Origin of the sequence: Streptomyces sp. NBC_01216 (assembly GCF_035994945.1) — a bacterium.
Taxonomy (GTDB): Bacteria; Actinomycetota; Actinomycetes; order Streptomycetales; family Streptomycetaceae; genus Streptomyces.
On record NZ_CP108677.1, the window covers coordinates 6102209 to 6217551 of the forward strand.

Annotated in this window: 105 protein-coding genes and 7 tRNA genes (2 of these 112 running past the window's edge); 82 read left to right on the top strand and 30 right to left on the bottom strand. The window is 72.1% G+C overall.

Translation table 11 applies throughout. From position 1 onward, the window contains the following. The 8 genes from OG393_RS27440 to OG393_RS27475 all read left to right on the top strand — a co-directional run. Window positions 1-110, top strand: partial view of a methionine ABC transporter ATP-binding protein gene (locus OG393_RS27440; RefSeq protein WP_327377366.1) — the 3' end only. The gene continues 949 nt to the left of window position 1, outside the view; 110 of the gene's 1059 nt are visible here — the last part of the coding sequence; its start codon lies off the left edge, out of view; the stop codon is at window positions 108-110. Then, window positions 107-775 carry a methionine ABC transporter permease gene (locus tag OG393_RS27445; RefSeq protein WP_327377367.1) on the top strand — a complete coding sequence of 223 codons (669 nt, stop codon included), beginning with the start codon at window positions 107-109 and terminating at the stop codon, window positions 773-775. Before OG393_RS27440 ends, OG393_RS27445 begins: the two co-directional genes overlap by 4 nt. A gap of 101 nt (window positions 776-876) precedes the next feature. Further along, on the top strand, window positions 877-1743 hold the full coding sequence (locus tag OG393_RS27450) for a MetQ/NlpA family ABC transporter substrate-binding protein (protein WP_327377368.1): 867 nt from the start codon (window positions 877-879) through the stop codon (window positions 1741-1743). 153 nt (window positions 1744-1896) lie between these two features. Beyond that, window positions 1897-2544 (top strand): GNAT family N-acetyltransferase, encoded by a 648-nt coding sequence (locus OG393_RS27455; RefSeq protein ID WP_327377369.1) that lies wholly within the window; start codon window positions 1897-1899, stop codon window positions 2542-2544. Window positions 2545-2705: 161 nt separating this feature from the next. After that, window positions 2706-3908, top strand: coding sequence for a precorrin-6y C5,15-methyltransferase (decarboxylating) subunit CbiE (gene cbiE, locus OG393_RS27460; protein ID WP_327377370.1), 1203 nt, complete (start codon window positions 2706-2708; stop codon window positions 3906-3908). Window positions 3909-4214: 306 nt separating this feature from the next. Further along, a complete protein-coding gene (cobT, locus tag OG393_RS27465; protein ID WP_327377371.1) occupies window positions 4215-7658 on the top strand; it encodes a nicotinate-nucleotide--dimethylbenzimidazole phosphoribosyltransferase in 3444 nt (1147 codons plus the stop codon). A 403-nt stretch (window positions 7659-8061) separates the two neighbouring features. Further along, window positions 8062-9294: a uroporphyrinogen-III C-methyltransferase gene (gene cobA / locus OG393_RS27470; protein WP_327377372.1), complete on the top strand. Its 1233-nt coding sequence runs from the start codon at window positions 8062-8064 to the stop codon at window positions 9292-9294. Between the two features lie 67 nt (window positions 9295-9361). Continuing rightward, a complete protein-coding gene (locus OG393_RS27475) occupies window positions 9362-10258 on the top strand; it encodes a TrmH family RNA methyltransferase (RefSeq protein WP_327377373.1) in 897 nt (298 codons plus the stop codon). A gap of 184 nt (window positions 10259-10442) precedes the next feature. Here OG393_RS27475 and OG393_RS27480 read toward each other — a convergent pair whose 3' ends face one another. The 3 genes from OG393_RS27480 to OG393_RS27495 all read right to left on the bottom strand — a co-directional run bounded on the left by OG393_RS27480 (window position 10443) and on the right by OG393_RS27495 (window position 13213). After that, on the bottom strand, window positions 10443-10928 hold the full coding sequence (locus OG393_RS27480; protein ID WP_327377374.1) for a hypothetical protein: 486 nt from the start codon (window positions 10926-10928) through the stop codon (window positions 10443-10445). Beyond that, complete coding sequence (locus OG393_RS27485; protein WP_327377375.1) at window positions 10925-11251, bottom strand: hypothetical protein; 327 nt, start codon at window positions 11249-11251, stop codon at window positions 10925-10927. Before OG393_RS27485 ends, OG393_RS27480 begins: the two co-directional genes overlap by 4 nt. 801 nt (window positions 11252-12052) lie before the next feature. Beyond that, window positions 12053-13213: a serine/threonine-protein kinase gene (locus tag OG393_RS27495; RefSeq protein WP_327378571.1), complete on the bottom strand. Its 1161-nt coding sequence runs from the start codon at window positions 13211-13213 to the stop codon at window positions 12053-12055. Window positions 13214-13408: 195 nt separating this feature from the next. Between OG393_RS27495 and OG393_RS27500 the strand changes: the two genes are divergently transcribed. The 4 genes from OG393_RS27500 to OG393_RS27515 all read left to right on the top strand — a co-directional run bounded on the left by OG393_RS27500 (window position 13409) and on the right by OG393_RS27515 (window position 15532). Then, the gene (locus OG393_RS27500; RefSeq protein WP_137990476.1) at window positions 13409-13642 is read left to right on the top strand and encodes a hypothetical protein; all 234 of its coding nucleotides are present in this window, start codon (window positions 13409-13411) and stop codon (window positions 13640-13642) included. 190 nt (window positions 13643-13832) lie between these two features. After that, a complete protein-coding gene (locus OG393_RS27505; protein WP_327377377.1) occupies window positions 13833-14000 on the top strand; it encodes a hypothetical protein in 168 nt (55 codons plus the stop codon). Between the two features lie 183 nt (window positions 14001-14183). Further along, complete coding sequence (locus OG393_RS27510) at window positions 14184-15203, top strand: phosphotransferase enzyme family protein (RefSeq protein ID WP_442817437.1); 1020 nt, start codon at window positions 14184-14186, stop codon at window positions 15201-15203. A gap of 41 nt (window positions 15204-15244) precedes the next feature. Beyond that, window positions 15245-15532, top strand: a complete 288-nt coding sequence (locus OG393_RS27515; protein ID WP_327377379.1) for a TFIIB-type zinc ribbon-containing protein — start codon at window positions 15245-15247, stop codon at window positions 15530-15532. A gap of 56 nt (window positions 15533-15588) precedes the next feature. Here the strand turns inward: OG393_RS27515 and OG393_RS27520 are convergent. From OG393_RS27520 to OG393_RS27540, 5 genes are all read right to left on the bottom strand, one after another. Further along, a tRNA-Val gene (locus OG393_RS27520) sits at window positions 15589-15663 on the bottom strand. Between the two features lie 39 nt (window positions 15664-15702). Continuing rightward, a tRNA-Val gene (locus tag OG393_RS27525) sits at window positions 15703-15774 on the bottom strand. A 19-nt stretch (window positions 15775-15793) separates the two neighbouring features. Next, window positions 15794-15865: transfer RNA gene (locus tag OG393_RS27530), tRNA-Val, on the bottom strand. Between the two features lies 1 nt (window position 15866). Continuing rightward, window positions 15867-15940: transfer RNA gene (locus OG393_RS27535), tRNA-Cys, on the bottom strand. A 39-nt stretch (window positions 15941-15979) separates the two neighbouring features. Continuing rightward, window positions 15980-16052, bottom strand: a tRNA-Gly gene (locus OG393_RS27540). Window positions 16053-16272: 220 nt separating this feature from the next. Here OG393_RS27540 and OG393_RS27545 point away from each other — a divergent pair. From OG393_RS27545 to OG393_RS27555, 3 genes are all read left to right on the top strand, one after another. Next, window positions 16273-17325, top strand: coding sequence for a chorismate-binding protein (locus OG393_RS27545; protein WP_327377380.1), 1053 nt, complete (start codon window positions 16273-16275; stop codon window positions 17323-17325). Continuing rightward, window positions 17322-18152: an aminotransferase class IV gene (locus OG393_RS27550; protein ID WP_327377381.1), complete on the top strand. Its 831-nt coding sequence runs from the start codon at window positions 17322-17324 to the stop codon at window positions 18150-18152. The genes OG393_RS27545 and OG393_RS27550 overlap by 4 nt, the downstream gene beginning before the upstream one ends. A gap of 165 nt (window positions 18153-18317) precedes the next feature. Then, the gene (locus tag OG393_RS27555; RefSeq protein WP_327377382.1) at window positions 18318-19157 is read left to right on the top strand and encodes a GNAT family N-acetyltransferase; all 840 of its coding nucleotides are present in this window, start codon (window positions 18318-18320) and stop codon (window positions 19155-19157) included. A gap of 240 nt (window positions 19158-19397) precedes the next feature. Here the strand turns inward: OG393_RS27555 and OG393_RS27560 are convergent, their stop codons facing one another. Then, window positions 19398-19916, bottom strand: coding sequence for a DsbA family protein (locus tag OG393_RS27560; protein ID WP_327377383.1), 519 nt, complete (start codon window positions 19914-19916; stop codon window positions 19398-19400). Between the two features lie 167 nt (window positions 19917-20083). On the opposite strand from OG393_RS27560, the gene OG393_RS27565 reads away from it, so the two are divergent. Then, window positions 20084-20506 (top strand): hypothetical protein, encoded by a 423-nt coding sequence (locus OG393_RS27565; RefSeq protein WP_327377384.1) that lies wholly within the window; start codon window positions 20084-20086, stop codon window positions 20504-20506. 135 nt (window positions 20507-20641) lie between these two features. Next, window positions 20642-20797 (top strand): hypothetical protein, encoded by a 156-nt coding sequence (locus OG393_RS27570; protein WP_327377385.1) that lies wholly within the window; start codon window positions 20642-20644, stop codon window positions 20795-20797. A 76-nt stretch (window positions 20798-20873) separates the two neighbouring features. Here OG393_RS27570 and OG393_RS27575 read toward each other — a convergent pair whose 3' ends face one another. Together OG393_RS27575 and OG393_RS27580 are read right to left on the bottom strand one after the other, a co-directional pair. Next, the gene (locus OG393_RS27575; protein WP_327377386.1) at window positions 20874-21431 is read right to left on the bottom strand and encodes a CGNR zinc finger domain-containing protein; all 558 of its coding nucleotides are present in this window, start codon (window positions 21429-21431) and stop codon (window positions 20874-20876) included. A gap of 272 nt (window positions 21432-21703) precedes the next feature. Continuing rightward, the gene (locus tag OG393_RS27580) at window positions 21704-22117 is read right to left on the bottom strand and encodes an SsgA family sporulation/cell division regulator (protein ID WP_015032345.1); all 414 of its coding nucleotides are present in this window, start codon (window positions 22115-22117) and stop codon (window positions 21704-21706) included. A 189-nt stretch (window positions 22118-22306) separates the two neighbouring features. Here OG393_RS27580 and OG393_RS27585 point away from each other — a divergent pair, with 189 nt between their 5' ends. Further along, window positions 22307-22729, top strand: a complete 423-nt coding sequence (locus OG393_RS27585) for a TIGR02611 family protein (protein ID WP_327377387.1) — start codon at window positions 22307-22309, stop codon at window positions 22727-22729. 64 nt (window positions 22730-22793) lie between these two features. Continuing rightward, window positions 22794-22868: transfer RNA gene (locus OG393_RS27590), tRNA-Val, on the top strand. 75 nt (window positions 22869-22943) lie between these two features. On the opposite strand, the gene OG393_RS27595 is transcribed toward OG393_RS27590, so the two are convergent. After that, window positions 22944-25373, bottom strand: a complete 2430-nt coding sequence (locus OG393_RS27595) for an SCO7613 C-terminal domain-containing membrane protein (RefSeq protein WP_327377388.1) — start codon at window positions 25371-25373, stop codon at window positions 22944-22946. A 237-nt stretch (window positions 25374-25610) separates the two neighbouring features. Between OG393_RS27595 and OG393_RS27600 the strand changes: the two genes are divergently transcribed. Beyond that, a tRNA-Val gene (locus OG393_RS27600) sits at window positions 25611-25682 on the top strand. Window positions 25683-25768: 86 nt separating this feature from the next. Here the strand turns inward: OG393_RS27600 and OG393_RS27605 are convergent. Continuing rightward, complete coding sequence (locus tag OG393_RS27605; protein ID WP_327377389.1) at window positions 25769-26494, bottom strand: 3'-5' exonuclease; 726 nt, start codon at window positions 26492-26494, stop codon at window positions 25769-25771. Between the two features lie 120 nt (window positions 26495-26614). Between OG393_RS27605 and OG393_RS27610 the strand changes: the two genes are divergently transcribed. The 3 genes from OG393_RS27610 (at window position 26615) to thrS (ending at window position 30589) form a co-directional block, all read left to right on the top strand. Next, entirely contained in the window at window positions 26615-27190 is a 576-nt protein-coding gene (locus tag OG393_RS27610) for a DUF4365 domain-containing protein (protein ID WP_327377390.1), read from the top strand. Continuing rightward, window positions 27190-28482 carry a hypothetical protein gene (locus tag OG393_RS27615; protein ID WP_327377391.1) on the top strand — a complete coding sequence of 431 codons (1293 nt, stop codon included), beginning with the start codon at window positions 27190-27192 and terminating at the stop codon, window positions 28480-28482. The genes OG393_RS27610 and OG393_RS27615 overlap by 1 nt, the downstream gene beginning before the upstream one ends. A 130-nt stretch (window positions 28483-28612) precedes the next feature. Next, complete coding sequence (gene thrS, locus OG393_RS27620; RefSeq protein WP_327377392.1) at window positions 28613-30589, top strand: threonine--tRNA ligase; 1977 nt, start codon at window positions 28613-28615, stop codon at window positions 30587-30589. Between the two features lie 139 nt (window positions 30590-30728). Here thrS and OG393_RS27625 read toward each other — a convergent pair whose 3' ends face one another. The 4 genes from OG393_RS27625 to OG393_RS27640 all read right to left on the bottom strand — a co-directional run bounded on the left by OG393_RS27625 (window position 30729) and on the right by OG393_RS27640 (window position 34114). Continuing rightward, a complete protein-coding gene (locus OG393_RS27625; protein ID WP_327377393.1) occupies window positions 30729-31028 on the bottom strand; it encodes a hypothetical protein in 300 nt (99 codons plus the stop codon). Window positions 31029-31342: 314 nt separating this feature from the next. Beyond that, window positions 31343-32122: a dienelactone hydrolase family protein gene (locus OG393_RS27630; protein WP_327377394.1), complete on the bottom strand. Its 780-nt coding sequence runs from the start codon at window positions 32120-32122 to the stop codon at window positions 31343-31345. 169 nt (window positions 32123-32291) lie between these two features. Further along, on the bottom strand, window positions 32292-32864 hold the full coding sequence (locus tag OG393_RS27635) for a transposase (RefSeq protein WP_327377395.1): 573 nt from the start codon (window positions 32862-32864) through the stop codon (window positions 32292-32294). 572 nt (window positions 32865-33436) lie between these two features. Further along, the gene (locus tag OG393_RS27640; RefSeq protein WP_327377396.1) at window positions 33437-34114 is read right to left on the bottom strand and encodes a potassium channel family protein; all 678 of its coding nucleotides are present in this window, start codon (window positions 34112-34114) and stop codon (window positions 33437-33439) included. 67 nt (window positions 34115-34181) lie between these two features. Between OG393_RS27640 and OG393_RS27645 the strand changes: the two genes are divergently transcribed. Further along, complete coding sequence (locus OG393_RS27645; protein ID WP_327377397.1) at window positions 34182-34754, top strand: HIT family protein; 573 nt, start codon at window positions 34182-34184, stop codon at window positions 34752-34754. 410 nt (window positions 34755-35164) lie between these two features. Here OG393_RS27645 and OG393_RS27650 read toward each other — a convergent pair whose 3' ends face one another. Together OG393_RS27650 and OG393_RS27655 are read right to left on the bottom strand one after the other, a co-directional pair. Further along, the gene (locus OG393_RS27650) at window positions 35165-36823 is read right to left on the bottom strand and encodes a hypothetical protein (RefSeq protein ID WP_327378572.1); all 1659 of its coding nucleotides are present in this window, start codon (window positions 36821-36823) and stop codon (window positions 35165-35167) included. Window positions 36824-37004: 181 nt separating this feature from the next. Then, window positions 37005-39212, bottom strand: coding sequence for an elongation factor G-like protein EF-G2 (locus tag OG393_RS27655; protein WP_327377398.1), 2208 nt, complete (start codon window positions 39210-39212; stop codon window positions 37005-37007). Between the two features lie 379 nt (window positions 39213-39591). On the opposite strand from OG393_RS27655, the gene pgsA reads away from it, so the two are divergent. From pgsA to OG393_RS27730, 15 genes are all read left to right on the top strand, one after another. Then, a complete protein-coding gene (gene pgsA, locus OG393_RS27660) occupies window positions 39592-40254 on the top strand; it encodes a phosphatidylinositol phosphate synthase (RefSeq protein ID WP_327377399.1) in 663 nt (220 codons plus the stop codon). Beyond that, on the top strand, window positions 40251-41168 hold the full coding sequence (locus tag OG393_RS27665) for a phosphatidylinositol mannoside acyltransferase (RefSeq protein WP_327377400.1): 918 nt from the start codon (window positions 40251-40253) through the stop codon (window positions 41166-41168). The genes pgsA and OG393_RS27665 overlap by 4 nt, the downstream gene beginning before the upstream one ends. Further along, complete coding sequence (locus OG393_RS27670) at window positions 41165-42340, top strand: glycosyltransferase family 4 protein (RefSeq protein ID WP_327377401.1); 1176 nt, start codon at window positions 41165-41167, stop codon at window positions 42338-42340. The genes OG393_RS27665 and OG393_RS27670 overlap by 4 nt, the downstream gene beginning before the upstream one ends. 123 nt (window positions 42341-42463) lie before the next feature. Next, window positions 42464-43006, top strand: a complete 543-nt coding sequence (locus tag OG393_RS27675; protein ID WP_327377402.1) for a hypothetical protein — start codon at window positions 42464-42466, stop codon at window positions 43004-43006. 116 nt (window positions 43007-43122) lie between these two features. Further along, a complete protein-coding gene (gene pdxS / locus OG393_RS27680) occupies window positions 43123-44046 on the top strand; it encodes a pyridoxal 5'-phosphate synthase lyase subunit PdxS (protein ID WP_327377403.1) in 924 nt (307 codons plus the stop codon). Beyond that, the gene (pdxT, locus tag OG393_RS27685; protein ID WP_327377404.1) at window positions 44046-44636 is read left to right on the top strand and encodes a pyridoxal 5'-phosphate synthase glutaminase subunit PdxT; all 591 of its coding nucleotides are present in this window, start codon (window positions 44046-44048) and stop codon (window positions 44634-44636) included. Before pdxS ends, pdxT begins: the two co-directional genes overlap by 1 nt. A 62-nt stretch (window positions 44637-44698) precedes the next feature. Further along, window positions 44699-45451 (top strand): YebC/PmpR family DNA-binding transcriptional regulator, encoded by a 753-nt coding sequence (locus tag OG393_RS27690; RefSeq protein ID WP_327377405.1) that lies wholly within the window; start codon window positions 44699-44701, stop codon window positions 45449-45451. 147 nt (window positions 45452-45598) lie between these two features. Continuing rightward, window positions 45599-46135, top strand: coding sequence for a crossover junction endodeoxyribonuclease RuvC (gene ruvC, locus OG393_RS27695; RefSeq protein WP_327377406.1), 537 nt, complete (start codon window positions 45599-45601; stop codon window positions 46133-46135). After that, a complete protein-coding gene (gene ruvA, locus OG393_RS27700) occupies window positions 46132-46764 on the top strand; it encodes a Holliday junction branch migration protein RuvA (RefSeq protein ID WP_327377407.1) in 633 nt (210 codons plus the stop codon). Before ruvC ends, ruvA begins: the two co-directional genes overlap by 4 nt. Before the next feature lie 114 nt (window positions 46765-46878). Then, complete coding sequence (gene ruvB, locus OG393_RS27705) at window positions 46879-47958, top strand: Holliday junction branch migration DNA helicase RuvB (protein WP_327377408.1); 1080 nt, start codon at window positions 46879-46881, stop codon at window positions 47956-47958. A 165-nt stretch (window positions 47959-48123) separates the two neighbouring features. Then, complete coding sequence (yajC, locus tag OG393_RS27710) at window positions 48124-48600, top strand: preprotein translocase subunit YajC (protein WP_327377409.1); 477 nt, start codon at window positions 48124-48126, stop codon at window positions 48598-48600. A 144-nt stretch (window positions 48601-48744) separates the two neighbouring features. After that, window positions 48745-50490, top strand: coding sequence for a protein translocase subunit SecD (gene secD, locus OG393_RS27715; protein WP_327377410.1), 1746 nt, complete (start codon window positions 48745-48747; stop codon window positions 50488-50490). 1 nt (window position 50491) lies between these two features. Beyond that, on the top strand, window positions 50492-51580 hold the full coding sequence (gene secF / locus OG393_RS27720) for a protein translocase subunit SecF (RefSeq protein ID WP_327377411.1): 1089 nt from the start codon (window positions 50492-50494) through the stop codon (window positions 51578-51580). Continuing rightward, on the top strand, window positions 51577-52128 hold the full coding sequence (locus OG393_RS27725; protein ID WP_327377412.1) for an adenine phosphoribosyltransferase: 552 nt from the start codon (window positions 51577-51579) through the stop codon (window positions 52126-52128). Before secF ends, OG393_RS27725 begins: the two co-directional genes overlap by 4 nt. Before the next feature lie 209 nt (window positions 52129-52337). Then, the gene (locus tag OG393_RS27730) at window positions 52338-54812 is read left to right on the top strand and encodes a RelA/SpoT family protein (protein ID WP_327377413.1); all 2475 of its coding nucleotides are present in this window, start codon (window positions 52338-52340) and stop codon (window positions 54810-54812) included. A gap of 80 nt (window positions 54813-54892) precedes the next feature. Here the strand turns inward: OG393_RS27730 and OG393_RS27735 are convergent, their stop codons facing one another. Further along, window positions 54893-56122 (bottom strand): DUF349 domain-containing protein, encoded by a 1230-nt coding sequence (locus OG393_RS27735; protein ID WP_327377414.1) that lies wholly within the window; start codon window positions 56120-56122, stop codon window positions 54893-54895. A gap of 187 nt (window positions 56123-56309) precedes the next feature. Further along, window positions 56310-57104, bottom strand: coding sequence for a peptidylprolyl isomerase (locus tag OG393_RS27740; protein WP_327377415.1), 795 nt, complete (start codon window positions 57102-57104; stop codon window positions 56310-56312). Between the two features lie 156 nt (window positions 57105-57260). Between OG393_RS27740 and OG393_RS27745 the strand changes: the two genes are divergently transcribed. Continuing rightward, window positions 57261-57968 carry an MBL fold metallo-hydrolase gene (locus OG393_RS27745; protein WP_327377416.1) on the top strand — a complete coding sequence of 236 codons (708 nt, stop codon included), beginning with the start codon at window positions 57261-57263 and terminating at the stop codon, window positions 57966-57968. A 10-nt stretch (window positions 57969-57978) separates the two neighbouring features. Continuing rightward, the gene (gene hisS, locus OG393_RS27750; protein ID WP_327377417.1) at window positions 57979-59241 is read left to right on the top strand and encodes a histidine--tRNA ligase; all 1263 of its coding nucleotides are present in this window, start codon (window positions 57979-57981) and stop codon (window positions 59239-59241) included. Between the two features lie 157 nt (window positions 59242-59398). On the opposite strand, the gene OG393_RS27755 is transcribed toward hisS, so the two are convergent. Then, entirely contained in the window at window positions 59399-60043 is a 645-nt protein-coding gene (locus OG393_RS27755; RefSeq protein ID WP_327377418.1) for a response regulator transcription factor, read from the bottom strand. Further along, window positions 60040-61242, bottom strand: a complete 1203-nt coding sequence (locus OG393_RS27760) for a sensor histidine kinase (protein WP_327377419.1) — start codon at window positions 61240-61242, stop codon at window positions 60040-60042. The genes OG393_RS27755 and OG393_RS27760 overlap by 4 nt, the downstream gene beginning before the upstream one ends. 314 nt (window positions 61243-61556) lie before the next feature. Between OG393_RS27760 and OG393_RS27765 the strand changes: the two genes are divergently transcribed. Both OG393_RS27765 and OG393_RS27770 read left to right on the top strand, forming a co-directional pair. Then, window positions 61557-62180: a vitamin K epoxide reductase family protein gene (locus tag OG393_RS27765; protein WP_327377420.1), complete on the top strand. Its 624-nt coding sequence runs from the start codon at window positions 61557-61559 to the stop codon at window positions 62178-62180. A gap of 87 nt (window positions 62181-62267) precedes the next feature. Next, on the top strand, window positions 62268-63623 hold the full coding sequence (locus OG393_RS27770; protein WP_327377421.1) for a replication-associated recombination protein A: 1356 nt from the start codon (window positions 62268-62270) through the stop codon (window positions 63621-63623). 48 nt (window positions 63624-63671) lie between these two features. Here OG393_RS27770 and OG393_RS27775 read toward each other — a convergent pair whose 3' ends face one another. Further along, on the bottom strand, window positions 63672-64367 hold the full coding sequence (locus tag OG393_RS27775) for a DUF2470 domain-containing protein (RefSeq protein WP_327377422.1): 696 nt from the start codon (window positions 64365-64367) through the stop codon (window positions 63672-63674). Window positions 64368-64561: 194 nt separating this feature from the next. On the opposite strand from OG393_RS27775, the gene rpsD reads away from it, so the two are divergent. From rpsD to nusB, 15 genes are all read left to right on the top strand, one after another. Further along, window positions 64562-65176, top strand: a complete 615-nt coding sequence (gene rpsD / locus OG393_RS27780; RefSeq protein WP_327377423.1) for a 30S ribosomal protein S4 — start codon at window positions 64562-64564, stop codon at window positions 65174-65176. Window positions 65177-65411: 235 nt separating this feature from the next. Continuing rightward, window positions 65412-65843, top strand: a complete 432-nt coding sequence (locus OG393_RS27785) for a DUF948 domain-containing protein (protein WP_327377424.1) — start codon at window positions 65412-65414, stop codon at window positions 65841-65843. Between the two features lie 6 nt (window positions 65844-65849). Beyond that, the gene (locus OG393_RS27790) at window positions 65850-66200 is read left to right on the top strand and encodes a DUF6167 family protein (protein WP_327377425.1); all 351 of its coding nucleotides are present in this window, start codon (window positions 65850-65852) and stop codon (window positions 66198-66200) included. Continuing rightward, the gene (gene alaS, locus OG393_RS27795) at window positions 66200-68869 is read left to right on the top strand and encodes an alanine--tRNA ligase (RefSeq protein ID WP_327377426.1); all 2670 of its coding nucleotides are present in this window, start codon (window positions 66200-66202) and stop codon (window positions 68867-68869) included. Before OG393_RS27790 ends, alaS begins: the two co-directional genes overlap by 1 nt. Window positions 68870-68871: 2 nt before the next feature. Continuing rightward, window positions 68872-69336 carry a Holliday junction resolvase RuvX gene (gene ruvX, locus OG393_RS27800; RefSeq protein ID WP_327378573.1) on the top strand — a complete coding sequence of 155 codons (465 nt, stop codon included), beginning with the start codon at window positions 68872-68874 and terminating at the stop codon, window positions 69334-69336. A 101-nt stretch (window positions 69337-69437) separates the two neighbouring features. Further along, a complete protein-coding gene (mltG, locus tag OG393_RS27805) occupies window positions 69438-71216 on the top strand; it encodes an endolytic transglycosylase MltG (protein WP_327377427.1) in 1779 nt (592 codons plus the stop codon). Then, window positions 71216-72046 (top strand): shikimate dehydrogenase, encoded by an 831-nt coding sequence (locus OG393_RS27810; RefSeq protein ID WP_327377428.1) that lies wholly within the window; start codon window positions 71216-71218, stop codon window positions 72044-72046. Before mltG ends, OG393_RS27810 begins: the two co-directional genes overlap by 1 nt. A gap of 249 nt (window positions 72047-72295) precedes the next feature. Further along, window positions 72296-73480 (top strand): chorismate synthase, encoded by a 1185-nt coding sequence (aroC, locus tag OG393_RS27815; protein WP_327377429.1) that lies wholly within the window; start codon window positions 72296-72298, stop codon window positions 73478-73480. An 8-nt stretch (window positions 73481-73488) separates the two neighbouring features. Further along, the gene (locus OG393_RS27820; RefSeq protein WP_327377430.1) at window positions 73489-74010 is read left to right on the top strand and encodes a shikimate kinase; all 522 of its coding nucleotides are present in this window, start codon (window positions 73489-73491) and stop codon (window positions 74008-74010) included. Continuing rightward, the gene (gene aroB / locus OG393_RS27825; RefSeq protein WP_327377431.1) at window positions 74007-75101 is read left to right on the top strand and encodes a 3-dehydroquinate synthase; all 1095 of its coding nucleotides are present in this window, start codon (window positions 74007-74009) and stop codon (window positions 75099-75101) included. Before OG393_RS27820 ends, aroB begins: the two co-directional genes overlap by 4 nt. Further along, window positions 75098-75553, top strand: coding sequence for a type II 3-dehydroquinate dehydratase (gene aroQ, locus OG393_RS27830; RefSeq protein ID WP_327377432.1), 456 nt, complete (start codon window positions 75098-75100; stop codon window positions 75551-75553). The genes aroB and aroQ overlap by 4 nt, the downstream gene beginning before the upstream one ends. A gap of 133 nt (window positions 75554-75686) precedes the next feature. Beyond that, window positions 75687-76607 (top strand): AAA family ATPase, encoded by a 921-nt coding sequence (locus OG393_RS27835; RefSeq protein ID WP_327377433.1) that lies wholly within the window; start codon window positions 75687-75689, stop codon window positions 76605-76607. A 128-nt stretch (window positions 76608-76735) separates the two neighbouring features. Beyond that, complete coding sequence (locus OG393_RS27840; RefSeq protein ID WP_327377434.1) at window positions 76736-77842, top strand: aminopeptidase P family protein; 1107 nt, start codon at window positions 76736-76738, stop codon at window positions 77840-77842. A 49-nt stretch (window positions 77843-77891) separates the two neighbouring features. After that, entirely contained in the window at window positions 77892-78458 is a 567-nt protein-coding gene (gene efp, locus OG393_RS27845) for an elongation factor P (RefSeq protein ID WP_327377435.1), read from the top strand. A 2-nt stretch (window positions 78459-78460) separates the two neighbouring features. Next, window positions 78461-78892, top strand: coding sequence for a transcription antitermination factor NusB (nusB, locus tag OG393_RS27850; RefSeq protein WP_327377436.1), 432 nt, complete (start codon window positions 78461-78463; stop codon window positions 78890-78892). A gap of 286 nt (window positions 78893-79178) precedes the next feature. Here nusB and bldD read toward each other — a convergent pair whose 3' ends face one another. Beyond that, window positions 79179-79679, bottom strand: coding sequence for a transcriptional regulator BldD (bldD, locus tag OG393_RS27855; RefSeq protein WP_017242229.1), 501 nt, complete (start codon window positions 79677-79679; stop codon window positions 79179-79181). A 245-nt stretch (window positions 79680-79924) separates the two neighbouring features. Here bldD and pyrR point away from each other — a divergent pair, with 245 nt between their 5' ends. The 14 genes from pyrR (at window position 79925) to OG393_RS27925 (ending at window position 96991) form a co-directional block, all read left to right on the top strand. Next, window positions 79925-80497 carry a bifunctional pyr operon transcriptional regulator/uracil phosphoribosyltransferase PyrR gene (pyrR, locus tag OG393_RS27860; protein ID WP_327377437.1) on the top strand — a complete coding sequence of 191 codons (573 nt, stop codon included), beginning with the start codon at window positions 79925-79927 and terminating at the stop codon, window positions 80495-80497. 112 nt (window positions 80498-80609) lie between these two features. Further along, complete coding sequence (locus tag OG393_RS27865) at window positions 80610-81590, top strand: aspartate carbamoyltransferase catalytic subunit (protein ID WP_327377438.1); 981 nt, start codon at window positions 80610-80612, stop codon at window positions 81588-81590. A gap of 2 nt (window positions 81591-81592) precedes the next feature. After that, the gene (locus OG393_RS27870; protein ID WP_327377439.1) at window positions 81593-82879 is read left to right on the top strand and encodes a dihydroorotase; all 1287 of its coding nucleotides are present in this window, start codon (window positions 81593-81595) and stop codon (window positions 82877-82879) included. Beyond that, entirely contained in the window at window positions 82876-83445 is a 570-nt protein-coding gene (locus OG393_RS27875; RefSeq protein ID WP_327377440.1) for a PH-like domain-containing protein, read from the top strand. The genes OG393_RS27870 and OG393_RS27875 overlap by 4 nt, the downstream gene beginning before the upstream one ends. Then, a complete protein-coding gene (gene carA, locus OG393_RS27880; protein WP_327377441.1) occupies window positions 83442-84614 on the top strand; it encodes a glutamine-hydrolyzing carbamoyl-phosphate synthase small subunit in 1173 nt (390 codons plus the stop codon). The genes OG393_RS27875 and carA overlap by 4 nt, the downstream gene beginning before the upstream one ends. Beyond that, entirely contained in the window at window positions 84607-87915 is a 3309-nt protein-coding gene (carB, locus tag OG393_RS27885) for a carbamoyl-phosphate synthase large subunit (protein WP_327377442.1), read from the top strand. The genes carA and carB overlap by 8 nt, the downstream gene beginning before the upstream one ends. A 325-nt stretch (window positions 87916-88240) precedes the next feature. Then, window positions 88241-89350 (top strand): quinone-dependent dihydroorotate dehydrogenase, encoded by a 1110-nt coding sequence (locus OG393_RS27890; protein ID WP_327377443.1) that lies wholly within the window; start codon window positions 88241-88243, stop codon window positions 89348-89350. A 23-nt stretch (window positions 89351-89373) separates the two neighbouring features. Further along, on the top strand, window positions 89374-90234 hold the full coding sequence (pyrF, locus tag OG393_RS27895; protein WP_327378574.1) for an orotidine-5'-phosphate decarboxylase: 861 nt from the start codon (window positions 89374-89376) through the stop codon (window positions 90232-90234). 330 nt (window positions 90235-90564) lie between these two features. Next, the gene (locus OG393_RS27900; protein ID WP_147977088.1) at window positions 90565-90888 is read left to right on the top strand and encodes an integration host factor; all 324 of its coding nucleotides are present in this window, start codon (window positions 90565-90567) and stop codon (window positions 90886-90888) included. 105 nt (window positions 90889-90993) lie between these two features. Next, window positions 90994-91557 (top strand): guanylate kinase, encoded by a 564-nt coding sequence (gene gmk, locus OG393_RS27905; RefSeq protein WP_327377444.1) that lies wholly within the window; start codon window positions 90994-90996, stop codon window positions 91555-91557. Window positions 91558-91627: 70 nt separating this feature from the next. Further along, window positions 91628-91900, top strand: a complete 273-nt coding sequence (gene rpoZ / locus OG393_RS27910) for a DNA-directed RNA polymerase subunit omega (RefSeq protein ID WP_003970369.1) — start codon at window positions 91628-91630, stop codon at window positions 91898-91900. A gap of 102 nt (window positions 91901-92002) precedes the next feature. After that, complete coding sequence (gene coaBC, locus OG393_RS27915; protein WP_327378575.1) at window positions 92003-93217, top strand: bifunctional phosphopantothenoylcysteine decarboxylase/phosphopantothenate--cysteine ligase CoaBC; 1215 nt, start codon at window positions 92003-92005, stop codon at window positions 93215-93217. A 258-nt stretch (window positions 93218-93475) separates the two neighbouring features. Further along, window positions 93476-94684: a methionine adenosyltransferase gene (metK, locus tag OG393_RS27920; RefSeq protein WP_327377445.1), complete on the top strand. Its 1209-nt coding sequence runs from the start codon at window positions 93476-93478 to the stop codon at window positions 94682-94684. 153 nt (window positions 94685-94837) lie between these two features. After that, complete coding sequence (locus OG393_RS27925) at window positions 94838-96991, top strand: primosomal protein N' (RefSeq protein ID WP_327377446.1); 2154 nt, start codon at window positions 94838-94840, stop codon at window positions 96989-96991. A 170-nt stretch (window positions 96992-97161) separates the two neighbouring features. On the opposite strand, the gene OG393_RS27930 is transcribed toward OG393_RS27925, so the two are convergent. Next, entirely contained in the window at window positions 97162-97683 is a 522-nt protein-coding gene (locus OG393_RS27930; RefSeq protein WP_327377447.1) for a hypothetical protein, read from the bottom strand. A 271-nt stretch (window positions 97684-97954) separates the two neighbouring features. Here OG393_RS27930 and fmt point away from each other — a divergent pair, with 271 nt between their 5' ends. The 5 genes from fmt (at window position 97955) to OG393_RS27955 (ending at window position 104261) form a co-directional block, all read left to right on the top strand. Then, window positions 97955-98887: a methionyl-tRNA formyltransferase gene (gene fmt, locus OG393_RS27935; protein WP_327377448.1), complete on the top strand. Its 933-nt coding sequence runs from the start codon at window positions 97955-97957 to the stop codon at window positions 98885-98887. A 106-nt stretch (window positions 98888-98993) separates the two neighbouring features. Next, on the top strand, window positions 98994-100433 hold the full coding sequence (locus OG393_RS27940; RefSeq protein WP_327377449.1) for an RsmB/NOP family class I SAM-dependent RNA methyltransferase: 1440 nt from the start codon (window positions 98994-98996) through the stop codon (window positions 100431-100433). Between the two features lie 224 nt (window positions 100434-100657). After that, complete coding sequence (rpe, locus tag OG393_RS27945) at window positions 100658-101341, top strand: ribulose-phosphate 3-epimerase (protein ID WP_327377450.1); 684 nt, start codon at window positions 100658-100660, stop codon at window positions 101339-101341. A gap of 144 nt (window positions 101342-101485) precedes the next feature. Beyond that, window positions 101486-102532: a sugar-binding transcriptional regulator gene (locus tag OG393_RS27950; RefSeq protein ID WP_327377451.1), complete on the top strand. Its 1047-nt coding sequence runs from the start codon at window positions 101486-101488 to the stop codon at window positions 102530-102532. A gap of 286 nt (window positions 102533-102818) precedes the next feature. Further along, the gene (locus OG393_RS27955) at window positions 102819-104261 is read left to right on the top strand and encodes a GuaB1 family IMP dehydrogenase-related protein (RefSeq protein ID WP_327377452.1); all 1443 of its coding nucleotides are present in this window, start codon (window positions 102819-102821) and stop codon (window positions 104259-104261) included. 312 nt (window positions 104262-104573) lie between these two features. On the opposite strand, the gene OG393_RS27960 is transcribed toward OG393_RS27955, so the two are convergent. Then, window positions 104574-105656, bottom strand: coding sequence for a GDSL-type esterase/lipase family protein (locus OG393_RS27960; protein ID WP_327377453.1), 1083 nt, complete (start codon window positions 105654-105656; stop codon window positions 104574-104576). Window positions 105657-105945: 289 nt separating this feature from the next. Between OG393_RS27960 and OG393_RS27965 the strand changes: the two genes are divergently transcribed. From OG393_RS27965 to OG393_RS27980, 4 genes are all read left to right on the top strand, one after another. After that, entirely contained in the window at window positions 105946-107409 is a 1464-nt protein-coding gene (locus tag OG393_RS27965; RefSeq protein WP_327377454.1) for an amino acid permease, read from the top strand. A gap of 10 nt (window positions 107410-107419) precedes the next feature. Beyond that, window positions 107420-107875 (top strand): Lrp/AsnC family transcriptional regulator, encoded by a 456-nt coding sequence (locus OG393_RS27970; protein WP_015032260.1) that lies wholly within the window; start codon window positions 107420-107422, stop codon window positions 107873-107875. Between the two features lie 170 nt (window positions 107876-108045). Further along, window positions 108046-108852: a carbon-nitrogen hydrolase family protein gene (locus tag OG393_RS27975; protein WP_327377455.1), complete on the top strand. Its 807-nt coding sequence runs from the start codon at window positions 108046-108048 to the stop codon at window positions 108850-108852. Between the two features lie 61 nt (window positions 108853-108913). Next, window positions 108914-110623 carry a flavin monoamine oxidase family protein gene (locus OG393_RS27980; protein ID WP_327377456.1) on the top strand — a complete coding sequence of 570 codons (1710 nt, stop codon included), beginning with the start codon at window positions 108914-108916 and terminating at the stop codon, window positions 110621-110623. A gap of 55 nt (window positions 110624-110678) precedes the next feature. Here the strand turns inward: OG393_RS27980 and OG393_RS27985 are convergent, their stop codons facing one another. From OG393_RS27985 to OG393_RS27995, 3 genes are all read right to left on the bottom strand, one after another. After that, the gene (locus OG393_RS27985; RefSeq protein ID WP_327377457.1) at window positions 110679-111392 is read right to left on the bottom strand and encodes a DUF5995 family protein; all 714 of its coding nucleotides are present in this window, start codon (window positions 111390-111392) and stop codon (window positions 110679-110681) included. 180 nt (window positions 111393-111572) lie between these two features. Continuing rightward, entirely contained in the window at window positions 111573-112976 is a 1404-nt protein-coding gene (locus OG393_RS27990; protein WP_327377458.1) for a uracil-xanthine permease family protein, read from the bottom strand. 101 nt (window positions 112977-113077) lie between these two features. Further along, entirely contained in the window at window positions 113078-114328 is a 1251-nt protein-coding gene (locus OG393_RS27995; RefSeq protein ID WP_327377459.1) for an MFS transporter, read from the bottom strand. 103 nt (window positions 114329-114431) lie between these two features. On the opposite strand from OG393_RS27995, the gene OG393_RS28000 reads away from it, so the two are divergent. Further along, window positions 114432-115343: the 5' portion of an ROK family transcriptional regulator gene (locus OG393_RS28000; protein WP_327377460.1), read on the top strand. Its footprint extends 231 nt past the window's final position; the window shows 912 of its 1143 coding nt (coding positions 1-912); its start codon is at window positions 114432-114434; the stop codon falls past the right edge of the window.

Genomic DNA, 115343 nt, shown 5'->3' on the forward strand with positions numbered 1-115343 from the left:
TTCCGGTCGGGTTCCTGCGCGAGCGGGGCCTCCAGATCGACGTCGTGGACGAGGAGGCCGTCGCCCCGTCGTCCGCCGCCCCCGTGCTGGTCAAGGAAGGTGCCAAGTGACCTGGTCCGAGATGTGGCCCCTGCTGGAACAGGGCACCGTCGACACGCTCTACATGGTCCTGTGGGCCACGGTCGTCACCATCGCCGGCGGACTGCCCCTGGGTATCCTTCTCGTCCTCACGGACAAGGGCGGGCTGGCCCGGAACGCGGTGGTGAACAAGATCGTCGGCGTGATCGTGAACATCGGCCGCTCGCTGCCCTTCATCATCCTGCTGATCGCCCTGATCCCCTTCACCACCTTCGTGGTCGGCACCTTCATCGGCCCCACCGCCATGATCGTGCCGCTCGCCATCGGCGCCATCCCCTTCTTCGCGCGGCTCGTCGAGACCTCGATCCGGGAGGTCGACCACGGACTGGTCGAGGCCGTCCAGTCCATGGGCGGCTCGGTGCCCACGATCATCCGCAAGGTGCTGCTGCCGCAGGCCCTTCCGTCCCTGGTATCGGGCGTCACCACCACCGTGATCGTCCTCATCGGCTACTCCGCGATGGCCGGCGCCGTCGGCGGCGAAGGACTCGGGTCCAAGGCGATCACCTACGGATACCAGCGCTTCGACACCCGGTTCATGCTGGTCACCGTCGTCGTCCTGATCGCGATCGTCACCGTCGTCCAGCTCGCCGGCGACCTGGCCGTCCGGCTCCTCGCCCGTCGCGGGCGCACCGCGTAATCCCGGCGCACCGCGCCACCCCACCGACTTCGTCCGACGAAGAACAGCAGCCCGGACTCGTTGTCCAGGCGTCCACCGCACCACCGAAAGAGGCACTCTTCGTGCGTAGGAACACCAAGCTCACCGCCGGTCTCGCCGCCACCGCCGCACTCGCCCTGGGCCTCACCGCCTGCGGCACCTCCTCCGACCCGGCCTCCGCCAAGGACACGGCCGGCGCCGGCGACCTCTCCAAGCCGCTCGTCGTCGCCGCGTCGCCCACGCCGCACGCCGACATCCTCGGCTTCGTCAAGGACCACCTGGCCGCGAAGGAGGGCCTGAAGCTGGAGGTGAAGGAGTTCACGGACTACGTCCTGCCGAACACCGCCACCGAGTCCGGCCAGGTGGACGCCAACTTCTTCCAGCACAAGCCGTACCTCGACGACTTCAACGCGAAGAACAAGACCCACATCGTCCCCGTGGTCGACGTCCACCTGGAGCCGCTCGGCCTGTACTCCAAGAAGGTCGAGGATCTCAAGGACCTCAAGCCCGGCCAGACCATCGCCGTCCCGAACGACACCACCAACGGCGGCCGCGCGCTCCGGCTGCTCGCCGACAACGGCCTCATCACCCTGAAGGACGGCGTCGGTTCGAACGGGAAACTCTCGGACATCACCGACAGGAAGGGCCTGGAGTTCAAGGAGCTGGAGGCCGCCACCGTGCCCCGCGCCCTCGACGACGTGGACGCCGCGGTGGTCAACGGCAACTACGCCATCGAGGCCGACCTCAACCCGGCCACCGACTCCCTGGCCCTGGAGAAGGCGGAGGGCAACCCCTACGCCAACTTCCTCGCCGTCAAGGAGGGCAACGAGAAGGACGCCCGCGTGCAGAAGCTCGCCAAGCTCCTCAACTCGCCCGAGGTGAAGCAGTACATCGAGGACACCTACAAGAACGGTGCGGTCGTCCCGGCCTTCGGCGCCGTCGCCAAGTAGCGCCCACAGTAAGGTTCCTGTAGCGAAGGCCCCCCGCATCCCGTCCGGTGCGTGGGGCCTTCGTGGCGCCCCGCGCACAGCGGACCCGGCCATGCGTGACGGCGATGCATGCTGCATGCTGTGCGTTCACGGTCGATTCGGACGGTCCTCGGCATGGAGCTGCGCATGACTACCACCTTTCCGGACATCTCCATCAGCACGGACCGGTTGGTGCTGCGCCCGTACGAAGAGGCCGACATCCCCGCGTTCGTGGAGATGATGAACGACGAACTCATCACCGCCTGGACTTCGGTGACACACCCCTACACCCGCGCCGACGCCGAGGAATGGGTACGCGGGATCGCTCCCGCGGAACGCGCCGAAGGCCGTGGCATCGTCTTCGCCGTCACCGAGTTCCTCACCCAGCGACTCGTCGGCACGGTCCGGCTGCGGGACACGCACTGGCGGACGCTCGCCACCGAGGTGGCCTATGTGACCGCGCCGTGGGCCCGCGGCGAGGGCTATGCCACGGAATCCGTGCTCGCCGTCGCCCAATGGCTCTTCCGCGACCGGAAGTTCGAGCGTATGGAGCTACGCACCGCCGCCGACAACACCGCCGCCCAGCAGGTGGCCCAGAAGATCGGCTGCATCAGCGAGGGCGTGCTGCGCAACGCCTGGATAGCGCGTACACAGACCGAGTCCGGCGAGTGGACCGACATCCGCACCGACCTGATCGTCTGGAGCCTCCTGCCGGAGGACCTCGAAGGGGTGGCCGACCAGATGGCCGAGGCCGGATACTCCTCGTACACCGACTGGAGCTGACCCCGGGGACCGGAGGACGGCCGCCGCGGCGGCACCACGCCGCCCGGATCCGTTCCGTCCCCGCCCCCGGCGAGCTCCGCCCGCCGCTCCTGGGCGGCGCCCCTCCGGGGTACGCTCACACCCCCCAACCTGCAACGACACACCTCAGGAGACACGCCACGATGGCCGACCGGGTCACGGTGATCGGCTGGGACGGTTCGCCCCTCACCGCAGCGGCCCGGTCCGCGCTGTCCGCCGCCACGCTGGTGGCGGGGGCGGGCCACCATCTGGCCCTGCCCGAGGTGCCGCCCGGCGCCGAGCGCATCCGCCTCGGCAGCGTCGACCTCGCCGCCCGCCGGATCGCCGGCCACCGCGGCAGCGCCGTCGTCCTGGCCGACGGGGATCCCGGCTTCTTCGGCGTCGTCCGCACGCTGCACGCCCCCGAGCACGGTCTCGAGGTCGAGGTCGTCCCCGCCGTCTCCTCCGTCGCCGCCGCCTTCGCGCGGGCCGGCATGCCCTGGGACGACGCCCGTATCGTCGTCGCCCACCAGCGCGACCTGCGCCGCGCCGTCAACGTCTGCCGCGCCCATCCGAAGGTCGCGGTCCTGACCTCACCCGGCGCCGGCCCGGCGGAACTCGCCCTCCTCCTCGACGGCGTGCACCGGACCTTCGTCATCTGCGAGGAACTCGGCACCGACCGTGAGCAGGTCACCGTCCTCACCTCCGACAAGGCCGCCGACCACGTCTGGCGCGACCCGAACGTCGTCATCGTCATCGGCGGCTCCTCCACCGGGGGCAAGGGTGGCGGCTGGCTGATGGGCCAGGAGACCCCGGCCGCGCGGGGCTGGGCGCGGCCCACCGCCGACGACGAGCCCGGCCGCGGCGACGGCCCCGCCCTCCGCGCAGCCCAGCTGGCCCGCCTCGGGCCCCGGATCGGCGACCTCGTCTGGGACGTCGGGTGCGGCGGCGGCGCCTTCTCGGTGGACGCCGCCCGCTTCGGCGCCGCCGTCATCGCCGTCGACGCCGACCCCGCCGCCTGCGCCCGGACCGAGGCCGCCGCCCGCCTGGCCGACGTCCGGGTCCAGGCCGTGTCCGGCCGCGCCCCGCATGTGCTGGAGCGGCTCCCCGAACCCGATGTCGTACGGATCGGGGCCGGTTCGGTCCCGGTCGTCACCGCGTGCACCGACCGCAGGCCGGAGCGGATCGTCGCGCACGCCGCCACCCGGGACGAGGCCGAGGCCGTGGGGGCGGCCCTGGCGGCCGGCGGGTACGAGGTCGAGTGCACGCTGCTGCAGACGGTCGGGCTGGACCCCGAGGTCTGGACGGAGCGCGAGCGGACCGTCGTCTTCCTGCTCGGAGGGCGCAGGATCGACCGCGCCCCGTGACCGGACGGCCCCGCAGGGGCAGGTAGGCTGGCCGATTGTTGTACCGCACCGGGTCGTTCGGTGGTTTGTTCGTCAATGTCGTGACGTAGTGGCCGCATCCGGCCGCTGAGGTGGTGCGGAGCAGCGCGGGGATGCGCGACGTGGCGCAGTCCACAGCGCACCGTGGCGGATCGGCCTGCCACGATGGCCGAAGCCCGCGACAATGCTGGGGGTGCCCGCGCGTCATTCGTGCCGCACGGCGCCCACGCTCGTTCTTGTCGACGGGCGAAGGTCTGAAGGAGCACAACCGATGGGCGAGGGGTACGCATGACGGACACCGGCCAGGTCCCGGGCGAGGGGCTGCCGGAGAACGCAGGCATGGTCGAGCAGCCGGGCATCCCCGCACCGGGCGCGTACGCCTTCCTGGACCCCTCCGAGAACGCAGCCGAGGACGACGATCTCCTTCTGATGCCGGGCGCCCAGGGCGCGTGGAGCGAGCACCAGCCGGGTGCGGCGCCCCTGGCGCCGGCCGCGGTCCCCGCGCAGGGCACGGCGCCGGGCCGGATGCCCCCGACGGTCGACCCGCTGACCGACCCGCTGGCCGGCCCCCTCGCGGACGCGCTTGCCGCCCAGGTCCCGATGGGCCGGGCCGTGCCGGGCACGCAGGCGCCGATCGGCACGCCGCCGCACGGCGTACCCGCCGCCGCGACCCAGCAGGTCCCGACCCCGACCCACGGCGTTCCGTCCGGTGAGCCGGGCGTCCCCACCCCCGCCCACGGGGTCCCGGCGGCGCCGCAGGAGCCGCTCGTCACCGACCACGGCTACGAGCCCGGCATTCTTGACACCGGTGCCCACGAGGCCGCGGGCCGTGACACCGGCTCCGTCGACCTCGGTGCCGTCCGCGGTCCCGCATCCGCCGCGTCCGCGGGCCCGTCGCCCACGCGCCGCCCGCTGCACATGGGCCCGGTCACCCCGGAGAACACCGGGGGAGTGGTGCGTTCGCTGGCCGACCGGGGTCCCGCCGCCGCGTCCGTGCCCGCCCCGGCCGCGCCTCCGGTCGCCGCCACCGCGACCGGCCCCGTGCCGGTCCGTGTACAGGGCCCGCCGACGACCGGACCCGAGTACCTCGACGTCCCGCAGGACGTCCAGGAGCAGTCCGCTCCACAGGGCGCCGTGCCGTGGGACTCCCCGCCTCCGGAGCCGTCGGCCCCGCAGCCCGCGAACCCCGTGGTAGCAGAAACGGTCGGCCGGTTCGTGCAGGTGGAGGGCACGGTGCCGACCGCCCCGCACCTCGCGCCCGCGCCGGTGGCGGAGGTCTCCCGGGAGCCTGTCGCCGAAGCCGCTCCGGTCCCGACGGCTCCGGCCGAGCCGGGCCCGGGCGCCGGGGTCCCGGCGCCGCAGGAACCCGCCGCCCAGCCGACACCCGTGGTGGCCGAGGCGCCGGTGGCCGAGGAACCCCAGGCCGCCGTGCCGGCCCCGCGCGACGGTGGTTCCACCATGGCCGACCCGGCCGGGGCCGGCGCCGAGACGGCGGCCCCGGAGGAGGCCGTGGCCGCTCCCGAGAGCGCGCCCGCGCCCGAGGCGGTGGCCGCACCCGAGGCCATGTCCGTGCCGGAGGCCGTCGCCGCCCCCGAACCCCAGCCCGCCCCCGAACCCCAGCCGGAGTCCGCGGCGCCCGTCGTCGTCCGGCCCGAGACGGCGGAGCCCCTCGCGGAGCCTGCCGCCGAGGACGCCCCGGTCGTCGCCGAGGAGCCTGCCGCCGAGGACGCCCCGCTCGTCGCCGAGGCCGCCGGCGAGGCCGTCGCGGCGCCCGCCGCAGTCGAGCGGTCCGGCCCCGCGCAGACCGCCGCCGAACCGTCCGAGGATCTCGCCGCGCCGGAGCCTCCTGCGCCGGCCGACGCGCCGGAGGTCGCCGCGGTACCCATGGAAGCGCCCGCCGAGCCCGTCGCCGCAGAGGCTGTCCCGGCCGCGCCCCATGCGTCGGACGCGACCGAGACCGCGCTCCCCGAGACCGGCACCCCGCGGCCCGAGCCGGCCGGACCTCCCGCCCCCGGGTACGACGACGCCGAGCGTGAGGCGGTTCTGCGTGTGATGCGCGAGCGCCGCGACATCCGCAACGGCTTCCGCTCCGACCCGATCCCGCACGAGGTGCTGCTCCGTGTCCTGGAGGCCGCACACACCGCCCCCAGCGTCGGCCACTCCCAGCCCTGGGACTTCGTCGTCATCCGCTCCGCCGAGACCCGCCGGAGCATGCACGAACTCGCCCAGCGTCAGCGCGAGGCGTACGCCAAGTCGCTGCCGAAGGCCCGTGCGAAGCAGTTCAAGGAACTGAAGATCGAGGCCATTCTCGACACTCCGGTCAACATCGTCGTGACCGCCGACCCCACCCGGGGAGGCCGGCACACCCTCGGCCGCTACACGCAGCCGCAGATGGCGCCGTACTCCTCCGCCCTGGCCGTCGAGAACCTCTGGCTCGCCGCCCGCGCCGAGGGCCTCGGCGTCGGCTGGGTCAGCTTCTTCGACGAGCGCGAGATGGTCCGGGCGCTGGGCCTGCCCGAACACCTGGAAGTCGTCGCCTACCTGTGCGTGGGATACGTCGACGAGTTCCCGGAGGAGCCCGAGCTGATGCAGGCGGGCTGGTCCAAGCGCCGGCCGCTGTCCTGGGTCGTCCACGAGGAGACCTACGGCCGCCGCGCCCTGCCCGGCGAGGAGCCGCACGACCTGCTCCAGGAGACCGTCTCCAACATCCGCCCGCTGGACGCCAAGGCACTCGGCGAGGCGTGGGAGCGGCAGAAGCGCATGACGAAGCCCGCGGGGGCGCTCGGCATGCTGGAGATCATCGCCGCGCAGCTCTCCGGACTCTCCCGGATGTGCCCGCCCCCGATCCCGGAGCCCGCGGCCGTCGCGATCTTCGCTGGTGACCACGGCGTGCACGCCCAGGGAGTCACCGCCTGGCCGCAGGAGGTGACCGGCCAGATGGTCGCGAACTTCCTCGGCGGGGGGGCGGTCTGCAACGCCTTCGCCAACCAGGTCGGCGCCGAGGTCTGCGTCGTCGACGTCGGCGTCGCGACCGAGCTGCCGTCCACGCCGGGGCTGCTGCCCCGCAAGGTCCGTCCGGGTACCGGCGACTTCACGACCGGCCTCGCGATGACCCGCGAGGAGGTGCTCGCCGCGATCGAGGTGGGCATCGAGACCGCGCGGGACCTTGTGGCGGCCGGCAACAAGGCGCTGCTCACGGGCGAGATGGGCATCGCGAACACGACCGCGTCGGCTGCCCTGATCGCCGTCTACACCGGGGTCGACCCGGTCGAGGTCACCGGCCGCGGCACGGGCATCAACGACGAGATGCACGCGCGGAAGGTGGACGTGGTCCGCCGTGCGCTCGATCTCCACAAGCCGGACCCGGCGGACCCGGTCGGCGTCCTGTCGGCCATCGGCGGGCTGGAGCACGCGGCCCTCGTGGGCCTGATCCTGGGCGCGGCCTCGCTGCGCACGCCGGTCGTCCTGGACGGAGTGTCCACGGGCGCGGCGGCGCTGGTGGCGCGGGCGATCGCCCCGGAGTCCCTGGCGGCCTGCGTCGCCGGTCACCGCAGCGCGGAGCCGGGGCACGTGGCGGCCCTCAACAAGCTGGGTCTGCGCCCGCTGGTCGACCTCGACCTGCGCCTGGGCGAGGGCACCGGCGCACTGCTGGCCCTGCCCATCGTGCAGAGCGCGGCCCGCGCGATGCACGAGGTGGCGACGTTCGACTCCGCGGGCGTGACCGAGAAGTAGCCCCCTCGGTGGCGTACGGCCGGCCGGGACCCCCCACGGGCGGGTCCCGGCCGGCGTTCTCCCGCACCGCCCGGGTGCCGGCCGCGCCCGGCCCCGCACTCCTGATGCCCGCCGCCCGCCGTGCGCCGCCGGGAGTCCCCTGTCCCTCGGCGCGCCGTCCGGGCCGTCGCCGCCCCGCCCCCGCGTTCTACGGCCCTCCGCCCCGCTCCGTCCCGACTCGTGCCCGGGTCCGCCCGTCGCCGACGACCCCGCCGGTTCCGCCCGGGAGGGACATGGGTCACAGCCTGCCCACCTCGGGTGACCGATATCGTGGGCAGGGGGCCACTCACCGTGCCCCACCAGCCGCTCCACCGCCGCAGCGGCCCCCCTGCCCCGCCCCGCCCTTCCGAGGAGCCGCACGCCCATGGCCGAGCACGTCGAGCACCCCGCCTACCCTGTCGGTCTGCGCCTCTCCGGCCGCCGTGTCGTCGTCTTCGGCGGTGGGCAGGTCGCCCAGCGACGACTGCCCGCGCTGATCGCCTCGGGCGCGGACATCACCCTCGTCTCCCCGTCGGCCACTCCGTCCGTCGAGGCCATGGCGGAGGCCGGCGAGATCACTTGGGTCAAGCGCCGCTATCAGGACGGCGACATGGCCGACACCTGGTACGCGCTCGTCGCGACCAGCGACCCGGTCGCCAACGCCGCCGCCTCCGCCGAGGCCGAGCGGACCAGGACCTGGTGCGTGCGCTCCGACGACGCCGAGGCCGCCACCGCCTGGACCCCGGCGACCGGCCGCAGCGAGGGAGTGACCGTCGCGGTGCTCACCGGCCACGATCCCCGCCGCTCGGCCGCCGTGCGGGACGCCATCGTGGAGGGCCTGCGCGACGGTTCCCTCGCCGCCCCGCAGCACCGCTCCCGTACGCCCTTCGTCGCCCTGGTGGGCGGTGGTCCCGGCGACCCCGACCTGATCACGGTCCGCGGACGCCGTCTGCTCGCCGAGGCGGACGTCGTCATCGCCGACCGTCTCGGACCCCGCGACCTGCTCGACGAACTCCCCCCGCACGTCGAGGTCGTCGACGCGGCGAAGATCCCCTACGGTCGTTTCATGGCCCAGGAGGCCATCAACAACGCGCTCATCGAGCACGCCAAGGCCGGGAAGTCCGTGGTCCGCCTCAAGGGCGGCGACCCCTTCGTGTTCGGCCGCGGCATGGAGGAGGCCCAGGCACTCGCCGCGGAGGGTATCGCCTGCACGGTCGTCCCCGGTATCTCCAGCTCGATCTCCGTGCCGGGCGCGGCCGGTATCCCGGTCACCCACCGGGGCGTGGCCCACGAGTTCACCGTCGTCAGCGGTCATGTCGCGCCGGACGACCCGCGGTCGCTGGTCGACTGGGCCGCGATGGCCAGGCTCACCGGCACGCTGGTGATCCTCATGGGCGTCGACAAGATCGGCAGGATCGCCGAGGCCCTCGTCGCCCACGGCAAGGACCCCGGCACCCCGCTCGCCCTGATCCAGGAGGGCACCACGGCCGCCCAGCGCCGCGTGGACGCCACGCTGGCCACGGTCGCGGAGACGGTACGGGCTCAGGACGTCCGCCCGCCCGCCGTCATCGTCATCGGTGACGTGGTGGGCGAGGGCCCCGGCAAGCTCGTGCAGTAGCTACCACGGGTAACCGACCCCCGCCCCGCACATTGGCACCGCTCCCCGGACAAGGCAGTATCACCTCGTGGCCGAACTCATCACCATCGACGATCCCGACGACCCGCGCCTGAGCGACTACACGGGCCTGACCGACGTGGAGCTCCGTCGCAGACGCGAGCCCGCGGAGGGGCTGTTCATCGCGGAGGGCGAGAAGGTCATCCGCCGGGCGCGCCAGGCAGGCTACGAGATGCGGTCCATGCTGCTCTCCGCCAAGTGGGTCGACGTCATGCGCGACGTCATCGACGAGGTACCGGCGCCCGTGTACGCCGTGCAGCCGGACCTCGCCGAGCGCGTCACCGGCTACCACGTGCACCGCGGAGCCCTCGCCTCCATGCAGCGCAAGCCGTTGCCGACCGCCGCGGAACTCCTCGGCCCGGCCCGCCGGGTCGCCGTCATGGAGTCGGCCGACGACCACACCAACATCGGCGCCATGTTGCCCTTGGGTGTGCAGGAAGGTACAGGTCAGCGCGTCGCCATCTTCGAGGACATCGTTGATCACACGAATCTGGGGGCTGCTTTCCGCAACGCGGCCGCTCTGGGCGTGGACGCCGTCTTCCTCACACCACGCTGCGCCGACCCCCTCTACCGGCGGGCCGTGAAGGTATCGATGGGCGCCGTCTTCCACGTCCCCTGGACCCGGCTGACCTCGTGGCCGGAGGACGTCGAGCTCTTCCGTCAGCACGGTTTCGTGACGGCTGCCCTGTGTCTCTCGGAGAAGTCGATCACGATTGACGAACTGGCCGCCCGCCGGCACGAGAAGCTGGCCCTGATGCTCGGCACCGAAGGCGACGGACTGTCGACCGGCGCCCTGCGCGCGGCCGATGAATGGGTCAGGATCCCGATGGCCGCGGGGGTGGACTCCCTCAACGTCGCCGCGGCCTCCGCCGTGACTTTCTATGCGACCCGCCCGCGAGGCGCCTGAACCGGCGCGGTGACGGCCTCGACGCTCGCCGTCGCGGCGCTGTTCGTGCGGGTGCTGGACCGTTTCCGGAAGCGGGACCGGTCACGCCTCCGCCATGTCCGCGATGGTCTCCGAGTGGCCGAGGCCACGTCGTGGCCGGCGTCCGATCGCCTGAAGGCGCCGAGGGAGCACTGGTGCCTTCCGGTCAGACCTGCCGGACGTGGACGTCGGTGGGATTGAGTACGGCGAGATACGCCTCGATGTCCTCCGGGTCGCTGGTGAAGATCACCGCACTGCCATGTCTGGCGGCGGACAGGGCCACCCAGGCGTCCACTGCATCCGGCCTCTTCTTCGATGGGAGCTTCGCCTCACCGAGAGCCGTGCCGATGCGGCGCCAGTCGGCGATGTCAGGGCCGGTGGCGCAGGCGATGCACTCGGGCCGGCCGGCGTTCGTCTCGCGCATGGGTGGTTCGGCCGTCCGCGCCTGCGGAACAGTGCAGTCCTTCAGGGTGCCGGTCAAGGCGTGAACGACCGCCGGGCGCGGCCGCCACACCTGTGCGAGTACCGGACCGAGGACGAGGGCTCGGTGGGGTGTGCGCTTGAGACCGTCGTGCAGCGCGAGAGCCTTGGCCTTGCGGTCTGCGAGGGCGATGAGCATTCCGGTGTCGTACACCGGAACTCGTGTGCTCATGCGACCTGTCCGGGTCGGGTGCTTGCGCGGTCTTCGCCGTAGACCAGATCGAGGGCGGCTTCTACGTCGCGCCGCTCTTGCTCGGTCAACTGCCCTGCCGTCACCTTCGGCACTTCCGGGAGCGCTCCCGCCTCCGCCTCCGCCGCCGCGATAAGCGCGTCGACTTCGGAGAACTGCTCCTCTATGGCTTCTGTCTCCGCCATCTGACGCGTCGCTGCATGCACGAGGTATGCCGAGACGTCCATGCCCGCCCGCTCGGCATGCCGCCTGATGTGCTCGGCCTGCTCCTGCTCAAGGCTGATGCTCAGTCGCGTCTTGGTCATGAAGCGAGTGTATGACGCGTATTACGGATCGCTCAACTCGCTCAAGCGGAAGTGGCGGGCTGCGTCGTGTCGACCCGGCGCAGATCTGTAGCCCGATGTGTTCGGCAGCGACAAGGAGTGGCGAGGGCCTGATCGTAAGCTTGACCGCCCCGAGATCAACTTCGGTGTCGGTCGCCTGTTGGCCGGGCCTCGGCGTCTGGAAGCAGACCTTCCAATTCCGATCGAGTACCCGGTTCCGGCCACGGCCGAGCGAGTCATGAGATGTTACGAGGAAGCCGGCAGCTCGCGCGGCGTCCTGGGCGCTCTGCGACCCCTTGCCGACAAGATCGGGAAGCTCCGCCATCTTCGCCGCTTCGGTGGTGGCTGGGGTAGTTGGCGCCGCTTCGGTGGGAGCAGGCGTGACGGGCACCGTGGTTTCAGTCGGCGGTGCGGCGCCCCTGGGGTCTTCGTCCCCGCACGGTGAGCGACAGAAGGGCAACGACGCTGAGGAGTGCTTTGGCGTGGTTTCGCATGTCGTGATGGTGCCGACCTACCCGACTACCGCATGCAGACAGGGCCGCATATTCGGCAGTTGTTGCAGAGTGCCACGGATGGTGGGCCGAAGTGAAGCTCCCAATGAGGTTCCCTGAGTTGACAACGAGACCCGTACATTGGAGGCGTCCCGATGACGATCGTCTACGACCGCACGAAGACCGAGCCGCCGCGGCCGTCGCCTTCTACGCGGTCGCCTCGGGCCGCCCCCAGGACCAGACCGGCTCCTGACGCCGTCCCGTCGTTCCCGGCGGGCGCGCGACGGGCGCTCTACCCCTGAAGCGCCTGCGCCGCCGCGATGCCCAGGGCCACGACCAGCGTCACCACGACGAAGACGAACAGCCGCTGGCGCAGCAGGCGCGGATGAGCGGGCCGCCGGCCGGTGGAGGTGGTGCGCCCGCCCGCCCGGGAGGGAACGGGCCGGCCGTTGGGCCGCGAGGGCGCGGGGCGTGATCCGCCGCCGGTGCGGGGAGCGGACGGGCGGGAGGCGGGCCCCTGCCCCTGCGCGCGGCCCTGGGTGGGGTGCTCGGTGTACCGCTCGGTCGGACGGTTCTCCGCGGCCTGTTCCGCGCGCTCCCGCTGCGCCGGAGGCCGGGACGCCGGCAGGCCCTGCGCCTCGCGCGCCGCGATCTCCTTCAGCCGCATGGACAGCTGGAGCGTGCTGGGGCGCTCCTCCGGGTCCTTCGCCAGACAGGCCCGTACGAGCGGGGCCAGCGCGTCCGGCACACCGTGCAGCAGCGGCTCCTCGTGGACCACCCGGTAGAGCATCACCTCGGAACTTCCGTGCCCGAACGGAGAGTCCGCCATCGCCGCGTAGGCAAGGGTGGCGCCGAGCGAGAAGACGTCCGTGGCAGGGGTGACAGCCGCGCCGCGCACCTGCTCGGGGGCGAGGAATCCGGGGGAGCCGACGGCGGTGCCCACGTGAGTGAGGGTGCTGGCACCGGTGGCCCAGGCGATGCCGAAGTCGATGATCCGCGGCCCTTTGGGGGAGAGCAGGATGTTCGACGGCTTGAGGTCTCGGTGGACGACCCCGGCCTCGTGGACGGCGACCAGGCCCTCCGAGAGCGCCGCGCCGATCGCGGCGACGTCGGCCGCCCGCAGGGGTCCCTCCTCGGCGACACGGTCGTGCAGGGACGGACCGGGCACGTACTGGGTCGCGAACCAGGGGCGCTCGGCCTCCAGATCGGCGGCGACCAGGCGGGCGGTGCAGCCGCCCCGGATGCGCCGGGCGGCGGACACCTCCCGGGCGAACCGGGAGCGGAACTCCTGGTCCTCGGCCAGGTCGGGGCGGATCACCTTCAGCGCCACCCGCTGCCCGCGCCGGTCGGACCCCAGGTAGACGACCCCCATACCGCCCGCGCCGAGCCGCCGGTGGAGCCGGAACGACCCGACGATCCGCGGATCCTCGCGCCGGAGCCGCATCATCGCCATGTCCGTCCCCTCGTCCGTTCGACGAGGCACAGCTTACGTATCGGCGCCCCGGCACGCTCATAGGCCGCGCCCTCGCCGCCGCATCGATTGTCAGTGCTGAGGAGGACACTTGAGGGGTGGTCAGGACGCCGCCCACGGCGGACGGCTCGGCCGCGGCATTTTCCAATGTCCGTTCACAGGAGGGGGATTGGACCGATGAAGGGTGATCGCGTGGAGATTGTCGTGGATGCGGGGGACACGACGCGGACGTACGAAGTGGTGGCAAGCCGGGCAGGCCGGAGGGTGGAGACGGCGGTCCGTCGAGGGGTGGTCGAAGTGAGCGAAGTCACGCGTACCGGGGTGGTCGTCCGCACCGCGCGGTTCATGGCCAGCCGTGTCCTCGCGCTGGTCGAGCAGCCGGTACCCCTCCGGGAAGACCCTCAGTCCTAACGGCGCGTCTCCACCCTGGGGAGTACGTCGCGCGGGCGGGGGTCATCCTCCCGGAGGCCCGGAAGTCGGTACGCGGGCATGACGTCCGGTCGGAGCCCGCTGCCTAGTGTGGACGTCAAGCGGCGGGGGCAAGCACTCGTCCCCCGAGGCCACGCGCCCGCCGCCCGTCAGACACGACAGGAGAGGACCCATGGCGCACCCGGCACCGCGGCTGAACACCCGCCCCTCGGGCCGCCGCCACCCTCTGGTGGCGACCGCCATGGTCCTCCCTCTCGCGGCCCTGCTCGTGGTCGCCTTCGGCGGCTGGGACGCGGTGGTCACTCAGGCGTCGTCCGTGGGCGTGATGCTGGGGCGCTGAACGGCGCCCTGGACCCGGGAGAGCGGCCCGGGTCGGGGACATCCGGCCGACAGCCCCGTGGGGACGGGGGTGCGACGGACGACAGCGTGTGGCCGGTCAGCGGGGAGCTGGCCGGCCATCGCGCGTTCCGCCCCGCGAAGGCCGGCCTCACCCGCGGCGCGGTCGGCGTAGGCTCCCCGGGTGCTGCCTGACGACCTCGCCCTCCTCCACGCGCTCGCCCGGGACACCGCCCACACCGGGGCCCCCGCCCGGGACGCAGGCCACGCCGGGACGTCCCCCGCCCGCCCCGGCACCGTCTGCTCCTGCGTCACCGCCGTCCTCGCCGACCGGGTGGACGGCACCGTCGTGCGGCACGGCGCGGTCGTCGTCAAGGCGCACGCGCCGGGCACGGTCCCGGCCGAGCACATCCTGCGGACGGCGGTGGCGGCCCACCCGGACACGGACGGGGTCCTGCTGCGTCCCCTTCCGTTCCCCGGACGTACCGTCGCCGGCCGCGCCCTGACCGCCTGGCCCTACGGCGGTCCCGTCGACCCAGCGGACCCCGACGCGGCGCCCTGGGAGGAGGCCGCGCGACTGCTCGCACGGCTGCACGCGACCGTGCCCCCGTACCCTCTCCCCGCGATGCGCGCCCCGGCCAAGGCGGCGCTCGCCGTCGACCGCATGCGACGGTCCGGGGCGCCCGCGCCCGCTGTCGACGCCGTGCTGCGCGCCTGGCGCACCGTGCCCGAGGCGATCACCGACACCGGTCACCTGTGCCATGGGGACTTCCACCTCGGCCAGCTCGTCCGGGACCCGGCGGTCGGCGGGCGCTGGCTGCTCATCGACGTCGACGACCTCGGCCGGGGCGACCCGGCCTGGGATCTGGCGCGCCCCGCCGCCTGGTACGCCGCCGGGCTCCTGCCTCCGGACGTCTGGAGCCGCTTCCTGGACGCCTACCGTACGGCCGGCGGTCCCGCCGTCACACCGCCGCCGTCCGTCCCGCCCGCCCGGCGTCCGGTCGCGGTGACGCCCCCGACGACCGGCGACCCGTGGGAGCGACTGGACGTCCCGGCGCGTGCCCTCACCGTGCAGACGGCCGCGCTCGCCCTGGCGAAGTCCACCGCCGAGGGCCGGCCCCTGGACGAGGTGGAGGAAGTGATCATCGACACGTGCTCCCGAATCGGCACCTTCCGAACCGAGTTGGCTCCGCCCGCGTCCACGTAAGGTGAAGCGGTCCTTTCGAACGGCAGGGAGTTGAGCCGACCATGCAGTGCCCCAAGTGCCATGCAGCGATGCACACGTACAACCGCAACGGCGTTCAGATCGAGCAGTGCAGCGGCTGCCGCGGGATCTTCCTGGACTACGGCGAGCTGGAGGCCCTGACCCGCCTGGAGTCCCAGTGGGTGCAGCAGGCCCCGCCCGCACCCGCGCCGCCCGCCTACCCGGCCCAGGGTGCTCCCGCCGCCCCCGCCTGGGGCGCCCCGCATCACGGTGGGCACCGCGGCGGCCACTACCGTAAGCACGGTTTCGGCCGGATGCTCTTCTCCTCCTGAACGGGAGTGGGGCATGCGAAAGCCCCCGGTCGCCTGAGGCGGCCGGGGGCTTCCCGTGGTGCGCGATACTGGGATTGAACCAGTGACCTCTTCCGTGTCAGGGAAGCGCTCTCCCGCTGAGCTAATCGCGCGGGACGGTCCGGAACCATACAGGACCAGGGTTTGCTGCGTGCGCGATACTGGGATTGAACCAGTGACCTCTTCCGTGTCAGGGAAGCGCTCTCCCGCTGAGCTAATCGCGCGGGGATCCTCGCGGACCAGTGGACGATACTGGGATTGAACCAGTGACCTCTTCCGTGTCAGGGAAGCGCTCTCCCGCTGAGCTAATCGTCCTTGGAGGTGGAGACGGGATTTGAACCCGTGTAGACGGCTTTGCAGGCCGTTGCCTCGCCTCTCGGCCACTCCACCAGGAGTGAATACGGGGGTTCGGGAAGATCCCCCACATCGAGCGGACGACGAGATTCGAACTCGCGACCCTCACCTTGGCAAGGTGATGCTCTACCAACTGAGCCACGTCCGCTTGTCGGTTCCGTTGCGCTTGCGCGTCCCGGCGACGTGTTGAACTCTAGCGGATTCCCGGGCCAGCACAAAAACGCGTTTCCGCAGCGTGCTGACGTGCGTGCCGATCCGAGCGCCGGCCGCCGCCAGGGAGCGTTCCCGCCGCGGTCACTCCCCGTGTTCCTCGGATGACCCACCGCCGCCCCCGGCGCCTCCTGCCCACCCGCCATAGACTCACATCCGTGCACACCCTCGCTCCCATGGCCCGCTTCGGCGGCCTCGTCGCCACCGACCTGCGGGATGTGACCCGTGACCCCGAAGCCCTGGACTCGCGGGGCTTCTGGGCCGTCTCCGCCGACTTCGAAGGCCGTCTGACCTGCGCCCGCTTCGGCGAGGTGCGCCGACGACCGGTTCCCGCGCCCGCCCCCGGAGCGTGGCGCGGGCCCGCCGTCGGTGACTGGACGTCCTCCCTCGACCGCTCCGCGTACACCGACGGAGTGCGCCGGATCCGTGCCCACATCGCGCGCGGCGAGGTCTACCAGGCCAACCTCTGCCGCGTGCTGTCCGCGCGCTTGCCCGACCCCGCGGGCGCCGACGTCGACGCCCTCACCGCACTCCTCGCCCGCGGGAACCCGGCCCCTTACGCCGGCACGATCAGGCTGCCCGCGCACGGGGTGGAGATCGCGACCGCCTCGCCGGAGCTCTACCTGCGCCGCGACGGTTGTGTCGTCGCCTCCGGTCCCATCAAGGGCACCGGCCGCACCGCCGCGGACCTGCTGGAGAAGGACCACGCGGAGAACGTGATGATCGTGGACCTGGTCCGCAACGACCTCGGCCGGGTCTGCGCCACCGGCTCGGTGACCGTCCCCGAGCTCTGCGCCGTGGAGGCCCATCCCGGCCTCGTCCACCTCGTCTCCACCGTCCGCGGCGAGCTGCCCGGAGGGACCGGCTGGCGTGAGCTCCTCGACGCCACCTTCCCGCCCGGCTCCGTCACCGGAGCGCCCAAGTCCAGTGCCCTGCGGATCATCCGGGCGCTGGAGACCGCACCCCGCGGCCCCTACTGCGGCGGCATCGGCTGGGTGGACGCCGACCGGCGCACCGGGGAGCTCGCCGTCGGCATACGCACCTTCTGGATCGACCGAGGCGAGGGGATACTCCGTTTCGGCACCGGCGCCGGTATCACCTGGGGCTCCGACCCCGAGCGGGAATGGGCGGAGACCGAACTCAAGGCCGCTCGCCTCCTCGCGGTAGCGTCGGGCACGTACGAGGCGAGCGGAAGGGCCATTTCTCGATGAAACTCTGGGTCAACGGCGGGCTGTACGACGAGGAGGAAGCCCGGGTGTCCGTCCTGGACCACGGGCTGACCGTCGGCGACGGGATCTTCGAAACGGTCAAGGCCCAGCGGGGCGAGACCTTCGCGCTCACGCTCCACCTCGAACGCCTGACCCGCTCCGCCCGGGGTCTGGGCCTGCCCGACCCCGACCTCGACGAGGTCCGCCGCGCCTGCGAGGCCGTGCTGGAGGCCAACCCGATGGAGCTCGGCCGGCTCCGCGTCACGTACACCGGCGGCGTGTCCCCGCTGGGGTCCGAGCGGGGAACCGCCGGAGCCGGTCTCGTCGTGGCGCTCGGCGAGACCACCCGCAGGCCCGACTCCACCGCCGTGGTCACCGTTCCCTGGACCCGCAACGAGCGCGGCGCGGTCACCGGTCTGAAGACCACCTCGTACGCGGAGAACGTCGTCGCTCTCGCCAGGGCCCGCGAACAGGGCGCCTCCGAGGCCCTGTTCGCCAACACGGCCGGCCGGCTCTGCGAGGGCACCGGCTCCAACGTCTTCGTCGTGATCGACGGCCGTATCCACACCCCGCCGCTCGCCTCCGGCTGTCTGGCCGGCATCACCCGCGCGCTCGCGCTGGAGTGGACCGGAGGTCAGGAGACGGCCCTGCCCCTCGACGTCCTGGAGACCGCCGAGGAGGTCTTCCTGACCTCGACGCTCCGCGACGTCCAGGCCGTCCACCGGGTCGACGGCCGCACCTGGGAGACCGCGCCCGGGCCGGTGACGGCGAAGGCGATGAGGGTCTTCGACGAGCGCGCCGCGACGGACCGGGACCCACACCTCGGCTGACGGCCGACGGGACCCGGCGCCTCCGGTCCGGGACCCGGACCCCGGCCGAGTACAGGGCCGGAGCCGGGGTCCGGTCGTCGGGTCGCGCCCGCCGGGCGCGACCCGACGACCGGACGCGCGCAAAAGGGGATGACGGACGGCCCCGGTGTGGGTAGAACACGGGTGATGACCACCACCCTGCGGCCGGTCGAGCCGCTTCAGCAGACCCCCGGCGGCGGCCGTGCGCGCACCTACGACGTCTGCGTGAACAGCCGCCGCGTCGGGTCCGTCCGTCTCGCCACCGTGCCGGGATTCGGCCCCGGGGCGGGCGAGATCACCGCTCTGGCGATCGACGAGCCGGACCGGCGCAGGGGCCGCGGCACGGTCGCCGCGCTGGCCGGGGAGGAGATCCTGCGGGGCTGGGGCTGCGGCCGGATCCACGTCTCCGTCCCCGCGGGGGCCGACGCGGCGCTGCGGATGACCACCGCGCTCGGCTACACGGAACGCAGCCGGAACATGGTGAAGGAGCTGCCCGCGGAGCCTCCCGAGCTGCCGCCGGGCGTCGAGACCCGCCCCATGACCGAGGCGGAGTACCCGGAGTGGGAGGCACGGGCCCGGCAGGGGTTCGCGCAGAGCTGGATCGACCGGGGTGTCCCGGCGGACCAGGCCCGCGCCAAGGCCGAGGCGAGCCACCGCGCCCATCTGCCGCAGGGTCTCGCCACGCCCGGGACCACGATCGAGGTGGTGCTGCGGGACGGGGCGCCGACCGGTTCCCTGTGGACCGGCCGGATCGAGTTCGAACCCGGCACCACCGGCGCCTACGTCTACGACGTCGAGATCGACGAGGCCCGGCGGGGCCAGGGCTACGGGCGCGCGCTCATGCTGCTCGCCGAGCGCGTCGCGCTGGACGCCGGGGAGAGCCTGCTCGGGCTGCACGTCTTCGCGGGGAACATCCCGGCGTTGCGGCTCTACGCCTCCCTCGGCTACCGCACGACCCACGTCAACAGCTTCAAGACGCTGGTGTGACGTCCGCTGCCCGTCCCGGACGGCGGGGGATTCCGGCAACGGCCGGCTGACCGAGTCGGTGGGTTCCCGCTTCGCCGCGCTGTGCCGGTGCGGGTACCGGTCCTATCCGCTCTCGACAGGCTGACACCGCCGGTCCGGCGGCCTCGGCGACCGTTGACCGCCGTGTTCGTCGACGTCCCGGTCGAGGACGGCCCCGCACACGACACCTTCGGGCGGCGGGCCTTCCGCGTTCCCGTGGGGTCAGCCCGCGAGCAGGCGGTCGGCGATCTCCTCGACACGGGCGCGGAGGCCCTGCTGGCTCTTGCCGCCGTCGAGACGCTCACCGCCGATCACATAGGTGGGGGTGCCGGTGACCTTGATCGCCTTCCCCTCGGCCTGGTCGGCGTCGACGGCCAGCAGGTGCCGTCCGTCGATCAGGGCGGTGTCGAACTCCTCAGCGTCCAGGCCCAGTTCGCCGGCAAGCTCGACGAGTAGCGACTCGCCCCGGTCGCCCAGCTCCGCGGTCCTGGCCAGCAGCGCCTCGACGTATGGTCCGCCGCTGCCCTGCTCGGCCGCTTCCTCCGCCGCCTGGGCCGCCGCGTAGGCGTGCTTGTTCTTCTCCAGCGGGAAGTGCCGCAGCCGCACGTCGATCCGGTCGCCGTACTTCTCCCTCAGCGCCCGCACGTCGTCGAGTGCCACGAAGCAATCCGGGCACTGGAGGTCGAACCAGGTCTCCAGGACGACGGGGGAGGCGGTGGTGGCGGTGGTGGACTCACTCATGGGAGCAGTCTCCCAGTAGGCCGCCGCGCGGCCCAACCGGGACCTGGGGAGGAGATCCCCCCGGCGCGACCCGGAGATCTCCCTGAGGTCGGACCCGGCCCATGGCCGCACACGGCCCGGACGGTGCAGGATGGAAGGGACGTATCACACTGTGCCGGGAGGACCGCATGCTTGCCGAGACCATTTGTTCCGCGGCGTCCGCGGCGGGGCTGGGCATCGCCGCGATCACGGCGTACCGCAAGCGGTTCCTCGCCGCGGCCAGGATCACGGCCTACGCACTGGTGCCCCTCGGCCTGGTCCTGACGGGCGCGGTCGAGTGGGCCTTCGACACCGTCTTCAGCCCGACCGCCTGGCTCGGGTTCGGGCTGCTCGGCGTGGCCTGGATGCTGTTCCTGTCCACCCGCGCGGTGGAGCGGCGCCGGGGTGGCCGGAAGGCGGCGGACCAGGGGGCCGGTCCGGAGGCCGTCGCCCCGGCCGCCTCCGCCCCCTCGCTCGGTCAGGGGCAGCATGGAGCGGCCCCGAAACCGAAGGACGCTCCCGCCGACGACTTCAGCGACATCGAGGCGATCCTGAAGAAACACGGGATCTGACACGAAGGGCACGGGACCCGGGGCGCGGATTCCCATCGCGCGAGACCGGAACATCCACGGAATGGGATGAACTCCCGCGCTCGTGGGGCGTGTTGCGGCGTGGCCGCAGTGCTTCCTGCGTCATCATCCCCCGAGATGCCGGATACCTCGCACGATCACGCCCCCGCCCCCGTCCCCGCCGAGTCGCGCGGCTGTCTGTTCGCGCTCTCCCAGCCACCCCTGATGATCTTCCTCGCGGTGATCGGTGTGCTGCTCCTGATGGGCGCCGTGCACGATCTCTTCCTGCTGTGAGGGGGACGTGACGGCGGCGGCCCCTCGCGCACCAGACCGCGTCCGCCTGCCCGGTCAGAGGCCACCCGGCAGGCTCTCAGCCGGCCGCTTCCTTGCGGCGCGCCCGGTAGGCGGCCACATGCAGGCGATTGCCGCAGGTGCGGCTGTCGCAGTAGCGGCGCGAGCGGTTGCGGGACAGGTCGACGAAGGCCCGGCCGCAGTCCGGCGCCTCGCAGCGCCGCAGCCGCTCCTGCTCGCCGGCCACGACGATGAACGCGAGGGCCATGCCACAGTCGGCGCCGAGGTGCTCGGCGACCGAGGCGCCCGGCGCGAAGTAGTGCACGTGCCAGTCGTAGCCGTCGTGGTCGGTGAGCTGTGGCGTGGTGCCCACCGCCGCGACCAGTTCGTTGACCAGCGTGGCCGCGATCCGGGCGTCCGGGGCGCCGAAGATGGCGGTGAACCTGCCCCGGACGTCCCGCACGGCCCGCAGGTCGCGCTCGCCGAGCTCACCGACGTCGCTGATGTCGTGGGCCAGGACGAAGGACCGGAGTGCGTCGAGGTCCGCGAGTTCGTCGGCACCGTCTCCCTGCGGTGCGGTGTTCATCAGATCGACGACGGTGTCGAGGGCGATCCGGGTGTCGTGGGGGATCAGCACGATTCGCTCCCTGGCAGGCTGCGGGCGGGCGCCCGCGGAATTGCGCTGACTCTAGCGGCTCCGCCCCCGCCCGCCCGGGGCGGTCCGCGCGCGGACGCCGATGACGCGCCACCGGGGCCGGAACCCGGCCCCGCCCCGCGGGGCGGGAAACGGGCGACGGCGCCCACCGCCGCGCCGGCTGCGCGAGGAGGACGCCGAAGTCTGCCGTATGTGGTTGTCCGCGCGGCGCCATCTCCCCGAGTCGGACGGCGCCGTGCGGCTCTCGGCCTGGCTCAGCTGTCGGCCAGGATGTGGGAGAGCTCGGTGTCGAGGTCGAAGTGCCGGTGCTCGGTGCCAGGTGGCACGGCCGCGTCGGTCCGCTTGAGGAACGACTCCAGGGCCCTCGCCGGGGCCTCGAGCAGGGCTTCGCCCTCGGGTGAACTCAACGCGATGCAGACGACGCCCTGACCGTGACTGCGGGACGGCCAGACTCTGACGTCGCCGGTGCCGGTGGGCCGGTGCAGCCCCTCGGCGAGAAGGTCGCGGGCGAAGACCCACTCGACCGTCTCCTCGGCTCCGGTGTGGAAGGTGGCGTGCACGGCATAGGGATCGGCCGTGTCATACCGCAGGCCCGCGGGTACAGGCAGTGAGGACTCGCTCGACACAACGAGGCGCAGGTGCAGCTCGCAGCTGACCGTGGTGTTCATAAGCGCCAGGGCCTTTCGCTCAGTGTGCGCTCGGGGATTCGCACGTCGGCGAAATCGACATGCCACCTACGGTGCCGTTGTAAACCCCTCTGTCTGTTTTGTGGTCGTTCAGGTAGCTCGTACGGGTGTGCGTGACTTGGGGTAATACCGCCATTCCGGTGAGGGCGCGAAATCCGGTAGGTTGGGGCCATGCATGCGGAGAGTGACGAGCGGGCCCGAGGGGCCGCACCCCAGGGGGAGGCCGAGCTCGGCTCCCGGGCCCCGGACTTCATCAAAGCCCGGCGAACGCTGCATCTGAGCTGGCAGGTCGGCGTCTTCGTCGTCGGTCTCGCCGTCGTCGGCGCCGGTGTCGTCATGCTGCCGCTGCCCGGCCCCGGATGGCTGGTCATCTTCGCGGGCATGGCGATCTGGGCGACCGAGTTCGTCTGGGCGCAGCTCGTGCTGCGCTGGACGAAGCGCAAGGTCACCGAGGCCGCCCAGCGCGCCCTCGACCCCCGGGTTCGCCGTCGGAACATCATCCTCACCACGCTCGGCCTGGTGATCATCGCGGTGCTCGCCGGGATCTACCTCTGGAAGTTCGGCTTCGTCATGCCGTGGAAGATCGACCAGTGACCTGGGACCGGCGTACGCCGGTCCCAGGTACCCGCTGACATGGGGTAATGTGAGCCGTGCGCCCGGGCGATTAGCTCAGTGGGAGAGCGCTTCGTTCACACCGAAGAGGTCACTGGTTCGAACCCAGTATCGCCCACCACCCGGACCGAAGGCCCGGAGACGGAAGACCGTCTTCGGGCCTTCGGCGTTCCCCGCCGCCGGGCGACACCGTCCGCTACCGCAGGCGGCCCAGCCCTTCCCGCAGCCGGCGAGCGTCCCTCAGTCGTTGCTCGTACGTCGCCCCCACGCCCAGCAGCAGCAGCCCCGCCAAGGCCGGCGGCAGCCAGCGCGGCAGTGCCTCCACGGCCCGCAGCACGTACGGGGCCAGCTCGTGCGTCCCGACCAGGAGCACCACCGCGCCGCCGAGCAGCAGCGGCGCCTGAAGCCGGAAGCGGGCCCCCAGCAGCGTCACCGCGAGCGCGGCGAGGCCCAGCAGCAGGGGACGCGGCCATGCCGGGTCCGCCCACACCGCGACGACGCCCGGCACCAGCGTCGCCGCCAGACCGGGACCGTAGGCCGTCCACGACGAAGCCCGCGGGTCGCGCCGCCGCCGCAGCGTCCCGACGACCAGTGCCGGCACGGTCACCGGCACGGTGTACGCCTCCGGCGCCGTCACGTCCCAGAGCGCGAGCCGCACCCAGGTGGCGAGCAGGAACAACGCCGCCGCGGTCCAGGAGGCGACCGGCCGCCGCTCGGGGCGTACCGCCGTCGCCGCCGCGAGGACTCCCGCCAGGGCGAGCACCAGGGCGAGCACGGCCGGCCTGGTGCTCGCGAGGCCGACGGACAGCAGTCCCACGGCGGCGCCCGTGAGCTCCACCGGCGCCGCGACCGGGTGGCGGCGCAGCCGTGCGCCCACCGCGGCGGTGACCGCCGGGACGGCGAGCAGCGCCACGGCCGTCAGGTGCGCCGGGAGCCCCGCGGCGCAGGCCCCGGCCACCACCAGCCCGGTCGCCGCGGCCACGGCCGCGCAGGCGGCGACGCTCCGCCGGGCCCCCTCGGCCAGGAACCCGGCCGCCGTGAACAGCCCGAGCAGCAGGCCCAGCGCGACGAAGGTGCCGCCCCGGGTGTCCAGCGCGACGGCCACGCAGCTCAGCGCGGACGCGAGTCCGCAGGCGAGACCCGAGCGCGCGAGGACCGTCTCCGGGGACACCGGCGTACCGGCGGCCTGCGGCCTCCCCGCGGGACCCTCCCCACCGGCGGGTCCGACAGGGACCGGTGTCCCCAGGGCCCGGGTCGCCGACTCCGGCCGGACCGCGACGAGCAGCGCCGCGGCGGTGGTCAGCAGCTGGAGCGCCGACGTCACGCCGTACGGCAGCCCCAGGGAGACGGGCAGGGCGGTCGCCAGGGCCCACACCAGGAACAGGGCGCCGCAGCGGGCCCACAGGCGCGGGACGAGGGCCAGGGCCACCGCTCCCAGGAGCAGGACCAGCGGAGCCGTCGCCGGGTACCAGGCGAGCAGCCGCTCGGCCCGCGGCCCCGACCACACCACCGTCGTCCGTGCGGCCGGGCCCACCAGCCCCGCCACGACCGGCGGCAGCGCCCAGAGCAGACCCAGCGCGAGGACCGCGGCTCCCGCGCCCGCGAGGCCCCGCCGCACCGCGCGCGGCGCCGCCGAGCGCCACGCCACCGCCACCACCGGCGCGCACAGCACGTACACCGGCACCACCCAGTCGGCCGGGACCACCGCGCGCAGCACCCCGCCGGCCGCCGCGACCACCGCGAGGCCCGCCACCACGGCGGCCGCCTCGGCGACGGGAACCATCCGCCACGCCACGTACAGCGCCGCCGCGGCGCCCGCCAGCAGCAGCGCCCCGGCCGGAACGGCCGACGACAGCGACAGCAGGCCGCCCGTCAGCAGTGCCCAGCCGCCCAGCGCGCCGCCGAGGCCCCCCGCCGTGACCCGTACCGCCGCGGGCTTCGCCCACCGGGCCAGGGCCAGGTCCGCCACGGCCGTGGCGAGCGCCGCCCAGGCCAGCGGGAGCGGTCCGCCGTGCGCGGCGAGAACCGCCAGCGGCAGCGGAAGCTGGGCCGCCACCACCGCCACCGGCAGCGGTCCCCGCAGCCGTCCGAGGGCCGAGCCGTAGGCCGCCCACGCTCCCGCGAGGACCGCCGTCGCCACGGCCGCGTACCCGAGGGCGTCCGTGTCCGGGAGCGCCGCCCGGCGCAGCGCGTAAGCGTCCAGCGCCATCAGCGCCAGGCCGAGCGCCGCCAGCGACTCGGCCGTGGACACCAGACCGCGACGCAGCAGCACGGGAGGCGCGAGGAGCGCGGCCGAGGTCACCGCGCACAGCACGGCCGCTCGTCCGGCGATGCCCATCGAACCCCAGCTGACCAGGGTGAAGGCGATCGCCGCGATCGTCAGCAGGGCGCCGCCCAGCGTCAGCAGGAGGTTCTGCGCGCCCCGCGGCGTGACGTCCGCGCGCGGACGCGCGGGGCCGGCCGGCCGCCAGGTGGCCGGCGGCGCCGAGGGCCCCGCCGCCGGAGCGGCGAGGACCCTCAGCAGCCAGGCCCGGCGGGCCAGCAACTGGGACCTGCGGGCGTCGAGTCGGGCTAGCTCGCGGTCGACGAGCACCAGTTCGTCCGCGGGCGGCAGGCTGTTCTCCATGTCCGGAGTGTGTCCCCGGAGGTGCCCTGGCGGAATGCGCGCGGGTACTCATCTCCCGGTCTGAGTACGTCGCGCGAGGAAGCGCGTGGTGCGTGGCGGGGGGCGGCGCGTCGCGGGAGCGTCCGCCGGCCCGCGTTCCCGCTCCCCGGGACGGGCGCCGGACGCAGCGACCACGCGGTGCCGTCCCGCGCGGTTTGAACGAGGCCCGCCGGGACCTGTATGGTTCAACCCGTTCCCGGGCGATTAGCTCAGCGGGAGAGCACTTCGTTCACACCGAAGGGGTCACTGGTTCGATCCCAGTATCGCCCACCGGGAGAGGCCGGTCCGTCACAAGACGGACCGGCCTTCCGCATGTCCGAGCCGGAACGCCCGGCCGGAACGCCTGAGCGGACGTCTCACGCGGCCGTGCGCAGCTCCGGCCGCAACGGCCACGCCGGATCCACCGCCTCCGGCGTCCCGTTGCGCGCGAACCACGCCTGAAGACCGCGTGCCTGCGCCGCGTGCCACACCGCCTGCAGGGTGTGCAGCTCCGCCGGTGACAGCCGTTCGAGGCGGGACGCGAAGCGCCGCGCCACCGCCCGGACGACGTCCAGTGCGGCCGTCGCGTCCGCCGCCGCGTCGTGCGCGCCGTCCAGCACCACGTCGTACTGCTCGCACAGGTCGGTCAGCGTCCGCCGGCCCTTGCGGTAGCGGTCCAGGTGCTTGTCCAGCACTCGCGGATCGAGCACGCACAACGGTGTGTTCTGGAGGTAGCGACTCAGCGAGGAGGCGCGGTGCCGGCGCAGCTCGCGGTCCAGGATCGTCAGGTCGAAGGGTGCGTTCATCACCACCAGCGGCCGGCCGGCCGCGCACTGCTCGGCGAGCGCACGCGCCAGCTCCTCCATCACGGGAGCCGGCCAGCGTCCGTTCCGCTGAAGGTGATCATCCGTCAGGCCGTGTACCGCGGTGGCCGCTTCCGGAACCGGCAGCCCGGGATTGACGAGCCAGCGCGTCACTCGCGGACGCCCGCCCGCCGCGTCCTGGACGACGAGGGCGGCCGAGACGATCCGGTCCTCCTCGACGTCGACTCCTGTGGTTTCCGTGTCGAATGAGGCCAGGGGCCCCTCGTACCAGTGCGTCATCCCCGAACTCCTCGCACCTGTGCGGCAGATGGCGGTCCCTCTGCCCGATTCGGTGATACCCGGGCTGTTTGCGTCGTACGCGGGGCGGTGACAACACAGATGACGGGGAAGGGAATTGACATGGCGCTCGCCCAGCCCGAATCGGGAGGGCTGCCGCCCCAGCGGACAGCACCGCTCCGTGGCTCGCTCGCCACCACCGCCTGTATGGAGACACTTCAGGTGGGGTACCTGCACGCGGTCGCGGCGGCGGCGGGCTGCTCGCTGTCGCAGCCGTTCCCGGACAACGGCATCGACTGGCACGTGAGCCACAGTGCTCCCGGCCACACCGTGGACGACGAAGTGACCATCAAGGTGCAGCTCAAGTGCACCTACCAGCTGCCGCCGAGAACTCCGGGACCCGCGTCCGCGGCGTTCTCCTTCACCCTCGACAACGACCACCTGGCGAAGCTCGCGCGGACCCCGGTGTCGGTGCACAAGATCCTCGTCGTGATGCTCGTCCCGCGCTCCCAGGAGGACTGGCTGCGGGCCGGACACGACCGGCTGGACCTGAGGCACTGCTGCTACTGGACCAACCTGGCCGGCCATCCGGTCACGGGACGGCGCCGGACCACCGTGCGCATCCCGACGGCACGGATCTTCGACGACCGGGCGCTCTGCGAGATCATGGCCCGCGTCGGCGGGGGAGGGAGACCCTGATGCACCGGCCGACCGACGAGCCGGAGGACGGGGCGGGCCCCGGCTCCGCGCCCCCGCCCTTCCGTCCCCACCCCACGTTCGCCGACCTTCCGGGGCCCTGGAGCGGTGGAACCGCCGCGCCCGCCGGCCCCTGGGCGGACGCCGGCGGCCCACCGGACCCCGGCCGCGTCGACCCGCTCGTCCTCGGCGCGCTGCTCGCCCGCCACGGCTGGCGACGGCGCGGCGGGGCCCCCGGCCGCTACAGCCGTTGGACGCCACCGGGATCGGCCACCGGAAGCCTCCTGGTGCCCGAGAGCAGTGCCTTCCCGGACTGCGAGGACCTGCTGGGCGAGGCGCTGACCGCCCTCGCCCGCAGCGCCGCGCCGTCCGCCCGGGAGGTGCTGATCGGGCTGACCCTGCCCAGTGACGAGATCCGCTGGTGGCGGGACGTCCCGCCGGGCCCCTCCGGTACCGTCCCGTGGGCCGTGCAGGAGCGGTTCCGGTCCGCGGCCCGCCAGCTCCTGCTCGCCGGCGCCCTCGCCGTGCGCGGCCGGGCCGGCTACTACGGCGCACGGCACCGCCGCCAGGCCCAGGCGTCCCTGGCGGCCGTCGCCGTCGGCGCCGCCCCCGACGGCCGTGGCCTGACCGCTTTCGTGCCCGTCGACACCGGGCGGGCGATCGCGGTGCGGCTCTACCACGCGCTCTACGCCGCCCGGGAGGCCACCGACTACCAGCGGGCCACCGGAGGCATGGAAGCCTTCGACGCCGCCGTCGCCGCCGGGGTGAGCCGGGAGCTGACCGAGTCCCTCGTCGCCCTGGTCCGGGGCAGCGAAGGAGCCAGGATCGCCCTGGAGTGGGCACCCGCCGCCGGAACCCCCGAGGGCTGCGCCGCCCGGCCCGAACCGGTCGAGTTCTCGGCGGGCGATCTGCCCGCGCTGCGGGAGGCCGGCGCCCGCTACCTCACCGGCGAGCCGTCCGTGCCCGTACGGATCACCGGGGCCGTCGTCCGGATGCGCCGCTCCGGCCCGCGCGGCGAGGGCACCGTACGGCTGCGGGTGCTGGCCGGCGCCGAGGTCCCGCACGTCCGCGTCGTCCTGGACGAGGAGTCGTACCGGACCGCCGGCCACGCCCACCTGGTCGGCCTGCCCATCCGGGTCGTGGGCCGCCTCGAGAGCCGGGGCGGCTTCCGGAGGCTGACCGACGCCTCCTCCGTCGTTCCGGTGCAGGTGGACGAGGCGGAGCGGGACCGGCTGATGAAGTCGCTGCACGAGAACCTCGACTACTTCGAGGAGGCGTGCGGTCCGGGCGAGTGAGCGCGGATATGTTTCGCGGGGGGCCTCCCCGGCTCGGTACGATCGACGGCGACGCGGCACCTCGTCTCTGCCGCGCGCCGCCGGCGCCGGCACTTCGTCTCTGCCGGCCCCCCAAGTGAGAGAAGCACCAGTGTCTGAAGTCCGTGTGACCGTCCAGTCCGCCTCCGGAGCCGAGGAACGGGCGGTGAGCGCGGGCACCACCGCCGGCGCGCTGTTCGCCGACGACCGGTCCGTGATCGCCGCCCGCGTCGACGGCGAGCTGAGGGACCTCACCTGCGTCGTCGCCGACGGCGAGGTCGTCGAGCCGGTCGAGATCTCCTCCCCGGACGGTCTCGACATCCTGCGCCACTCCACCGCGCATGTGATGGCCCAGGCCGTCCAGGAGCTGTTCCCCGAGGCCAAGCTCGGCATCGGCCCGCCGGTCCGGGACGGCTTCTACTACGACTTCGACGTCGAGAAGCCCTTCACGCCGGAGGACCTCAAGGCCGTCGAGAAGAAGATGCAGGAGATCCAGAAGCGCGGCCAGCGCTTCTCACGCCGTGTGGTCACCGACGAGGCGGCCCGCGAGGAGCTCGCGGACGAGCCGTACAAGCTGGAGCTGGTCGGCCTCAAGGGCGCGGCCTCCAGCGACGACGGCGCGGACGTCGAGGTCGGCGGCGCCGAGCTGACCATCTACGACAACCTCGACGCCAAGACCGGCGACCTGTGCTGGAAGGACCTCTGCCGCGGCCCGCACCTGCCCACCACGCGCAACATCCCCGCGTTCAAGCTGATGCGCAACGCCGCCGCCTACTGGCGCGGCAGCGAGAAGAACCCGATGCTCCAGCGTATCTACGGCACCGCGTGGCCCTCGAAGGAGGAGCTGAAGGCGCACCTCGACTTCCTCGCCGAGGCCGAGAAGCGCGACCACCGCAAGCTCGGCAACGAGCTCGACCTCTTCTCCGTCCCCGACGAGATCGGCTCCGGCCTCGCCGTCTTCCACCCCAAGGGCGGCATCATCCGCCGGACCATGGAGGACTACTCGCGCCGCCGCCACGAGGAGGAGGGCTACGAGTTCGTCTACTCTCCGCACGCCACCAAGGGCGCCCTCTTCGAGAAGAGCGGGCACCTCGACTGGTACGCGGAGGGCATGTACCCCCCCATGCAGCTCGACGGTGGTACCGACTACTACCTCAAGCCGATGAACTGCCCCATGCACAACCTGATCTTCGACGCGCGCGGCCGCTCCTACCGTGAGCTGCCGCTGCGCCTGTTCGAGTTCGGCACCGTGTACCGCTACGAGAAGTCCGGCGTCGTGCACGGCCTGACCCGGGCCCGCGGCTTCACCCAGGACGACGCCCACATCTACTGCACCCGCGAGCAGATGGCGGAGGAGCTCGACCGCACCCTCACCTTCGTCCTCAACCTGCTCCGCGACTACGGCCTGACCGACTTCTACCTGGAGCTCTCGACCAAGGACCCGGAGAAGTTCGTCGGCTCGGACGAGGTCTGGGAGGAGGCCACCGCAGTCCTCCGGCAGGTCGCGGAGAAGCAGGGGCTGCCGCTGACCCCCGACCCGGGCGGCGCCGCGTTCTACGGCCCGAAGATCTCGGTGCAGGCGCGTGACGCCATCGGCCGCACCTGGCAGATGTCCACCGTGCAGCTCGACTTCAACCTGCCGGAGCGCTTCGACCTGGAGTACACCGGCCCGGACGGCACCAAGCAGCGCCCGGTCATGATCCACCGCGCGCTGTTCGGTTCCATCGAGCGCTTCTTCGCCGTGCTCCTCGAGCACTACGCGGGCGCCATGCCGCCGTGGCTGGCGCCGGTGCAGGCGGTCGGCATCCCGATCGGCGACGCGCACGTCGAGTACCTCCAGGACTTCGCCGCGGAGGCGAGGAAGAAGGGCCTGCGGGTCGAGGTCGACGCCTCCTCCGACCGGATGCAGAAGAAGATCCGCAACCAGCAGAAGCAGAAGGTCCCCTTCATGATCATCGTCGGTGACGAGGACATGGCCGCGGGCACCGTCTCCTTCCGCTACCGCGACGGCTCGCAGGAGAACGGTGTGCCCCGTGACGAGGCGCTCGCCAAGCTGGCCGACGTGGTGGAGCGTCGCGTCCAGGTCTGATCCCTGCCCCGCGCCCGCGGGGTGCGGGTCCCGTCCGTTCCGGGTGGTCTCCGCCGACCTGCGGGAGACCACCCGGAGGCGGACGGCGCGGGACGGGGCTCGGCTCAGGGCCTGTCGGCCGAAGGCCACCCGACATGCCTCAGTGCGCGACGGGCGCCGGGGACGGTTTCAGCCCGAGCGGACGGTCGGCGAACGCCTGCCGGGCGTCGACCTCGTAGCAGACGTTGACGCTCGAGTCCCCGAGCGTGGTGTCGGCGAAGCGCTGGACGTCCGCGACGGACACGGTCTCCCAGAGGCAGGTCACGACGGAACCGTCCACGTGCGGGTAGAACTGCAGCACCCGGGTCCCTTCGGGCGCGCCGGTGCCGTCCATCAGCGCCTGGCCGCGCGGAAAGGCGGTCTCCGGGTGGATGATCCGGTGCTGGACCACGACGTACATGGTGTCCTCCTCGTCCGGTTGCGTGGCGGGTCGCTCGTACGGTTCGACGCTAGGCGCGCGTGGACCCGCGGCGCATCGCCAGGGATCACCAATCGCCGGCGGACCGGGTGGTGAATCCTCACCACCCGGCCCGGCCGCCGAGGACGGCCGCCGGGCCGGACTCCCCCGTCGTGCCGCCCGGCCCGCGGCGCGGCGCCCGACGGGTGCCGGACCGTGTGGCTCACAGCAGGCCGTGCTCCAGCGCGTAGGTGCAGGCCGCCCGTCCGCGAGGAGACGCCCAGCTTGGCGAAGATGGGGTGCCGGTAAGAACGGTGTCACCGATCCTGCTGGCTTATTGGGGGTCTCAGCGTGCCTGGGTCATGCCCCAGGTCCTCCGTCACGGGCAGGCACTCGGCGAGCAGGTCGACGACGTCGCGCCAGGCTCGCTGCGCGTGCTGTGGGTGGTAGCCGACGCCGGGGACCGTGGGGTGGTCGACCGGCGGGTGGTGGAAGGCGTGCAAGGCTCCGCCATAGACCGCGAGGCGCCAGTCGACGCCCGCGGCCTGCATCTCAGCGGTAAACGCGTTTCGTTGCGCGGGCGGCATGATCGGGTCTTCCGACCCGACCCCGGCCCACACCGGGCAGCGAATGCGCGCCGCCTCGCCCGGTCGACCCGTGGTAGTTGCGTTGACTGTCCCGATCGCGCGCAGGTTGACGCCATCGCGCCCGAGTTCCAGCGCGATGGCGCCCCCGGTGCCGTAGCCGACGGCGGCGATCCGGTCGGGGTCGGTCCGTGGTTCGGTGCGTAACACGTCGAGCGCCGCATGGCCGATCCCCCGCATCCGGTCGGGATCGGCGAGCAGCGGCAGGCAACGGGCCAGCATCTCCTCGGGGTCACCCAAATAGCGCCCGCCGTGAAGGTCGAAGGCCAGCGCTACATATCCCAGCTCGGCGAGAACATCGGCCCGGCGGCGGTCGACGTCGCTGAGCCCCATGCCCTCTGGTCCGAGCAGCACCGCGGGCCGGCGGTCGATCCCGGCCGGGAGCGCGAGGTGCCCGATCATCGTCAATCCGTCGGCCGGGTACTCGACCGTACGCGTCGTAATCGTCGTCATGAGACTGGACCGTAGTGATCGTCGAGCCCGGTCCGGCCGGTGTTCTGCCGCTGGCAGAACAGCGCGGGTGTCCCTCTGAAATACGGCGACGGCCCCGGCGCTCAGGGCTTCAAGATCATCCCATTGCCCCTTTGGCGCCAGATTCACACCCCTGGTACCCCTTACTCGGTCACACGACGAGGGAGAGATCGAGGCGGGCAAGGTGGCCGACGCGGGTGCGGTCGAGCGGGTGGGCGTTCCACCAGGCATCGAGGCGAATGAGGTTGAGCGCAACGGCGGAGAAGACGTGCTCCAGGTGAGTCTTCTGGAGACCGAGGTAGCGGGCACGTCTCATGCCGGTGACCGCGACAGCCTGGTGGATGGTTCCCTCGATGCCGGCGCGGGTTCCGTACTTGGCTCGCCACTGCTCGTCGCCCTGTCGGAGGCGGGCATGGTCGAGGACTTCTTGCACCTCGCGGGGTTGCAGGGAGAGGGTTCGGCCGCCGGTCTTCGAGCGGGTGCACTGGTCGCGCACCGGGCAGGGGCGACATGTCTCCTTGTCGAACTTGATGACGATGGCCTTGGTGCCGCGCAGGGTGGTGGGGCTCCACCAGGTGCTGGTGTCCCCGCGTGGGCAGGTGGCCTGCCGCTTGTCCCGGTCGATGGTGAACGCGGTGCGGTCGAAGCCTGCGCCGGCACGTGCCTGGGGTGAGCTGTTCATCAGGACCGGGGTGACCAGGGTGACCCCGAAGTTCTTCTTCATGCCGACGATCAACTCGGCGGAAGCGTAGCCGGAGTCGAGGAGCCCGTTCCTGCTCGCGGGTGCCCTCGGACACCGCGCGGCGGATGGTCGCCGTCGCGGCCTCGGTGTTGCCCAGCGCCAGCCGGAGCAACGCGAAGCCGGGCTGCGGTTCGCACCCGCAGCGGCTGGCCTTCCGGTAGGCGTCCTCGGCCTCGGCCGTCCGGCCCACCAGCCGGTGGATTTCCCCCTGCCGGTAGAACGCCTGCCCGAGCGCGATCCGGTTCAGCACCCCCTGCCGGAAGCGCGTGCAGGCCCGGCGGGCCTCGTCGAGCGCGGCGGGCCAGTCCCCGCCGTACTGCAGCACCTCGGCCCGGTGGACCAGGCACAGACCGTTGTGCGCGACCATCTGCGGGCGGTACGCGCACCAGCGGCGGCGCTCAGGCTCTCGAAGGCGTCGAGCCAGTCCTCGGCGGCGTAGTGCGCGCGAGCCCGGACCAGTGCGCTGTCGGTGTCCACACGCCGACTATCGACCCGCCGCCGCGTCACGTCGCGGCCCGCAGTGCCCGAGTGGGGGGTGGAACCCCGGGGGAGCGCTACGCGGCGCCCGGGGGGTTCCCCGGAGGCCGCTTCTCGTCCTCCCGCGTGAACGTCTGGATCAGCCAGGAGGAGAACGAGCCAGTCACCGCGCCCAGCAGCGCAAGCCCGCAGGCCATCATCCCGACCGCGGTGACGCGCCCCATCACGGTCACCGGGGTGACGTCCCCGTACCCCACCGTCGCCAGGGTCGAGCAGGCCCACCACAGCGAGTCGCCGAAGGTGAGGATGGTGGCCCCCGGGGCGTCGTACTCGTAGTGGTAGACGGTCAGCGCGCCCGCGAAGCCCAGCAGGATCACGGTGAGACCGGCGTACGCCATCACCCGCGCGTACAGCGACAGCCGCGGTTTGTCCTGGCGGCGCTGGATCCTGTCGTACGCGGTCACCATCCGCAGCGGGCGCAGCAGCGGCAGCACCAGGACCACCGTGTCCAGCGGGTGACGGCGCAGGAAGCGCAGCGGACGCATACCGCTCAGCCGCAGCCGGACCAGGTAGTCCACGACGAACAGAGCCCAGGCCGTGAAGGTGAGAGCCATGCACAGGTCGCGCCAGAGCGCGGACAGGTCGTGCCCGAGGACGCGGACCGCGTACGAGGCGAGGAACGCCGTCGACGCCACCGCGAGCGGACCCGCCGTCCACTCCTCCCACTGCTGCTGCTTGCGCGCCCTGTCGTCCATCGGATCAGCATCGCCCCGGCGGAAGTTCCCCGGCCCCCGGCGACACGGTCCGAACGGGCTAAGCAATATGCTGCACAGCATGACGACTGAGCCGGAGCAGCAGATCGGAGTGGGGACGCAGGACGCGTTCCAGCGCCTGTGGACGCCTCACCGGATGGCATACATCCAGGGCGAGAACAAGCCCACCGGGCCCGGGGCCGAGGACGGCTGTCCGTTCTGCTCGATTCCGGCGATGTCGGACGAGAACGGCCTCGTGATCGCGCGCGGCGAGCGCGTGTACGCCGTGCTCAACCTCTACCCGTACAACGGCGGGCACCTGATGGTGGTGCCCTACCGGCACGTCGCCGACTACACCGGTCTCGACGAGGCGGAGACGGCCGAGCTCGGCGCGTTCACCAAGCGGGCGATGACCGCGCTGCGGGCCGCCTCCGGCGCGCACGGCTTCAACATCGGCATGAACCAGGGCACGGTCGCCGGCGCGGGCATCGCCGCCCACCTGCACCAGCACGTCGTGCCCCGCTGGGGCGGCGACACCAACTTCATGCCCGTCGTCGGCCACACCAAGGTGCTCCCGCAACTGCTCGCCGACACCCGCAAGATGCTCGCCGACGCCTGGCCGGAGCCGTCCGGCACCGTGTAGGGCGTGTATCGAGTCGTGATCATCGAGTGGTTCGCGTGAGGTGCTTGAACCCGGTCACGGAGGCCCGCAGGCGGAGTCCGGCCTGGTAGCTCACGGGGGTACTGGCGCAGCGGGTGGCGATCCCGCTCCCGCCACTGCCGGAAACGGCCGTGCACGGGGACCACGAGCCCGTACCCACATTCCCGCCGGCGACGCTGGCCCGTCGTCCGACCGGCCCGCTCACCCCGCGTCGTTCACCAGTCCGGTGACCGGGCCCAGCCGCCCGGCGGTTGTGTCGGACAACCGGTCCACGTCCCCCGCGTCGGCTGTGTCGACCGCGACCGCGACGGCCGCCCGGCCCAGCGCGCGCCCTTTCGGCCACGCCCTCGGCCGCCTCGGGGCCACCCGGTCAGAGGCCACCTGACAGGCTCTCAGGCGTCGTACAGGTCCGCCTTCCGCGGGCCCGGTTCCTGGACGGCGCCGCTCAGTACCAGCGAGCGGTTGGTGAAGCGTTCCGTGTCCACACCATGCTCGTCGAGCACCCGGATCGTCGCGGCGTGCACCGCGCGCATCACGGGGGTCGCGGCGCGTATGGCGTCGTCGGCCATGAAACGGTGGCGCCAGGGCTGCGCGGCCCAGGCGTGCCGCAGGCCGAACGGCTCGGGCAGGCCGAGCTTGCCGCCGAGGAAGTCCAGGACGGGCGGGAACCAGGTGAGCGGTGCGCGCAGCGCCTTGCGGACGACCTCGTCGTCCTCCAGCAGTGGCAGCGTGATCTCCCGCGTCTCCCAGAAGCGGACGGTCTTGGAGACCTCCTTGGTCCTCGCCTTGGGCTTGCTGGTGAACAACGAGTGCACCGGGCCGAGCGCGTGACCGGTGACTTCCACCCGCAGGGTGTGCAGCAGCGAGGTGACCGTGATCATCATGGTCAGGACCAGCTGGCCGTCCCAGAGGGTGAACTGGACGCCCAGGTAGTGGCGGTTCCCTGCGCCGAACTGCTGGTCGTTGCAGATGCGCTGTATCTCGTGCGGCTTCACCTGGAAGGCGACGACGTTCTCGCCCTCGGGCCGTGACACCTCGTCGGCGCCCTCGCCGACGGGCGCGACGATCCAGTGCTTGACCGTCGGCTTGGGGAAGCCGGTCTTCAGCGAGCCGCGTTCGAGCAGCTTCAGCTGGTCGTGGATCTGCCGGACGATGTCCCAGGCGCGGAAGTCGTGGATCTCCTTGCCCTCCTGGGGGACCAGCTCCTCGGCGAGGGTCCAGCTGCCCCAGCGGGTGCCCATGCCGAGTATGCCCTTGGGCCCGGCGTAGAAGAGGACGTTCGACTGCTGCTCGGCGCTGAGTTTCTCCAGGGACTGCCGCAGCTCCTCGGCCGCCGTCTGCCCCGGGTCCTGTGGCACCGCCTCGGGGATCTTGGCCCCGATGCCGCCGCCGCTGAGAAGGGAGTCCCAGCGGGCGCGCAGGTCCCGTGCGGTGGACTCGCAGACCCGCTTCGCCAGCAGCCAGCCGACGACCGGGGCCACCAGCATGGCGCGGAGGTAGATCGGCAGGACGCCGTCGAAGGGCAGCCTGAACAGCGCGATCGCGGCGAGCAGCGCGACGCCGATGAGGAGGGCCGTGCCCAGCGCGCTCGCGCGCTTGTCGTCGGTGCCCGCCAGGACCCGGCGGAGCTTCACGACACCGAGCCACAGGAGCAGGCCGGGCAGGAACAGCACGCCGAAGACGAGCGTGATCAGAGTGAGCCGGGTGTCACGCTGCTTCCGGATGCGGGTCGCGGCCAGGCAGTGCTCCACCACGGGCTGCGGCTCGGTGCCGAAGGACTGGATCAGCGCCTTGCGGGCACCGCCGAGCATGCGCACCTGCACGGCCCGGGAGAACGCCTCACCGAGGTCCGGTTTGAACAGGGAGAACCACTTGCCCTCCTTGACGGTCGACTTGTGCCAGTCGTTGTCTGCCTTGAGGATCTCCTCCACCGGGCTGTCACGGTAGGCGGCGGAGGCGAGGGCATGGGTCGCCGCCGTCTGTCCGTCCGTGCCCTGGAGGGGGATCTGTGCCCCGGGTCCGAAACTGCCGATGCTCACTGCCGCCCCCATCGCCGCTGCCCGCTGGCCCACCGGGTTTCCCTCTGCGGGCTGTTCCCCACGCTCGTGCCCCGCACACCTTCCGAACTGGGCACCTCAGCGTAGCGGGGTACGCGCGGATGCGTCACCGTGCGGCCGAATGCCGCCCCCTGAAAGGGAATTGAGGGGGCGACACCGACCGTAGGACCGTCGGCTACGATCCGTTCGCGCTCGATGCGCGCATCCGGTCCGCGAGCTGCGCCGGCATGGCCTGGTGCCGGGAGTAGGCGCGTTCGAAGCGGCCGGTTCCGTGCGAGACGGACCGCAGTTCGACGGCGTACGTGCCGATCTCGATCTCGGGTACCTCCGCACGTACCAGGGTGCGCCCCGGTCCGGCCTGTTCGGTGCCGACGACCCGGCCGCGCCGGCCCGACAGGTCGCTCATCACCGGGCCCACGTACTCGTCCGGTACGAGGACCCGTACCTCGGCCACCGGTTCGAGCAGCTGGACGCCCGCCTCCGCCGCCGCCTCGCGCAGCGCCAGCGCGCCGGCCGTCTGGAAGGCGGCGTCCGAGGAGTCGACCGAGTGCGCCTTGCCGTCGCGCAGGGTGATCCGCACGTCCACCAGCGGGTATCCGGCGTCCACACCGCGCGCCGCCTGGGCCCGTACGCCCTTCTCGACGGAGGGGATGAACTGGCGCGGCACGGCACCGCCCACCACCTTGTCGACGAACTCCACGCCGCTGCCCACGGGCAGCGGTTCCACGTCGATCTCGCAGATGGCGTACTGGCCGTGCCCGCCCGACTGCTTCACGTGCCGGCCCCGGCCCGCGGCGGCGGCGCCGAAGGTCTCGCGGAGCGCGACCTTGTGGGGCACGGTGTCGACCTGCACCCCGTAGCGGTCGCGCAGCCGCTCCAGGGCTACGTCCCGGTGCGCCTCGCCCAGGCACCACAGGACGATCTGGCGGGTGTCCTGGTTCTGTTCCAGCCGCATCGTCGGGTCCTCGGCGACCAGCCGGGCCAGCCCCTGGGACAGCTTGTCCTCGTCGGCCTTGCTGTGCGCCTCGATGGCGAGCGGCAGCAGCGGGTCGGGCATCGTCCAGGGCCGTATGAGCAGCGGGTCGTCCTTCGCGGAGATCGTGTCCCCGGTCTCGGCGTGGCCGAGCCGGCCGACGCAGGCCAGGTCGCCCGCGACGCAGTGCGCGAGCGGGCGCTGCTGCTTGCCGAACGGTGAGGTCAGCGCGCCGACCCGTTCGTCGACGTCGTGGTCCTCGTGGCCCCGGTCGGTCAGGCCGTGGCCCGAGACGTGGACGGTCTCGTCGGGACGCAGGGTGCCGGAGAAGACCCGGACGAGCGAGATCCGGCCGACGTAGGGGTCCGACGCCGTCTTGACGACCTCGGCGACGAGCGGCCCCTCCGGGTCGCAGGTGAGCGGTGGGCGAGGGGTGCCGTCCGGTGTGGTGACGGCGGGGAGGGGGCGCTCCGGCGGCGTGGGGAAGCCCCCGGTGATCAGCTCCAGGAGTTCCACGGTCCCCAGACCCTGCCGGCCGCCGTCGGGCGCGGGCGCCGCGGCGAGTACCGGATGGAAGGAGCCGCGGGCCACGGCCTTCTCCAGGTCGTCGACGAGCGTCTTGACGTCGATCCGCTCGCCGCCGAGGTACCGGTCCATCAGGGACTCGTCCTCGCTCTCGGCGATGATCCCCTCGATGAGACGGCCGCGGCTCTCCTCGATGAGCGCGCGCTGGGCGTCGTCCGGGGGCTCCTCCCGCCGTTCGCCGGTCGAGTAGTCGAGGATCCGTTCCGAGAGGAGGCCGAGGAGACCGGTCGTTCGTGCGTGCCCGTCCGGCCCTTCGACGCCCTGCACGGGCAGGTAGAGGGGAAGGACGGCGTCGGGGTCGTCGCCGCCGAAGATCCGGCCGCAGACGGCCGTGAGTTCGTCGAAGCCGGTGCGGGCCGTGTCCAGATGGGTCACGACGATCGCGCGGGGCATGCCGACGGCCGCGCACTCCTCCCAGACCACGCGGGTCGCCGCGGCCACGGAATCGGCCTCCTGGGCGGCCGACACCACGAAGAGGGCCGCGTCCGCGGCGCGCAGACCGGCCCGGAGCTCCCCGACGAAGTCGGCGTATCCCGGGGTGTCCAGGAGGTTGATCTTGCATCCGCCCCACTCGACGGGGACGAGCGAGAGCTGTACGGAACGTTGCCGGCGGTGCTCGATCTCGTCGTGGTCGGAGAGCGTCCCGCCGTCCTCGACGCGTCCGGCCCGGTTGACCGCTCCGGCGGTCAGCGCGAGTGCCTCGACGAGCGTCGTCTTGCCCGATCCGCTGTGGCCGACCAGCACCACGTTCCGTACGTCCGAGGGCCGGTCGGCCGTTGGAGCCCTGCCGGCGGCTCCAGGGTGGGTGTACGCCTTGTCGCCCATGATGTTCCTCCCGATCGCTTGCACGGTGAGGTGGGGGGGCGCGGGCGCGGGGGAGTGGCGGCGGCGTGTCGCGAACGGCTCCGGCGATGCCCGCGGTGGTCCTTCGAGCTTTGCACCGACGTCATGGCCCGTCCATACGTCGTACGTGCGAGGTCCCCCACACCGCGCGTACGCGGCACGCCCCCGGGTCGTCCGGGCGCCGCCCCGGCGAGGCCCCGCACCCCCCGGCGAGACGGGCCGGAAGGCGTCCCGCCGCGTCCGGACGGCGGGGCCGCGACGCGAGGGAGCGGGTGCCGACGGTGCGGCGGGGTGGTCCTGGCTACGATGGGCGGGCCGGTGGTCATCGGGACCGCCCGGCCCACCGAACCTCGGGAAGGCCATGCTGAACAAGTACGCGCGTGCATTCTTCACGCGTGTCCTCACACCGTTCGCCGCGTTTCTGCTCCGCCGGGGCGTCAGCCCGGACGCGGTCACCCTCGTGGGCACGGCCGGAGTGATGGCGGGTGCGCTGGTCTTCTTCCCCAGGGGCGAGTTCTTCTGGGGCACGATCGTCATCACCCTGTTCGTCTTCTCCGACCTCGTCGACGGCAACATGGCCCGGCAGGCCGGGATCTCCAGCCGATGGGGCGCGTTCCTCGACTCGACCCTGGACCGGGTCGCCGACGGGGCGATCTTCGGCGGCTTCGCGCTCTGGTACGCCGGCAAGGGCGACGACAACGTGCTGTGCGCGGTCGCCATCTTCTGCCTCGCCAGCGGCCAGGTCGTCTCCTACACCAAGGCGCGGGGCGAGTCGATCGGCCTGCCCGTCGCCGTCAACGGCCTGGTCGAACGGGCCGAGCGGCTGGTGATCTCGCTGGTCGCCGCGGGCCTGGCCGGGCTGCACGCCTTCGGCGTCCCGGGCATCCAGGTCCTGTTGCCGATCGCGCTGTGGATCGTGGCGGCGGGCTCCGCGGTGACACTGGGGCAGCGGGTCGTGACGGTACGGCGCGAGGCAGCGGAGGCCGACGCGGCCGCCGCCCGGGGCAGCGAGACGTCCTCGTGAGCGGCCTCGGGGACCGGCTGACCGACGGCCTCTACGGGCTCGGCTGGGCGACCGTCAAGAAGCTGCCGGAGCCGGTGGCGGCCGGACTCGGCCGCCGGATCGCCGACTTCGCGTGGAAGCGCCGCGGCAGGAGCGTGCTGCGCCTGGAGTCCAACCTGGCCCGCGTGGTGCCGGACGCCACCCCCCAGCGGCTCGCCGAGCTGTCCAGGGCCGGCATGCGCTCGTACATGCGCTACTGGATGGAGTCCTTCCGGCTGCCCACCTGGAGCAGGGAGCGGGTCGAAGGCGGCGTCGACATCAAGGACGTCCACCACCTGGAGGAAGGTCTCGCCTCCGGGCGGGGCGTCATTCTCGCGCTGCCGCACCTGGCCAACTGGGACCTCGCCGGCGTGTGGGTGACCCGTTCCCTCGGGGTGCCCTTCACCACCGTGGCGGAGCGGCTCAAGCCGGAGTCGCTCTACGACCGGTTCGTGGCCTATCGCGAGTCGCTCGGCATGGAGGTCCTGCCGCACACCGGGGGCTCCGCCTTCGGCACCCTGGCCCGCCGGCTGCGGGCCGGCGGGCTGATCTGCCTGGTCGCCGACCGCGACCTGTCGGCCAACGGCACGGAGGTCACCTTCTTCGGCGACACGGCGCGCATGCCCGCCGGTCCGGCGATGCTGGCCCAGCAGACCGGTGCCCTGCTGCTGCCGGTGACCCTCTGGTACGAGGAGTCGCCGGTGATGAAGGGACGGGTGTACGCACCCGTCGACGTGCCCGAGACGGGCACGCGGGCCGAGAAGACGTCCGTGATGACCCAGGCGCTGGCCGACGCGTTCGCCACCGGCATCGCCGACCACCCGGAGGACTGGCACATGCTGCAACGACTGTGGCTCGCCGACCTGGAGGAGCGCGGGGAGGACCGGACCGCGTGAGGATCGGCATCGTCTGCCCCTATTCCTGGGACGTGCCCGGTGGCGTCCAGTTCCACATCCGCGACCTCGCCGAGCACCTGATCCGGCTCGGGCACGAGGTCTCCGTCCTCGCCCCCGCCGACGACGAGACGCCGCTGCCCCCGTACGTCGTCTCGGCGGGCCGGGCCGTGCCGGTGCCGTACAACGGCTCCGTGGCACGGCTCAACTTCGGCTTCCTGTCGGCCGCCCGCGTCCGGCGCTGGCTCCACGACGGCACCTTCGACGTCATTCACATCCACGAGCCGGCTTCCCCGTCGCTCGGGCTGCTGAGCTGTTGGGCGGCGCAGGGCCCGATCGTGGCCACGTTCCACACCTCGAACCCGCGCTCGCGGGCGATGATCGCCGCGTACCCGATCCTCCAGCCGGCGCTGGAGAAGATCAGCGCGCGGATCGCGGTCAGCGAGTACGCCCGGCGCACGCTGGTGGAACACCTCGGCGGCGACGCGGTCGTCATCCCCAACGGCGTCGACGTCGACTTCTTCGCGCGCGCCGAACCCAGGAAGGAATGGCAGGGCGGGACACTCGGCTTCATCGGACGCATCGACGAGCCCCGCAAGGGCCTGCCGGTGCTCATGAGGGCCCTGCCCAGGATCCTCGCGGAACGTCCCGGCAGCCGGCTCCTGGTGGCCGGGCGCGGCGACGAGGAGGAGGCCGTCGCCTCCCTGCCGTCCGAGATGCGGTCACGCGTCGAGTTCCTCGGCATGGTCAGCGACGAGGACAAGGCGCGGCTGCTGCGCAGTGTCGACGTGTACGTCGCCCCGAACACCGGGGGCGAGAGCTTCGGCATCATCCTCGTCGAGGCCATGTCGGCGGGCGCGCCGGTACTCGCCTCCGACCTGGACGCCTTCGCCCAGGTGCTCGACCAGGGCGGAGCGGGCGAGCTGTTCGCCAACGAGGACGCCGACGCGCTGGCCGACGCGGCCGTCAGGCTGCTGGCGGACGAGGAGCGGCGGACCGAACTGCGGACCAGGGGCAGCGCGCACGTGCGGCGCTTCGACTGGTCGACCGTGGCCGCGGACATCCTGGCGGTGTACGAGACGGTCACGGACGGGGCGGCCTCGGTAGCGGCGGACGAGCGCACCGGCCTGCGGGCCAGGTTCGGCCTGGCACGGGACCAGGGCGCCGCGCGCTGACCCGGGCCGGTCGGACCGTGCCTGCCCGGGAGGGTCCCTCCGGACGCGCCGCGACCGTTCCCCCGCCCGCCCCCGCGCACGCCGGGAGGGTCCGCCGCCCCCGCCCCGGTAGCCTGTGCGCCCGTGACCGAAACCCTGATCTGGACCGTCGTCGCACTGATCGCGATCGGCCTGTACCTCAGCTGGACCGCGGGACGCCTCGACCGGCTGCACTCGCGCATCGACGCCGCCCGCGCCGCTCTCGACGCCCAGCTGCTGCGCCGGGCCTCGGTCGCCCAGGAGCTGGCCACCTCGGGCGTCCTCGACCCCGCCGCCTCGATCGTGCTCTACGAGGCCGCCCACGCCGCGCGCCAGGCAGAGGAGGACCACCGCGAGGTGGCTGAGAGCGAGCTGAGCCAGGCCCTGCGAGCCGTCTTCGGCGAGACCGAGCAGGTCGAGGCGGTCCGGGCGGCCCCGGGTGGCGAGGAGGCCGCCGGCGAGCTCGCCGCCGCGGTCCGCAGGGTGCCGATGGCCCGCAGGTTCCACAACGACGCCGTGCGTGCCGCCCGGGCCCTGCGCCGCCACCGCAAGGTCCGCTGGTTCCGGCTCGCCGGCCACGCCCCGTTCCCGCTGGCCTTCGAAATGGACGACGAACCGCCGTCGGCCCTTGCCGATCGCCCCGCCTGACCCGCCCCGCCTGGGAAAACGATCCACCGGCTCCCTATTGGCCCTTGCAGTGGACTGGTGGTGGCCTGTTTCCTACCTCTTGTCTCAACACCGCTTTCACGAGTGAGGTCGCCGTCGTGTCCACCACGCTTCCCAACACCCCCCAGTCCGCAGACTCCTCGGCGACGGGTACCTCCCGCGTCAAGCGCGGCATGGCCGAGCAGCTCAAGGGCGGCGTGATCATGGACGTGGTCAACGCCGAGCAGGCGAAGATCGCCGAGGACGCCGGTGCCGTGGCCGTCATGGCCCTGGAGCGCGTCCCCGCCGACATCCGCAAGGACGGCGGCGTCGCCCGCATGTCGGACCCCAACATGATCGAAGAGATCATCGGCGCCGTCTCCATCCCGGTCATGGCCAAGTCCCGCATCGGCCACTTCGTGGAGGCCCAGGTCCTCCAGTCCCTCGGCGTCGACTACATCGACGAGTCCGAGGTCCTGACCCCGGCCGACGAGGTCAACCACTCCGACAAGTGGGCCTTCACCACCCCCTTCGTCTGCGGCGCCACCAACCTCGGCGAGGCCCTGCGCCGCATCGCCGAGGGCGCGGCCATGATCCGCTCCAAGGGCGAGGCCGGCACCGGCAACGTCGTCGAGGCGGTCCGCCACCTGCGCCAGATCAAGAACGAGATCGCCAAGCTGCGCGGCTTCGACAACAACGAGCTCTTCGCGGCGGCCAAGGACCTGCGCGCTCCTTACGAGCTCGTCAAGGAGGTCGCCGAGCTCGGCAAGCTCCCGGTCGTGCTCTTCTCCGCCGGTGGCGTCGCCACCCCCGCCGACGCCGCGCTGATGCGCCAGCTGGGTGCCGAGGGCGTCTTCGTCGGCTCCGGCATCTTCAAGTCCGGTGACCCGGCCAAGCGTGCCGCCGCCATCGTGAAGGCCACCACCTTCTACGACGACCCGAAGGTCATCGCGGACGCCTCCCGCAACCTGGGCGAGGCCATGGTCGGCATCAACTGCGACACCCTGCCCGAGGCCGAGCGCTACGCGAACCGGGGCTGGTGATGACCACTCCCGTGATCGGTGTCCTGGCTCTCCAGGGCGACGTACGGGAGCACCTGATCGCCCTGGCCGCGGCTGACGCCGTGGCCAGGCCGGTCCGGCGCCCCGAGGAGCTGGCCGAGGTCGACGGCCTGGTCGTACCGGGCGGCGAGTCCACCACCATCTCGAAGCTGGCCCACCTGTTCGGCCTCATGGCGCCGCTGCGCGAGCGCATCGCCGCCGGGATGCCGGTCTACGGCAGCTGCGCCGGCCTGATCATGCTCGCCGACAAGATCCTCGACCCGCGCTCGGGCCAGGAGACCTTCGGCGGCGTCGACATGATCGTCCGCCGCAACGCCTTCGGCCGCCAGAACGAGTCCTTCGAGGCCGCCGTCGCGGTCGCCGGGATCGAGGACGGCCCGGTCGAGGGTGTCTTCATCCGCGCCCCCTGGGTCGAGTCCGTCGGAGCCGAGGTCGAGGTGCTCGCCGAGCACGGCGGCCACATCGTCGCCGTACGGCAGGGCAACGCCCTGGCGACCTCGTTCCACCCCGAACTGACCGGTGACCACCGCGTCCACGCCCTGTTCGTCGACATGGTGCGCGCCGCGGGGTGACTCGTCCCCGGTAGGATCTCTGGGGTTCGTTCTGTAATGGGTTACGCGAAGGAGACAGGCAGATGTCCGGCCACTCTAAATGGGCTACGACGAAGCACAAGAAGGCCGTGATCGACGCCAAGCGCGGCAAGCTCTTCGCGAAGCTGATCAAGAACATCGAGGTCGCGGCCCGCACCGGCGGTGCCGACCTGGACGGCAACCCCACACTGTTCGACGCCGTCCAGAAGGCCAAGAAGAGCTCGGTTCCGAACAAGAACATCGACTCGGCGATCAAGCGCGGCGGCGGCCTCGAGGCCGGCGGCGTGGACTACGAGACGATCATGTATGAGGGCTACGGCCCGAACGGTGTCGCGGTGCTCATCGAGTGCCTCACCGACAACCGCAACCGCGCTGCCTCCGACGTCCGTGTCGCCATGACCCGCAACGGCGGTTCCATGGCCGACCCGGGCTCGGTGTCGTACCTGTTCAACCGCAAGGGCGTCGTCGTCCTGCCCAAGGGCGAGCTGACCGAGGACGACGTCCTCGGCGCGGTGCTCGACGCGGGCGCCGAGGAGGTCAACGACCTCGGCGAGAGCTTCGAGGTCATCAGCGAGGCCACCGACATGGTCGCGGTCCGCACCGCCCTCCAGGAGGCCGGCATCGACTACGACTCCGCCGACTCCAACTTCGTGCCGACCATGCAGGTCGAACTCGACGAGGAGGGCGCGCGGAAGATCTTCAAGCTGATCGACGCGCTGGAGGACAGCGACGACGTCCAGAACGTCTTCGCGAACTTCGACGTCAGCGACGAGGTCATGGCGAAGGTCGACGCCTGACACCGGACCGGATGCCTGGTCCCGGAGCGACGACGACGGGCCGACGGGGACACACCCCGTCGGCCCGCCGCCGTTCGTGGGGCATTGTCGGTGCCGGCCGATAGCCTGCACGAACAGATCAGCGAAGACGGTCGAGGGAGGGGCAGCGTGCGCGTACTCGGGGTGGACCCCGGTCTGACCCGGTGCGGTATCGGCGTCGTCGAGGGCGTCGCCGGCCGGCCCCTCGCCATGCTCGGCGTCGGCGTGGTCCGGACCGCGGCGGACGACGACATCGGCCGGCGGCTGGTGGGGATCGAGCGCGGCATCGAGGAGTGGCTCGACCGCTACACACCCGGACTGGTCGCCGTGGAGCGGGTGTTCAGCCAGCACAACGTCCGCACCGTGATGGGGACGGCGCAGGCCAGCGCGGTCGCCATGCTCTGCGCCTCCCGCCGGGGCATCCCGGTCGCCCTGCACACCCCCAGCGAGGTCAAGGCCGCCGTCACCGGCAGCGGCCGGGCCGACAAGGCCCAGGTCGGAGCGATGGTGACCCGCATCCTGCGGCTCTCCGCCCCGCCCAGGCCGGCCGACGCGGCCGACGCCCTCGCCCTGGCCATCTGTCACATCTGGCGGTCCCCCGCCCAGAACCGTCTCCAGCAGGCGGTCGCCCAGCACGCCTCCGCAGTGAAAGGCCGGACCCGATGATCGCCTTTGTGAGCGGCCGGGTGGCCGCCCTCGCCCCCACCACGGCCGTGATCGAGGTCGGCGGCGTCGGCATGGCCGTGCAGTGCGCGCCGAACACCCTCGCGGAACTGAGGACCGGTCAGGAAGCGCGCCTCGCCACCTCCTTGGTGGTCCGGGAGGACTCCCTCACGCTGTACGGCTTCGCGGACGACGACGAGCGGCAGGTATTCGAACTCCTGCAGACCGCCAGCGGCGTCGGCCCCCGCCTCGCCCAGGCCATGCTCGGCGTGCACAGCCCCGACGCCCTGCGCCTCGCCGTCTCCACCGGTGACGAGAAGGCGCTGACCGCCGTCCCCGGCATCGGCAAGAAGGGAGCCCAGAAGCTGCTCCTCGAACTCAAGGACAAGCTCGGCACCCCGCTGGGCAGCGGCGGCACGGCCGGTGCGCGGCCCCCCGCGGTGTCCGGGCCGCCGCCGTGGACCGAGCAGCTGACGGCCGCGCTGATCGGTCTCGGATACGCCTCCCGCGAGGCGGAGGAGGCGGTGACGGCGGTGACGCCACAGGCCGAGGCGTCCCTCGCCGCGTCCGGTGCCGCGCCCGTACCGCAGCTGCTGCGGGCCGCCCTCCAGACGCTCAACCGCGCCCGCTAGGGTCCCTCGTCCGGATCGGACGGCGCCGCACGCACCGGTCGGTCGGGACGCCCCCGCGCCCGGCGGCCGTCCGCCGCCCGGCCGACCACCGCACCACACGAGAAGGCAGACACCGTGAACTGGGACGACGAGACGGACCCGGCAGCCGAGGACCGGATCGTCGGCGCCTCGGCCGAAGGCGACGACCAGGCCGTCGAGGCGGCTCTGCGCCCCAAGGACCTCGGCGAGTTCGTGGGCCAGGAGAAGGTCCGCCAGCAGCTCGACCTGGTCCTCAAGGCGGCCCGGCAGCGCGGTGCGACCGCCGACCACGTGCTGCTCTCCGGCGCCCCCGGCCTCGGCAAGACCACCCTGTCGATGATCATCGCGGCCGAGATGAACGCCCCGATCCGGATCACCTCGGGCCCCGCCATCCAGCACGCCGGCGACCTCGCCGCCATCCTCTCCTCCCTCCAGGAGGGCGAGATCCTCTTCCTGGACGAGATCCACCGCATGTCCCGGCCCGCCGAGGAGATGCTCTACATGGCGATGGAGGACTTCCGCGTCGACGTCATCGTCGGCAAGGGTCCGGGCGCCACCGCCATCCCGCTGGAACTGCCGCCCTTCACCCTGGTCGGCGCCACCACCCGCGCGGGCCTGCTGCCACCCCCGCTGCGCGACCGCTTCGGCTTCACCGGTCACATGGAGTTCTACGAACCGGCCGAACTCGAACGCGTCGTCCACCGCTCCGCGGGACTGCTCGACGTCGAGATCGACCCCGCGGGCGCCGCCGAGATCGCCGGCCGCTCCCGCGGCACGCCGCGCATCGCCAACCGGCTCCTGCGCCGGGTCCGCGACTACGCCCAGGTCAAGGCGGACGGAGTGATCACCGCCGCGATCGCCGCAGCCGCCCTCGCCGTCTACGAGGTCGACAGCCGCGGCCTCGACCGCCTCGACCACGCCGTCCTGCGGGCGCTGCTCAAGCTCTTCGGCGGCGGACCGGTCGGTCTCTCCACCCTCGCGGTCGCGGTCGGGGAGGAACGCGAGACGGTCGAGGAGGTCGCCGAGCCCTTCCTCGTACGCGAGGGCCTGCTGGCCCGCACGCCCCGTGGCCGGGTCGCTACGCCCGCCGCATGGGCGCATCTCGGACTCGTTCCGCCGCAGGCAGGCGGCGCGGGCGTGCCAGGAAGCGGACAACAGGGGCTCTTCGGGGCGTGACGGCGCGGACACTCGCCGGGCGAGGAACCACGGTGCGATGCTGGACGTTGTTCCATCGATGCGGACTCGCCTAGACTCCGCCGATGCCGCCCTTTCCGGTCGGCGCGCCCACCCCCGAAGATCAGGCCGCGGCTTCTCCGCGACCGTGCGAAGGAAATCCGTCCCGTGAGCATCGTGACCCTCCTCCCCTTCATCGTCCTCATCGGGGCCATGTTCCTGATGACCCGCTCTGCGAAGAAGAAGCAGCAGCAGGCGGCGCAGATGCGCAACGAGATGCAGCCCGGCACCGGCGTACGGACGATCGGGGGGATGTACGCCACCGTCAAGGAGATCGGCGACGAGACCGTTCTCCTCGAGATCGCTCCGGGCACGCACGCGGTCTACGCCAAGAACGCGATCGGCGCGGTCCTCGAGGACGCGGAGTACAACCGCATCGTCCACGGCGACGACGACACCGTCGTCCCGGACGACGCCTCCTCGCTGACCGAGGCCGCCGAGGCCACCGAGGCAGACACGACGGCCGAGGCCGCCGGCACGGACACGGCCGCCAAGGCGGACCTGACCAAGAAGGTGGACGCCGCCGAGGCCGACACCGAGGTCGAGAAGGACGGCAAGACCGACGGCGAGACCGACGCGAAGTAGTCGCGGCCGGGGACCGCGGACGCCCACCGGCGTCCGCCGGTCCCCGGAACGGTTGCACGTCTGCGGGGGCAGGTCCCCACACACACTTCGTGGCCGCACCGCGCACACCCCGCGCGGGACGGTTGGACAGGGAGAAACGACAAGGTGGCAGCACCGAAGAAGGGCCGGAGGCCGGCGGGGGGCCAGGGCAGGCCGGGGCGCGCCCTGGCACTGATCCTGATCGCCATGGTCGCGCTCACCGGCGGGATGTTCTGGTCGGGTCACACGACACCGCGCCTGGGCATCGACCTCGCCGGCGGTACCTCGATCACGCTCAAGGCGAAGGCCGAGCCCGGCAAGGAAGACGCCGTCAACGAGACCAACATGAACACCGCGGTCGGCATCATCGAGCGCCGTGTCAATGGTCTGGGTGTCTCCGAGGCCGAGGTCCAGACCCAGGGCCGCGAGAACATCATCGTCAACATCCCCAAGGGCGTCGACGAGAAGCAGGCCCGTGAGCAGGTCGGCACCACCGCCCAGCTGTACTTCCGGCCGGTCCTGACCTACGCGCCCTCGGAGCCGGCGACTCCCACCGGGAGCCCCTCGGGAACGGCGACGCCCTCCGCCTCCGCGTCCACCGCGGACGAGGGCGAGGACGACGGCAAGAAGGACGAGAAGTCCGCCACCCCGTCGGCGACCGCCTCCACCCAGGGCCGCGCGGTCTCCGAGGCCCTGAAGGCCCCGAGCCCGACGCCGACCCCCAGCGGCTCGGCGCCCCCCGAGGCGACCCCCTCGGCGGACCCCGCCACCGCGGCGCTCCAGCAGAAGTTCACCGAGCTGAACTGCCTCGATCCCAAGCAGCGCGCCGCCGTCGGTGAGGGCGTCAAGCCCGAGGACACCACCGTCGCCTGTGGCAAGAACGCCATCGGTCAGTGGGAGAAGTACATCCTCGGCCCGGCCGAGGTCGAGGGCAAGGACGTCGACGACGCCAAGGGCGTCTTCGACCAGCAGCGCGGCATGTGGATCGTCACCATGGACTTCACGGGCAGCGGCTCGAAGAAGTTCCAGCAGATCACCAGCAAGCTCTCGCAGCAGCAGGAGCCCCAGAACCAGTTCGCGATCGTGCTGGACGGCGAGGTCGTCTCCGCGCCGTCCGTGCGCCAGACGCTGAGCGCCAGCGCCGAGATCTCGGGCAGCTTCACCCAGAGCTCCGCCCAGGACCTGGGCAACATCCTGTCCTACGGAGCGCTGCCGCTGTCCTTCGACACGCAGAGCGTGACGACCGTGACCGCCGCCCTCGGTGGCGAGCAGCTGGAGGCCGGTCTCATCGCCGGCGCGATCGGCCTGGCCCTGGTCATCCTCTACCTGGTCGTCTACTACCGCGGCTTGTCGCTGGTCGCCCTGCTGAGCCTCATGGTCTCGGCGATCCTCACCTACGTGATCATGGCCCTGCTCGGCCCGGCCATCGGCTTCGCGCTGAACCTGCCGGCGGTGTGTGGCGCCATCGTGGCCATCGGAATCACCGCGGACTCGTTCATCGTCTACTTCGAACGCATCCGCGACGAGATCCGCGAGGGACGGACGCTCCGCCCCGCCGTCGAGCGCGCCTGGCCCCGTGCCCGTCGCACGATCCTGGTGTCCGACTTCGTGTCGTTCCTCGCCGCCGCGGTGCTCTTCGTCGTCACCGTCGGCAAGGTCCAGGGCTTCGCCTTCACGCTCGGCCTGACGACGCTGCTCGACGTGGTCGTGGTGTTCCTGTTCACCAAGCCGATCATGACGTTGCTGGCCCGCACCAAGTTCTTCGGCGACGGCCACGCATGGTCCGGACTGGACCCGAAGCGGCTCGGCGCCAAGCCGCCACTGCGTCGCTCCCGCCGTACCACCGCCACCATCGACCCGAAGGAGGCGTGAGATGTCGAAGCTCGGCAATCTCGGCGCCCGGCTCCACCGCGGTGAGGTCGGCTACGACTTCATCGGGAACCGCAAGATCTGGTACGGCCTGTCCATCCTGATCACCATCACCGCCATCCTCGGCCTGACGGTGCGCGGGCTGAACATGGGCATCGAGTTCCAGGGCGGCGCGGTCTTCACCACCCCGAAGACCTCCGTCTCGGTCTCCCAGGCCCAGGAGTTCGCGGAAGAGGCATCCGGCCACGAAGCGATCGTCCAGGGGCTCGGCAACGGCGGTCTGCGCATCCAGGTCGGCGGCCTCGACACCGCGCAGTCGGACGAGATCCGCACGGAGCTGGCCAAGGACCTGGGCGTCACCGAGGACAAGATCGCCGCGGAGCTGGTCGGTCCCAGCTGGGGCGAGCAGATCGCCTCCAAGGCGTGGACGGGCCTCGTCGTCTTCATGATCCTGGTCGTCCTCTACCTCGCCATCGCCTTCGAATGGCGGATGGCCCTGGCGGCGCTGATCGCGCTCATCCACGACATCACCATCACCGTCGGCATCTACTCGCTCGTCGGGTTCGAGGTCACGGTCGGTACGGTGATCGGTCTGCTGACCATCCTCGGTTACTCCCTCTACGACACGGTCGTCGTCTTCGACTCCCTCAAGGAGCAGACGAAGGGCATCACCAAGCAGACCCGCTGGACGTACAGCGAGATCGCCAACCGCTCGATCAACGGCACCTTGGTCCGTTCGGTCAACACCACCGTCGTGGCGCTGCTCCCGGTCGCCGGCCTGCTCTTCATCGGCGGCGGTGTCCTGGGCGCGGGCATGCTGAACGACATCTCGCTGTCGCTCTTCGTCGGTCTCGCGGCCGGTGCCTACTCGTCGATCTTCATCGCCACCCCGCTCGTCGCCGACCTCAAGGAGCGCGAGCCGGCGATGAAGGCCCTGAAGAAGCGAGTGCTCGCCAAGCGCGCCGGCGCCGCGGCCAAGGGCGAGTCCCTGGACATCGACGAGCGAGCCGAGGACGCCGACGACGCGTCCGAGACCGCCGTCGTGGGCCAGCGTGCCCGTCGCGGAGGCCGGGCGCCGGAGCACCGCGGATGACCGCCGGCACTCCGGACGTCGCGGATCTGCTGCTCAGCCGCATCCGCGACGTCCACGACCACCCGAAGCCGGGCGTGCTGTTCAAGGACATCACCCCGCTGCTCGCGGACCCGGTGGCGTTCACCGCGTTGACCGACACACTCGCCACGCTGTGCGCCACGCACGGCGCGACGAAGATCGTCGGACTGGAGGCGCGCGGCTTCATCCTCGGCGCCCCGGTCGCCGTCCACGCGGGCCTGGGCTTCATCCCGGTCCGCAAGGCGGGCAAGCTCCCCGGAGCGACGCTGCGGCAGGCGTACGAGCTGGAGTACGGCACCGCCGAGATCGAGGTGCACGCCGGGGACCTGGCCGCGGGCGACCGCGTCATGGTCATCGACGACGTGCTCGCCACCGGCGGCACCGCCGAGGCGTCGATCGAGCTGATCCGACGGGCGGGTGCCGAGGTCGCGGGCGTCGCGGTGCTCATGGAGCTCGGTTTCCTGCCGGGCCGTGCCCGGCTGGAGCCGGCCCTGCGCGGCGCGCCGCTGGAGGCGCTGATCACGGTCTGACCACCGCGCGGACCATCGCCGTGTGATGCGGGGCGCCCCGGGGATTCCCCCGGGGCGCCCCGCCTGTCTTTCCGCTCTGTCCTGGTATGCGCAGGTCCGGCGCGTGGCGGCCGTCTCACGGACCACGCGCGTGAGCAGGGCGGCTCCCGGGTCGATACCATGGCCTTTCCGGGCCTGACCGGGGACCCGGCACCGCACGAGGAGCGCTCTTGCCAGACGAGGCCCAGCCACTCTCCGCCGCGCAGCCCGACCAGCAGGCCGAGAAGGCCGAGACGGCCGCCGCGGGGTCGGGCACGCCCCAGGACGAGCCGGCGGAGAACAAGCCCAGGCCGGCGGCCCCCGCCCCGGCCTCCGCTCCCAAGCCCGCCCCGGCCCCGCCGGCCCGCTCGGGTGGCTCCTCCAACCGCGTGCGTGCCCGCCTGGCCCGGCTGGGCGTCCAGCGCTCCTCCCCGTACAACCCGGTCCTGGAACCGCTGCTGCGGATCCTGCGCTCCAACGACCCGAAGATCGAGACGGCCACCCTGCGCCAGGTCGAGCGGGCCTACCAGGTCGCCGAGCGCTGGCACCGCGGACAGAAGCGCAAGAGCGGCGACCCGTACATCACGCACCCGCTCGCCGTCACCACGATCCTCGCCGAGCTCGGCATGGACCCGGCCACCCTGATGGCCGGTCTGCTCCACGACACCGTCGAGGACACCGAGTACGGCCTGGACACCCTGCGCCGCGACTTCGGCGACCAGGTCGCCCTGCTCGTGGACGGCGTCACCAAGCTGGACAAGGTCAAGTTCGGCGAGGCCGCCCAGGCGGAGACCGTCCGCAAGATGGTCGTCGCCATGGCCAAGGACCCGCGCGTCCTGGTCATCAAGCTCGCCGACCGGCTGCACAACATGCGCACCATGCGCTACCTCAAGCGGGAGAAGCAGGAGAAGAAGGCCCGCGAGACCCTCGAGATCTACGCGCCCCTGGCCCACCGGCTGGGCATGAACACCATCAAGTGGGAGCTGGAGGACCTCGCCTTCGCGATCCTCTACCCCAAGATGTACGACGAGATCGTCCGGCTCGTCGCGGAGCGCGCGCCCAAGCGCGACGAGTACCTGGCCATAGTGACCGACGAGGTACAGGCCGACCTGAGGGCCGCCCGCATCAAGGCCACCGTCACCGGCCGGCCGAAGCACTACTACAGCGTCTACCAGAAGATGATCGTCCGCGGCCGTGACTTCGCGGAGATCTACGACCTGGTCGGCATCCGCGTCCTGGTGGACACCGTCCGCGACTGCTACGCGGCGCTCGGCACGGTCCACGCGCGATGGAACCCGGTCCCCGGCCGGTTCAAGGACTACATCGCGATGCCGAAGTTCAACATGTACCAGTCGCTGCACACGACCGTCATCGGACCCAACGGCAAGCCCGTCGAGCTGCAGATCCGCACCTTCGACATGCACCGCCGGGCCGAGTACGGCATCGCCGCCCACTGGAAGTACAAGCAGGAGGCCGTCGCCGGCGCCTCCAAGGTCCGCGCCGAAGTACCGAAGAGGACCGGCAAGGACGACCACCTCAACGACATGGCGTGGCTGCGCCAGCTGCTCGACTGGCAGAAGGAGACCGAGGACCCCGGCGAGTTCCTGGAGTCGCTGCGCTTCGACCTGTCGCGCAACGAGGTCTTCGTCTTCACCCCCAAGGGCGACGTGATAGCGCTGCCCGCCGGAGCCACCCCCGTCGACTTCTCCTACGCCGTCCACACCGAGGTCGGCCACCGCACCATAGGCGCGCGGGTCAACGGGCGGCTCGTGCCGCTGGAATCGACCCTGGACAACGGCGACCTGGTCGAGGTCTTCACCTCCAAGGCCGCGGGCGCCGGGCCCTCCCGCGACTGGCTGGGCTTCGTCAAGTCCCCGCGGGCCCGCAACAAGATCCGCGCCTGGTTCTCCAAGGAGCGCCGCGACGAGGCCATCGAGCAGGGCAAGGACGCCATCGCGCGGGCCATGCGCAAGCAGAACCTGCCGATCCAGCGGATCCTCACCGGGGACTCGCTGGTGACCCTCGCGCACGAGATGCGCTACAGCGACATCTCCTCCCTGTACGCGGCGATCGGTGAGGGTCACGTCACGGCCCAGTCCATCGTGCAGAAGCTCGTCCAGGCCCTGGGCGGCGAGGAAGCCGCGAACGAGGACATCGCCGAGTCCGCGCCGCCGTCGCGGGGCCGCACCAAGCGCCGCTCCAGCGCCGACCCCGGCGTGGTCGTGAAGGGTGTCGAGGACGTCTGGGTCAAGCTGGCCCGATGCTGCACGCCGGTGCCCGGGGACCCGATCATCGGCTTCGTCACCCGTGGCAGCGGTGTCTCCGTCCACCGCAGCGACTGCGTGAACGTGGACTCCCTCTCGCGCGAACCGGAGCGCATCCTCGAGGTCGAGTGGGCCCCCACCCAGTCCTCGGTCTTCCTGGTCGCCATCCAAGTCGAGGCCCTGGACCGCTCCCGGCTCCTCTCGGACGTCACCCGGGTCCTGTCGGACCAGCACGTCAACATCCTGTCGGCGGCCGTCCAGACCTCCCGCGACCGTGTCGCCACCTCGCGCTTCACCTTCGAGATGGGCGACCCCAAGCACCTCGGGCACGTTCTGAAAGCCGTGCGCGGCGTGGAGGGCGTCTACGACGTCTACCGGGTCACCTCGGCCCGCCGCCCCTGAACCGTCCCCACCCCCGGACGACGGCCCCCGGGACTCCCTGATCACACGGGCCCTCGCCCGTGTGATCAGGGAGTGCGGATTCAGCCGCCGAACTCCTCCAGGCCCTTCAGTGCCTGGTCGAGGAGCGCCTGGCGGCCCTCCAGCTCACGGGCCAGCTTGTCGGCCTTGGTGTCGTTGCCCGCCGCACGGGCCGTGTCGATCTGCTTCTGGAGCTTGTCCACGGCGTCCTGGAGCTGCCCCGTCAGACCCGCCGCACGCGCCCGCGCCTCCGGGTTCGTCCGGCGCCACTCCGACTCCTCGGACTCCTGGAGCGCCCGCTCCACCGCCTGCATCCGTCCCTCGACCTTGGGACGGGCGTCACGCGGCACGTGACCGATGGCCTCCCAGCGCTCGTTGACGGACCTGAAGGCCGCTCGCGCCGCCTTGAGATCCGTCACCGGGACGAGCTTCTCGGCCTCGACCGCGAGCTCCTCCTTCAGCTTGAGGTTCTCGGTCTGCTCCGCGTCCCGCTCGGCGAAGACCTCGCCGCGCGCGGCGAAGAAGACGTCCTGCGCGCCGCGGAAGCGGTTCCACAGGTCGTCCTCGTGTTCGCGCTGCGCCCGCCCGGCGGCCTTCCACTCCGTCATCAGTTCGCGGTAGCGGGCGGCCGTACCACCCCAGTCGGTGGAGTTCGACAGCGACTCGGCCTCGGCGACCAGCCTCTCCTTGGCCTTGCGGGCCTCCTCGCGCTGCGCGTCCAGCGCGGCGAAGTGCGCCTTGCGGCGCTTCGAGAACGCCGAGCGGGCGTGCGAGAAGCGGTGCCACAGCTCGTCGTCGGACTTCCGGTCGAGCCGGGGCAGGCCCTTCCAGGTGTCCACCAGCGCGCGCAGCCGCTCGCCGGCGGACCGCCACTGCTCGCTCCGCGCGAGCTCCTCGGCCTCCTTGACCAGCGACTCCTTGGCGGCCCGCGCCTCGTCGGTCTGCCGGGCCTTCTGGACCTTGCGCTCCTCGCGACGCGACTCCACCGTCTCGACCAGCTTGTCGAGCCGAGCGGTCAGCGCGGCCAGGTCACCCACGGCGTGATGCTCGTCGACCTGCTGCCGGATGTGCTCGATGGCGACAGTGGCGTCCTTCGCCGAGAGGTCGGTGGTCTTCACCCGCTTCTCGAGGAGGCCGATCTCGACAACCAAGCCCTCGTACTTGCGCTCGAAGTAGGCCAGAGCCTCCTCCGGAGTGCCGGCCTGCCACGATCCGACGACCTTCTCGCCCTCGGCAGTACGCACGTACACGGTGCCCGTCTCGTCGACGCGGCCCCACGGGTCGCTGCTCACAGCGCCTCCTCCACATGATGCCGGCGAGGGGGTTGTGCCCCCTGGGCATCGTCCACAGTTTCCCGGCGGGCCTCGCCCGCCCTCCACAGCACGAGACACGGCCCGTGCTGCACAACGCCAATCTAGGCGAACCGCCGCCCGGCTGTCCGCTCTCAGCGCGACCGAAAATACTCGGTCGCGCCGCACGTCACTTCTTGCCGACGGTGGCCTTCTCGATGGTGACGGCCTTCTTGGGCGCACCGTCCGTGGCGCCGCCCTCGACGCCCCCCTTCGCGACCTCCTGGACGACCTTGAGACCGGCCGCGTCGATCGTGCCGAAGGGCGTGTAGCTCGGTGGCAGCTTGGTGTCCTTGTAGACCAGGAAGAACTGGCTGCCGCCGGTGCCCGGCTGGCCCGTGTTGGCCATGGCCACCGTCCCGGCCGGGTAGGTCACCGCGCCGTCGGCGCCCGCCTTGCCCAGGGCGTCCAGGTTCTCGTCCGGGATGTTGTAGCCCGGCCCGCCGGTGCCGTCGCCGTCCGGGTCACCGCACTGGAGGACGAAGATGCCCTCCGTGGTGAGACGGTGGCATTTCGTCCCGTCGAAGTACTTCTTGTCGGCCAGGTACTTGAACGAGTTCACCGTCCGAGGCGTCTTCGCCGCGTCCATGGCGAAGGAGACCTCGCCCTGGTTCGTCTTGAGAGCCATCGTGTAGGCGGCCTTCGGGTCGATGTCCAGCGCCGGCTCGGGCGCCTTGGACTCGCTCTGCGTGGGCTCCGCGTTCTCGGGGGAGTCGCTCGCCGTGTTGTCGGAGCTCTTCTTCCCGTCGTCCGTCAAGGACACCGAGGCGTACACCGCGCCACCCGCGGCCAGGACCACGGCCAGCGCGGCCGCGATCACGGTGTTGCGGCGCCTGGCCTTCCGCTGTGCCTCCTGCCGCCGCTGCTGCTGGCGCACGTACTTCTCCCTGGCGAGCTGCCGCCGCCGCTGATCGTTGCTGACCACCGGGTCTGCTCCTTGTCGCTCGTGTGTTCCGGCCCGGGTCGGGTGTGCCCGTACCGTATACGGGTTGGCTGTGGAATACGCAGCGCCGGTAGGCTCTGAGCTGTCGCCTTTCGACAAGGCGGCCTCCCCGTCGGACGACACACACTGAGGACGATCGTGCTTATTGCCGGGTTCCCCGCCGGGGCCTGGGGGACCAACTGCTATCTGGTCGCCCCCGCCGCAGGCGAGGAGTGCGTGATCATCGACCCGGGCCACCAGGCCGCCCAGGGAGTCGAGGAGACGCTCAGGAAGCATCGGCTCAAGCCCGTCGCCGTGGTGCTCACCCATGGACACATCGACCACGTCGCCTCGGTCGTCCCGGTCTGCGGCGCGCACGACGTGCCCGCGTGGATCCACCCCGCCGACCGCTACATGATGAGCGACCCGGAGAAGGCCCTCGGCCGCTCGATCGGCATGCCGCTCATGGGCGAGCTGACCGTGGGCGAGCCCGACGACGTACACGAGCTCACCGACGGCGCGAAGCTGGACCTCGCCGGTCTGGAGTTCTCCGTCGCGCACGCCCCCGGCCATACCAAGGGGTCGGTGACCTTCCGGATGCCCGAGAGCGCGGAGATCCCCTCCGTGTTCTTCTCCGGGGATCTGCTGTTCGCCGGCTCCATCGGACGCACCGACCTGCCCGGCGGTGACATGGACGAGATGCTCGAGTCGCTGGCCCGCGTGTGCCTGCCGCTCGACAACTCGACCGTGGTGCTGTCGGGACACGGTCCCCAGACGACCATCGGCCAGGAACGCGCCACGAACCCCTATCTGCGGGACGTGGCCGCCGGCCTCGGGAGCACGCAGGCTCCCCGACGAGGAATGTGACGAGATCCACGTGAGCACCTTCAAGGCCCCCAAGGGCACGTACGACCTGATCCCCCCGTACTCCGCCACCTATCTGGCGGTCCGGGAGGCGATCTCCGGCCCTCTGCGGAAGTCCGGATACGGCTACGTCGAGACCCCCGGCTTCGAGGACGTCAACCTGTTCGCCCGTGGTGTCGGCGAGTCCACCGACATCGTCACCAAGGAGATGTACGCCTTCGAGACCAAGGGCGGCAGCAGGCTCGCCCTGCGGCCCGAGGGCACGGCCTCCGTGCTGCGCGCGGCCCTGGAGTCCGGACTGCACAAGCGGGGCAACCTGCCCGTCAAGCTCTGGTACTCCGGCTCCTACTACCGCTACGAGCGCCCGCAGAAGGGCCGCTACCGCCACTTCTCGCAGGTCGGCGCCGAGGCGATCGGCGCGGAGGACCCGGCGCTCGACGCGGAGCTGATCATCCTCGCCGACGAGGCGTACCGCTCGCTGGGCCTGCGGAACTTCCGCATCCTGCTCAACTCCCTCGGGGACAGGGAATGCCGCCCCGTCTACCGGGAGGCCCTCCAGACCTTCCTGCGCGGTCTCGACCTCGACGAGGACACCCTGCGCCGCGCCGAGATCAACCCGCTGCGCGTGCTCGACGACAAGCGCGAGGCCGTGCGGAAGCAGCTGACAGGGGCGCCGCTGCTGCGCGACTACCTCTGCGACGCGTGCAAGGCGTACCACGAGGAGGTGCGCGCCCTGATCACCGCGGCGGGGGTGGTCTTCGAGGACGACGCGAAACTGGTCCGCGGCCTGGACTACTACACCCGGACGACCTTCGAGTTCGTCCACGACGGTCTCGGCTCCCAGTCCGCCGTCGGCGGCGGCGGACGCTACGACGGCCTCTCCGAGATGATCGGCGGCCCCGCGCTTCCGTCCGTCGGCTGGGCCCTCGGCGTCGACCGCACGGTCCTGGCCCTGGAGGCGGAGGGCGTCGAGCCGGCCATCCCGGCCGTGACCAGCGTCTTCGCGGTGCCGATCGGCGAGGAGGCGCGCCACGTGCTCTTCGGCAAGGTCACCGAGCTGCGCAGGGCGGGGATCGCGACGGACTTCTCCTTCGGCGGCAAGGGTCTGAAGGGCGCGATGAAGGACGCCAACCGCTCCGGCGCCCGCCTCACGGTCGTCGCCGGCGAGCGCGACCTGGCCGAGGGCGTCGTCCAGCTCAAGGACATGGAGTCCGGCGAGCAGACCCCGGTCGCCCTCGACGACCTGGTCGAGGCGGTCCGGGCGAAGCTCGCCTGACACCCGTCCACACCCGGGCGGGGACCGTCCCTGACACCCGGCCCCGCCCGGCGGCGGTCCGTGCCCGTCCTCCCGGGCGGGGCGGACCGGTCGCGCCGGGCGGGGGGAGTGACCGCCCGGTCGGCGCCATCCCCCAGCCCCGCCGCGGTCCAGGCGCTCAGCCGTCCAGCAGACCGTGCCGCAGGGCGCTCGTCACCGCCGCCGTGCGGTCGTCCACACCGAGCTTGCCGAAGGTCCGCAGCAGATGCGTCTTCACCGTCGACTCCCCGATGTGCAGCCGACGGCCGATCTCCCCGTTGGTGCACCCCTCCGCCACCAGGCGCAGTACCGCCGTCTCGCGGGCGGAGAGCCGGGGACGCTCCGGCCGTGACCGCAACTGGTCGACCAGCCGGGCCGCCACCGAGGGGGCCAGCACCGTCTCGCCCCGGGCCGCCGCCCTGATCGCGTCGGCGAGCTCACCCCTGGCCAGGTCTTTCAGCAGGTACCCCGCCGCGCCCGCCTCGACGGCCCGCAGGATGTCACCGTCCGTCTCGTACGTGGTGAGCACGATCACCCGGCACGGCAGTCCCGCGGCCGTGATCCGGCGGATCGAGTCCACACCCCCGCCGCCGGGCATCCGCAGGTCCATCAGCACGATGTCCGGACTGAGTTCGACGCAGAGGGTCTCCGCGACCGGCCCGCTGGACGCCTCGCCGACCACGACGAGACCGGGTTCGGGGGCGAGCATCCCGCGCAGCCCCTCGCGCACCACCGGATGGTCGTCGACGAGCAGGACACGGATGGGGGAGACGGGCGTGTTCACACGGGACTCCAGGCAGGGACGGGCAGTTCGACGGTGACGGTAGTCCCCTCACCCGGCGCGCTGCGCACCGCGGCGGCTCCGCCGACCTCGGCCGCACGGGCCCGCAACCCGCTCAGCCCGTACCCCTGATGCGGCGCCGAGGGGTCGAAGCCGCGGCCCTCGTCCCGTACGGACAGGACCAGCGCCCGCTCGCCGTAGTGCATCGACACCGAGACGGCCGCCGAAGTCCCCGCGTGCTTGCGGGCGTTGGACAGGGCCTCCTGGCAGGAACGGAGGGCCACCACTTCGAGGGCCGGTGGCAGGGCGCGCTCGGGACCGGTGACGGTCAGCACCACCGCCGTCTCATGACGTCCCGACAGCCGGCGCAGGGCCTCGGCCAGCGAGCCGCCCGCCAGGTCCGCCGGAGCGCCGTCCGTGACCAGGGCCCGCGCCTCGGCCAGGTTCTGGCGTGCCGTGTCCGCCATCAGCGCGAGGTGACGCCGGGCCGCGTCCGGGTCCCGGTCCACCTCCGACTGGACGACCTGGACCAGCATCAGCAGGCTGGTGAAGCCCTGGGCGAGCGTGTCGTGGATCTCCCGGGACATCCGGGCGCGCTCCGTGAGCGCGCCGTGCGCCGCCGACAGCCGCGTGACCTCCTCCCGGCTCGCGTCCAGTTCCGCGATCAGCCGCCCCCGCTCCTCGCTCTGGTCGAGCACCCGGATGATCCAGGTACCCAGCACGACGGAGAAGCAGCAGGTGACGACGGCGTACACGGAGTTGAGCAACACATCGGCGGCCTCCGGCCGCCAGACCAGGGCCCAGCCGAGGACGGGCGCCAGGTTGGTGACTCCCACCGCCACCTGCGCGGCACGCACCCGCAGCAGCATGTAGCACTGTGGAACGAGCGCGAAGGCGGCCACCCGCATGTCGCCGACCAGCACGGCGGCGGTCAGATACAGCGCCAGCGTTCCCACCACGAATCGCGAGGTGTGGGCGGCGCCCCGCCGGCCGGCCACCAGCAGGGGCCGCCCGGCCAGCAGGTACCAGGGCACCAGCAGGGCGAAGACGCCCGCGGCCGTCAGCCGCACCGGCCACGACGGGTGTTCCGCGCCCAGGGCGAAGGCGAGCGTGCCCGCCCAGACGACGGCGAAGTACAGGTCCCAGTTCCAGAACACCCGGTGGTGGACGTCGGAGTCCCGGGCGCCGGCGGGGTCGCTCATGCGGTGCCGGCGTACCTCCGGCGGAAACTCAGCGGGCACGGCGTCCGTCCTCCGGCGCACCGGGCGTCCGGCGCCAGGGGGCCGGGTACGGGCCTTCGGCCGGCCGCGGGCTCCGGGGCCGGCCGGGAGGGAGATCCCCTGCGCGGGCCCGGACCGCGCGTTCCGTGTGCGTCATGGACCGAGCATCCCGCGGAACGGCGCGTTCCCCGACCGTCCACCGGTCCTCCTTATGTCCACCGAACGGTGGACACCGGCGGCCGTGGGGCAGAATGACCGTGCCCAGTGGCAGGCCAGCGAGCGACGGAACGGCGGATATGACGAACACAGCGGTGGACCCGGTGTCCGGGGAGACGGACGGTCGCACGATCGGCGCGAGCCGGGCCCTCGCCTGGCTGTTGGTGATCACCGGCGCGGCCGGGCTGCTCGCCGCCTGGGTCATCACGATCGACAAGTTCAAGCTGCTGGAGGACCCGGACTTCACTCCGGGGTGCAGCCTCAACCCGGTCGTCTCCTGCGGCAACATCATGAAGAGCGACCAGGCGTCGGTCTTCGGATTCCCCAACCCCATGCTCGGCCTCGTCACCTACGCCGTGGTCATAGCGATCGGGGTGGCCCTGCTGGCGGGCGCCCGCTACCGCCGCTGGTACTGGCTGGGGCTGAACGCGGGCACGCTGTTCGGCGTCGGGTTCTGCACCTGGCTGATGTACCAGTCGCTGTACGAGATCAACGCGCTCTGCCTGTGGTGCTGCCTGGCCTGGGTCGGCACCATCGTCATGTTCTGGTACGTGACCTCGCACAACGTCCGCTCCGGGGTCGTCCGGGCGCCGGCCGGCCTGCGGTCCTTCTTCGACGAGTTCACCTGGGTGCTGCCGGTGCTGCACATCGGGATCATCGGCATGCTGATCCTGACCCGCTGGTGGGACTTCTGGACCCGGTGACGGCCGGGGCGGGGAATCGCCCGCGGGACCCCGGCGCCGGAGCGGGCCGGGCGGTTCTGTCGGTGCCCTGACTTAGGCTTCCTTCCCGTGGAGCCCGACCTCTTTACCGCAGCGGCCGAAGAACGCCAGGAGAAGGACCCGTCCAGCAGCCCCTTGGCCGTCCGGATGCGTCCGCGCACCCTGGACGAGGTCCTGGGGCAGCAGCACCTGCTGAAGGCGGGCTCACCGCTGCGCCGTCTCGTCGGTGAGGGAGGCGGCGGTCCGGCCGGCGCCTCCTCGGTGATCCTCTGGGGTCCGCCCGGCATCGGCAAGACGACCCTCGCCTACGTGGTCTCCAAGGCCACCAACAAGCGTTTCGTGGAACTCTCCGCGATCACCGCCGGCGTCAAGGAGGTCCGCGCGGTCATCGACGGGGCCCGGCGGGCGGCCGGAGGCTTCGGCAAGGAGACCGTCCTCTTCCTCGACGAGATCCACCGCTTCTCCAAGGCCCAGCAGGACTCGCTGCTGCCCGCGGTGGAGAACCGCTGGGTGACGCTGATCGCGGCCACCACGGAGAACCCGTACTTCTCCGTCATCTCCCCGCTGCTCTCGCGCTCCCTGCTGCTGACGCTGGAGGCGCTGACCGACGACGACCTGCGGGACCTGCTGCGCCGGGCGCTGGCGGACGAGCGGGGCCTCGGAGGTGTGGTCACCCTGTCCGAGGACGCCGAGGCGCACCTGCTGCGGATCGCGGGCGGTGACGCGCGACGGGCGCTGACCGCCCTGGAGGCCGCCGCGGGGTCGGCCCTCGCCCGGCACGAGACGGAGATCACCCTCCGCACGGTCGAGGAGACCGTCGACCGCGCCGCCGTGACGTACGACCGTGCCGGTGACCAGCACTACGACGTGGCCAGCGCGCTGATCAAGTCGATCCGGGGCTCCGACGTGGACGCGGCATTGCACTACCTGGCTCGGATGATCGAGGCGGGGGAGGACCCCCGGTTCATCGCCCGCCGTCTGATGATCTCCGCCAGCGAGGACATCGGGCTCGCGGACCCGACCGCCCTGCCCACGGCGGTCGCCGCGGCGCAGGCCGTGGCGCTGATCGGCTTCCCGGAGGCCGCGCTGACACTGAGCCACGCCACGATCGCCCTCGCCCTCGCGCCCAAGTCCAACGCGGCGACCACCGCGATCTCCGCCGCTCGGGCGGACGTACGGAACGGTCTGGCGGGCCCGGTCCCCGCGCACCTGCGCGACGGCCACTACAAGGGCGCTGCCGAGCTCGGCCACGCCCAGGGGTACGTGTACCCGCACGACGTCCCCGGCGGCATCGCGGCCCAGCAGTACGCCCCGGACGCGGTCCACGGCCGGCGCTACTACGAGCCGACGCGCTACGGGGCCGAGGCACGCTACGCGGACGTGGTGGAGAAGGTCCGCGAACGCCTGCGGGGCGACACCGGCTAGTGCCCCCTCCCTCCGGGCGGTGCGAGGGCGTACCGCCCTCCGCCGGGGTCACGGCGCGGTGGCGGCGAAGAGGCGGCGCAGGGCGCGGCGCAGGCCGGAGAGGTCGCCGACCGGCTCGGGGAAGTCGAAGCGCGCGTCGAAGCAGCGCCGCGGCCCGGAGCTGAAGCGGACGCGCAGGCCGAAGCGGTCCAGCGCCAGCGGCACCACGTCCTTCGTCGGAGCCATGGCCGCGGAGCGGGAGCCGAGCAGGCCGCCGAGCGCCCGCACCCGCTCCCCGTGGACCGCGTGCAGATGCTGGAGGAGTTCCGTCTCGTGGGCGTGCAGCGGGTCCGGGGCGGCGGCGGCGAACTCCTCCGGGTCGACCTCCGCGGCTCCCCACAGATCGTCGACCCGCACCTCGCCCACCTCCAGGCGGAGCATCATGGCGCCGGGGCCCGCGATCCCCGGCAGGCAGGTGAGCCAGCCGGAGATCCAGGCCCGGCCGCGGATGCGGTGCGGGACGGAGACCGGCGCGACGTCGGTGAGCTCCAGGACGACGGCCAGTTCGTCGTCCTCGGCGTGCGTGGCGGCCCGTACCGGCGGCGCGTCCGCCGGGAAGAGCAGCAGGACGTCGCCGTCCGGACCGATCACCCGGGCCTGGGGCACCGGCGGCTCCGGGTGGGGGTCCGTGACCCCCGGGACGAGGAGCACCGCGGAGCATGTACTCTGTACGAGAGTTCGTGTGCGCTCGGCTGCTGACGGCATCCGTGCGATTTCAAGCCCGCTGGGACGCGGCTGACCATGAGCTGAACGGACCTCCGTCACACCGATGCCATCCGAGGATGAAGCGTCGTTCTTTGTGCTGCTGTCTGTGATGCGCGTGGTGTTCCCAGGGCGAGACATGCGATCTCCTTGAGTAAGGTGAGCCTAACCTAACCTACAACGGAGGTCTGGAGAACGTGCCTAACCAGTCGCGTCCCAAGGTCAAGAAGTCGCGTGCGCTCGGTATCGCGCTGACGCCGAAGGCTGTCAAGTACTTCGAAGCCCGCCCGTACCCGCCGGGTGAGCACGGCCGTGGCCGCAAGCAGAACTCGGACTACAAGGTCCGTCTGCTCGAGAAGCAGCGCCTGCGCGCGCAGTACGACATCAGCGAGCGTCAGATGGCGCGCGCCTACGACCGGGCCAAGAAGGCCGAGGGCAAGACGGGCGAGGCGCTGGTCGTCGAGCTCGAGCGTCGCCTCGACGCCCTGGTCCTGCGTTCGGGCATCGCCCGCACCATCTACCAGGCCCGTCAGATGGTCGTCCACGGCCACATCCAGGTCAACGGTGGCAAGGTCGACAAGCCGTCGTTCCGTGTCCGTCCCGACGACGTCGTGATGGTCCGCGAGCGCTCGCGCGAGAAGCCGCTGTTCCACGTCGCCCGTGAGGGTGGCTTCGCCGCCGACGGCGAGACCCCGCGCTACCTGCAGGTCAACCTGAAGGCCCTGGCCTTCCGTCTCGACCGCGACCCGAACCGCAAGGAAATCCCGGTCATCTGCGACGAGCAGCTGGTCGTCGAGTACTACGCCCGCTGATCACGGCGTCGTCACTCCGCGCACTCCGCGGTTCCCAGCCCGCCGCCTCCCCGCCCTTTCCGGTGGGGGAGCCGGCGGGCTTCCGCGTTCACGGGGGCGTCCCGAGGAACAGCCGCGGGTGCGTCGCGCCGGCGGCGATGCGCGCCTTTATGCGGTACGGCGAGGGACCCCGGGCGCGATAGGGTCGGAGGACTACTTCTGGCAAGAGCCCAACGACAGCAGAGAGCGGTGCGGAGTGACCGGTGGAGAGGTTGCCGGGATTCTGGTGGCCGTGTTCTGGGCGATTCTGGTCTCCTTCCTCGCCGTGGTGCTGGTGAGGTTGGCGCAGACGCTCAAGGCGACCACCCGACTCGTGGCGGACGTGACGGAACAGGCGGTACCGCTGCTCAGTGACGCGTCCGCGACCGTACGGTCGGCACAGACCCAGCTCGACCGGGTCGACGCGATCGCCTCGGACGTGCAGGAGGTGACGTCCAACGCCTCGGCCCTGTCGACCACCGTCGCCTCCACCTTCGGCGGCCCGCTGGTCAAGGTGGCGGCCTTCGGCTACGGCGTGCGCAGGGCGCTCGGCCGGACCCGGGACGCCACGCCGCAGGCACCCGCGCCACGCACCGTCGTCCTGGGCCGCACCGTGCCGTCCGCGAGGCGCCGTAAGCAGAAGGGCTGAGCCGCGATGTTCCGCCGCACGTTCTGGTTCACCGCGGGCGCCGCCGCCGGTGTGTGGGCCACCACCAAGGTCAACCGCAAGCTCAGGCAGCTCACGCCCGAGAGCCTCGCCGCGCAGGCGGCGAACAAGGCGATCGAGACCGGCCACCGCCTCAAGGACTTCGCCGTCGACGTCAGGGCGGGCATGGTCCAGCGCGAGGCCGAGCTGGAGGAGGTGCTGGGACTGGAAGACGCACCCGGGAGGGAACTTCCGGCACAGCGCCGTCTCTTCGCGATCGAGAGCCCCGACCGGCACCCCGGCAAGAACCGCACGCAATCCCACCCCACGATCCCGTACAACCGGAATGAGGACCACTGATGGAGTCGGCTGAAATCCGCCGCCGCTGGCTGAGCTTCTTCGAGGAGCGCGGTCACACCGTCGTCCCTTCGGCGTCGCTCATCGCGGACGACCCGACTCTGCTGCTCGTCCCCGCGGGCATGGTGCCCTTCAAGCCGTACTTCCTCGGCGAGGTCAAGCCGCCGTTCGCGCGCGCCTCCAGCGTGCAGAAGTGCGTCCGGACGCCGGACATCGAAGAGGTCGGCAAGACCACCCGGCACGGCACCTTCTTCCAGATGTGCGGCAATTTCTCCTTCGGCGACTACTTCAAGGAAGGCGCCATCAAGCTGGCCTGGGAGCTGCTGACCACCTCGGTGGAGCACGGCGGCTACGGGCTGGACCCTGAGCTCCTCTGGATCACCGTCTACCAGGAGGACGACGAGGCCGAGCGCATCTGGCGCGACGTCGTCGGCGTCCCCGCCGAGCGCATCCAGCGCCTCGGCAAGAAGGACAACTACTGGTCCATGGGCGTCCCCGGCCCCTGCGGCCCGTGCTCCGAGATCAACTACGACCGCGGCCCGGAGTTCGGCGTCGAGGGCGGCCCTGCCGTCAACGACGAGCGGTACGTGGAGATCTGGAACCTCGTCTTCATGCAGTACGAGCGAGGCGAGGGCACCGGCAAGGACGACTTCGAGATCCTCGGCGACCTGCCGTCGAAGAACATCGACACGGGCCTCGGCCTCGAGCGCCTGGCGATGATCCTCCAGGGCGTACAGAACATGTACGAGACCGACACCCTGAAGGTCGTCATCGACACCGCCACCGAGCTGACCGGTGTCGGCTACGGCAAGGCCCACGAGAGCGACGTCTCGCTCCGGGTGGTCGCCGACCACATGCGCACCTCGGTCATGCTGATCGGCGACGGTGTCACCCCCGGCAACGAGGGCCGCGGTTACGTGCTGCGCCGCATCATGCGCCGTGCCATCCGCAACATGCGGCTCCTCGGAGCCACCGGCCCCGTCGTCGGCCGCCTGGTCCAGACCGTGATCGACACGATGGGCGAGCAGTACCCGGAACTGGTCACCGACCGCGCCCGGATCGAGACCGTCGCCCTCGCCGAGGAGGCCCGGTTCCTCAAGACGCTGAACGCCGGAAGCAACGTGCTCGACGGCGCCGTCGTCGAGACCAAGGCCGCCGGCGGCACCGTGCTCGCCGGGGACAAGGCGTTCCTGCTCCACGACACCTGGGGCTTCCCGATCGACCTCACGCTGGAGATCGCCGCCGAACAGGGGCTCTCCGTCGACGAGCCGGGCTTCCGCCGCCTGATGCAGGAACAGCGGGACAAGGCCAAGGCCGACGCCAAGGCCAAGAAGACCGGCCACGCCGACGTCGCCGCCTACCGCGAGATCGCGGACGGCAGCGGTGCCACCGAGTTCACCGGATACACCGACACCGAAGGCGAGTCGACCGTCGTCGGCCTGCTGGTCAACGGTGTCCCCTCGCCCGCCGCGACCGAGGGCGACGAGGTCGAGGTCGTCCTGGACCGCACCCCGTTCTACGCCGAAGGCGGCGGTCAGCTCGCCGACCAGGGTCGCATCAGGCTGCACAGCGGTGCCGTCATCGAGGTCCGCGACGTCCAGCAGCCGGTTCCCGGTGTCTCCGTGCACAAGGGGTCCGTACAGGTCGGAGAGGTCACGGTCGGTTCCACCGCCTACGCCGCCATCGACATCCGGCGCCGCCGGGCCATCGCCCGCGCCCACAGCGCCACCCACCTGACGCACCAGGCGCTGCGCGACGCCCTCGGACCCACGGCCGCCCAGGCCGGTTCCGAGAACTCGCCGGGCCGCTTCCGTTTCGACTTCGGCTCGCCCAACGCCGTCCCGGGCGCCGTCCTCACGGACGTCGAGCAGAAGATCAACGAGGTCCTCGCCCGTGAGCTCGACGTGCACGCCGAGGTCATGCCGATCGACGAGGCGAAGCGGCAGGGTGCCATCGCCGAGTTCGGCGAGAAGTACGGCGACAAGGTCCGCGTCGTGACCATCGGCGACTTCTCCAAGGAACTGTGCGGCGGCACCCACGTCCACAACACCGCCCAGCTCGGTCTGGTGAAGCTGCTCGGCGAGTCGTCGATCGGCAGCGGTGTGCGACGTGTCGAGGCCCTCGTCGGCGTCGACGCCTACCACTTCCTCGCCCGGGAACACACCGTCGTCGCCCAGCTCCAGGAGCTGGTCAAGGGCCGTCCCGAGGAGCTTCCGGAGAAGGTCTCCGCCATGCTCGGCAAGCTGAAGGACGCCGAGAAGGAGATCGAGAAGTTCCGCGCGGAGAAGGTCCTCCAGGCCGCCGCCGGCCTCGTCGAGGGAGCCAAGGACGTCCGGGGCGTCGCCCTGGTCACCGGCCGGGTCCCCGACGGCACCGGTGCCGACGACCTGCGCAGGCTGGTCCTCGACGTCCGCGGCCGCATCCCGGGCGACCGCGCCGCCGTGGTGGCCCTGTTCACCTCGGTCAACGGCAAGCCGCTGACGGTCATCGCCACCAACGAGGCCGCCCGCGAACGCGGCCTCAAGGCCGGCGAACTCGTCCGCACCGCCGCCAAGACCCTCGGCGGCGGCGGTGGCGGCAAGCCCGACGTGGCTCAGGGCGGCGGCCAGAACCCGGAGGCCGTCGGCGAGGCCATGCAGGCCGTCGAGCGCCTCGTGGCGGAGACGGCGTGACGATGCGCCGTGGCCGTCGACTCGCGATCGACGTCGGGGACGCCCGGATCGGGGTCGCCTCGTGCGACCCCGACGGGGTCCTCGCCACCCCCGTGGAGACCGTGCCGGGGCGTGACGTACCGGCCGCCCACCGGCGGCTGGGACAGATCGTCGAGGAGTACGAACCGATCGAGATCGTCGTCGGCCTCCCTCGCTCCCTCTCCGGGGGCGAGGGCCCGGCCGCGGCGAAGGTCCGTGACTTCACCCGCGTACTGGCTCGGAACGTCGCCCCCGTGCCCGTCCGGCTCGTGGACGAGCGCATGACGACCGTGACGGCGAGCCAGGGACTGCGGGCCTCCGGAGTGAAGTCGAAGAAGGGCCGGTCCGTCATCGATCAGGCCGCCGCTGTGATCATCCTTCAGAACGCTCTTGAGTCCGAACGAGTATCAGGTAATCCGCCTGGCGAGGGCGTCGACGTGGTCATCTGATCGCAATGCGGTAACGTTCCGCGCGATACGGCGGTGTTCGAACAGCTGCCGTACTACGTAGAGGCGGATCGTCCGGACGTCTCGCGGCTGTTTGGGGATCGATGACTGAGTATGGCCGGGGCCCCGGCTCCGAACCGTGGCATCCCGAGGACCCCTTGTACGGGGACCAGGGATGGGAAGGTCGGCAGCAGCACCCGCAGCATCCGCAGTACGGCGAGCAGGATCCGTACGGTCAGCGCCAGGGCGGCCAGGGCTACCACGCCCCGCACCCACCGCAGCAGCCGCGGCAGCAGTCCTACGAGGACGCCCCGTCCGGCGAGGGCCGGTACGAGGCGGGCCCCTACGGTGACGGCGGGTACGACCGGTCCGGCTACGGCGACCCGGCCTACGGGGGACAGCAGCAGAACGCGTACGGACAACAGCAGCCGCAACAAGCTCAGGGACAGGGCTACGCGGCCTCCGGATACCCGGAGCAGCAGTACGACACGGGCTGGGACACGGGACAGGCGGCGATGCCGTACGGAGGTCCCCCGGCCGACGTCTACGGCGGCCGGAACCCGGACCTCTACGGCACCCTCGAGGCGTACCCGCCGCCCGAGCCCCCCGGCCGGCGGCAGGACCCGCCGCGGCGGACGGCCGAGCCCGAGCCCGCGAACGACTGGCAGGCGGAGACCCCGGAAGAGGAGAAGCATCCCTTCTTCACCGGCGAGGACGACCGCGACGAGCCGGACGACGCGTACGACGACGACCCCGCCCGGTCCCGCACCCGTGCGGGCGGCCGGGAGCGCCGGGGCAAGGGCAAGAAGAAGAGCAGGAACGGCTGCGCCTGTCTGGTCGTCGCCCTCGTCCTGGCCGGCGGGGCCGGCGGCGTGACCTATTTCGGCTACCAGTTCTGGCAGGGGCAGTTCGGCGCGGCGCCCGACTACGCGGGCGCGGGCTCCGGCTCCGTCCAGGTCGAGATCCCCACGGGCGCCGGCGGCTACGAGATCGGCAACATCCTCAAGCGGGCCGGCGTCGTCAAGAGCGTCGACGCCTTCGTTTCCGCGCAGGGCAGGAACGCCAAGGGCAACACCATCCAGGCGGGCGTGTACACGCTGAAGAAGGAGATGTCGGCGGAGAGCGCCGTCTCGCTCATGCTGAATCCGGCGAGCCAGGCCAACTTCGTCATCCCCGAGGGCCGGCGGAACGTCTGGGTCTACGAGCAGATCGACAAGAAGCTCGACCTCAAGGCGGGCACCACGGAAGGCGTGGCCAAGAAGCAGGCAGGGAAGCTCGGCCTGCCCGACTGGGCCACCGGCCACACGAAGCTCAAGGACCCGCTGGAAGGTTTCCTGTTCCCGGCGAGCTACCCCGTAGCCAAGGGCCAGAAGCCCGAGGACGTCCTCCGCAAGATGGTCTCCCGGGCGAACCAGGAGTACGCCAAGTTCGACCTCGACGCCAAGGCGAAGGAACTCGGTGTCAAGGGGCCGTGGGAGCTCGTCACGATCGCGAGTCTCGTCCAGGCCGAAGGCACCTCGCACGACGACTTTCGGAAGATGGGCGAGGTCGTCTACAACCGGATGAAGCCCTCGAACCCGCAGACCTACGGCAAGCTCGAGTTCGACTCCACGTACAACTACGTGAAGGGTCAGAGCAAGATCGACCTCACGCTCGAGGAACTGCGGAAGTACGACAACCCGTACAACACGTACTTCTACCGCGGCCTGCCGCCCGGTCCGATCGGCAACCCGGGCGCCGAGGCGCTCCAGGGTGTCGTCAACCCGACGAACGACGGCTGGTACTACTTCATCTCGCTCGACGGCAAGTCCTCGAAGTTCACCAAGACCAACGCCGAGCACCAGAAGCTGGTCAAGGAGTTCAACGCGACCAGGGGGAACTGATGACCACACCACGGCGGGCCGCCGTCCTCGGTTCTCCGATCGCGCATTCGCTCTCCCCGGTGCTGCACCGGGCCGCGTACGCCGCGCTGGGCCTCGCGGACTGGTCCTACGACCGCTTCGAGGTCGACGAGTCGGCTCTGCCCGCTTTCGTCGCCGCGCTGGACGGCTCCTGGGCCGGTCTGTCGCTCACCATGCCGCTCAAGCGGGCGATCATCCCGCTACTCGACGAGATCAGCGGGACGGCGGCCTCCGTGGAGGCCGTGAACACGGTCGTCCTCACCGAGGACGGCCGCCGCGTCGGCGACAACACGGACATCCCCGGCATGATCGCGGCGCTGCGCGAGCGAGGTGTGGAGAAGGTGGAGTCCGCCGCCGTCCTCGGCGCGGGCGCCACCGCGTCCTCAGCCCTGGCCGCGCTCGCCAGGATCTGCGCGGGCCCCGTGACCGCTTACGTCCGCAGCGAGGCCCGCGCGGCCGAGATGCGCGGCTGGGGCGAACGGCTCGGAGTCGACGTCCGCACCGCCTCCTGGGAGGACGCCGCGGAGGCGTTCACCGCGCGACTGGTCGTCTCCACCACCCCGGCCGGCTCGACCGACGCCCTGGCCGCGAAGGTCCCGGACACCCCCGGCACCCTCTTCGACGTGCTCTACGACCCCTGGCCGACCGCGCTCGCCGCCGCCTGGCGGGAGCGCGGTGGAGCGGTCCTCGGCGGCCTCGACCTCCTGGTCCACCAGGCGGTCCTCCAGGTGGAGCAGATGACGGGGCGCTCGCCGGGGCCGCTGGAGGCGATGCGGGACGCGGGCGCCGCGGCGCTCGCCTCGGCCCGCTGAGCGGCGACGGCCACCCACCGAATCCGCCCTCCGGGTGTCCCGGCGCGCCCGTCCGGCGCCGGCGGGGCACGCCCTTCGAACCGGCGTCCGGGCCCCGGGTGATCGGCCGGGCTTTTCGCTCCGTGTCGTCCGACTAATGGACCGGCTATCAGCGCGGGGCCCCGGACGTGGGAGGATCGAGGTCGGCGGGCCAGGGCCGCGCACCCGGCCGTGCCGTTGCAGTGCCAGGCGCGAGCATGAGGAGCATCGTTGAGCAGGTTGCGTTGGCTGACTGCGGGGGAATCCCACGGACCCGCGCTGGTCGCGACGCTGGAGGGCCTTCCCGCCGGCGTCCCGGTCACCACTGAGCTGGTGGCCGACCACCTCGCGCGGCGGCGCCTCGGCTACGGGCGCGGCGCACGCATGAAGTTCGAACAGGACGAGATCACCTTCCTCGGCGGAGTCCGCCACGGCCTCTCCCTGGGCTCGCCCATCGCCGTGATGGTCGGCAACACCGAGTGGCCGAAGTGGGAGAAGGTCATGTCGGCCGACCCGGTCGACCCCGCGGAACTCCGGGAGACGGGCCGCAACGCCCCCCTGACCCGGCCCCGCCCCGGCCACGCCGACCTCGCCGGCATGCAGAAGTACGGCTTCGACGAGGCCCGGCCGATCCTGGAGCGCGCCAGTGCCCGGGAGACCGCCGCCCGGGTCGCCCTCGGCGCCGTCGCCCGCTCCTTCCTCAAGGAGACCGCCGGCATCGAGATCGTGTCCCACGTGGTGGAGCTCGCCGCCGCCAAGGCCCCGTACGGCGTCTACCCCACCCCGGCGGACGTCGAGAAGCTCGACGCCGACCCGGTCCGCTGTCTCGACGCCGACGCCTCGAAGGCGATGGTCGCCGAGATCGACCAGGCCCACAAGGACGGCGACACCCTCGGCGGCGTCGTCGAGGTCCTGGCCTACGGCGTGCCCGTCGGCCTCGGCTCGCACGTCCACTGGGACCGCCGCCTGGACGCCCGGCTGGCCGCCGCGCTCATGGGCATCCAGGCCATCAAGGGCGTCGAGGTCGGCGACGGCTTCGGCCTCGCCCGGGTCCCGGGCTCGCAGGCGCACGACGAGATCGTCACCACCCCCGAGGGCATCCGGCGCGCCTCAGGCCGCTCCGGCGGCACCGAGGGCGGCCTGACCACCGGCGAGCTGCTGCGCGTCCGCGCGGCGATGAAGCCCATCGCCACCGTGCCGCGTGCGCTCGCCACCGTCGACGTCGCCACCGGAGAAGTGGCCCAGGCCCACCACCAGCGCTCCGACGTCTGCGCCGTGCCGGCCGCCGGCATCGTCGCCGAGGCCATGGTGGCGCTCGTCCTCGCGGACGCCCTCGTGGAGAAGTTCGGTGGCGACAGCGTCCCGGAGACCCGCCGCAACGTGCGGGCCTACCTCGACAACCTGCAGATCCGGTGACGGCTGCCATGCCACCCGGACCGCTGGTCGTCCTGGTCGGGCCGATGGGCTCCGGCAAGTCCACGGTGGGGGCCCTACTGGCCGCCCTGCTCGGCGCCCCCTACCGCGACACGGACGCCGACATCGTCGCCGCCCAGGGCCGCGAGATCTCGGACATCTTCGTCGAGGACGGCGAGGAGTGCTTCCGGGCCCTGGAACGCGACGCCGTCCGCACCGCGCTCGCCGAGCACGAGGGCGTCCTCGCACTCGGCGGCGGCGCGATCCTGGACGCCGACACCCGTGCCCTCCTCGACGGCCTGCCCGTCGTCTACCTGTCGATGGGCGTCGAGGAGGCGGTCCGCCGCGTGGGGCTCAACACCGCGCGGCCGCTGCTCGCCGTCAACCCGCGCCGCCAGTGGCGCGAGCTGATGGACGCGCGCCGCCCTCTCTACACCGAAGTCGCGCGCGTCGTCGTCACCACCGACGACCGCACCCCCGAAGAGGTCGCGAGCGCGGTCCTCGACGCACTGGAGCTGAAGAAGGACGTATGACGGACCAGGAAGTGACCCGTATCCAGGTCGGCGGTTCGGCGGGCACGGATCCGTACGAGGTGCTGGTCGGCCGGCAGCTGCTCGGTGAGCTCCCCGCCCTGATCGGCGGCAAGGCCAAGCGCGTCGCCGTCATCCACCCCGAGGCGCTCGCCGAGACCGGCGAGGCGCTGCGCGCCGACCTCGCCGGCCAGGGGTTCGAGGCCGTCGCCATCCAGGTACCGAACGCCGAGGAGGCCAAGACCGTCGAGGTCGCGGCGTACTGCTGGAAGGCGCTCGGCCAGACCGGTTTCACCCGCACCGACGTCATCGTCGGTGTCGGCGGCGGCGCTACGACGGACCTGGCCGGCTTCGTCGCCGCGAGCTGGCTGCGCGGCGTGCGCTGGATCGCCGTCCCGACGACCGTCCTGGCCATGGTCGACGCGGCCGTCGGCGGCAAGACGGGCATCAACACCGCCGAGGGGAAGAACCTCGTCGGCGCGTTCCACCCGCCGGCCGGGGTGCTGTGCGACCTCGCCGCGCTGGAATCGCTCCCGATGCACGACTACGTCAGCGGCCTCGCCGAGATCATCAAGGCCGGTTTCATCGTCGACCCGGTCATCCTCGACCTGATCGAGGCGGACCCCCGGGCCGCCCGTACCCCGGCCGGACCCCACACCGCCGAGCTGCTGGTCCGCTCGATCAAGGTCAAGGCCGAGGTCGTCTCCGGCGACCTCAAGGAGTCGGGCCGCCGCGAGATCCTCAACTACGGGCACACGCTCGCCCACGCCATCGAGAAGAACGAGCGCTACAAGTGGCGTCACGGCGCCGCCGTCTCCGTCGGCATGGTCTTCGCCGCGGAGCTCGGCCGGCTGGCCGGGCGGCTCGACGACACCACCGCCGACCGCCACCGCTCCGTCCTGGAATCGGTCGGCCTGCCGCTGACCTACCGAGGCGACCAGTGGCCCAAGCTGCTGGAGACGATGAAGGTGGACAAGAAGTCCCGCGGCGACCTGCTCCGCTTCATCGTCCTCGACGGCCTCGGCAAGCCGACCGTCATGGAGGGCCCCGACCCGGCCGTTCTGCTCGCGGCCTACGGCGAGGTGTCCGCGTGAGCGACGCCCGCCGCGGCACCCCCGTCCTCGTCCTCAACGGCCCGAACCTCGGACGCCTCGGCTCCCGGGAGCCGGACATCTACGGGGCCACCTCGTACAAGGGACTGGTGGAGTCCTGCCGCGCCCTCGGCGAGGAACTGGGCTTCGACGTGGACGTGCGGGAGACCAACGACGAGGGCGAGATGATCCGCTGGCTGCACGAGGCCGCGGACGGCTCGGTTCCCGTCGTCCTCAACCCCGGTGCGTTCACGCACTACTCGTACGGGATGCGTGACGCCGCCGCGCAGCGGACGGCGCCGCTGATCGAGGTGCACATCTCGAATCCGTACACCCGCGAGGAGTTCCGGCACACCTCGGTCGTCGCCGCCGTGGCGACCGGTACCATCGCCGGCTTCGGGATCGGCTCCTACCGGCTGGCGCTGCGGGCGCTGGCCGAGGAACGGACCGCCTGACGGTCGCGCGGGCCCGTCCGGGGTCCGGCGGGCCGTCCGGGCACTTCCAACCGCCCCCGCCCGTTCTCCAGTTCGGGACCGGGGGCGGTAACGTTCCCCGGAGTATCGGCCGTACGAGACGGAGTGGCACCGGATGCAGCACACCGTGGGGGCTCCGCCGCCACCGCCCGAGCGGCGCGGGGGTGCCCCGGGCGGGCCGGGCGGGCATCACCCCGTACCGCCGGCGAACCAGCCCGGGCAACAGGCCCCGTCCTCTCGGCACCCGGCCCCGCATCCGTCCGGGCCGCGGCCGGCGCCGCCCGCTCCGGGCGCTCCCCCGGCCGCCGGATGGCTCGCGGCCGGCGGCCCACCGCCGCACCCTGGCGCACCGTATCCGGGCCCTCCCCTCCCGGCACCGCCGCACCCCGCCGTCCCGCCGTCCGGTGACGCCACCGGGTACGTACGGCTGCCCCCCGTCCCGGTGCCGTCCGCGCCGCTCGCCGAACCGGGCACCGGCACGGCGACGCTCGCCGTGCTGCTGATCGGCCCCGCCGGCGCGGGAAAGACGACCGTCGCCCGTCACTGGGCCCGGCACCGCCGCGTCTCCACCGCGCACATCAGCCTCGACGACGTCCGTGAATGGGTCTGCTCGGGTTTCGCCGACCCCCAGTCGGGCTGGAACGAGCACTCGGAGGCCCAGTACCGCCTGGCCCGCCGCACCTGCGGCTTCGCCGCGCGGAACTTCCTCGCCAACGGCATCTCCTGCATCCTCGACGACGCCGTGTTCCCGGACCGGCCCGTGGTCGGCCTCGGCGGCTGGAAGCGCCACGTCGGCCCGGGACTGCTCCCCGTCGTCCTCCTGCCGGGCCTGGAGATCGTTCTGGAGCGCAACGCCGAGCGCAGCGGCAACCGGCGCCTCTCGGACGAGGAGGTCGCCTCCATCCACGGCCGCATGGCGGGCTGGTACGGCTCCGGGCTGCCGATCATCGACAACTCGACGTACGACGTCGACACGACCGCCCGTGTCCTGGACGAGGTACTGGCGCGTTCCATAGCCAGCCCGCCCGCCTGGTAGGGGAGCGGTCCCGCGACGACGGACCCCGTCCCGCGGGACGCGCCCCCCGCGGGCGTGGCGCCGCCGCCCGTGGCCCGGTCGGCCGCGCTGAGCAGGACGGGGCGTCCGGCCCGTCCTAGGCTCGGAGCATGTCAGAGGTGTATGCGGACCGACGGGTGCGGCTGCGCGACCGGTGCGCGGCGGCCGGCAGCCCGGCGGCCCTGGTCTCCCGTCCCGCCAACGTCCGGTATCTGGCGGGCGGTTCGCCCCTCGGTGCCGTCCTCCTGGTCGGCCCGGACGAGGACGTGCTGCTCTGCCCCGTCGCGCCCGGGGGCGATCCGGTCGACGGGCGGCTCGACGAACGGCTCCGGCAGCGCGTGCTGCCCGCCGGCGGCGCTGACCCGGCCGTCGCGGCGGTCGACCTCGCCCGCCGGGCGGGCGCGGACGCCCTCGCCGTCGAGGAGCACCATCTCACCGTGGCCCGCCACCGCGCCATGGGCTCGGTCGCGCCCCGGCTCCGTCTCGCCGACCTCGCCGGGGCCGTGGAGCAGCTGCGGATCGTCAAGGACGAGGACGAGATCGCCTGTCTGCGCATCGCCGCCGAGATCGCCGACCAGGCGCTCGGCGAACTCCTCGAATCGATCCTGGTCGGGCGGACCGAACGTCATCTCGCCCTGGAACTGGAACGCCGGCTGGTCGATCACGGTGCCGACGGCCCCGCCTTCCCGACGTCCGTGGCCACCGGCCCGCACTCGGGCCGGGTGGGCCACCGGCCCTCCGACCGCAGGGTGGAGGAAGGAGATTTCCTCTCCGTCTGTCTCGGCGCGGACTACCGCGGTTACCGCTGCGAGATCGGCCGCACCTTCGTCATCGGCACGACTCCCGCGGACTGGCAGATCGACCTGTATGATCTCGTCTTCGCCGCTCAGAGGGCCGGACGCGAGTCCCTCGCACCCGGCGCCGAGTACCGCGACGTGGACCGCGCGGCCCGTCAGATCCTTGACGCGGCGGGCCACGGCGAGGTCGTTCCGTATCTCACCGGCCACGGTGTGGGGCTGGAAATCGACGAGGACCCGCAGCTCGCACCCTCGGCCATGGGTAAACTGGACGCTTGTGTGCCGGTCACCGTCGAACCGGGGGTCCACCTCCCGGGCCGGGGCGGGGTCCGGATCGATGACACGCTCGTCGTGCGCCAGGAGGCGGACGGCGGACCCGAGCTACTCACCATCACGACCAAGGAGCTGCTCGCGCTCTAGAGCGCGTACGCCTCTCTGGTCCCACGTCAGTCCAGGAGATTCCGCAACCGTGGCTTCCACGAACGACCTCAAGAACGGCATGGTGCTCAAGCTCGACGGGGACCAGCTCTGGTCCGTCGTCGAGTTCCAGCACGTCAAGCCCGGCAAGGGCCCGGCCTTCGTGCGCACCAAGCTCAAGAACGTGCTCTCCGGCAAGGTCGTCGACAAGACCTTCAACGCCGGTGTGAAGGTCGAGACGGCCACCATCGACCGCCGTGACATGCAGTTCTCGTACATGGACGGCGACTACTTCGTCTTCATGGACATGCAGACCTTTGACCAGCTGCACGTCGACCGCAAGGCCGTCGGCGACGCCGCCAACTTCCTGATCGAGGGCTTCACCGCCTCCGTCGCGCAGCACGAGGGCTCGGTGCTCTACGTCGAGCTCCCCGCGGCCGTCGAGCTGACCATCGAGCACACGGACCCGGGCGTCCAGGGCGACCGCTCCACCGGTGGCACCAAGCCCGCCAAGCTGGAGACCGGCCACGAGATCCAGGTTCCGCTCTTCATCACCACCGGCGAGAAGATCAAGGTCGACACCCGCTCGAGCGACTACCTCGGCCGGGTGAACAGCTAACCGTGGCTGCTCGGAGCAAGGCCCGCAAGCGGGCCTTCCAGATCCTCTTCGAGGCCGACCAGCGCGGCGCGGCCGTGCGGGACGTACTCGCCGACTGGGTGCGGCACGCACGATCGGACGACCGCCAGCCGCCGGTCAACGAATTCACGATGGTGCTGGTCGAGGGGTTCGCGGACCACGCGAACCGGATCGACGAGCTCATCGCCACCTACGCGGTGGACTGGGACCTGGACCGGATGCCCGTCGCCGACCGGAACATCGTGCGTCTCGGCGCGTACGAGCTGATCTGGCTGGACGAGACCCCCGACGCGGTGGCGATCGACGAGGCGGTGCAACTCGCCAAGGAGTTCTCCACCGACGAGTCGCCGTCCTTCGTGAACGGCCTGCTGGGCCGCTTCAAGGACCTGAAGCCGCGCCTGCGCCGGGACAGCTGAGAAGCTTTCGGGCGGTCTTCCGGTCGGGGCGGTCACGTCCTGGCGGGTGACACGCGCCGAGAGGCACGCTCCCGGCATGCGAAGGGGCCCGCGGCACCGAGAGGTGCGGCGGGCCCCTTCGCATGCTCGTAAGGGCCTTTGGAGGCCCCTCGGGGAAGGTCCCGCGCCGGGCGCCCGTGGGGGCACTGTCCCCCGGCCACGCGAAAACCGCCGGGGTGGTGGAGGACGCGAAGTCCTCCACCACCCCGGCGGCAACGTTTCTGCTGAGCCTTTCGGCGGTTGAGGATCAGTTGTCCTCGTGCGCGACCGCGCGGCGCGCGTCGGCGTCCAGCACGCCCCAGCTGATCAGCTGCTCGGTCAGGACCGAGGGCGACTGGTCGTAGATGACGGCGAGCGTGCGCAGGTCGTCCTGGCGGATCGACAGCACCTTGCCGTTGTAGTCGCCGCGCTGCGACTGGATCGTCGCCGCGTAGCGCTGGAGCGGGCCGGCCTTCTCCTGCGGCACATGGGCGAGGCGCTCCAGGTCGAGGACGAGCTTCGGCGGCGGCTCGGCGGCCCCGCCGGGGGTCGTACCGGGCAGGAGCTCCTGCACCGGGACGCCGTAGAAGTCCGCCAGCTCGGCGAGGCGCTGCACCGTCACCGCACGGTCGCCGCGCTCGTACGAGCCGACAACGACGGCCTTCCAGCGGCCCTGGGACTTCTCCTCCACGCCGTGGAGGGAGAGGCCCTGCTGGGTGCGGATGGCGCGGAGCTTGGCCCCGAGCTGTTTTGCGTATTCGCTGGACATATAGCTCCCCGGACGCTGTGACAACGTGCGGCTCCGCCGCGTGGCTGGTAACTCACTGTGAGGTTACGCAGCGTTACTTGGCCCCGTCAAGCCGAATGATCCGTACCGCCTCCTCCCGGGGGACGGACCCCGGAGCTTCGGCAGGGGGTGAGCGGGGCTCTCACGCGACCCTGGTACAGTCAAGGACGCAATTTCGACGTCCTTTAAGATCCGTCCCGTGAGGCGGAGAAGGAGGTCCGTTTCACATGGACGCACAGCAGCACACGCAGCAACCGCTCGACGCGGCCCGCCCCGTTCTGGAGGGCCCCGACATCGCGCGGGTACTGACCCGTATCGCCCACGAGATCGTCGAACGCGCCAAGGGCGCCGACGACGTGGTCCTCCTCGGCATCCCGACACGCGGCGTCTACCTCGCCCGTCGGCTGGCCGACAAGCTCGCCGGAATCACCGGGCGCACGATCCCCGTCGGCTCCCTCGACATCACGATGTACCGCGACGACCTGCGGATGAAGCCCGCCCGCGCGATCGGCCGCACGGAGATCCCCGGCGAGGGCATCGACGGCCGCCTGGTCGTCCTCGTCGACGACGTGCTCTTCTCCGGCCGCACCATCCGCGCCGCGCTCGACGCCCTCGGCGACATCGGCCGCCCCCGCGCGGTCCAGCTCGCGGTCCTCGTCGACCGCGGCCACCGGGAGCTCCCGATCCGCGCCGACTACGTCGGCAAGAACCTTCCCACCTCGCTGCGCGAGACGGTCAAGGTACAGCTCGCCGAGGAGGACGGTCGCGACACCGTGCTGCTCGGCGGCAAGCCCGCCTAGCCGGACCGGAACCCACCGGCGGGCCGGGGCACCCCCCTGCCCGCCCGCACGTCCGACGGACCTTCCGGGGCCGCCCAGGCCCCCGCCCTCCCCACCCCGGAGAGACATCCCGATGATGCGTCACCTCATCTCGGCCGCCGACCTCACCCGCGACGACGCCGTCCTCATCCTCGACACCGCCGAGGAGATGGCCCGGGTGGCCGACCGGCCGATCAAGAAGCTGCCCACCCTGCGCGGCCGAACGATCTGCAACCTCTTCTTCGAGGACTCCACCCGCACCCGGATCTCCTTCGAGGCGGCCGAGAAGCGCCTGTCCGCCGACGTCATCAACTTCGCGGCGAAGGGCTCCAGCGTTTCCAAGGGCGAGTCCCTCAAGGACACCGCGCAGACCCTGGAGGCGATGGGCGTCGACGCCGTCGTCATCCGGCACGGCGCCTCCGGCGCGCCCTACCGGCTGGCCACCTCCGGCTGGATCGACGCCCCGGTGGTCAACGCGGGCGACGGCACCCACCAGCACCCCACCCAGGCCCTGCTGGACGCCTTCACCATGCGCCGCCGGCTGGTCGGCCGCGACGCCGGCCTCGGCAAGGACCTCGCCGGCCGGCGCGTCACCCTCGTCGGCGACATCCTGCACAGTCGGGTCGCCCGGTCCAACGTCGACCTGCTGCACACACTCGGCGCCGAGGTCACCCTGGTGGCCCCGCCCACACTGGTCCCGGTCGGCGTCGAGACCTGGCCCTGCGAGGTCAGCTACGACCTGGACCGCGTACTGCCGAAGTCCGACGCGGTCATGATGCTGCGGGTGCAGCGCGAGCGGATGAACGCCGCCTTCTTCCCCACCGAGCGTGAGTACTCCCGCCGGTACGGGCTCGACGGGCAGCGGATGGCGAGGATGCCCGAGCACGCCATCGTGATGCACCCCGGACCGATGGTCCGCGGCATGGAGATCACCGCCGAGGTCGCCGACTCCGACCGCTGCACGGTCGTGGAGCAGGTCGCCAACGGCGTCTCCATCCGCATGGCGGTTCTCTACCTGCTTCTGGGCGGCAACGACTCCGCCGTCACCCACACCCGTACCGAGGAGAACAAGTGACCATGAGCAAGATCCTGATCCGGGGTGCGAAGGTGCTGGGCGGCGAGGCCCAGGACGTCCTCGTCGACGGCGAGACGATCGCCGCCGTCGGCACCGGCCTCCCGGCCGACGAGGCGACCGTCGTCGAGGCCGAGGGCCTGATCATGCTGCCCGGTCTCGTCGACCTCCACACCCACCTGCGCGAGCCCGGCCGTGAGGACTCCGAGACCGTCCTCACCGGCACCCGCGCCGCCGCATCAGGTGGCTACACGGCCGTCTTCGCCATGGCCAACACCTTCCCGGTCGCCGACACCGCCGGCGTCGTCGAGCAGGTCTACCGCCTCGGCAAGGAACACGGCTACTGCGACGTGCAGCCCATCGGCGCCGTCACCGTCGGCCTGGAGGGCCGCAAGCTCGCCGAACTCGGCGCCATGCACGACTCCGCCGCCGGCGTCACGGTCTTCTCCGACGACGGCAAGTGCGTCGACGACGCCGTGATCATGCGCCGCGCCCTCGAGTACGTGAAGGCATTCGGCGGCGTCGTCGCCCAGCACGCCCAAGAGCCTCGCCTGACCGAGGGCGCCCAGATGAACGAGGGCGTCGTCTCCGCCGAGCTCGGCCTGGGCGGCTGGCCCGCCGTCGCCGAGGAGTCGATCATCGCCCGTGACGTCCTCCTCGCCGAGCACGTCGGCTCGCGCGTCCACATCTGCCACCTCTCCACGGCCGGCTCGGTCGAGATCGTCCGCTGGGCCAAGTCCCGCGGCATCGACGTCACCGCCGAGGTCACCCCGCACCACCTGCTGCTCACCGACGAACTGGTCCGCACCTACAACCCGGTCTACAAGGTCAACCCGCCGCTGCGCACCGAGCGGGACGTGCACGCCCTGCGCGAGGCCCTCGCCGACGGCACCATCGACATCGTCGCCACGGACCACGCCCCGCACCCGCACGAGGACAAGGACTGCGAGTGGGCCGCCGCCGCCATGGGCATGGTCGGCCTGGAGACCGCGCTCTCCGTGGTCCAGCAGACGATGGTGGAGACCGGACTGCTCGACTGGGCCGGCGTCGCCGACCGGATGTCCTTCAAGCCCGCGCGGATCGGCGCGGCCACCGGGCACGGACGCCCCGTCTCGGCAGGTGAGCCCGCCAACCTCACGCTGGTCGATCCGGCATACCGTGGAGCCGTGGACCCCGCGGGCTTCGCCTCCCGCAGCCGCAACACCCCCTACGAGGGCCGTGAGCTGCCGGGACGCGTCACCCACACCTTCCTGCGGGGCCGGGCGACGGTCGTGGACGGGAAGCTGGCGTGACACCTCTCATCGAATGGGCCGCGGAACAGAAGTCGGCGGAGGTGACCGACTGGGCCGGACGGCTCGGCTGGGTCGCCGGACTGCTGCTCTTCGTCGCCTTCGTCTACTGGCTGATGCGCCAGGGATGGAAATGGCGCGGCAGCCTCCAGTCGGACCTGCCCGCCCTGCCCGCCGTGCCGGAGACGGCCGGTGAGGCGAGACTGACACTCAGCGGGCGGTACCACGGCTCGACCACCGCGGGACAGTGGCTCGACCGGATCGTCGCCCGCGGCCTGGGTGTCCGCAGCCGGGCCGAGCTCCGCCTGACCGACGCCGGCATCGAGGTCGTCCGCCCCGGCGCGCACGACTTCCTCATCCCGGCCGAAGCCCTGCGCGAGGCCCGGCTCGACAAGGGCATCGCCGGGAAGGTCCTCACCGAGGGCGGGCTGCTGATCGTCACCTGGACGCACGGCGAGAAGCTCCTCGACTCCGGTTTCCGGTCCGACCGCGCGGCGGAGCACACCGCCTGGGTCGAGGCCGTCAACTCCATGAACCAGAACATTCCGACGGAAGGCATCGCACGATGACGACCTCCATCCAGGGAGCGGCCTCGCAGAGGCACCAGGCCGCTCCCGCCGTACTCGTCCTGGAGGACGGCCGCACCTTCCGCGGCCGTGCCTACGGGGCCTTGGGGGAGACCTTCGGCGAGGCCGTGTTCTCCACCGGCATGACCGGTTACCAGGAGACCCTCACCGACCCGTCGTACCACCGGCAGGTCGTCGTGATGACCGCCCCGCACGTCGGCAACACCGGCGTCAACGACGAGGACCCCGAGTCGCAGCGGATCTGGGTCGCCGGCTACGTCGTCCGCGACCCCGCCCGGGTGCCCTCCAACTGGCGCTCCCGCCGCTCGCTGGACGAGGAACTGGCCGCGCAGGGCGTCGTCGGCATCTCCGGCATCGACACCCGCGCCCTCACCCGCCACCTGCGGGAACGCGGCGCCATGCGGGTCGGCATCTTCTCCGGCAACGCGCTGCCCGACGAGGGCACCATGCTCGCCGAGGTCCGTCAGGCCCCCGAGATGAACGGCGCCGACCTCTCCGCCGAGGTCGCCACCAAGGAGGCGTACGTCGTCCCCGCCATCGGCACCAAGCGGTTCACCGTCGCCGCCGTCGACCTCGGCATCAAGGGCATGACGCCGCACCGGATGGCCGAGCGCGGGATCGAGGTCCACGTCCTGCCCGCGACCGCCACCGCCGAGGACGTCTACGCCGTCGAACCCGACGGTGTCTTCTTCTCCAACGGTCCCGGCGACCCCGCCACCGCCGACGGCGCCGTCGCCCTGATGCGCGAGGTCCTCTCCCGCAGGACACCGCTCTTCGGCATCTGCTTCGGCAACCAGATCCTCGGCCGCGCGCTCGGCTTCGGCACCTACAAGCTGAAGTACGGCCACCGCGGCATCAACCAGCCCGTGCAGGACCGCACCACCGGCAAGGTCGAGGTCACCGCGCACAACCACGGCTTCGCCGTCGACGCCCCCCTCGACAAGGTCTCCGACACCCCCTACGGGCGGGCCGAGGTCTCCCACGTGTGCCTGAACGACCAGGTCGTCGAAGGACTCCAGCTGCTCGACCGGCCGGCCTTCTCCGTCCAGTACCACCCCGAGGCGGCCGCGGGCCCGCACGACGCCGCGTACCTCTTCGACCGCTTCACGTCTTTGATGGAATCAGCCCTGATGGAGGCCGAGCGTGCCTAAGCGCACCGATATCCAGTCCGTCCTGGTCATCGGCTCCGGCCCGATCGTCATCGGCCAGGCCGCCGAGTTCGACTACTCCGGCACCCAGGCCTGCCGCATCCTCAAGGCCGAGGGCCTGCGGGTGATCCTGGTCAACTCCAACCCGGCCACGATCATGACCGACCCGGAGATCGCCGACGCCACCTACGTCGAGCCGATCACGCCCGAGTTCGTCGAGAAGATCATCGCCAAGGAGCGGCCCGACGCCCTCCTGCCCACCCTCGGCGGCCAGACCGCGCTCAACACCGCGATCTCCATGCACGAGCAGGGTGTCCTGGAGAAGTACGGCGTCGAGCTGATCGGCGCCAACGTCGAGGCCATCAACAAGGGCGAGGACCGCGACCTCTTCAAGATGGTCGTCGAGGAGGTCCGCAAGAAGATCGGTCACGGCGAGTCCGCCCGCTCGGTCATCTGTCACTCCATGGAGGACGTCCTCCAGGGCGTCGAGACCCTCGGCGGCTACCCCGTCGTCGTCCGACCCTCCTTCACCATGGGCGGTGCCGGCTCCGGCTTCGCCCACGACGAGGAGGAACTGCGCCGGATCGCCGGGCAGGGCCTCACGCTCTCCCCGACCACCGAGGTGCTCCTGGAGGAGTCCATCCTCGGCTGGAAGGAGTACGAGCTGGAGCTCATGCGCGACAAGGCGGACAACGTCGTCGTCGTCTGCTCCATCGAGAACTTCGACCCGATGGGCGTCCACACGGGCGACTCCATCACCGTCGCCCCGGCGATGACCCTCACCGACCGCGAGTACCAGCGGCTGCGCGACATCGGCATCGCGATCATCCGCGAGGTCGGCGTCGACACCGGCGGCTGCAACATCCAGTTCGCCGTCAACCCGGACGACGGCCGGATCATCGTCATCGAGATGAACCCGCGTGTCTCCCGCTCCTCGGCACTCGCCTCCAAGGCGACCGGTTTCCCGATCGCCAAGATCGCCGCGCGTCTCGCCGTCGGCTACACGCTCGACGAGATCCCGAACGACATCACGGAGAAGACCCCGGCGTCCTTCGAGCCCACGCTCGACTACGTCGTGGTCAAGGCCCCGCGCTTCGCCTTCGAGAAGTTCCCCTCCGCGGACTCCACGCTGACCACGACCATGAAGTCGGTCGGCGAGGCCATGGCGATCGGCCGCAACTTCACCGAGGCGCTTCAGAAGGCCCTGCGCTCGCTGGAGAAGAAGGGTTCGCAGTTCGCCTTCACCGGTGAGCCGGGCGACAAGGAAGCGCTGCTGCGCGAGGCGATCCGCCCGACCGACGGCCGCATCAACACCGTGATGGCGGCCATCCGCGCCGGGGCCACCCCGCAGGAGGTCTTCGACGCCACCAAGATCGACCCGTGGTTCGTCGACCAGCTGTTCCTCATCAAGGAGATCGCCGACGAGCTGGCCGCGGCCGAGAAGCTCCACCCCGAGCTCCTGGCCGAGGCCAAGCGCCACGGCTTCTCCGACGCCCAGATCGCCGACATCCGCGGACTGCGCGAGGACGTCGTCCGCGAGGTCCGGCACGCGCTCGGCGTCCGCCCGGTCTACAAGACCGTCGACACCTGCGCCGCCGAGTTCGCCGCCAGGACCCCGTACTTCTACTCCTCGTACGACGAGGAGAGCGAGGTCGCGCCGCGCGAGAAGCCCGCGGTGATCATCCTCGGCTCCGGCCCGAACCGCATCGGCCAGGGCATCGAGTTCGACTACTCCTGCGTCCACGCCTCCTTCGCGCTCAGCGACGCGGGCTACGAGACCGTGATGGTCAACTGCAACCCGGAGACCGTCTCCACCGACTACGACACCTCCGACCGGCTGTACTTCGAGCCGCTCACCCTGGAGGACGTCCTGGAGATCGTCCACGCCGAGACGCTGGCCGGCCCGGTCGCCGGTGTCGTGGTCCAGCTCGGCGGCCAGACCCCGCTCGGCCTGTCCCAGGCCCTCAAGGACAACGGCGTCCCCGTCGTCGGCACCCCTCCGGAGGCCATCCACGCCGCCGAGGACCGCGGCGCCTTCGGCCGCGTCCTCGCCGAGGCCGGACTCCCCGCCCCGAAGCACGGCACCGCGACGACCTTCGCCGAGGCCAAGGCCATCGCCGACGAGATCGGCTACCCCGTCCTCGTCCGCCCCTCGTACGTGCTCGGCGGACGCGGCATGGAGATCGTGTACGACGAGACCCGGCTCGAGTCGTACATCGCCGAGTCCACCGAGATCAGCCCCACCCGGCCGGTCCTGGTCGACCGCTTCCTCGACGACGCCATCGAGATCGACGTGGACGCCCTCTACGACGGCACCGAGCTCTACCTCGGCGGCGTCATGGAGCACATCGAGGAAGCCGGCATCCACTCCGGCGACTCGGCCTGCGCCCTGCCCCCGATCACGCTCGGCGGCTTCGACATCAAGCGGCTGCGCGCCTCCACCGAGGCGATCGCCAAGGGCGTCGGCGTGCGCGGTCTGATCAACATCCAGTTCGCGATGGCCGGCGACATCCTCTACGTCCTGGAGGCGAACCCGCGCGCCTCGCGGACGGTCCCCTTCACCTCGAAGGCGACCGCGGTGCCGCTGGCGAAGGCCGCCGCCCGCATCTCGCTGGGCGCCACCATCGCCGAGCTGCGCGCCGAGGGCCTGCTCCCCAAGAACGGCGACGGCGGCACCCTGCCGCTGGACGCGCCGATCTCCGTCAAGGAGGCCGTGATGCCGTGGTCGCGCTTCCGCGACGTGCACGGCCGTGGCGTGGACACCGTCCTGGGCCCGGAGATGCGCTCGACCGGCGAGGTCATGGGCATCGACGCGGTGTTCGGCACGGCCTACGCCAAGTCCCAGGCCGGCGCCTACGGACCGCTGCCCACCAAGGGGCGCGCGTTCATCTCGGTCGCCAACCGGGACAAGCGCTCGATGATCTTCCCGGCCCGTGAGCTGGTCGCCCACGGCTTCGAGCTGCTGGCCACCTCCGGTACCGCCGAGGTCCTCAAGCGCAACGGCATCAACGCCACGATCGTGCGCAAGCAGTCCGAGGGCGAGGGGCCGAACGGCGAGCGGACGATCGTCCAGCTCATCCACGACGGCCAGGTCGACCTGATCGTCAACACCCCGTACGGCACCGGAGGCCGCCTCGACGGCTACGAGATCCGCACGGCGGCCGTGGCGCGCAGCGTCCCGTGCCTGACCACGGTGCAGGCGCTCGCCGCGGCCGTCCAGGGCATCGACGCGCTGAACCACGGAGACGTGGGCGTCCGCTCCCTCCAGGAGCACGCGGAGCACCTGATCGCGGCCCGCGCCTGAGAGCCCGTCGGGTGGCCTCCGGCCGGGCGGTCAGAGGCCACCCGACAGGCTCTGAGGGGCGCGGCGGAGGACCGTTATCGTGCCGGACGTACGGCGACGGTTCCCCGGCACACGGCGAGCGCGCCGGACGCCGCGGACCGGGCGGGGCCTCCGGATCACGCACCCTCCCGGTGGTGGCCGCCCCGCCGTGCGGACACCACCGGCCGCACCCGGCCGGCTCGCCCCGGCGGGAACCGGCCCCAAGGCCCGACAGCCCGTTCGCGCAGGGGGACACCGGCAAGGCCCGCGGTGTCCCCCTCCGCATGAGCACACCTGGACTCAGCGCATGTACAAGTTCTTCTTCCACCTGGTCTTCAAGCGCATGGACCCGGAGGCGGCCCACCACCTGGCCTTCCGCTGGATCCGGCTCGCGGCCCGCGTCCCGGTCCTGCGGACCTTCGTGGCCGCCGTCCTCGCCCCGCGCCACGAGGAGCTCCGTACCGAGGCCCTCGGTCTGCGGATGCACGGCCCGTTCGGACTCGCGGCCGGCTTCGACAAGAACGCTCTGGCGATCGACGGCATGTCGATGCTCGGCTTCGACCACGTCGAGATCGGCACCGTGACCGGACAGGCCCAGCCCGGCAACCCGCGGAAGCGGCTCTTCCGGCTGGTCCCGGACCGCGCCCTGATCAACCGCATGGGCTTCAACAACGAGGGTTCCGCGGCGGTCGCCGCCCGCCTGCGCGAGCGGGTCCCGGTCTTCAGGACCGTGGTGGGCGTCAACATCGGCAAGACCAAGGTCGTCCCCGAGGCCGAGGCCGCCGCCGACTACGTCACCTCCACCGAGCGCCTGGCCGGCTACGCCGACTACCTGGTCGTCAACGTCTCCTCGCCCAACACCCCCGGTCTGCGGAACCTCCAGGCCACCGAGTCGCTGCGCCCGCTGCTGACCGCCGTGCGCGAGGCGGCGGACCGCACGGTCACCGACCGCCGGGTCCCGCTCCTGGTGAAGATCGCCCCCGACCTGGCCGACGAGGACGTCGACGCGGTCGCCGACCTCGCGCTGGAACTCGGTCTGGACGGCATCATCGCCACCAACACCACCATCGCCCGCGAGGGGCTGGGACTGAGGTCCGACCCCGCCCTGGTCAAGGAGACCGGCGGCCTGTCCGGCGCGCCGGTCAAGGAGCGCTCGCTGGCGGTCCTGCGTCGTCTCCACGCCCGCGTCGGCGATCGGATCACCCTGGTGGGCGTCGGCGGCATCGAGAACGCCGAGGACGCGTGGCAGCGCATCCTCGCCGGTGCCACGCTGATCCAGGGCTACAGCGCCTTCGTCTACGAAGGCCCGTTCTACGCCCGCGCGATCCACAAGGGCCTCGCCGCACGCCTCGCGGCCTCCCCGTACGCCACCCTCGCCGAGGCCGTCGGCGCCGACTCCCGAAAGGCCACGAAGTGACGCCCGACCCGTCGCCCGACCACCTGTCCGCACCGACGTCCGCCGAGCGGCCCGCTGCCTTCGGCCGCCGTCTGCGCTCCGCGATGGACGCGCGGGGGCCGCTCTGCGTGGGCATCGACCCGCACGCCGCGCTGCTCTCCTCCTGGGGCCTGAGCGACGACGTCGCGGGCCTGGAGCGCTTCTCCCGGACCGTGGTGGAGGCCCTGGCCGCCCGGGTGGCGGCCTTCAAGCCGCAGGCCGCGTTCTTCGAGCGCTTCGGCTCCCGGGGGGTCGCCGTCCTGGAGCGGACGGTGGCGGACGCCCGCGCGGCGGGCACGCTGGTCGTCATGGACGCCAAGCGCGGCGACATCGGCTCCACCATGGCCGCCTACGCGGAGACCTTCCTCCACCGGGACGCGCCGCTCTTCTCGGACGCTCTCACGGTCTCCCCGTACCTCGGCTACGGCTCGCTGCAGCCGGCGGTCGACCTGGCCCGCGCGAACGGCGCCGGCCTGTTCGTGCTGGCGCTCACCTCCAACCCGGAGGGCGCCGAGGTGCAGCGGGCGGTGCGCGAGGACGGCCGCACGATCGGCGCCACGATGCTGGCGCACCTGGCGGCGGAGAACGCGGGGGAGACCCCGATGGGCTCCTTCGGCGCGGTCGTCGGCGCCACCCTGGGCGATCTCTCCTCCTTCGACCTCGACATCAACGGTCCGCTGCTGGCCCCCGGCATCGGAGCCCAGGGCGCGACCGCGGCCGACCTCCCCGCGGTGTTCGGCGCCGCGGTCCGCAACGTCGTCCCGAACGTCAGCCGGGGCGTTCTCCGGCACGGGCCGGACGCCACCGCGCTCCGGGACGCCGCGGACCGGTTCGCGGACGAGATCCGGGCGGCCGTCAGGCTCTGAGAGCCTGACGGGTGGCCTCTGCGGGAGGGCGAGCGGGAGACGCCGGGGAGGGGCCCGGCACTCGTCGGGCCAATCCGCAGGTCGGAGCCGTCTCACTCCTTGGCGGAACTTGGCCGAAAAGCCGGTCTTTATGTCGGAAATGTCCTGGTCGGTCGATGCTGACCAGGACTTTTAGTCTGTTCTCGCTGACTGGAGAGGCGCGGGCCGCTAGTCTCCGGGGCAGAGTCAGCGTTCAACGGCGACTGCGTTGTTCGTTGCTCCGCTGGTGTGGGGCGACCAGGCCCCTCACCGGTCCGTATCCGACAGTTCGACATCCGAGGTGACGCAGGCGTGGCTCTTCCGCCCCTTACCCCTGAACAGCGCGCAGCCGCGCTCGAAAAGGCCGCCGCGGCTCGCCGGGAGCGGGCCGAGGTCAAGAATCGACTCAAGCACTCCGGCGCTTCCCTCCACGAGGTCATCAAGCAGGGCCAGGAGAACGACGTCATCGGCAAGATGAAGGTCTCCGCACTGCTCGAGTCCCTGCCGGGCGTGGGCAAGGTCCGCGCCAAGCAGCTCATGGAGCGGCTCGGCATCTCCGAGAGCCGTCGTGTGCGAGGTCTCGGTTCCAACCAGATCGCCTCCCTGGAGCGCGAGTTCGGCAGCACCGGTTCCTGAGAGCCTGTCGGGTGGCCTCCGGCCGGGCGGTCAGAGGCCACCCGACAGACTCTGAGCCGGCGCCGGTCGTCCCGGGCACTCCCGTGAAGCTGGAATAATCGCTGCATGGCAGCAGAGGTACGTCCGCGGCTGACCGTGCTCTCCGGCCCCTCCGGGGTCGGCAAGAGTACGGTCGTCGCCCATATGCGCAAGGTCCATCCCGAGGTCTGGCTCTCGGTGTCGGCCACGACACGGAAGCCGCGTCCCGGCGAGAAGCACGGAGTCCAGTACTTCTTCGTCACGGACGACGAATTCGACAAGCTGGTCGCCAACGGCGAGCTCCTCGAGTGGGCCGAGTTCGCGGGCAACCGCTACGGCACGCCCCGCCGCGCGGTCCTGGACCGTCTGGAGGCGGGCGAGCCGGTCCTCCTGGAGATCGACCTCCAGGGGGCCCGTCAGGTCAAGGAGTCCATGGCGGACTCGCAGCTCGTCTTCCTGGCCCCGCCGAGCTGGGACGAGCTGGTCCGCCGGCTCACCGGCCGGGGCACCGAGTCGCCCGAGGTCATCGAGCGTCGACTGGCCGCCGCCAAGATCGAACTGGCCGCGGAGCCCGAGTTCGACACCACCCTGGTCAACACCTCCGTCGAGGACGTGGCGCGCGAGCTGCTAGCCTTGATGAACGTTGTTTGATCGATTTCTGATCACCTGGATCTGATCATCCGGATCAGCTCACCCAGAAGTTTCTTCGGAAGGCTAGAGCGTGTCCTCTTCCATCACCACGCCCGAGGGCATCATCAACCCGCCGATCGACGAGCTGCTCGAGGCGACCGACTCGAAGTACAGCCTCGTGATCTACGCGGCCAAGCGCGCGCGCCAGATCAACGCGTACTACTCGCAGCTCGGCGAGGGCCTGCTCGAGTACGTCGGTCCGCTCGTCGACACCCACGTCCACGAGAAGCCGCTCTCGATCGCCCTGCGCGAGATCAACGCGGGTCTGCTGACCTCCGAGGCCATCGAGGGCCCGGCGCAGTAAGCACCTCACGCTTTTCACCACAGGCCCGGCGGAACATCCGCCGGGCCTGTGGTGTCTCATGGAGACGTACGCATCCGAGTGCGGGGAGTGAAGTTGAGCGCCGTGGCAAAGCCGAAGGTCGTCCTGGGGGTCAGCGGCGGGATCGCCGCGTACAAGGCGTGTGAGCTGCTGCGGCGGCTGACCGAGTCGGGGCACGACGTGCGGGTCGTCCCCACCGCTTCCGCGCTGAACTTCGTCGGCGCCGCCACCTGGTCCGCCCTCTCCGGCAACCCCGTCTCCACCGAGGTCTGGGAGTCCGTCCACGAGGTCCCGCACGTGCGGATCGGCCAGGCCGCCGACCTCGTGGTGGTCGCCCCGGCCACCGCCGACATCCTCGCCAGGGCCGCCCACGGCCTCGCCGACGACCTGCTGACGAACACGCTCCTCACGGCCCGCTGCCCGGTCGTCTTCGCCCCCGCCATGCACACCGAGATGTGGGAACACCCCGCCACCCGGGAGAACGTCGCGACGCTGCGCCGTCGCGGCGCCGTCGTCGTGGAGCCCGCCGTGGGCCGGCTCACGGGCGTCGACACCGGCAAGGGCCGGCTGCCCGATCCCGCCGAGATCTTCGAGGTATGCCGCCGCGTCCTGGCGCGCGGAGCCGCCGCACCCGATCTCGTGGGCCGTCACGTGGTGGTCAGCGCGGGCGGTACGAGGGAACCGCTCGACCCGGTTCGTTACCTGGGCAACCGTTCCTCCGGCAAGCAGGGCTACGCGCTGGCCAGGGCCGCCGCCGCACGCGGTGCCCGGGTGACCCTCGTCGAGGCCAACACCGGTATCCCCGACCCCGCGGGCGTCGACGTGGTGCACGTCGGCACGGCCGTCCAGCTGCGCGAGGCCGTCCTCAAGGCCGCCGGCGACGCCGACGCGGTGGTGATGGCCGCTGCCGTGGCCGACTTCCGCCCCGCGGTCTACGCCACCGGCAAGATCAAGAAGAAGGACGACGTCGAGGCGCCGACGGTCGTGCTCGTCCGCAATCCCGACATCCTGGCCGAGGTCTCCGGGGAGCGCCCCCTGCCCGGCCAGGTGGTCGTCGGATTCGCCGCCGAGACGGACGACGTGCTGGCCAACGGCCGGGAGAAGCTGCGTCGCAAGGGATGCGACCTCCTCGTCGTCAATGAGGTAGGCGAGCGCAAGACCTTCGGATCGGAGGAGAACGAAGCTGTTGTTCTCGCATCCGATGGTGGAGAAGTGTCGGTTCCGTATGGCCCGAAGGACGCTCTGGCCGAAACGGTCTGGGACCTGGTCGTGCCGCGACTGCGCCCCGCGGTCGCGTAGGATTCCCGGGACTCCGCGTACGGAGTCCGTCGACGGGGGCGGCCGGAATCCGGAGGGACCGGCCGTGTGCGGGCGGGGGTCCCGGTGCGCGCCGGGAGCGGCAGGCCGAAAACGGTCGTGATCAGGCTCCCATCTTGCGAGACACCTGGCCCACTGCGCGACCATGACCGATACACTGGTCCCGGTACGACGCGGGGCGCAGTCCCTTGCCGTCCGACATTTGTTCAGCCAGCAGCCGCTGCAACCATTGGGAGCGTTGTGTCCCGTCGTCTGTTCACCTCGGAGTCCGTGACCGAGGGTCACCCCGACAAGATCGCTGACCAGATCAGCGACACCATCCTCGACGCACTCCTCCGCGAGGACCCCACCTCGCGGGTGGCCGTCGAGACGCTGATCACCACCGGCCTCGTGCACGTCGCCGGTGAGGTGACCACCAAGGCGTGGGCCGACATCCCCACCCTCGTCCGCAACAAGATCCTCGAGATCGGGTACGACTCCTCGAAGAAGGGCTTCGACGGCGCGTCCTGCGGCGTCTCGGTCTCCATCGGGTCGCAGTCCCCGGACATCGCGCAGGGCGTCGACACCGCCTACGAGAAGCGCGTCGAGGGCGACGAGGACGAACTGGACAAGCAGGGCGCCGGTGACCAGGGCCTGATGTTCGGCTACGCGTCGGACGAGACCCCGGAGCTCATGCCGCTCCCGATCTTCCTGGCGCACCGCCTCTCGCGCCGCCTGACCGAGGTCCGCAAGAACGGCACCATCCCGTACCTGCGCCCCGACGGCAAGACCCAGGTCACCATCGAGTACGACGGTGACAAGGCCGTGCGTCTCGACACCGTCGTGGTCTCCTCGCAGCACGCCTCCGACATCGACCTCGAGTCGCTGCTCGCGCCCGACGTCCGCGAGTTCGTCGTGGAGCACGTCCTCAAGGAGCTCCTCGAGGACGGCATCAAGCTGGACACCGAGGGCTACCGCCTGCTGGTCAACCCCACCGGCCGCTTCGAGATCGGCGGCCCCATGGGTGACGCCGGCCTCACCGGCCGCAAGATCATCATCGACACCTACGGCGGCATGGCCCGCCACGGTGGCGGCGCCTTCTCCGGCAAGGACCCGTCCAAGGTCGACCGCTCGGCCGCCTACGCCATGCGCTGGGTCGCCAAGAACGTGGTCGCCGCCGGCCTCGCCTCGCGCTGCGAGGTCCAGGTCGCGTACGCCATCGGCAAGGCCGAGCCGGTCGGTCTCTTCGTCGAGACCTTCGGCACCCACACCATCGAGACCGAGAAGATCGAGAACGCCATCAGCGAGGTCTTCGACCTCCGCCCGGCCGCGATCATCCGCGACCTCGACCTGCTGCGCCCGATCTACGCGCAGACGGCGGCCTACGGCCACTTCGGCCGCGAGCTCCCCGACTTCACCTGGGAGCGCACCGACCGCGTCGACGCGCTGAAGAAGGCCGCGGGCGTCTGATCCCCCCACGGCCGTCGAGAGCCGTGGACGCACGAGAGCCCGGTACCCCGAGGGTGCCGGGCTCTCGCGTACCCGCGGACGCTCTCCGGACGGGCGCCGGGCCGCTGTCGAGGGGCACCGGCGCTGTCCGAGCGGTCTGGTAGGAATGTGGCCGTGAGCAGCGAGAACGAGAAGTCCGAGGAGGCGGCCGACGAGCCGCCCGAGCAGCTCGCGCTCATCCGGGAGACCGTCCGCAGGGCGAAGGTGCCGCGGGCCAAGCCCCGGACCTGGCGGGGCGCCGCACTGGCCGGACGGCTGCCCGTGGCCCGGGTCGTGGTCAACAAGGGCGTGCTCCATCTCGACCAGTTCTTCGACTACGCCGTGCCCGAGGAGCTGGACGCCGTCGCGCAGCCGGGCGTGCGGGTCCGCGTACGCTTCGGTGCCGGCGCCCACCAGGTGCGCGAAGGCCGGCGCGAGGGCGGGCGGCTCATCGACGGATTCCTCGTCGAGCGACGGACCGATTCGGACTACCAGGGCGCGCTGGCCGCGCTCGCCGACGTGGTCTCGCCCGAGCCGGTCCTGAGCCCCGAGCTGCTGGCGCTCGCACGGGCCGTGGCCGACCGCTACGCCGGAAGCCTGGCGGACGTCCTCCAGCTGGCGATCCCGCCCCGCAGCGCACGTGCCGAGGGCCGCTCCTCGCCCGAGCCGCTGCCGCCGCCGCCCGTGCCCGGAACGGGCACCTGGGCGCGCTACCGCCAGGGACCCGCGTTCCTGGAGTCCCTCGCCCGGGGCGGCGCGCCGAGGGCGGTCTGGAACGCGCTGCCGGGGCCGCACTGGGCGGAGGAGCTGGCCCGCGCGGTGGGCGCGACGCTGGCCTCCGGGCGGGGGGCGCTCGTCGTCGTCCCCGACGGGCGCGCGGCCGGCCGCGTCGACGAGGCGCTCACCGGGCTGCTCGGCACCGGCCGGCACGCCGTGCTGACGGCGGAGACCGGGCCGGAGAAGCGGTACGCGCAGTGGCTGGCGGTACGGCGCGGCGCGGTCCGGGCGGTCGTAGGGACCCGCGCGGCCATGTTCGCCCCGGTAGGGGAGCTGGGGCTCGTCGTCATCTGGGACGACGGCGACGGCAGCCACAGCGAGCCGCACGCCCCGCAGCCCCACGCGCGCGACGTCCTGCTGCTGCGTGCCGCCCACGACCGGTGCGCCTTCCTGCTCGGCTCGACGAGCTGCACCGTCGAGGCCGCCCAGCTGGTAGAGAGCGGCTGGGCCCGGCCCCTGGCGGCCGACCGCGACCAGGTCCGGGCCGCGGCCCCGCTGGTACGCACGGTGGGGGACACCGACCTGGCCCGCGACGAGGCCGCCCGTGCCGCCCGACTGCCCTCCCTGGCCTGGCAGGCGGTCCGGGAGGGACTGAAGACCGGCCCCGTCCTGGTCCAGGTGCCCCGACGGGGCTACGTACCGAGACTGGCCTGCGAGCGCTGCCGCACCCCGGCCCGCTGCGGGCACTGCGCGGGGCCCCTGGAGGCGCCCGGTCAGCGGGAGCTGCGCTGCGGCTGGTGCGGGCGGGACGCGCCGGGCTGGCACTGCGTCGCGTGCGGGTCGGCCCGGCTGCGGGCCCAGGTGGTGGGCGCGCGTCGGACGGCCGAGGAGCTCGGCCGGGCGTTCCCGGCGGTCCCGGTCCGCACGTCGGGGCGCGACCACGTCCTGGACGCCGTGCCGGGGCGTCCCGCGCTGGTGGTCGCCACACCGGGCGCCGAACCGGTCGCCGAGGGCGGCTACGCGGCGGCGCTGCTCCTGGACGGCTGGGCCATGCTCGGGCGTCCCGATCTGCGGGCGGGCGAGGAGGCCCTGCGCCGCTGGATCGACGCGGCCTCCCTCGTACGCGGTCAGGGCGACCCGGCCACGGGAGGCGTCGTCGTGGTGGTCGCCGAGCCCACGCTGCGACCCGTCCAGGCCCTGGTGCGGTGGGACCCCGTCGGCCACGCTCAGCGGGAGCTCGCGGAACGTGCGGAGCTGGGCTTCCCCCCGGTGTCGCGGATGGCGGCGGTGTCGGGACCCGCTGAAGCGGTGGAGTCGTTCCTCGCGGCGGCCGGCCTCCCGGGCGACGCGGAGGTACTGGGACCGGTGGCGCTGCCCGTCGTCCGTCCCGGCGCGGCCCGGCGCCCCGGCGACACCCCGCCGGGGGAGCGCTGGGAGCGGGCCCTGGTCCGTGTCCCGCCGGGCAGCGGCGCGGCACTGGCGGCGGCTCTGAAGAAGGCGCAGGCGGCGCGGCTCGCCCGCGGCGGCGGAGAACCGGTCCGGGTCCGGGTGGACCCGCCGGACATCGGCTGAGAGCCTGTCGACCGAAGGCCACCCGACAGGCTCTGGGCCCGAAGGAGGGTCGGCTCCGGCGCTCCCGCGGCGTGCGGCCGGGAGCCGCCCGCCGGGGTTCCCGTCGGGCCTACCCGGGACATGGCTCGGCCGCCCCGCTCCGACGGGAGCGTGGGCGGCCGGAGAGCTCGTCAGCCGTTGCGCGGGCCGGGGAACGCCGGGGGGCGGGTCTCCTCGCGGACGGACTGCGCGGTGGGCGTCGGCTGCGGCGGCATGGGCCGTGCCGCCGGGACCACCGGAAGGGTGCGGGTCGCGCCCGGCTCCGCCGGGTGCTCCTGCTCCGCGGGGCCGCCGCTCTGCGCGGACGCGCGCCGGGAACCGTAACGCCGGTGCACGGCCTGCTTGGTGACGCCGAGGGCGGAGCCCACCGCGTCCCAGGAGAAGCCCAGGGAGCGGTCGAAGTCGACGGCCGCGGTGACCAGGGTCTCGATGCTGTCACGCAGTTCCTGGGCGAGGCGTACGGTCGGTGCGGGCGCCCGCCCGTAGACGACGAAGCCCGTCGACGGGCCGGAGCGGCGCGGGCGGTAGACATTGCCCAACTGGGCCGTGAGCGTGCGCAGCGCGTCCACCTGCCGCCGGACCCGCTCGATGTCCCGCACCAACAGGTGCAGGCTTGCCCGGGCTTGGGCGTCGTGGGTTGCGTGGTCGGCCATGTGCAAGCCTCTCGAACCGGCGTGTCAATAGGGGCGGGCCGCGGCGTGGGGCGGCCCGGTCGGTCAATCTCTCTTGACCAACGCGCCACCGGTGGTCAGGTCACGCTGCGGGGGCGTATCCGCATATGCGCGGAGCGCCCTCGCGTACGTACGCCCCCTCGTGCCGGGGCGTCGGCACGTCGCGCGGTGGCGTGCTTCCGGCCGGTCGGCGGCACCGGCCTAGACTGGTGTGCCGCAAACCGTCCCGAGACAGACAGGCAGTCAGCCACCGATGAAGCTCGTCTTCGCAGGCACCCCCGAGGTCGCCGTACCCGCCCTGGACGCCCTGATCTCCTCCGGCCGGCACGAGGTGGCCGCCGTCGTCACCCGGCCCGACGCCCCCGCGGGCCGCGGCCGGCGACTCGTCGCGAGCCCGGTCGCCCAGCGCGCGGAGGAGGCCGGCATCGAGGTGCTCCGGCCCGCGAAGCCCCGGGACGAGGATTTCCTGGCGCGGCTGCGCGAGATCGCCCCGGACTGCTGCCCTGTCGTCGCCTACGGCGCGCTGCTGCCCCGCGTCGCCCTCGACGTGCCCGCCCACGGCTGGGTCAACCTGCACTTCTCGCTGCTGCCCGCGTGGCGCGGCGCGGCCCCCGTGCAGCACGCGGTGCTGGCCGGCGACGAGGTGACGGGCGCCTCCACGTTCCTCATCGAGGAAGGGCTCGACTCCGGCCCGGTCTACGGTGTGATCACCGAGGACGTCCGGCCCACCGACACGAGCGGCGACCTGCTCACCCGGCTCGCCTTCGCGGGCGCCGGGCTGCTCTCCGCGACCATGGACGGCATCGAGGACGGCAGCCTCCAGGCCGTTCCGCAACCGGCCGACGGCATCACGCAGGCACCCAAGATCCAGGTCGAGGACGCCCACGTGGACTGGAACGCCCCCGCTTTGCGGGTCGACCGGCTGGTGCGGGCCTGCACGCCGGCCCCGGGCGCCTGGACCCTGTTCCGCGGCGAGCGCCTCAAGCTGATCCACGCCCTGCCGGTGCCCGACCGCACCGACCTGGCGCCCGGCGAGCTCGCGGCCGGCAAGAACAACGTGTTCGTCGGTACCGGCTCCTACGCCGTCGAACTCCTCTGGGTCCAGCCGCAGGGCAAGAAGCCGATGCGGGCCGCGGACTGGGCGCGCGGCGTCCGGATCGCCCCGGGCGAGCGCGTCGGCGTCTGACGGTCCCGGTGCGCGGGGCCGGCCGTTCCCGGGCGGCGGGGGAGGCCCCGCCGCGGACGTAGGCTTGGAGGGTTCGACCTTTCTCACTTCGTCAGCGGAGCACCTTTTGAGCGAGCAGGCACAGCGCCGTACCCCGCGTCCCCCCAAACCGTACCGACGCCCCAAGAAGGATCCGGTCCGGATCCTCGCCTTCGAGGCGCTCAGGGCGGTCGACGAGCGGGACGCCTACGCGAACCTGGTGCTGCCGCCGCTGCTGAAGAAGGCGCGGGAGAAGGAGGGGCCGGAGAAGTTCGACGGGCGGGACGCGGCGCTCGCGACGGAACTGGTGTACGGCACGTTGCGCCGCCAGGGCACGTACGACGCGATCGTCGCCTCGTGCATCGACCGGCCGCTGCGCGAGGTCGATCCGCCGGTGCTCGACGTGCTGTCGCTCGGCGCCCACCAGCTGCTCGCGACACGCATCCCGACGCACGCGGCCGTCTCGGCGAGCGTGGAGCTGGCCCGGGTGGTCCTCGGCGACGGGCGGGCCAAGTTCGTGAACGCCGTCCTGCGGAAGATCGCGCAGCACGACCTCGACACCTGGGTGCAGCGTGTCGCCCCGCCCTACGAGGACGACGCCGAGGACCACCTGGCCGTCGTCCACTCGCATCCCCGCTGGGTGGTCTCCGCGCTCTGGGACGCCCTCGGCGGCGGGCGGGCCGGCATCGAGGACCTCCTGGAGGCGGACAACGAGCGCCCCGAGGTCACCCTCGTGGCCCGTCCCGGCCGCGCGACCACCGACGAATTGCTCGGCGAGGACACCCTGCCCGGACGCTGGTCGCCGTACGCCGTCCGGCTGTCCGAAGGCGGTGAGCCCGGCGCCGTGGAGGCCGTGCGCGAGGGCCGCGCCGGCGTGCAGGACGAGGGCAGCCAGCTGGTGGCGATCGCCCTCGCCGCCGCGCCCCTGGAGGGCCGTGACGAGCGCTGGCTCGACGGGTGCGCGGGCCCCGGGGGCAAGGCCGCGCTGCTCGGCGCGCTGGCCGCTGAGCGCGGAGCGGTCCTGCTGGCCTCCGAGAGGCAGCCGCACCGGGCCCGGCTCGTCGAACGGGCTCTGGCGGGAAATCCCGGCCCGTACCAGGTCATCGCCGCGGACGGCACCCGCCCGCCCTGGCGCCCCGGCTCCTTCGACCGGGTCCTCATGGACGTGCCCTGCTCGGGTCTCGGGGCCCTCCGTCGCCGTCCGGAGGCCCGCTGGCGCCGCCGCCCGGAGGACTTGGACGGCTTCGCCCCACTCCAGCGCGGACTGCTGCGGGAGGCCCTCCAGGCCGTCCGCGTCGGCGGCGTCGTCGGCTACGCGACCTGCTCGCCGCATCTGGCCGAGACGCGCGTCGTGGTCGAGGACGTCCTCAAGGGCCGCGGCGGCCCGGTCGTGGAGGCCGAATGGATCGACGCGCGGCCCCTGATGTCCGCGGTGCCCGCGCTGGGCGACGGCCCCGACGTCCAGCTGTGGCCGCATCTGCACGGCACGGACGCGATGTACCTGGCGCTGCTGCGGCGTACCGCCTGACGGCGGTCTCCGCTCGGGCGGTCCCGTGGACGTCCGTGTGGCGCACCGCCGGGCCGTCCCCGGCGTGCTCCACGCGGACGACAGGCGCCCGCTCGCCGTCACCGGCGGCGAAAGGCCGGGATTGTCCGTCCTGTCATGGCCTCCGGTCCCGTCGGATCGCACGGAACCGCACACGAAACGCCGCAGCGGCAAAGAAGTGCCCAAGAGCATGGCAGGCTTGGCACATGGCGCAGATCAATCCCAGCATCCTGTCCGCGGACTTCGCCCGCCTCGCCGAGGAGGCGAAGGCCGTCGACGGTGCCGACTGGCTCCACGTCGACGTGATGGACAACCACTTCGTGCCCAATCTGACCCTGGGCGTGCCGGTGGTGGAGTCGCTCAGCCGGGCCACGGACACCCCGCTGGACTGCCACCTCATGATCGAGGACCCCGACCGCTGGGCCCCGCGGTACGTGGAGGCCGGGGCCGGGTCCGTCACCTTCCACGTGGAGGCCGCCGCCGCGCCTGTGCGGCTGGCGCGGGAGATCCGGGCCAAGGGGGCGCGGGCGTCGATGGCGCTCAAGCCCGCGACGCCCATCGAGCCCTACGAGGACCTGCTCCCCGAGCTCGACATGTTGCTGATCATGACGGTCGAGCCCGGCTTCGGGGGGCAGTCCTTCCTCGACATCATGCTCCCCAAGATCCGCCGCACCCGTGAGCTGATCTCCAAGCACGGCCTCGAACTGTGGCTCCAGGTCGACGGCGGTGTCGCGGAGTCCACCATCGAACGCTGCGCCGAGGCCGGCGCCGACGTCTTCGTCGCCGGGTCGGCCGTGTACGGTGCCGCGGACCCGGCCCAGGCGGTCCGCTCGCTGCGCGCCGCCGCGGAGTCGGCCACCGCGTCCGCGGCGTGGGCGTGTGGCCATTGAGCCTCCGGTAGATGAACGCGGTCCGTCGGAGCGCCGGCAGGCCTGATCAAGGGCCGCCGGATCTGACAGGATGAACGGTGAGTCCAGAGTGTGAACAGCAGTATGCGAACCATCCGTGCGTGAGCAGTATGTGATCAGCGGTACGTGAACAGCAGTGAGGAGATCGCGGTGGCGGGTATCTCAGCGGGACGGTCAGCCCTGCGGATGGGACCCGCGGAGCTGGTGCAGGCGGCGGCGATGGCCCGCCGCTTCTACCTCGAGGGCAAGTCCAAGATCCAGATCGCCGAGGAGTTCGGGGTCAGCCGCTTCAAGGTGGCCCGGGTCCTGGAGACCGCCCTCGAACGCGACCTCGTGCGCATCGAGATCCGCGTACCGGCCGAACTCGACGCGGAGCGCTCCGACGCGCTCCGCGCCCGCTTCGGGCTCCGCCACGCCGTCGTCGTCGAGTCTCCGGCGGAGGGCGAGGACGAATCGCCCGACCCGGAGAACCTCGGCGAGGTCGCGGCCGACCTGCTCGGCGAGCTGGTCACCGAGGGCGACGTCCTCGGCCTGGCCTGGGGGCGTTCCACCATCCACATGGCCGCCGCCCTCGACCGGCTGCCGCCTTGCACGGTCGTGCAGCTCACCGGCGTGTACGACGCGGGTACGGCGGAGCGCGGCTCGGTCGAGGCGGTGCGGCGCGCCGCCCAGGTCTCGGGGGGCGAGGCGCACCCCATCTACGCGCCCATGCTGCTCCCGGACCCGGCGACCGCCGCCGCCCTGAGGGACCAGACGGGTATCGCGCGGGCCTTCGAGTACTTCGACAAGGTCACCGTCGCCTGCGTCTCCATCGGCTCCTGGGAGCCCGGCATCTCCACGGTGCACGACATGCTGACGGACCAGGAGCGCGCGCACTACGCCTCCCTCGGCGTCGCCGCCGAGATGTCGGCGCACCTCTTCGACTCCGAGGGGCGCCGGGTCGGCCGTGACCTGGGCGAGCGCTGCATCACCGTCGAAGCCGACCGGCTGCGCCGGATCCCGGAGGTCGTCGCGATCGCCGGCGGGCAGCGCAAGGCGGCGGCGATCGGGGCGGTGCTCCGCTCGGGCCTCGTGACCAGCCTGGTCACCGACCGCGCCGCCGCGGACCACCTGCTGACGGAGGCCCCCGGCCCGCGCCCCGCCCTGGACCGCAAGGACCCGGACGGCGTCTGACCGGCCCACCGGGCGCGGCGGCGTTCCGCGCCCCCGGCCCGTGCCGAACCGGCCCGAGCGGCCTGCTCGGCCGCGCTGCCGTGCCCGCCGCGCCTCCGGGCATCTCCGGTCGGCGCGGCGGCCCCTTCCCCACCGTGCCTTCGGAGGATCCGACGAAGCCGCTGCCGGAAGCCTCGGATGAATCGCGCGGGACTGGTATGCCCGGGTGCGTGGGACAATGAACTACGTGCTTTTTCCCCTGGCTGAAATGCCTAGGGGCCACTCCGAACGACTGGATGTTCAGCACGTGCGTTTCCTCAATGACGTCAAGCCGCCGTACGACCTGACGTACGACGATGTGTTCATGGTGCCGAGCCGCTCGGCCGTGGGTTCCCGCCAGGCGGTGGACCTCTCCTCGCCTGACGGCACCGGCACGACGATCCCGCTGGTCGTGGCCAATATGACCGCGATCGCCGGCCGCCGGATGGCCGAGACCGTCGCCCGCCGCGGCGGCATCGTCGTCATCCCCCAGGACATCCCGATCGAGGTCGTCACCGACGTCGTGTCGTGGGTGAAGAGCCGTCACCACGTCCTGGACACCGCCATCGAGCTCGCCCCGCACCAGACCGTGGCCGACGCGCTCTCGCTGCTGCCCAAGCGGGCCCACGACGCCGGCGTCGTCGTCGACGAGGACCGCCGCCCGGTCGGGGTCGTCACCGACGCCGACCTGTCCGGTGTGGACCGTTTCACCCAGCTGTCCGAGGTCATGTCCAGGGACCTGCTGCTCCTCGACGCCGGCATCGACCCGCGTGAGGCTTTCAACACCCTGGACCAGGCCAACCGCCGTTACGCCCCGGCCGTCGACGAGGACGGGCGCCTGGCCGGCATCCTCACCCGCAAGGGCGCGCTCCGCGCGACCCTCTACACGCCCGCCACCGACGCCCGCGGCCGGCTGCGCATCGCCGCCGCCGTGGGCATCAACGGTGATGTGGCCGGCAAGGCCAAGCAGCTCCTCGACGCCGGGGTGGACACCCTCGTCGTCGACACCGCGCACGGCCACCAGGAATCGATGATCGCCGCGATCAGGGCCGTGCGCGGGCTCGACCCGCAGGTGCCGATCGTCGCGGGCAACATCGTCGCCGCCGAGGGCGTCCGCGATCTGATCGAGGCCGGCGCGGACATCATCAAGGTCGGTGTCGGCCCCGGCGCCATGTGCACCACCCGGATGATGACCGGTGTCGGCCGCCCGCAGTTCTCGGCCGTCCTGGAGTGCGCGGCCGAGGCCGCGAAGTTCGGCAAGCACGTCTGGGCCGACGGGGGTGTCCGCCACCCGCGCGACGTCGCCATGGCCCTCGCCGCCGGCGCCTCCAACGTCATGATCGGCTCCTGGTTCGCCGGTACCTACGAGTCCCCGGGCGACCTGCAGCAGGACGCGCACGGGCGCTTCTACAAGGAGTCCTTCGGGATGGCTTCGGCCCGCGCCGTGCGCAACCGTACGAGCGAGGAGTCGGCGTACGACCGTGCCCGAAAGGGTCTCTTCGAGGAGGGCATCTCGACCTCCCGGATGTTCCTCGACCCGGCCCGTCCGGGCGTGGAGGACCTGATCGACTCGATCATCGCGGGCGTCCGTTCCTCCTGCACCTACGCGGGGGCCGCCTCGCTCGCCGAGTTCGAGGAGAAGGCCGTCGTCGGCATCCAGAGCGCCGCCGGCTACGCCGAGGGCAAGCCGCTGCACGCCAGCTGGAGCTGAGCCCCAGGGACCGCCTCGGTACGGGCGCCCGCGGGCCGGCCCCGCACCGAGGCGGTCCCGACGGCCGCGGGCTCCCCGGGAATGATTCCCGGGGAGCCCGCGGCCGTCGGGACCGCGGCCGCATCCGTACGGCCCGCCCCGCCGCTCTCAGAGCCTGTCGGGTGGCCTCTGACCGGGCGGTCACGCCCTGGCACGCACGCTGCCTGCGTTGCCGGGATGCCCCGGTAGATCCGCTACCGCGGCGTCCCGGCGCCTTGGGATCGCCCGCACCAGTCGCGTCCGCCTGTCGATCGAAGGCCACCCGACAGGCTCTCAGGCGCTCCGTCCCAGGGCGAGGGCCGAGCCGGCCTGGCCGGCGAACCCGGATTCCCGCAGGGTGTCCGCGACGGCCGCCGCCAGGCGCTCATGGCCGCCGTCGTGCGGATGCAGGCCGTCGGCGAGGTCGTCCGGCCCGAGCAGGGGGAGACCGGGCAGCAGCACGAGACGCGGGTCGCCCGCCGCGACGAGGTCCCGGACCGCCTCCTCCATCGCGGCGCGCAGGTCCGCGAGTGTCGCCCCCAGGGCGTTTTGTGTGGTCTCGGCCGCGGGGCGCAGGACGGGGGAGAGGACGAGGAGGGGGGTGTCCGGGTGCCCCCGGCGTACGAGTGTCACGAACGACCGGGTCGTCTCGTAGAGGAGCGAGGCCGAACACGGCACCACCCCCCAGCAGTTGGTGCCGAAGGCCAGGGTCAGCAGCTCGCCCGGAAGGCTCGCCAGCTGTTCCGCCAGCGGCAGCTCGCCGCGCGCCCCGCCCGCGAACCCGAGGTTGACCGTGTCCAGGTCCAGAATCCGGCCGGCCACGGCCGGCCAGGCGTGCGCGGGCCGGGTCGACCACCAGCCCTCGGTGATCGAGTCCCCGTGCACCAGCCAGCGGGGCCGCGAGGGCGCGGGGGCGATCGCGCCGCCCACCGCCCGCAGGCCGAGGACCACGGGCGCCTGACTCTCCGGCAGGTGGACCGTGAACGCGCCTCCGCCGGGCGGAAGCCGGAGGCTGACCGTGGACTCCTCGGACGGCTCGGTGAACAGTTCGCCGACCCGCCGCCCGTCCCGCCACAGGGCGAAGCAGTGGCGCAGGGACCGTAAGGCGTCCCCGCTGCCGGGCACCGTCGCGCGGTAGCGCAGTTCGACCGCCCGGGTGCCCGGCGCCGCCTCGAACTCGACCCGTACGCCGATGGGCAGCGCGGCCCGCTCGGCGATGTCCCAGGGCAGCCGCGCCAGGTCGCCGGGATCGGCGCGCACCGCGCGTCCGCGGTCGAACCAGGCCGTGCCGCGCAGGAAGGCATGCGGGGCGAGCCAGCCCGCCGGGCTGTCCGTTCGAGGTGTCGCCGGGTACACGCGGCGCGGGTCATCGGGCATGAGGAGTCCATGCGCAGGAAGAGGGCGGTTCACACCCCTGAGGAGTGGATTCATGCGGTGGGGTGCAATGTTTCCCCGTGTCCGCCGCCAGCGCGCAATGATCATCCGTAGATGCGCAACATCTCTGCATTACGAGTGCGAAGCTCTGGCGCTTAGGCTCATGCCTCGTACCAGGAGTGGCGGCGACCGCCTGCTCGGCGGTCCCCCTCCCTCGCGGGTCTCTTCGTCATGCCCGCGCTCCGTCGCGGTCGTCGCACCCCCGACAGGCAGCGATCAAGGAGCCCCCGCAGTGCTGGATCAAGGCGCAGCCCCGCCGGCCACCGAGCCGACCGTCCCCAAGGCGTCCGCGCTCTCCGCCCTCTTCCGGCGCAAGCCGGTGGAACTGCTGGTCGAAGAGGGGGGCAAGGGTGAGGGCGGCAGCCTTCGCCGCTCCCTGTCGATGTGGCAACTGACCATGATCAGCATCGGTGCCACCCTCGGCACCGGGATCTTCGTCGTCCTCGGCGACGCCGTGCCACAGGCCGGCCCCGCCGTCACGCTGGCCTTCGTCATCGCGGGTCTGACGGCTCTGTTCTCCGCCCTCTCGTACGCGGAGCTGGCCGGCACCATTCCGGTGGCGGGCTCCTCCTATTCGTATGCGTACGCAACGATGGGTGAATTCGTCGCCTGGGTCTGCGGCTGGTGCCTCGTCCTGGAATACGGCGTCTCGGTGGCGGCGGTGGCCGTCGGTTGGGGCGAGTACGTCAACGAGCTGCTGAACGGGACCATCGGCGTCACCATCCCCGAGGCGCTCTCCTCCGCGCCGGGCGAGGGCGGCATCGTCAACCTGCCCGCGCTGGTCGTGGTCCTGCTCGCGATGGTCTTCCTGCTCGGTGGAGCCAGGGAGTCCGCCCGCGCCAACACGATCATGGTCATCGTGAAGATCGCCGCGCTCGTGCTGTTCTGCACCATCGGCTTCATGGGCTTCGAGTCCGGCAACTACGCCGACTTCATGCCGCTCGGCATGGCCGGGGTCAGCGCAGCGGGCGCCAGCCTCTTCTTCTCGTACATAGGCTTCGACGCGGCCTCCACCGCGGGCGAGGAGGCGAAGAACCCGCAGCGCGACCTGCCGCGGGCCATCATGCTCTCGCTGATCATCGTCACCACCCTCTACGTCCTGGTCGCCGCCGTCGCCGTCGGCGCGTGGAACTGGAAGGACTTCGAGGGCTCCGAGGCATCGCTCGCCGCGATCATGCACGATGCCAGCGGACAGGCGTTCTGGGGCACCCTGCTGGCCGCCGGCGCCGTGATCTCGATCGCCAGCGTCGTCCTGACAGTCCTCTACGGCCAGACCCGTGTCCTGTTCGCCATGTCGCGGGACGGCCTCGTGCCGAAGGTCTTCGGCAAGGTCGACGCCCGGACCGGCACCCCCCGTGTGAACACCGTCATCGTGTCCCTGTTCTGCGGCGCCCTCGCGGCGGCCATCCCGCTCGGCCAGCTCGTCGACGCCACCAGCATCGGCACGCTCTTCGCCTTCGCCCTGGTCAACATCGCCGTCGTCGTCCTGCGCCGGACGCGCCCGGACATGAAGCGCACCTTCCGGGTGCCGCTCGGCTGGCTCTTCCCCCTCCTGGGCTTCGGATTCTGTGTCTTCAACATGTTCCGTCTGGGAGCCACCACCTGGATGGTCTTCGGTGGCTGGATGGCCGTGGGCCTCGTGTTCTACTTCCTGTACGGCATGCGCCGCTCCCGACTGGCCTCCGCAGAGAAGTGATCCACCCGTAGTGCGACTCAACGACCTCGACGAACGCATCGTCCACGCCCTCGCGGAGGACGCCCGCCGTTCGTACGCCGACATCGGCTCGCTCGTCGGGCTCTCCGCGCCCGCCGTGAAGCGGCGCGTGGACCGGCTCCGGGCCGAGGGCGCGATCACCGGCTTCACCGTACGGGTGGACCCGGCGGCGCTCGGCTGGGAGACGGAGGGGTTCGTCGAGATCTACTGCCGCCACAACACCTCGCCGGACGACATCCGGCGAGGGCTGGAGCGGTACCCCGAGGTGGTGTCCGCGTCGACCGTCACCGGCGACGCGGACGCCGTCGTACAGGTCTTCGCCTCCGACATGCGCCACTTCGAGCGGGTCCTGGAGCGCATCGCGGGCGAGCCGTTCGTCGAGCGCACCAAGTCGGTCTTGGTGCTGTCGCCGCTGCTGCGGCGCTTCTCCTCCGGCTCACCCGCGTAGCCCTTCCGTCGCGGGGGGCGCGAGGACGCGCAACGAATCGCCGCTGCCGAGGCGGATCGCGCAACGGTTCGGCGGTCGGTCCGCAACGGTCGCGCCTTGTCGCGGCCGAGCCCGGAACCGTACCGTTTTTGACGTCTTCCCCCTGTACTCCGGACCCCCGAGGATCGCCCATGCCCGCGCTGCGCACCGCCCTGCTCCAGAGCTCCGGTGAGCCCGGTGACGTGGCCGCCAACCTGAAGATCCTCGACGAGGCCGCCGCCCGCGCAGCCGCCGCCGGGAGCGGGCTGCTCCTGGCTCCCGAACTGTTCCTGACCGGATACGCCATCGGCGCCGACCTGGCCCGTCTCGCCGAGCCGGCGGACGGACCCTCCGCCCGCGCCGTCGCGGCCATCGCCGTCCGCCACGGCCTGGCCGTCGGGTACGGCTACCCGGAGCGCGACACCGGCCGGCACGGGGTCCTCTACAACGCGGCCCAGGTCTTCGGCCCCGACGGCGAGACCCTCCTGCGGTACCGGAAGACCCATCTCTACGGCGCCTTCGAGCACCAGTGGTTCACGCCCGGCGACGACGTCGTAGTCCAGGCGGAGCTCGCCGGGCTCCGGGTCGGCCTGATGATCTGCTACGACGTCGAGTTCCCGGAGAACGTCCGGGCACAGGCACTGGCCGGGACGGACCTCCTCCTCGTGCCCACCGCGCTCATGCACCCCGCCGAGGTCGTGGCCGAGTCCGTCGTCCCCGTGCGGGCCTTCGAGAACCAGATGTACGTGGCCTACGCCAACCGGACGGGTGCCGAGGGCGACTTCGAGTTCGTCGGCCTGTCCACGCTCGCGGGTCCCGACGGCACCGCCCGCGCCCGCGCCGGCCGCGGTGACGACCTGGTCATCGGCGAGGTCGACGCCGAACTGCTGGCGGCCTCCCGCGCGGACAACCCCTACCTGGGCGACCGCCGTCCCCGCCTCTACGGCTCCCTCGTCTGACCGCCCCCGCGCCCCTCCCGCCTCCCCTCACCAGCCTTTCCCCGCAAGGAGTCCGTACCCCATGACGTCCACGGTGCCCACCGCTGTCCAGCACACCGACGCGCAGCCGCCGATCACGATGTTCGGTCCGGACTTCCCCTACGCCTACGACGACTTCCTGGCCCACCCGGCCGGTCTCGGCCAGGTACCGGCGACCGAGCACGGTGCCGAGGTCGCCGTCATCGGCGGTGGGCTCTCCGGTGTCATCGCCGCCTACGAACTGATGAAGATGGGCCTCAAGCCCGTCGTCTACGAGGCCGACCAGATCGGCGGTCGGCTGCGCACCGTGGGCTTCGAGGGCACCGGTACCGAGGGACTGACCGCCGAGATGGGCGCGATGCGGTTCCCGCCCTCCTCCACCGCGCTGCAGCACTACATCGACCTGGTCGGGCTGCGGACCACGCCGTTCCCGAACCCGCTGGCCGAGTCGACCCCGTCCACCGTCGTCGACCTCAAGGGCGAGTCGCACTACGCCGAGACCGTCGACGACCTGCCCCAGGTCTACCGTGACGTCGCCGCGGCGTGGAACGCCTGCCTGGACGAGGGCGCCGACTTCTCCGACATGAACCAGGCCATGCGCGAGCGGGACGTCCCGCGCATCCGCGAGATCTGGGCGAAGCTGGTCGAGAAGCTCGACAACCAGACCTTCTACGGCTTCCTCTGCGAGTCGGAGTCGTTCAAGTCCTTCCGGCACCGCGAGATATTCGGCCAGGTCGGCTTCGGCACCGGCGGCTGGGACACCGACTTCCCGAACTCCATCCTGGAGATCCTCCGCGTCGTCTACACCGAGGCCGACGACCACCACCGTGGCATCGTCGGAGGCTCGCAGCAGCTGCCGGTGCGGCTGTGGGAGCGCGAGCCGGAGAAGATCGTCCACTGGGCGCAGGGCACCTCGCTCCGGTCCCTGCACGAGGGTGACCCCAAGCCCGCCGTCACCCGGCTCAACCGCACCGCCGGCAACCGGATCACGGTCACCGACGCCTCGGGCGACATCCGCACCTACCGGGCGGCGATCTTCACGGCGCAGTCCTGGATGCTGCTGTCCAAGATCGCCTGCGACGACTCGCTCTTCCCGATCGACCACTGGACGGCGATCGAGCGGACCCACTACATGGAGTCGAGCAAGCTCTTCGTGCCGGTCGACCGTCCGTTCTGGCTGGACGAGGCCGTCGACGACGAGGGCAACCCGACCGGCCGCGACGTCATGTCGATGACGCTGACCGACCGGATGACCCGCGGCACCTACCTCCTCGACGACGGCCCGGACAAGCCGGCCGTCATCTGCCTGTCGTACACCTGGTGCGACGACAGCCTGAAGTGGCTGCCGCTGTCCGCGAACGAGCGGATGGAGGTCATGCTGAAGTCGCTCGGCGAGATCTACCCGAAGGTCGACATCCGCAAGCACATCATCGGCAACCCGGTGACCGTGTCCTGGGAGAACGAGCCCTACTTCATGGGGGCCTTCAAGGCCAATCTGCCGGGCCACTACCGCTACCAGCGGCGCCTGTTCACGCACTTCATGCAGGACCGGCTGCCCGAGGACAAGCGGGGCATCTTCCTCGCCGGCGACGACATCTCCTGGACGGCCGGCTGGGCCGAGGGCGCCGTGCAGACCGCGCTGAACGCGGTGTGGGGCGTCATGCACCACTTCGGCGGCACGACCGACGCCACCAACCCGGGACCCGGCGACGTCTACGACGAGATCGCCCCCGTGGAACTTCCGGAGGACTGACGCCGTTGGGGGTGTGGGGCGGACAGCACCGGTGCGCGAGCGGCCGCGAGAGCGGTCAGCCGCACCGTGCGAGCGGCGTCAGCAGCATCCGCCCCACCAGACCCACCGACCGGTCGAGGCGTTCCCGGAACTCCTCGGCCAGGTCGGGTAGGACACGCAGCTGCCACAGCGACCGCGCGGCGAGCCACGCCCCGTCGCGCGCCCGGTCCAGACTCCAGCAGCCCAGCAGGTGCGTCAGCGGGTCCGCGATCTCCAGCAGGTCGGGACCCGGCATCAGCTCCTCGCGGATGCGCTCCTCCAGGAGGACGAGGATCTCGCCGACGCGGTCGAACTCGTCCTCCAGTTCCGCGGGCGCGCAGCCCAGCGACCGGCAGCTGTCCACCACCGCCAGCGCCAGGTCGTGCCCGACGTGGGCGTTGATCCCGGCCAGCGCGAACTGCAGGGGCCGCACGCCGGGGTGCCGCCGGTACTGGAAGAGGGGCCGCCAGCAGGCGGGCGCGCACCCGCCGTCGGCGACCGCGTCGACCACCGCCAGATAGCGCTCCGCGAAGCGGACGTCGAGAGTGGCGGCGGCCCGCCGGTCGGCGAAGGTGCCCGCCTCGATGGCCCGGCCGATCTCCTCCGTCACCGTCAGGTACACCCGGTTGAAGACCGCCACCCCGTCGGCGGGATGCCAGGCCGAACGAAGGCTCCGCATCCGGTCCACCACGGGGTCGACCGCCGTGAACTGCCCGATGTACCCGGTCCCGCTCTGCTGGGTCTGCGCCATGGGGGCAGCGTTCCAGCAGTCGGGGCGGCGAGGGAACCGTCCCGGCCGGGCTTCCCCAGAACGGGCGAACGCCGCGACGCCGTCCGGACTCACCGGACCGACGCCCGAGGACAGCGGGACGGCCCTCAGGACCGAGGCCCCACGACCGAGGCACCGAGGTCCGACGGTCACGGAAGATCCTCAGGACCGGGCGGCCGACTCCTCGCCGTCGCTGCCGTCGCCGCCGTCGTACGCGCCGGCGCCGGCCGTCGGGTCGGGCAGCTTGAGGTGTGGCGGGGCGAAGGCCCGCAGCAGGTGGTATCCGGTGATGACCACGAGGGTGCCGAGCGCGATGCCGCCCAGTTCGAAGGTGTCGGTGAAGGTCAGCTTCACGCCTCCCACCCCGATGATGATGCCCGCCGCGGCCGGCACCAGGTTGAGCGGGTTGCGCAGGTCCACCTTCGCGTTGACCCAGATCTGGGCGCCGAGCAGGCCGATCATGCCGTAGAGGATCACCGTGATGCCTCCGAGGACGCCGCCCGGGATCGCCGCGACGACCGCGCCGAACTTCGGGCAGAGGCCGAAGAGCAGGGCGAATCCCGCCGCGGCCCAGTAGGTGGCGGTGGAGTAGACGCGGGTGGCGGCCATGACGCCGATGTTCTCGGAGTACGTGGTGTTCGGCGGGCCGCCCACGGCCGTGGAGAGCATCGACGCGGCGCCGTCGGCCGCGATCGCGGTGCCCAGTTCGTCGTCGAGCGGGTCGCCGGTCATCTCGCCCACCGCCTTGACGTGCCCGGCGTTCTCCGCGATCAGGGCGATCACCACGGGCAGTGCGACCAGGATCGCCGACCATTCGAACGCGGGCGCGTGGAAGGACGGCAGGCCGATCCAGTCGGCCTGGGAGACGGTGGACAGGTCCAGTCGCCAGTGGTCCGTGACCTCTCCGCCCGCCGACACCGAGTGGATCCTGCCGAAGACGAGGTCGAAGAGCCAGGAGACGGCATAGCCGAAGATCAGACCGAGGAAGATCGCCACGCGCGACCAGAACCCGCGCGGGCAGACGACGGCAAGGCCGGTGAACAGCATCACCAGCAGTGCCGTCCACTGGTCCTGCGGCCAGTACGCGGAGGCCGTGACCGGCGCGAGGTTGAACCCGATCAGCATGACCACGGCGCCGGTGACGATCGGGGGCATCGCCGCGTGGATGATCCGCGCGCCGAACCTGCGCACCGCCAGACCCGCCAGGAACAGCACTCCGCCGACGACGAACACCGCGCCGGTGACGGTCGCGCTGGTGCCGCCCGAGGCACGGATCGCCGCGGCGACGCCGACGAACGAGAGCGAACATCCCAGGTAGCTGGGCACTCTGCCGCGGGTCGCGAGCAGGAAGATCACCGTCGCGACACCTGACATCATGATCGCGAGGTTCGGGTCGAGTCCCATGAGCACCGGCGCGACGAAGGACGCCCCGAACATCGCGACCACATGCTGCGCACCGAGGCCCACCGTGCGGGGCCAGGACAGCCGCTCGTCCGGTCGGACGACGGCTCCCGGAGCGGGTGTCCGCCCGTCGCCGTGCAGTGTCCAGCGCACGCCGAGGTTCATCGGAAGGGCTCCAGTCCGCCGGTTCGGGTGGCCGTGTCGTGGCCGCGTGAAGATCGGCTACAGGGTAGGCGGCCCCGGCCGGCGGGGTCGCGGCACGCTCCCTATGTCCAAGGGCTCGGGCCGGCGCTCGCCGAACGTCCCGCGGCCCCCTCGGCACCCGCCCGGCCCGTGCCGGTCGGCGCCGATGTCGTCCGGGAGCTCCGCCGGAGCACCCCGGCCCCCGCCACGAGGCCGAGGGCCAGCAGTGTCACCAGTCCGAAGGAGAACGTGAGGGAGGTCGCGTCGGCGATACCGCCGATCGCCGACGGCGCGATGAGCCCCGAGGTGTAGGTGATGGTGGCGACGCCCGCGATGGCCTGGCTGGGGTTGGGGCCGCTGCGCCCGGCGGCGGCGAAGGCGAGCGGGACCACGGCCGCCACACCGAGACCGATGAGCCCGAATCCCGTCATCGCGAGGGCCGGGTGCGGGGCGAGGACCACCAGCAGTCCGCCGGCCGTCGCGGCGACGCCGCCGGTCCGTACGGTCCGCACCGGCCCGAAGCGGTCCACCACCCGGTCGCCGGCCAGTCGCGCGAGCGCCATGGTCAGGGCGAACGCCGTGGTGGAGGCCGCCGCGACGCCGGCCGACGAGCCCAGCTCGTCGCGCAGGTAGACCGCCGACCAGTCCAGGCTCGCGCCCTCGGCGAAGACCCCGCAGAAGCCGACCGCGCCGATGATCAGGGCTGACTTCGGCGGCAGTGAGAAGCGCGGCGGCGGCTCCTCCTCGGGCGTGCTCCGCAGATCGAGGACGCCCTGGCAGAAGAGCAGCCCGAGCGCCGTCAGGACGAGTGCCGCGATCAGGTGGTGGGCGCGGGCGTCCCCACCGAGATGGGCCGCGACCGTGCCGGCGGCGGAGCCGAGCAGGGCGCCCACGCTCCACATGCCGTGCAGGCTCGACATGATCGACTTTCCCAGTCGGTCCTCCACCTCGACGCCGAGCGCGTTCATCGCCACGTCGGACATGCCCGCGGTCGCGCCGTAGACGAACAGCGCCGCGCACAGGCCGTAGACGTTCGGCGCGAGTGAGGGCAGGGCGAGGGACAGGGTCCACAGTGCGAGCAGGCCGCGCAGGGCGGTGCGGGCTCCGAGACGGTGGCTGACGGCGCCCGCCAGCGGCATCGTGAGCGAGGCGCCGATCGCGGGAAAGGCCAGCGCGAGCCCCAGCTGACCGGCGCCGACCCCGGCGTGATCGGCGATCCACGGGATGCGGGTGGCGAAACTGCCGGTGACGGCGCCGTGGACGCAGAAGACGGCGGCGACTGCGAGGCGCGCGCGCCGGATCCGCTCGGTGCTGAAGACGGTCTCGCCCGTCATGGGCCCTCCCTCGGTGTGGTGTCGCGTAAACTATCAGGGACCCTGCCTGATAAATAGAAGGGCCTCGGAACCCCCTGGTCGGACGTCTGAGAGGATTCCCGTCATGCCCGCATCTCCGAGCACGGCCCGGGCCATCAACGACCGGCTCGCCCTGCGACTGCTCCAGGACGAGGGGCCGCTGACGGCGACTCAGCTGAAAACCCTGACCGGGCTGTCCCGGCCCACCGTCGCCGACCTCGTCGAACGGCTCCGCGGGGCCGGTCTCGTCCGGGTCGTCGGGGAGTCCGGCGCGGCCCGGCGCGGCCCCAACGCCCGGCTCTACGGGATCGTCGCCGACCGTGCCCATCTCGCGGCCCTCGACGTGCGCACCCGCTCCGTCTCGGTCGTGGTCGCCGACCTGCTCGGCGCCACCCTCGGCGAGGCGTCCCTCCCGGTCGTGGACGGGACGACGACGGCCGCCGCGGTCGAGCAGGCGGTCTCGCTGCTCGAACGGACGGCGGAGGAGGCGGGAGCCGGGGCGCTGCACAGCGTCGGGATCGGCGCGCCCGGACTCATCGATCCGGCGACCGGACGGCTGAACGACACCGCCCAGCTTCCCGCCTGGCACCGGAGCCTGGTGCTCGCGCTCCGGGAGCGGCTGCCGGCGCGGGTCCTCGTCGAGAACGAGACCAATCTGGCGGCCGTCGCCGAGCAGCGGGTGGGCGCGGTGCGCGATCACGACACCTTCGTCCTGCTCTGGCTCGGTCAGGGCGTCGGCGCCGCCGTCGTGCTGGACGGGCGGCTGCGCCGGGGTGCCTCGGGCGGTGCCGGTGAGATCGGCTTCCTGCCCGTGCCGGGCAGTACCGGGCTGCCCTCGGCGGGCGACTGCGCGGGCGGTTTCCACGAGCTGGCCTGCGTGGCGGCGGTCGACGCCCTCGCCGTCCGGCACGGCCTCGACCCGCGTACGGCGCTCACCTCGGGCGACGGCCCGTTCCTCGACGCGCTGGCGGAGCGCCTCGCCGTCGGCGCGGCGGCC

Excerpts from the sequence above, each read along its gene's own strand:
- OG393_RS27455 (WP_327377369.1), top strand. The coding sequence starts at position 1,897 with ATGGAGCTGCGCATGACTACCACCTTTCCGGACATCTCCATCAGCACG.
- cbiE (WP_327377370.1), top strand. The coding sequence starts at position 2,706 with ATGGCCGACCGGGTCACGGTGATCGGCTGGGACGGTTCGCCCCTCACC.
- cobT (WP_327377371.1), top strand. The coding sequence starts at position 4,215 with ATGACGGACACCGGCCAGGTCCCGGGCGAGGGGCTGCCGGAGAACGCA.
- cobA (WP_327377372.1), top strand. The coding sequence starts at position 8,062 with ATGGCCGAGCACGTCGAGCACCCCGCCTACCCTGTCGGTCTGCGCCTC.
- OG393_RS27480 (WP_327377374.1), bottom strand. The coding sequence starts at position 10,928 with ATGAGCACACGAGTTCCGGTGTACGACACCGGAATGCTCATCGCCCTC.
- OG393_RS27485 (WP_327377375.1), bottom strand. The coding sequence starts at position 11,251 with ATGACCAAGACGCGACTGAGCATCAGCCTTGAGCAGGAGCAGGCCGAG.
- OG393_RS27495 (WP_327378571.1), bottom strand. The coding sequence starts at position 13,213 with ATGGCGATGATGCGGCTCCGGCGCGAGGATCCGCGGATCGTCGGGTCG.
- OG393_RS27500 (WP_137990476.1), top strand. The coding sequence starts at position 13,409 with ATGAAGGGTGATCGCGTGGAGATTGTCGTGGATGCGGGGGACACGACG.
- OG393_RS27505 (WP_327377377.1), top strand. The coding sequence starts at position 13,833 with ATGGCGCACCCGGCACCGCGGCTGAACACCCGCCCCTCGGGCCGCCGC.
- OG393_RS27515 (WP_327377379.1), top strand. The coding sequence starts at position 15,245 with ATGCAGTGCCCCAAGTGCCATGCAGCGATGCACACGTACAACCGCAAC.
- OG393_RS27550 (WP_327377381.1), top strand. The coding sequence starts at position 17,322 with ATGAAACTCTGGGTCAACGGCGGGCTGTACGACGAGGAGGAAGCCCGG.
- OG393_RS27555 (WP_327377382.1), top strand. The coding sequence starts at position 18,318 with ATGACCACCACCCTGCGGCCGGTCGAGCCGCTTCAGCAGACCCCCGGC.
- OG393_RS27560 (WP_327377383.1), bottom strand. The coding sequence starts at position 19,916 with ATGAGTGAGTCCACCACCGCCACCACCGCCTCCCCCGTCGTCCTGGAG.
- OG393_RS27565 (WP_327377384.1), top strand. The coding sequence starts at position 20,084 with ATGCTTGCCGAGACCATTTGTTCCGCGGCGTCCGCGGCGGGGCTGGGC.
- OG393_RS27570 (WP_327377385.1), top strand. The coding sequence starts at position 20,642 with ATGCCGGATACCTCGCACGATCACGCCCCCGCCCCCGTCCCCGCCGAG.
- OG393_RS27580 (WP_015032345.1), bottom strand. The coding sequence starts at position 22,117 with ATGAACACCACGGTCAGCTGCGAGCTGCACCTGCGCCTCGTTGTGTCG.
- OG393_RS27585 (WP_327377387.1), top strand. The coding sequence starts at position 22,307 with ATGCATGCGGAGAGTGACGAGCGGGCCCGAGGGGCCGCACCCCAGGGG.
- OG393_RS27595 (WP_327377388.1), bottom strand. The coding sequence starts at position 25,373 with ATGGAGAACAGCCTGCCGCCCGCGGACGAACTGGTGCTCGTCGACCGC.
- OG393_RS27605 (WP_327377389.1), bottom strand. The coding sequence starts at position 26,494 with ATGACGCACTGGTACGAGGGGCCCCTGGCCTCATTCGACACGGAAACC.
- OG393_RS27610 (WP_327377390.1), top strand. The coding sequence starts at position 26,615 with ATGGCGCTCGCCCAGCCCGAATCGGGAGGGCTGCCGCCCCAGCGGACA.
- OG393_RS27615 (WP_327377391.1), top strand. The coding sequence starts at position 27,190 with ATGCACCGGCCGACCGACGAGCCGGAGGACGGGGCGGGCCCCGGCTCC.
- OG393_RS27625 (WP_327377393.1), bottom strand. The coding sequence starts at position 31,028 with ATGTACGTCGTGGTCCAGCACCGGATCATCCACCCGGAGACCGCCTTT.
- OG393_RS27630 (WP_327377394.1), bottom strand. The coding sequence starts at position 32,122 with ATGACGACGATTACGACGCGTACGGTCGAGTACCCGGCCGACGGATTG.
- OG393_RS27635 (WP_327377395.1), bottom strand. The coding sequence starts at position 32,864 with ATGAAGAAGAACTTCGGGGTCACCCTGGTCACCCCGGTCCTGATGAAC.
- OG393_RS27640 (WP_327377396.1), bottom strand. The coding sequence starts at position 34,114 with ATGGACGACAGGGCGCGCAAGCAGCAGCAGTGGGAGGAGTGGACGGCG.
- OG393_RS27645 (WP_327377397.1), top strand. The coding sequence starts at position 34,182 with ATGCTGCACAGCATGACGACTGAGCCGGAGCAGCAGATCGGAGTGGGG.
- OG393_RS27650 (WP_327378572.1), bottom strand. The coding sequence starts at position 36,823 with ATGGGGGCGGCAGTGAGCATCGGCAGTTTCGGACCCGGGGCACAGATC.
- OG393_RS27655 (WP_327377398.1), bottom strand. The coding sequence starts at position 39,212 with ATGGGCGACAAGGCGTACACCCACCCTGGAGCCGCCGGCAGGGCTCCA.
- pgsA (WP_327377399.1), top strand. The coding sequence starts at position 39,592 with ATGCTGAACAAGTACGCGCGTGCATTCTTCACGCGTGTCCTCACACCG.
- pdxT (WP_327377404.1), top strand. The coding sequence starts at position 44,046 with ATGACCACTCCCGTGATCGGTGTCCTGGCTCTCCAGGGCGACGTACGG.
- OG393_RS27690 (WP_327377405.1), top strand. The coding sequence starts at position 44,699 with ATGTCCGGCCACTCTAAATGGGCTACGACGAAGCACAAGAAGGCCGTG.
- ruvA (WP_327377407.1), top strand. The coding sequence starts at position 46,132 with ATGATCGCCTTTGTGAGCGGCCGGGTGGCCGCCCTCGCCCCCACCACG.
- secF (WP_327377411.1), top strand. The coding sequence starts at position 50,492 with ATGTCGAAGCTCGGCAATCTCGGCGCCCGGCTCCACCGCGGTGAGGTC.
- OG393_RS27725 (WP_327377412.1), top strand. The coding sequence starts at position 51,577 with ATGACCGCCGGCACTCCGGACGTCGCGGATCTGCTGCTCAGCCGCATC.
- OG393_RS27760 (WP_327377419.1), bottom strand. The coding sequence starts at position 61,242 with ATGAGCGACCCCGCCGGCGCCCGGGACTCCGACGTCCACCACCGGGTG.
- OG393_RS27765 (WP_327377420.1), top strand. The coding sequence starts at position 61,557 with ATGACGAACACAGCGGTGGACCCGGTGTCCGGGGAGACGGACGGTCGC.
- OG393_RS27775 (WP_327377422.1), bottom strand. The coding sequence starts at position 64,367 with ATGCCGTCAGCAGCCGAGCGCACACGAACTCTCGTACAGAGTACATGC.
- OG393_RS27790 (WP_327377425.1), top strand. The coding sequence starts at position 65,850 with ATGTTCCGCCGCACGTTCTGGTTCACCGCGGGCGCCGCCGCCGGTGTG.
- alaS (WP_327377426.1), top strand. The coding sequence starts at position 66,200 with ATGGAGTCGGCTGAAATCCGCCGCCGCTGGCTGAGCTTCTTCGAGGAG.
- ruvX (WP_327378573.1), top strand. The coding sequence starts at position 68,872 with ATGCGCCGTGGCCGTCGACTCGCGATCGACGTCGGGGACGCCCGGATC.
- mltG (WP_327377427.1), top strand. The coding sequence starts at position 69,438 with ATGACTGAGTATGGCCGGGGCCCCGGCTCCGAACCGTGGCATCCCGAG.
- OG393_RS27810 (WP_327377428.1), top strand. The coding sequence starts at position 71,216 with ATGACCACACCACGGCGGGCCGCCGTCCTCGGTTCTCCGATCGCGCAT.
- OG393_RS27820 (WP_327377430.1), top strand. The coding sequence starts at position 73,489 with ATGCCACCCGGACCGCTGGTCGTCCTGGTCGGGCCGATGGGCTCCGGC.
- aroB (WP_327377431.1), top strand. The coding sequence starts at position 74,007 with ATGACGGACCAGGAAGTGACCCGTATCCAGGTCGGCGGTTCGGCGGGC.
- OG393_RS27835 (WP_327377433.1), top strand. The coding sequence starts at position 75,687 with ATGCAGCACACCGTGGGGGCTCCGCCGCCACCGCCCGAGCGGCGCGGG.
- OG393_RS27840 (WP_327377434.1), top strand. The coding sequence starts at position 76,736 with ATGTCAGAGGTGTATGCGGACCGACGGGTGCGGCTGCGCGACCGGTGC.
- bldD (WP_017242229.1), bottom strand. The coding sequence starts at position 79,679 with ATGTCCAGCGAATACGCAAAACAGCTCGGGGCCAAGCTCCGCGCCATC.
- pyrR (WP_327377437.1), top strand. The coding sequence starts at position 79,925 with ATGGACGCACAGCAGCACACGCAGCAACCGCTCGACGCGGCCCGCCCC.
- OG393_RS27865 (WP_327377438.1), top strand. The coding sequence starts at position 80,610 with ATGATGCGTCACCTCATCTCGGCCGCCGACCTCACCCGCGACGACGCC.
- OG393_RS27870 (WP_327377439.1), top strand. The coding sequence starts at position 81,593 with ATGAGCAAGATCCTGATCCGGGGTGCGAAGGTGCTGGGCGGCGAGGCC.
- carA (WP_327377441.1), top strand. The coding sequence starts at position 83,442 with ATGACGACCTCCATCCAGGGAGCGGCCTCGCAGAGGCACCAGGCCGCT.
- OG393_RS27890 (WP_327377443.1), top strand. The coding sequence starts at position 88,241 with ATGTACAAGTTCTTCTTCCACCTGGTCTTCAAGCGCATGGACCCGGAG.
- gmk (WP_327377444.1), top strand. The coding sequence starts at position 90,994 with ATGGCAGCAGAGGTACGTCCGCGGCTGACCGTGCTCTCCGGCCCCTCC.
- OG393_RS27930 (WP_327377447.1), bottom strand. The coding sequence starts at position 97,683 with ATGGCCGACCACGCAACCCACGACGCCCAAGCCCGGGCAAGCCTGCAC.
- fmt (WP_327377448.1), top strand. The coding sequence starts at position 97,955 with ATGAAGCTCGTCTTCGCAGGCACCCCCGAGGTCGCCGTACCCGCCCTG.
- rpe (WP_327377450.1), top strand. The coding sequence starts at position 100,658 with ATGGCGCAGATCAATCCCAGCATCCTGTCCGCGGACTTCGCCCGCCTC.
- OG393_RS27960 (WP_327377453.1), bottom strand. The coding sequence starts at position 105,656 with ATGCCCGATGACCCGCGCCGCGTGTACCCGGCGACACCTCGAACGGAC.
- OG393_RS27975 (WP_327377455.1), top strand. The coding sequence starts at position 108,046 with ATGCCCGCGCTGCGCACCGCCCTGCTCCAGAGCTCCGGTGAGCCCGGT.
- OG393_RS27980 (WP_327377456.1), top strand. The coding sequence starts at position 108,914 with ATGACGTCCACGGTGCCCACCGCTGTCCAGCACACCGACGCGCAGCCG.
- OG393_RS27985 (WP_327377457.1), bottom strand. The coding sequence starts at position 111,392 with ATGGCGCAGACCCAGCAGAGCGGGACCGGGTACATCGGGCAGTTCACG.
- OG393_RS27990 (WP_327377458.1), bottom strand. The coding sequence starts at position 112,976 with ATGAACCTCGGCGTGCGCTGGACACTGCACGGCGACGGGCGGACACCC.
- OG393_RS27995 (WP_327377459.1), bottom strand. The coding sequence starts at position 114,328 with ATGACGGGCGAGACCGTCTTCAGCACCGAGCGGATCCGGCGCGCGCGC.